At 73.5% G+C, this 113,581-nt stretch carries 72 protein-coding genes (1 of these 72 running past the window's edge); 33 read left to right on the top strand and 39 right to left on the bottom strand.

Features of this window, described 5'->3' with window-relative positions; genetic code table 11:
* The 10 genes from treS to BM339_RS09540 form a co-directional block, all read left to right on the top strand.
* A partial coding sequence (gene treS, locus BM339_RS09585) for a maltose alpha-D-glucosyltransferase (RefSeq protein ID WP_075020640.1) occupies window positions 1-1,716 on the top strand: 1,716 nt, incomplete at its 5' end.
* Window position 1,717: 1 nt separating this feature from the next.
* Entirely contained in the window at window positions 1,718-3,148 is a 1,431-nt protein-coding gene (locus BM339_RS09580) for a maltokinase N-terminal cap-like domain-containing protein (RefSeq protein WP_075020564.1), read from the top strand.
* Window positions 3,149-3,400: 252 nt separating this feature from the next.
* Window positions 3,401-4,330 (top strand): C40 family peptidase, encoded by a 930-nt coding sequence (locus BM339_RS09575; RefSeq protein ID WP_075020563.1) that lies wholly within the window; start codon window positions 3,401-3,403, stop codon window positions 4,328-4,330.
* Window positions 4,331-4,437: 107 nt separating this feature from the next.
* Window positions 4,438-5,433 carry an aldo/keto reductase gene (locus BM339_RS09570; protein WP_021599105.1) on the top strand — a complete coding sequence of 332 codons (996 nt, stop codon included), beginning with the start codon at window positions 4,438-4,440 and terminating at the stop codon, window positions 5,431-5,433.
* Between the two features lie 182 nt (window positions 5,434-5,615).
* Entirely contained in the window at window positions 5,616-6,530 is a 915-nt protein-coding gene (locus BM339_RS09565) for a metal ABC transporter solute-binding protein, Zn/Mn family (RefSeq protein WP_033334335.1), read from the top strand.
* Window positions 6,527-7,222 (top strand): metal ABC transporter ATP-binding protein, encoded by a 696-nt coding sequence (locus tag BM339_RS09560; protein WP_075020562.1) that lies wholly within the window; start codon window positions 6,527-6,529, stop codon window positions 7,220-7,222. The genes BM339_RS09565 and BM339_RS09560 overlap by 4 nt, the downstream gene beginning before the upstream one ends.
* Window positions 7,219-8,112: a metal ABC transporter permease gene (locus BM339_RS09555; RefSeq protein WP_075020561.1), complete on the top strand. Its 894-nt coding sequence runs from the start codon at window positions 7,219-7,221 to the stop codon at window positions 8,110-8,112. The genes BM339_RS09560 and BM339_RS09555 overlap by 4 nt, the downstream gene beginning before the upstream one ends.
* A 194-nt stretch (window positions 8,113-8,306) precedes the next feature.
* Window positions 8,307-9,365 (top strand): rod shape-determining protein, encoded by a 1,059-nt coding sequence (locus BM339_RS09550; RefSeq protein WP_024936777.1) that lies wholly within the window; start codon window positions 8,307-8,309, stop codon window positions 9,363-9,365.
* A 52-nt stretch (window positions 9,366-9,417) separates the two neighbouring features.
* Window positions 9,418-10,350, top strand: a complete 933-nt coding sequence (locus BM339_RS09545) for a DUF5954 family protein (RefSeq protein ID WP_024936776.1) — start codon at window positions 9,418-9,420, stop codon at window positions 10,348-10,350.
* An 11-nt stretch (window positions 10,351-10,361) separates the two neighbouring features.
* Window positions 10,362-11,300, top strand: a complete 939-nt coding sequence (locus BM339_RS09540) for an MBL fold metallo-hydrolase (protein WP_075020560.1) — start codon at window positions 10,362-10,364, stop codon at window positions 11,298-11,300.
* A gap of 34 nt (window positions 11,301-11,334) precedes the next feature.
* Here BM339_RS09540 and BM339_RS09535 read toward each other — a convergent pair whose 3' ends face one another.
* The 5 genes from BM339_RS09535 to BM339_RS09515 are packed head-to-tail and all read right to left on the bottom strand — an operon-like array spanning window position 11,335 to window position 21,170.
* Window positions 11,335-13,308 (bottom strand): hypothetical protein, encoded by a 1,974-nt coding sequence (locus BM339_RS09535; RefSeq protein WP_075020559.1) that lies wholly within the window; start codon window positions 13,306-13,308, stop codon window positions 11,335-11,337.
* A complete protein-coding gene (locus tag BM339_RS09530) occupies window positions 13,305-14,468 on the bottom strand; it encodes a VWA domain-containing protein (RefSeq protein ID WP_024936808.1) in 1,164 nt (387 codons plus the stop codon). The genes BM339_RS09535 and BM339_RS09530 overlap by 4 nt, the downstream gene beginning before the upstream one ends.
* Window positions 14,465-16,738: a DUF5682 family protein gene (locus BM339_RS09525; protein ID WP_075020558.1), complete on the bottom strand. Its 2,274-nt coding sequence runs from the start codon at window positions 16,736-16,738 to the stop codon at window positions 14,465-14,467. The genes BM339_RS09530 and BM339_RS09525 overlap by 4 nt, the downstream gene beginning before the upstream one ends.
* On the bottom strand, window positions 16,738-17,877 hold the full coding sequence (locus BM339_RS09520; RefSeq protein ID WP_075020557.1) for an ATP-binding protein: 1,140 nt from the start codon (window positions 17,875-17,877) through the stop codon (window positions 16,738-16,740). Before BM339_RS09520 ends, BM339_RS09525 begins: the two co-directional genes overlap by 1 nt.
* A complete protein-coding gene (locus tag BM339_RS09515; protein WP_021595575.1) occupies window positions 17,874-21,170 on the bottom strand; it encodes a DUF4132 domain-containing protein in 3,297 nt (1,098 codons plus the stop codon). The genes BM339_RS09520 and BM339_RS09515 overlap by 4 nt, the downstream gene beginning before the upstream one ends.
* A gap of 132 nt (window positions 21,171-21,302) precedes the next feature.
* Between BM339_RS09515 and BM339_RS09510 the strand changes: the two genes are divergently transcribed.
* From BM339_RS09510 to BM339_RS09500, 3 genes are all read left to right on the top strand, one after another.
* A complete protein-coding gene (locus tag BM339_RS09510; protein ID WP_143118329.1) occupies window positions 21,303-21,812 on the top strand; it encodes a hypothetical protein in 510 nt (169 codons plus the stop codon).
* 68 nt (window positions 21,813-21,880) lie between these two features.
* Window positions 21,881-22,990, top strand: coding sequence for a cystathionine gamma-lyase (locus tag BM339_RS09505; protein ID WP_218163602.1), 1,110 nt, complete (start codon window positions 21,881-21,883; stop codon window positions 22,988-22,990).
* 34 nt (window positions 22,991-23,024) lie between these two features.
* A complete protein-coding gene (locus BM339_RS09500) occupies window positions 23,025-24,281 on the top strand; it encodes a tetratricopeptide repeat protein (protein ID WP_075020554.1) in 1,257 nt (418 codons plus the stop codon).
* Here BM339_RS09500 and BM339_RS09495 read toward each other — a convergent pair.
* From BM339_RS09495 to BM339_RS09480, 4 genes are read right to left on the bottom strand one after another with little or no spacing between them, the layout of a single operon-like run.
* Window positions 24,278-26,446 carry a DUF4132 domain-containing protein gene (locus BM339_RS09495; RefSeq protein WP_075020553.1) on the bottom strand — a complete coding sequence of 723 codons (2,169 nt, stop codon included), beginning with the start codon at window positions 26,444-26,446 and terminating at the stop codon, window positions 24,278-24,280. The two genes, BM339_RS09500 and BM339_RS09495, sit on opposite strands and share 4 nt — an antisense overlap.
* A gap of 11 nt (window positions 26,447-26,457) precedes the next feature.
* Window positions 26,458-29,811, bottom strand: a complete 3,354-nt coding sequence (locus BM339_RS09490; RefSeq protein WP_075020552.1) for a DUF4132 domain-containing protein — start codon at window positions 29,809-29,811, stop codon at window positions 26,458-26,460.
* Between the two features lie 37 nt (window positions 29,812-29,848).
* The gene (locus tag BM339_RS09485) at window positions 29,849-31,255 is read right to left on the bottom strand and encodes an FAD-dependent oxidoreductase (RefSeq protein WP_075020551.1); all 1,407 of its coding nucleotides are present in this window, start codon (window positions 31,253-31,255) and stop codon (window positions 29,849-29,851) included.
* A gap of 27 nt (window positions 31,256-31,282) precedes the next feature.
* Window positions 31,283-32,398, bottom strand: coding sequence for an amidohydrolase family protein (locus BM339_RS09480; RefSeq protein ID WP_075020550.1), 1,116 nt, complete (start codon window positions 32,396-32,398; stop codon window positions 31,283-31,285).
* 98 nt (window positions 32,399-32,496) lie between these two features.
* On the opposite strand from BM339_RS09480, the gene BM339_RS09475 reads away from it, so the two are divergent.
* Window positions 32,497-33,942 (top strand): type I glutamate--ammonia ligase, encoded by a 1,446-nt coding sequence (locus BM339_RS09475; RefSeq protein ID WP_200871864.1) that lies wholly within the window; start codon window positions 32,497-32,499, stop codon window positions 33,940-33,942.
* Here the strand turns inward: BM339_RS09475 and BM339_RS09470 are convergent.
* Window positions 33,939-34,094: a hypothetical protein gene (locus BM339_RS09470; protein WP_021595566.1), complete on the bottom strand. Its 156-nt coding sequence runs from the start codon at window positions 34,092-34,094 to the stop codon at window positions 33,939-33,941. The genes BM339_RS09475 and BM339_RS09470 overlap by 4 nt on opposite strands.
* Window positions 34,095-34,213: 119 nt before the next feature.
* Between BM339_RS09470 and BM339_RS09465 the strand changes: the two genes are divergently transcribed.
* Together BM339_RS09465 and BM339_RS09460 are read left to right on the top strand one after the other, a co-directional pair.
* Window positions 34,214-34,747 carry a CGNR zinc finger domain-containing protein gene (locus tag BM339_RS09465; RefSeq protein WP_075020549.1) on the top strand — a complete coding sequence of 178 codons (534 nt, stop codon included), beginning with the start codon at window positions 34,214-34,216 and terminating at the stop codon, window positions 34,745-34,747.
* A gap of 31 nt (window positions 34,748-34,778) precedes the next feature.
* Window positions 34,779-36,104, top strand: coding sequence for an aromatic acid exporter family protein (locus BM339_RS09460; protein WP_024935527.1), 1,326 nt, complete (start codon window positions 34,779-34,781; stop codon window positions 36,102-36,104).
* 77 nt (window positions 36,105-36,181) lie between these two features.
* On the opposite strand, the gene BM339_RS09455 is transcribed toward BM339_RS09460, so the two are convergent.
* Window positions 36,182-37,621, bottom strand: coding sequence for an LVIVD repeat-containing protein (locus BM339_RS09455; protein ID WP_075020548.1), 1,440 nt, complete (start codon window positions 37,619-37,621; stop codon window positions 36,182-36,184).
* 169 nt (window positions 37,622-37,790) lie between these two features.
* Between BM339_RS09455 and BM339_RS09450 the strand changes: the two genes are divergently transcribed.
* Genes BM339_RS09450 through BM339_RS09435 form a run of 4 tightly spaced genes read left to right on the top strand, consistent with a single transcriptional unit; the run spans window position 37,791 to window position 41,869 of the window.
* A complete protein-coding gene (locus tag BM339_RS09450; protein WP_083597479.1) occupies window positions 37,791-39,317 on the top strand; it encodes a peptide ABC transporter substrate-binding protein in 1,527 nt (508 codons plus the stop codon).
* 58 nt (window positions 39,318-39,375) lie between these two features.
* Window positions 39,376-40,473: a LacI family DNA-binding transcriptional regulator gene (locus BM339_RS09445; RefSeq protein WP_083597477.1), complete on the top strand. Its 1,098-nt coding sequence runs from the start codon at window positions 39,376-39,378 to the stop codon at window positions 40,471-40,473.
* A gap of 23 nt (window positions 40,474-40,496) precedes the next feature.
* A complete protein-coding gene (locus tag BM339_RS52265) occupies window positions 40,497-41,060 on the top strand; it encodes a TetR/AcrR family transcriptional regulator (RefSeq protein WP_033332145.1) in 564 nt (187 codons plus the stop codon).
* A gap of 23 nt (window positions 41,061-41,083) precedes the next feature.
* Entirely contained in the window at window positions 41,084-41,869 is a 786-nt protein-coding gene (locus tag BM339_RS09435; RefSeq protein WP_075020547.1) for an MBL fold metallo-hydrolase, read from the top strand.
* Here BM339_RS09435 and recD2 read toward each other — a convergent pair.
* On the bottom strand, window positions 41,860-44,091 hold the full coding sequence (gene recD2 / locus BM339_RS09430) for an SF1B family DNA helicase RecD2 (protein ID WP_244938595.1): 2,232 nt from the start codon (window positions 44,089-44,091) through the stop codon (window positions 41,860-41,862). The genes BM339_RS09435 and recD2 overlap by 10 nt on opposite strands.
* Window positions 44,092-44,224: 133 nt before the next feature.
* Between recD2 and BM339_RS09425 the strand changes: the two genes are divergently transcribed.
* Window positions 44,225-46,357 carry a M28 family peptidase gene (locus BM339_RS09425; protein ID WP_075020545.1) on the top strand — a complete coding sequence of 711 codons (2,133 nt, stop codon included), beginning with the start codon at window positions 44,225-44,227 and terminating at the stop codon, window positions 46,355-46,357.
* A gap of 2 nt (window positions 46,358-46,359) precedes the next feature.
* Window positions 46,360-47,526 (top strand): aldose epimerase family protein, encoded by a 1,167-nt coding sequence (locus BM339_RS09420; protein WP_075020544.1) that lies wholly within the window; start codon window positions 46,360-46,362, stop codon window positions 47,524-47,526.
* Here the strand turns inward: BM339_RS09420 and mtnA are convergent.
* The gene (gene mtnA, locus BM339_RS09415; protein ID WP_075020543.1) at window positions 47,502-48,539 is read right to left on the bottom strand and encodes an S-methyl-5-thioribose-1-phosphate isomerase; all 1,038 of its coding nucleotides are present in this window, start codon (window positions 48,537-48,539) and stop codon (window positions 47,502-47,504) included. The two genes, BM339_RS09420 and mtnA, sit on opposite strands and share 25 nt — an antisense overlap.
* A gap of 147 nt (window positions 48,540-48,686) precedes the next feature.
* On the opposite strand from mtnA, the gene BM339_RS09410 reads away from it, so the two are divergent.
* The 4 genes from BM339_RS09410 (at window position 48,687) to BM339_RS09395 (ending at window position 56,590) form a co-directional block, all read left to right on the top strand.
* Entirely contained in the window at window positions 48,687-49,463 is a 777-nt protein-coding gene (locus BM339_RS09410) for a hypothetical protein (protein WP_024935529.1), read from the top strand.
* Window positions 49,460-50,983 (top strand): DNA polymerase Y family protein, encoded by a 1,524-nt coding sequence (locus tag BM339_RS09405; protein ID WP_075020542.1) that lies wholly within the window; start codon window positions 49,460-49,462, stop codon window positions 50,981-50,983. Before BM339_RS09410 ends, BM339_RS09405 begins: the two co-directional genes overlap by 4 nt.
* A gap of 9 nt (window positions 50,984-50,992) precedes the next feature.
* The gene (locus BM339_RS09400; protein ID WP_075020541.1) at window positions 50,993-54,295 is read left to right on the top strand and encodes an error-prone DNA polymerase; all 3,303 of its coding nucleotides are present in this window, start codon (window positions 50,993-50,995) and stop codon (window positions 54,293-54,295) included.
* A gap of 129 nt (window positions 54,296-54,424) precedes the next feature.
* A complete protein-coding gene (locus BM339_RS09395; RefSeq protein ID WP_075020540.1) occupies window positions 54,425-56,590 on the top strand; it encodes a protein kinase domain-containing protein in 2,166 nt (721 codons plus the stop codon).
* 9 nt (window positions 56,591-56,599) lie between these two features.
* Here the strand turns inward: BM339_RS09395 and BM339_RS09390 are convergent, their stop codons facing one another.
* Together BM339_RS09390 and BM339_RS09385 are read right to left on the bottom strand one after the other, a co-directional pair.
* Window positions 56,600-58,756, bottom strand: coding sequence for an MMPL family transporter (locus tag BM339_RS09390; RefSeq protein WP_075020539.1), 2,157 nt, complete (start codon window positions 58,754-58,756; stop codon window positions 56,600-56,602).
* 148 nt (window positions 58,757-58,904) lie between these two features.
* Entirely contained in the window at window positions 58,905-59,834 is a 930-nt protein-coding gene (locus BM339_RS09385; protein ID WP_024935534.1) for a Ppx/GppA family phosphatase, read from the bottom strand.
* Between the two features lie 108 nt (window positions 59,835-59,942).
* On the opposite strand from BM339_RS09385, the gene BM339_RS09380 reads away from it, so the two are divergent.
* Window positions 59,943-60,326, top strand: coding sequence for a PH domain-containing protein (locus tag BM339_RS09380; RefSeq protein ID WP_021599723.1), 384 nt, complete (start codon window positions 59,943-59,945; stop codon window positions 60,324-60,326).
* Window position 60,327: 1 nt separating this feature from the next.
* Here the strand turns inward: BM339_RS09380 and BM339_RS09375 are convergent, their stop codons facing one another.
* Complete coding sequence (locus BM339_RS09375; RefSeq protein ID WP_075020537.1) at window positions 60,328-61,221, bottom strand: ribokinase; 894 nt, start codon at window positions 61,219-61,221, stop codon at window positions 60,328-60,330.
* A gap of 53 nt (window positions 61,222-61,274) precedes the next feature.
* Window positions 61,275-61,493, bottom strand: coding sequence for a hypothetical protein (locus tag BM339_RS48545; protein WP_143118327.1), 219 nt, complete (start codon window positions 61,491-61,493; stop codon window positions 61,275-61,277).
* A 138-nt stretch (window positions 61,494-61,631) separates the two neighbouring features.
* On the opposite strand from BM339_RS48545, the gene BM339_RS09370 reads away from it, so the two are divergent.
* The 4 genes from BM339_RS09370 (at window position 61,632) to BM339_RS09355 (ending at window position 66,037) form a co-directional block, all read left to right on the top strand.
* Window positions 61,632-62,366, top strand: a complete 735-nt coding sequence (locus BM339_RS09370; RefSeq protein ID WP_256255275.1) for a Crp/Fnr family transcriptional regulator — start codon at window positions 61,632-61,634, stop codon at window positions 62,364-62,366.
* A 72-nt stretch (window positions 62,367-62,438) separates the two neighbouring features.
* The gene (locus BM339_RS09365) at window positions 62,439-63,212 is read left to right on the top strand and encodes a hypothetical protein (RefSeq protein WP_075020535.1); all 774 of its coding nucleotides are present in this window, start codon (window positions 62,439-62,441) and stop codon (window positions 63,210-63,212) included.
* Between the two features lie 9 nt (window positions 63,213-63,221).
* Window positions 63,222-65,168 carry a hypothetical protein gene (locus BM339_RS09360; protein ID WP_075020534.1) on the top strand — a complete coding sequence of 649 codons (1,947 nt, stop codon included), beginning with the start codon at window positions 63,222-63,224 and terminating at the stop codon, window positions 65,166-65,168.
* Complete coding sequence (locus tag BM339_RS09355; protein ID WP_143118328.1) at window positions 65,165-66,037, top strand: hypothetical protein; 873 nt, start codon at window positions 65,165-65,167, stop codon at window positions 66,035-66,037. The genes BM339_RS09360 and BM339_RS09355 overlap by 4 nt, the downstream gene beginning before the upstream one ends.
* A gap of 230 nt (window positions 66,038-66,267) precedes the next feature.
* On the opposite strand, the gene BM339_RS48540 is transcribed toward BM339_RS09355, so the two are convergent.
* Complete coding sequence (locus tag BM339_RS48540; protein ID WP_143118327.1) at window positions 66,268-66,486, bottom strand: hypothetical protein; 219 nt, start codon at window positions 66,484-66,486, stop codon at window positions 66,268-66,270.
* Between the two features lie 83 nt (window positions 66,487-66,569).
* Between BM339_RS48540 and BM339_RS09350 the strand changes: the two genes are divergently transcribed.
* The gene (locus BM339_RS09350) at window positions 66,570-67,373 is read left to right on the top strand and encodes an SAM-dependent methyltransferase (RefSeq protein WP_033332166.1); all 804 of its coding nucleotides are present in this window, start codon (window positions 66,570-66,572) and stop codon (window positions 67,371-67,373) included.
* Window positions 67,374-67,382: 9 nt separating this feature from the next.
* Here the strand turns inward: BM339_RS09350 and BM339_RS09345 are convergent, their stop codons facing one another.
* Window positions 67,383-68,171 carry an aldo/keto reductase gene (locus BM339_RS09345; RefSeq protein WP_075020638.1) on the bottom strand — a complete coding sequence of 263 codons (789 nt, stop codon included), beginning with the start codon at window positions 68,169-68,171 and terminating at the stop codon, window positions 67,383-67,385.
* A gap of 174 nt (window positions 68,172-68,345) precedes the next feature.
* Between BM339_RS09345 and BM339_RS09340 the strand changes: the two genes are divergently transcribed.
* On the top strand, window positions 68,346-68,927 hold the full coding sequence (locus BM339_RS09340; protein WP_021598861.1) for a dihydrofolate reductase family protein: 582 nt from the start codon (window positions 68,346-68,348) through the stop codon (window positions 68,925-68,927).
* A 6-nt stretch (window positions 68,928-68,933) separates the two neighbouring features.
* Here the strand turns inward: BM339_RS09340 and BM339_RS09335 are convergent, their stop codons facing one another.
* The 20 genes from BM339_RS09335 to BM339_RS09240 all read right to left on the bottom strand — a co-directional run.
* Window positions 68,934-70,976 carry an alpha-L-rhamnosidase-related protein gene (locus BM339_RS09335; RefSeq protein WP_075020532.1) on the bottom strand — a complete coding sequence of 681 codons (2,043 nt, stop codon included), beginning with the start codon at window positions 70,974-70,976 and terminating at the stop codon, window positions 68,934-68,936.
* A gap of 90 nt (window positions 70,977-71,066) precedes the next feature.
* Window positions 71,067-74,006, bottom strand: a complete 2,940-nt coding sequence (locus BM339_RS09330) for a glycosyl hydrolase (RefSeq protein WP_075020531.1) — start codon at window positions 74,004-74,006, stop codon at window positions 71,067-71,069.
* Entirely contained in the window at window positions 74,007-77,198 is a 3,192-nt protein-coding gene (locus BM339_RS09325; RefSeq protein ID WP_075020530.1) for a family 78 glycoside hydrolase catalytic domain, read from the bottom strand.
* Window positions 77,195-80,389, bottom strand: coding sequence for a family 78 glycoside hydrolase catalytic domain (locus BM339_RS09320; RefSeq protein WP_075020529.1), 3,195 nt, complete (start codon window positions 80,387-80,389; stop codon window positions 77,195-77,197). Before BM339_RS09320 ends, BM339_RS09325 begins: the two co-directional genes overlap by 4 nt.
* Before the next feature lie 10 nt (window positions 80,390-80,399).
* A complete protein-coding gene (locus BM339_RS09315; protein ID WP_075020528.1) occupies window positions 80,400-83,138 on the bottom strand; it encodes a family 78 glycoside hydrolase catalytic domain in 2,739 nt (912 codons plus the stop codon).
* A 68-nt stretch (window positions 83,139-83,206) separates the two neighbouring features.
* Window positions 83,207-86,929: a glycosyl hydrolase gene (locus BM339_RS09310; protein WP_075020527.1), complete on the bottom strand. Its 3,723-nt coding sequence runs from the start codon at window positions 86,927-86,929 to the stop codon at window positions 83,207-83,209.
* Window positions 86,926-90,915 carry a family 78 glycoside hydrolase catalytic domain gene (locus BM339_RS09305; RefSeq protein WP_075020526.1) on the bottom strand — a complete coding sequence of 1,330 codons (3,990 nt, stop codon included), beginning with the start codon at window positions 90,913-90,915 and terminating at the stop codon, window positions 86,926-86,928. The genes BM339_RS09310 and BM339_RS09305 overlap by 4 nt, the downstream gene beginning before the upstream one ends.
* Complete coding sequence (locus tag BM339_RS09300) at window positions 90,912-94,022, bottom strand: glycoside hydrolase family 78 protein (RefSeq protein WP_083597471.1); 3,111 nt, start codon at window positions 94,020-94,022, stop codon at window positions 90,912-90,914. The genes BM339_RS09305 and BM339_RS09300 overlap by 4 nt, the downstream gene beginning before the upstream one ends.
* Window positions 94,023-94,133: 111 nt before the next feature.
* Window positions 94,134-95,552: an L-fucose/L-arabinose isomerase family protein gene (locus BM339_RS09295; RefSeq protein ID WP_075020525.1), complete on the bottom strand. Its 1,419-nt coding sequence runs from the start codon at window positions 95,550-95,552 to the stop codon at window positions 94,134-94,136.
* 17 nt (window positions 95,553-95,569) lie between these two features.
* Window positions 95,570-97,780, bottom strand: a complete 2,211-nt coding sequence (locus BM339_RS09290) for an alpha-L-rhamnosidase-related protein (protein ID WP_075020524.1) — start codon at window positions 97,778-97,780, stop codon at window positions 95,570-95,572.
* 9 nt (window positions 97,781-97,789) lie between these two features.
* Window positions 97,790-100,318 (bottom strand): alpha-L-rhamnosidase-related protein, encoded by a 2,529-nt coding sequence (locus BM339_RS09285; protein WP_075020523.1) that lies wholly within the window; start codon window positions 100,316-100,318, stop codon window positions 97,790-97,792.
* Window positions 100,319-100,463: 145 nt separating this feature from the next.
* Window positions 100,464-102,515, bottom strand: a complete 2,052-nt coding sequence (locus tag BM339_RS09280) for a bifunctional rhamnulose-1-phosphate aldolase/short-chain dehydrogenase (protein ID WP_075020522.1) — start codon at window positions 102,513-102,515, stop codon at window positions 100,464-100,466.
* A gap of 11 nt (window positions 102,516-102,526) precedes the next feature.
* The gene (locus BM339_RS09275) at window positions 102,527-105,769 is read right to left on the bottom strand and encodes a family 78 glycoside hydrolase catalytic domain (protein WP_075020521.1); all 3,243 of its coding nucleotides are present in this window, start codon (window positions 105,767-105,769) and stop codon (window positions 102,527-102,529) included.
* A gap of 25 nt (window positions 105,770-105,794) precedes the next feature.
* Window positions 105,795-107,276: a BNR repeat-containing protein gene (locus tag BM339_RS09270; protein WP_075020520.1), complete on the bottom strand. Its 1,482-nt coding sequence runs from the start codon at window positions 107,274-107,276 to the stop codon at window positions 105,795-105,797.
* A gap of 2 nt (window positions 107,277-107,278) precedes the next feature.
* Window positions 107,279-108,490, bottom strand: coding sequence for an L-rhamnose isomerase (gene rhaI, locus BM339_RS09265; protein ID WP_075020519.1), 1,212 nt, complete (start codon window positions 108,488-108,490; stop codon window positions 107,279-107,281).
* Window positions 108,491-108,595: 105 nt separating this feature from the next.
* Window positions 108,596-108,931 (bottom strand): L-rhamnose mutarotase, encoded by a 336-nt coding sequence (locus tag BM339_RS09260; protein ID WP_021598295.1) that lies wholly within the window; start codon window positions 108,929-108,931, stop codon window positions 108,596-108,598.
* 11 nt (window positions 108,932-108,942) lie between these two features.
* Window positions 108,943-110,028 (bottom strand): rhamnose ABC transporter substrate-binding protein, encoded by a 1,086-nt coding sequence (gene rhaS / locus BM339_RS09255; RefSeq protein ID WP_024935544.1) that lies wholly within the window; start codon window positions 110,026-110,028, stop codon window positions 108,943-108,945.
* A gap of 73 nt (window positions 110,029-110,101) precedes the next feature.
* On the bottom strand, window positions 110,102-111,091 hold the full coding sequence (locus tag BM339_RS09250) for an ABC transporter permease (RefSeq protein ID WP_021598293.1): 990 nt from the start codon (window positions 111,089-111,091) through the stop codon (window positions 110,102-110,104).
* Window positions 111,088-112,200, bottom strand: a complete 1,113-nt coding sequence (locus tag BM339_RS09245) for an ABC transporter permease (protein WP_021598292.1) — start codon at window positions 112,198-112,200, stop codon at window positions 111,088-111,090. The genes BM339_RS09250 and BM339_RS09245 overlap by 4 nt, the downstream gene beginning before the upstream one ends.
* A 76-nt stretch (window positions 112,201-112,276) precedes the next feature.
* A protein-coding gene (locus BM339_RS09240) for a sugar ABC transporter ATP-binding protein (RefSeq protein ID WP_024935545.1) crosses the window boundary here: on the bottom strand, window positions 112,277-113,581 show its 3' portion. Its footprint extends 234 nt past the window's final position; the window shows 1,305 of its 1,539 coding nt (coding positions 235-1,539); its start codon lies off the right edge, out of view; the stop codon is at window positions 112,277-112,279.

The following is a 113,581-nucleotide window of genomic DNA, read 5'->3' as shown; positions in this document are numbered from 1 at the left end:
CCGCACTGGTTCAAGACGGCGGTGTTCTACGAGGTGTCGGTCCGCGGGTACGCCGACAGCAACAACGACGGCTACGGCGACCTGCGCGGCCTGATCTCCAAACTCGACCACCTGCAATGGCTCGGCGTCGACTGCCTCTGGCTCCTGCCCATCTACCAATCCCCCCTCAAAGACGGCGGCTACGACATCGCCGAATACACCCGCATCCTCCCCGAATTCGGCGAACTCGGAGACTTCGTCGACCTCATCGAACAAGCCCACGCCCGCGGCATCCGCGTCATCGCCGACCTGGTCATGAACCACACCTCCGACCAACACCCCTGGTTCCAGGCCTCACGCACCGACCCCCACGGCCCCTTCGGCGACTTCTACATGTGGGCCGACGACGACACCGGCTACCCCGACGCCCGCATCATCTTCATCGACACCGAATCCTCCAACTGGACCTACGACCCTGTGCGCGGCCAGTACTACTGGCACCGCTTCTTCACCCACCAACCCGACCTCAACTACGACAACCCCGCCGTCCAAGACGCCATGCTGGAAAACCTCCGCTTCTGGCTCGACCTGGGCATCGACGGCTTCCGCCTGGACGCCGTCCCCTACCTGTACGCCCGCGAAGGCACCAACTGCGAAAACCTCCCCCAAACCCACACCTACCTCAAACGCGTCCGCGCCGAAGTCGACCGCCTCTACCCCGACCGCGTCCTGCTCGCCGAAGCCAACCAATGGCCCGCCGACGTCGTCGAATACTTCGGCGACCCCGCCGCCGGCGGCGACGAATGCCACATGGCCTTCCACTTCCCCGTCATGCCCCGCATCTTCATGGCCGTCCGCCGCGAACAGCGCTACCCCATCTCCGAAATCATGGCCCAAACCCCCAAAATCCCCGACTCCTGCCAATGGGGCATCTTCCTCCGCAACCACGACGAACTCACCCTGGAGATGGTCACCGACGAAGAACGCGACTACATGTACACCGAATACGCCAAAGACCCCCGCATGAAAGCCAACATCGGCATCCGCCGCCGCCTGGCACCCCTCCTGGACAACGACCGCAACCAACTCGAACTCTTCACCGCCCTCCTGCTCTCCCTCCCCGGCTCACCCGTCCTGTACTACGGCGACGAAATCGGCATGGGCGACAACATCTGGCTCGGCGACCGCGACGCCGTCCGCACCCCCATGCAATGGACCCCCGACCGCAACGCCGGCTTCTCCCACTGCGACCCCGCCCGCCTCTACCTGCCCGTCATCATGGACCCCATCTACGGCTACCAAGCCGTCAACGTCGAAGCCCAGGCCAACAACCCCGGATCCCTCCTGCACTGGACCCGCAAAATGATCGAGATCCGCCAACGCCACCCCGTCTTCGGCGTCGGCTCCTACGTCGAACTGTCCGCCTCCAACCCCTCCGTCCTGGCCTTCACCCGCGAGATCACCGAGGACGAGAGCCCGTGGGGCGAGATGGACACGATCCTGTGCGTCAGCAACCTGTCGCGCTTCCCGCAGCCGGTGGAGCTCGACCTGCGCCGCTTCGAGGGCTACTCCCCCGTCGAGTGCATGGGCGGCGTCCAGTTCCCGGCCATCGGTGAGCTGCCGTACCTGATGACGCTTCCCGGGCACGGCTTCTTCTGGTTCCAGCTGGTTCCTCCGGAGGACGGCGGCGCGGACGCTCCCGCGGTCACCGGCCCCGGCGCGGGAAGGACCGCCTGACGTGCTGCCGCCCGCACCGGATCTCGTCCGCCACCTCGCCGAATGGCTGCCCCGGCAGCGGTGGTTCGGCGGCAAGGACGGCCCCATCGACGACCTGGCCATCGCCACCGCCACCGAACTGCACCCCGGCGACCCCGCCCTGCACCACCTCGTCATCGACGTCCGCCAGAACACCGACACCGACCACTACCAGGTCCTGCTCGGCGTCCGCCGCGACCTGCCCGACCGGCTCCGCTACGCCGAGATCGGCACGCCCACCGGTGAGCACGGCGCGGAGGTCCGCCTCTACGACGCCGCCCACGACCCGGACCTGACCCGGATCCTGCTGGACGATCTTGCGCGCGAGGCTTCCGCCGGGCCGCTGCGCTTCCACCGCGCCGGCGGCGCCCGGATCCGGACGGACCTGGCGAGCCTGCCCATCACCTCCGAGCAGAGCAACACGTCCCTGCTGTTCGGCGACGCCTACATCTGCAAGCTGTTCGGGCGGCTCAGCCAGGGCGTGAACCTGGACCTGGAGGTCAACCTCGCGCTGACCCGCGGCGGCTGCCCGCACGTCCCGGCCGTCCTCGGCTGGATCGACCTCGATCCGGGCGCGCTCGCCGGCGGAACCGGCGAGCCGATCACGCTCGGGCTGCTGTCGGACTACCTGTACACGGGCGCGGACGGCTGGAGCCTCGCCATCGCGAGCGTCCGCGACTGGTACGCGCACACGCCGGAGCCCGGCGACGGCGAGTGGGCGGAACTGGACGCGAGCGCCGCCGGCGGCGACTTCGCCGCGGAGGCCGGGCGGCTCGGCGCGGCCACCGCCGCGGTGCACCGCGCGCTCGCGGACGCGTTCGGCGTGACGACCCTCCCCGCGGCCGAGGTCCGCTCGATGGCGGCGCGCATGAACGCCGAGCTGACCGGCACCTGCCGCGCGGTGCCCCGCCTGGCGCCCCACGCCAAGGCGCTCACGGCGGCGTTCCTCGACCTGGCCGCGCAGGCGGAGCCGCTGCCCGTGCAGCGCGTCCACGGCGACTACCACCTCGGCCAGGTCCTGCGGACCGAGACGGGCTGGACGCTGCTGGACTTCGAGGGCGAGCCGGCGCGGACGCAGAGCGAGCGCCGTGCCCTCGCGCACCCGCTGCGCGACGTCGCCGGCATGCTCCGCTCGTTCGAGTACGCGGCGCGGTTCCTCATCACCAAGCCCGGAACGGTGCCGACCGAGTCGGGGCCGTGGCTGGAGACCCGGGCGCACGCCTGGGCGGCGCGCAACCGGGCGGCGTTCTGCGCCGGCTACGCGGCGGCCGGCGGGCCCGACCCGGCGGCGCACGCCGCGCTCATCCGCGCCTTCGAGTTCGAGAAGGCGGTCTACGAGGTTCGGTACGAGGCACGGAACCGGCCGGCCTGGCTGCCCGTCCCGCTGAAATCGCTGGCTCACCTGACCGCTTGATCAAAGACACTGAAGCGCGCATCCAATTCAGCGCCATGATCATGTAAAATCGGCGCGCTCGTCCAATTCCGGCGCGTTCCCCGGGTACCCGATCTCTCGGCAGGATGATCACCTGCTGTAACCGAACGGGGAACGGAGAACACCGGAATGTCCATCGCGCGCCACTCGCACGGAGACGGAAACGGTTGCGGAGCATTCGCCGGCCATAACGGCCGCAATCCGGCGGCCACCCGAAAACAGACGCTGCTCCGCATGGCCGTCACCGTGACGGCGACCGGGCTGGCGCTGGCGGTCCCGGCGGGCTCGCAGGCGCTGGCGGCGGTCAATCCGGCGGTGCTGCGGAGCCTCCACCTGGACTCGGCGACCATGCAGAAGGTGCAGGCGTACGACAGGTACCGGACGCGGGAGGCGAAGCAGCGCAAGCGCGCGAAGAAGGCCATGCGGTTCGCGCGCAAGCAGATCGGCAAGCCGTACCGGTGGGGCGCGGACGGGCCGTACGGCTACGACTGCTCGGGGCTCGCCATGGCCGCGTGGCGCAGGGCGGGCGTCAAGATCCCGCGCGTCACCTACGCGCAGTACCGCAGGGTGGCCAGGAAGGTGAGGCTGAAGGACCTCAAGCCGGGGGACCTCGTCTTCTTCCACGGCCGCAGCCACGTCGGCCTCTATGCCGGGCACGGCCGGTTCCTGCACGCGCCGCACTCCGGGGCGAACGTGCGCATCGACAAGTTCGGCGCCCGGCGCAAGAGGCAGTTCGCCGGCGCGGTGAGGCCCGGCGCACCGGCCTACAAGGAATGGTCGCCGTCGGTGAAGGAACTCGTCGAGAGAATCGACAGAATGAGCGCGGAGAAGCGCGCGGACCGGAAACCGCCAGATAAGGAGCGGACCCCCCAGATTCCGCCGCCCGCCGCTACATCACCCAAGAAAACCGACAATCCCCCAATGATCGCCCCCCGGCCGAACCCGGCGCAGCAGACCGCGCCACCCGGCGGCCGCCCCTCGGTGCCGGACGATGACGACTCCGCGGCACCACCGCCGCGCACCGGCGGGACGCCCGCCGGCCCGCCCGGCAGGGCGAAGCCCGGACCGCGGCCGCGGCTCGACCTCCGCAAGATCGTTTCCAGCCGGCACCGCCACTGGCACCGCGGGGAGTCCCTGCCCTGGGCGAAGTACGCCGGCCTCTGACCGAGCCCCTGATCGGGGCCCGTCCGCCGCGCCCGGCGCCGGGGCGTCCGCGACCGGGCGCGGCGTGCTTGACCTGGAGTGCGCTCCAGATGCTTGGCTGAGAACCCATGGAGTACACGCAGCTCGGCCGCACCGGCCTGAAGGTGAGCCGCCTGGTCCTCGGCACGATGAACTTCGGCCCGTTCACCGAGGAGGCCGACGGCCACGCCATCATGGACGCGGCCCTCGACGAGGGGATCAACTTCTTCGACACCGCGAACGTCTACGGGTGGGGCGAGAACAAGGGCCGGACCGAGGAGATCATCGGCACCTGGTTCGCGAAGGGCGGCGGGCGCCGCGAGAAGACCGTCCTCGCCACGAAGGTGTACGGCGACATGGGCGCGGAGGGCGCGCCCTGGCCGAACCAGGGCCGGCTGTCCGCGCTGAACATCCGCCGCGCCGCCGAGGCGTCGCTGAAGCGGCTCGGCACCGACCACATCGACCTGTACCAGTTCCACCACATCGACCGGACGACGCCGTGGGACGAGATCTGGCAGGCGATCGACGTCCTCGTCCAGCAGGGGAAGGTGCTGTACGCCGGCTCGTCCAACTTCCCGGGCTGGAGCATCGCACAGGCCAACGAGGCCGCCGCCCGGCGCGGCTCCCTCGGCCTGGTCAGCGAGCAGTGCCTGTACAACCTCGTCGAGCGGCGCGTCGAGATGGAGGTCGTCCCGGCCGCGCAGGCGTACGGGCTCGGCGTGATCCCGTGGTCGCCGCTGCACGGCGGGGTACTGGGCGGCGCCCTGCGCAAGGAGCGGGACGGGAGCGGCTCGCGCTCCCGGTCCGGCCGCGCGGCCGAGATGCTGGCCGACCCGGCGGAGCGGGCCCGCGTGCAGGCCTACGAGGACCTGTGCGGCAAGCACGACCTCGACCCCGGGGACGTCGGCCTCGCCTGGCTCCTCACCCGCCCCGGCGTGACCGGCCCGATCGTCGGCCCGCGCGTCCGGGAACAGCTCGACTCCGCCGTGCGGGCCGCCGGGCTGACGCTGTCCGAGGAGTTCCTCGCGGCCCTGGACGAGATCTTCCCCGGCCCCGGACCCGCCCCGGAGGCGTTCGCCTGGTAAGAGCCGTCGAACCGGCAGCGGCCACCGAGAACCTCGCGGGCGAGAGGCCGCCGTCCCCGGCACCGGGGCGGCGGCCTCTCGCATGTCCGCCGGACTTGCCGGGACGGCAACACGAATGGGACCTACCCGGACGAGCCATGCTAAGTTGCATCTGAAAACCATTATCGTTTCCGGGAGCCCCCATGATCTCAGCTCAGCGTGCCCGCGTGCTCGGGACGGCCGCCGCCGTCGCCGCCTCGGTGCTCGGGCTCGGCGCCTGCGGGTCGTCCGGCGCCGCGGAGCCGGCCGGCGGGCCGGTCGCCGTCGTCGCCTCGACCAACGTGTACGGCGACATCGCACGGCGGATCGGCGGCGGCGAGGTGACGGTGACGTCGTTCATCAGCGACCCCGCGCAGGACCCGCACTCCTTCGAGGCGGGGGCCCGCAACCGCCTCGCCGTCGCCAAGGCCGCCGTGGTGATCGAGAACGGCGGCGGCTACGACGACTTCATGGGCACCCTGCTGAAGGGCGCCGGCTCCAAGGCCGAGGTGCTCGACGCCGTCGAGATCTCCGGGAAGGCCGCGCCGGCGGGCGAGGAGCTGAACGAGCACGTCTGGTACGACCTGGCGTCCGTCGCGCGGCTCGCCGACCGGATCTCCGCCGCGCTCGCCAAGGCCGCTCCCGAGGACGCCGCGGTCTTCTCCGCGAACGCCGCCTCCTTCAAGACCAGGCTGAAGGCCCTGGAGGGGAAGGTGGCGGCGCTGAAGGCCGCGCACGCGGGTGAGGCCGTGGCGATCACCGAGCCGGTGCCCGGCTACCTGCTGGAGGCGGCGGGCCTGGAGAACGAGACACCGGAGGAGTTCAGCGAGGCCATCGAGGAGGGCGACGACGTCCCCCCGAGGGTGCTGCGGGACACGCTGGCGCTGTTCGCGGACAAGAAGGTGAAGGCGCTCGTCTACAACGCGCAGACGAGCGGGCCGCAGACCGAGCGGGTCCAGCGGGCGGCGAAGGACGGCGGCGTGCCGGTGGTGCCCGTCACCGAGACCCTCCCGGCCGGCCAGGACTACCTCACCTGGATGGACGGCACCATCACCGCGCTCCAGAAGGCGCTCTCATGATCGCTCTGCGCGACGCCGCCCTCTCCTACGGGGAGCGGACGGTGTGGCGCGGGCTGGACCTGGACGTGGCGGAGGGCGAGTTCCTGGTCGTCGTCGGGCCGAACGGGTCGGGGAAGACGAGCCTGCTCCGGGTGCTGCTCGGCCTCCAGCGGCTCTCCTCGGGGACGGTCACGGTGGACGGGCGCCGCCCGCGCCGGGGCGGCGACCTCGTCGGCTACGTCCCGCAGCACCGGTCCGTCCCGCCGCACACCCCGCTCCGGGCGCGCGACCTGGTGCGGCTCGGGGTCGACGGGCACCGGTGGGGGCCGTGGCGGCCGCGCCGCGAGACCCGCCGCCGGGTCGAGGACGTCCTGCGGGACGTGGGCGCCGCGCCGTTCGCGGACGTCCCGCTCCACGTGCTGTCGGGCGGCGAGCTGCAGCGGGTGCGGGTGGCGCAGGCGCTCGCGTCGGACCCGCGGGTCCTGCTCTGCGACGAGCCGCTCTCCTCGCTGGACGACGAGCACCAGCGGATCGTGAGCGGGCTGGCCGACCGGAGGCGGCGCGAGCACGGGACGGCCGTCGTGTTCGTCACCCACGAGGCCGGCCCGGTCCTGCCGTTCGCCGACCGCGTCCTGGACATGGGCGAGGTCCGGCCCGCGGCGGCGCCGGCCCCGCGGGCCGGGTCGCCCGCCCCGCACCGGGAGACGGCATGAGCTGGCACGCGATGTGGCACGAGATCTTCAACTTCGAGGACTACGGGGCGCTGCTCGGGCTCGTCCGCACCTCGCTCGTCGCCGGGGCCGTCCTCGGGCTGGTCGGCGGGCTGGCCGGCACGTTCGTCGTCATGCGCGACCTCGCGTTCGCCGTGCACGGCATCAGCGAGCTGTCGTTCGCCGGCGCGGCGGCCGCGCTGCTGCTCGGGGCGAGCGTGGCGGGCGGCTCGATCGCCGGTGCGCTCGCCGCCGCCGCGCTGATCGGGGTGCTCGGCGCCCGCGCCCGCGACCGGGGCTCGGTCATCGGCGTGCTGATGCCGTTCGGGCTCGGCCTCGGCGTGCTGTTCCTGTCACTGTACAAGGGGCGGTCGGCCAACAAGTTCGGCCTCCTCACCGGCCAGATCGTCGCGATCGACACGCCCCGGCTGTCCTGGCTGCTGGCGACGTCGGCGGTGGTGCTGGTGTGCCTCGCCGTCATGTGGCGCCCGCTGGCGTTCGCGAGCCTCGACGCGGACGTGGCGGCGGCGCGGGGCGTGCCCGTCCGGGCGCTGTCGCTGATGTTCATGCTCGTGCTCGGCCTCGCGGTGGCCGTGTCGGTGCAGGTCGTGGGGGCGCTGCTGGTGCTCGCGCTGATCTGCACCCCGGCCGCGGCGGCGGTCCGGGTCACCGCGTCGCCGGTGCTCGTGCCGGTGCTGAGCACGGTCCTCGCAACCGTGTCGGTGGTCGGCGGCATCCTGCTGTCGATCGGCTCCAGCATCCCGATCAGCCCGTACGTCACGACGATCTCGTTCCTGCTGTACGGCGTCTGCCGCGCGGCGGGCGCCGTCCGCGCGCGGCGGGGCTGGACCGCGCGGCGCGGCCCGGCCCGGCTCGACACCGTCCCCACATGATCTCTACATGATCTCTTGGTGCCCGCCCGGCCCGGTGCGCCCGGCGGGCACCGCCTCCGCGCCGCCGTTCCGGATATGCCGGACCCGCGTTCGCCGGGACGTTGCGATTCGCTTACCCGGCCGTGGGCATCGCCGCGACCGGCACGGGAATGATCCGGGCGCTTGCGACTTACGGGGCGATTGGGAGGGGCGCGATGTGGGCTTTCGCGGGCCGTGACACCGCTATCGACCTGGGCAGCACGACCGTGCGGATGCATGTACGGGACCGCGGCGTCGTGTGCCGGGAACCGTCGCTGCTCGCCCGGTGCCGGCACACCGGGCGGATCCTCGCCCTCGGCTCCCCCGCCCGGGACATGGCCGGGCGCAACCCGGACGTGACCCTCGTCCGGCCGATCCGCGAGGGCGCGCCGACCGAGACCGACGAGGCCGAGTACCTGATGCGGCACCTGGTCCGCCGCCACCACCGGCGCCACTACACGGCGCGTCCCCGGCTGGTCGTCACCGTGCCGAGCGGGATGACGTCCGTCCACTACCGGGCGCTGCAGTTCTCCGCCTTCCAGGCCGGCGCGCGGCGGCTCACCCTCGTGCCGACGCCGATCGCCGCCGCCATCGGCATGGGCCTCACCTCGTCGGGGCGGTCCGAGATCACCGTGATCGCCGACATCGGCGCGGACCTCACCGACGTCGGCGTCATCTCGTTCGGCGGCCTCGTCTCCTCGCACACCGCGCCCATCGGCGGGTCGGCCTTGGACCGTGCCATCGTCGCGCTGGTCCGCCGCGAGCACGGCGTCGTGCTGTCGCCGTCCGCCGCGGAGGCCGCGAAGCTGGAGGTCGGCGCGGTGCCGCCGCTCGGCCGGCACCCGGTGCGGCAGACCGTCGTCAACGGCCGCGACATCACGACCGGCATGCCGCGGGGGCTGGTGCTCACCACCGTGGACGTCGGCCGCGCGATCGCCGGGCCGGTCGCGCGGATCGTGGACGCCATCCGCGCCGGCCTCGCCGGCTGCTCGCCCGAGATCTCCGGCGACCTGCTCGGCGTCGGCGTCACCCTCACCGGCGGCTGCGCCCGGCTGCCCGGGCTGGAGCGGCTGATCCACGACCGGACCGGGCTGGACGCGCGGCTCGGGGACGACACCGGCGACGCGGCCGTGCTCGGCGCCGGGGAGGTGCTGCGCTCGGCCCGCTCGCAGGAGCCGTCCGCCCGCGCGGGCTCCCCGCGCCCGCATCTGCTGACGGCCGTGCCGGAGTACTGACCCCCGGGTCGTTTCCGCTACGCGAGGTGCACCGCCGCGTCACGATGGGTGCATGGCCTTCGAAGGGATGCCGGGACACGACGTGATCAACGTCGCCGGCGAGCTGGAGCCGGTGGCGGCCGTCCGCGACCAGGAGGCCGCCGAGCGGCGGCGCGCGTACCCGCGCCTCGCGGAGCTGGGGCCGCCGGTGTTCGGCGTCGCCGAGCAGGCGGCCGGGGTGTGGCGGATCCTGCGACTCGGCGCGCGGGCTCCCCGCGAGGCGCGCGCCGATCTCGGCGGGCACCTGCGCGAGGCGGCCGGCGGGCACGGCGCGGCGGTGCGCGCGGAGATGCTGCGCCTCGCGGCCCTGCTCGCCCCGGCCGACGGCGAGCCGGACGCCCGCGACGAGTGCGCCGCCGGGCCGCTGCGCTACCGGGTCGTCCGCGTGCCCGGCTTCGCCCGGTCCGGCAACGACGGGCCGGAGCCCGCCCGCGTGACCGACGGCGAGTCGGGGCCGCTGCGCTCGTTCCGGATCGACCCCGCCGCCCCGGTCGCCCCGGCGGACGCGGCGCTGCGGCTGGAGCTGCTCGGCCTGCTGCCCGCCGCCGGGACCGTCCCCGACGCGCTGCGCCGCGAGGCCGCCGCCGCGGTCCGGGCGTATCCGGGGGTGGTGCTGCTGCCGCCGCGGTTCGACGTCCTGGAGGACCGCGACGACCACTGGTGCCCGATCACCGGTGGCACCGGGCCGCAGGACGCGCGCACCGCGCTGGCGTTCTACTTCCGGGTGCTGCTGCCGAAGGAGACGCAGGAGGGGTGCGCGCCGGCGAGCCCCGGCGAGCTGGCCGAGTACGCCCGGGCCGCCGACCGGGTCGAGGCGGGGGACGGCGTGGAGTTCGTCGCGTGCGGCCGGCGGTTCCGGATCGTCCGCGTCACCCGGATCGTCCGCGTCGGCCCGGACGGTCCGGAACCGGCCCGCCCGTCGGACGACCGGCTCCCGCCCCGTTAGAGTCCGGTGCCATGAGCGACGCACCCGGCCGGGACGGCACCGGCACCCCCCGGCTCCAGGAGGTCTCCGAGGGGATCTTCGCCTACGTCCAGCCGGACGGCAGCTGGTGGATCAACAACACCGGGTTCCTGGCCGGCGAGCGCGGTGTCACCGGCGTCGACGCGTGCTCGACAGAGCGCCGCACCCGCGCGTACCTGGAGGCGATCGGGTCTGTCACGGACCGGCCCGTCCGCACGCTGGTCAACACCCACCACCACGGCGACCACACGTTCGGCAACTACCTGTTCTCCGGGGCGACCGTCGTCGGCCACGAGGGGACGCGGGAGGGCTCGCTCGCCTGGGGGAAGCCCTTCGACGAGCCGTACTGGACGAAGGTCGAGTGGGGCGACATCGAGATCGAGCCGCCGTTCCTCACCTACACCGACGGCGTGACGCTCTGGGTGGACGACCTGCGCTGCGAGGTCCGGCACGTCGGGACGCCCGCGCACACCACCAACGACTCGATCGTGTGGATCCCGGAGCGGCGCGTGCTGTTCAGCGGCGACCTGCTGTTCAACGGCGGCACCCCGTTCCTGATGCAGGGGTCGATCGCCGGTGCGATCACGGTCCTGGAGGAGGTCGTCGCGCCGCTCGGCGCGGAGACGATCGTCCCCGGCCACGGGCCGGTCGGCGGGCCGGAGCTGATCGAGCCGGTGCTGGCCTACGCGCGGTTCGTCCAGGCGACGGCCGCGGCGGCCAAGGACGCCGGGATGTCCCCGCTGGAGGCGGCGCGGGAGGCCGACCTCGGCCCGTTCGCGGAGCTGACCGACTCCGAGCGCATCGTCGGCAACCTGCACCGCGCCTACGCCGAGCTGGACGGGGTCGAGCCCGGCGGCACGATCGACCTGCTCGCCGCCCTCAACGACATGATCACCTACAACGGCGGCCGGCCCCTCACCTGCCGCGCGTGACGCGCCGCCGCCCCCTCGCCGCGATGGGGCCGGGTCAGCGGAGCTCGGACGTCGTGACGAGGCGGATGTGCGCGGTCGCCCAGGCCCGCGTGATGTGCCGCGGGTCGTCCCCGCCGAGCGCGGCGGCCAGCGCGGCGACGGTTCCGGCGGCGGTGCGCAGGCCCGCCCGTTCCAGGTCCTCCGCGGCGCGGCCGATGCGGTCGCGCGACGCCGGCGACGCCCGCAGCAGGCCCCGCTGGGCGGCATCGGCGCAGGCGGTGAGCGCCTCGTCCAGGGCCTGCGCGAGGGGGTCGGGGACGGGCGGGGGCGGGCCGCCCAGCGCGGCGGTGCCGTCGCCGGGGGCGAGGTCGGGGACCACGACGCCACCGTCCGTCATGACGGCGAGCGGGTCGACGAGCAGCCGGCCGCGGTCCCGGCGCACGGCGCCGCTGATGTAGCGCGGACCCGCGGCGAGCGCCTCGGCGAGGGCGTCGAGCGCGGCGGGTCGGTGCGGGCTGTAGTCGGCCGAGACCAATGCCGTCGTGCCCGCGGCGTCGGCGACCAGCGCGTCCAGGCGCTGCGCGCCCGGGTGGTAGCCGATGTCGCGGACCTCGGCGACCGCCACGACGCGGACGAGCTCGGCCTCGATGCGGGGACGGACGAGACGGGGCGGCAGCGCGTCGAGGGCGCGCCCCTCCGCCGCCAGGTCCCGGACGAGGATCCCGTCCGGCAATGTCTCCCACGCCTCGCCGAGCGGCGTGACCGTGGTCTTCGCGACCCGGCCGGCGGCGACCCGGACGACGCGGCGGGCGCTGCGGGTGGCGCTCTCGGACACGACGTTCGCGGCGGCGAGCGAGCGCAGCGAGGCGCCGAGGATCCGGCGGCCCGCCAGGTCGGCGCCGGTGAGCCGCTCGCCCTCGGGGACGTCCCAGCGGCGTCGCAGGACGAGCACGACCCCGGTGCCGGTGTGGGCGAGGTGGATGTCGGCCGTCCGGGTCCGGGGGGTGCCGGCGATCCGGCAGCCGAGGGCGGCGAGGCGGACGCGGCGCAGCGGCGTCTCGGCCGGTTCGCTCGTGCCGAGCACCTGGGCCCGGTCCGCGCCCCCGGCCGCGGCGCGGTGCCGGGCGTGGACCTCGGCGAGCAGCTCCGCGATCCGCCCGGGGTCGTGGTCGGCGCGACGCTCGTGGTGGGCGGCGAGCTGGGCGGCCAGGTCGTCCAGCGCACCGGCCGGCCAGTGCAGGCCGCGGCCGGACAGCTCGGCGGCGGTGCGCTGCAGCGCGCCGGGCAGCACGGGGCCGGCGTGCGCGGCGCCGTCCAGCAGGACCTGGTCGGCGAGGTCGAGCGCCGCGTCGAGCACCCGCTCCGGCCCGTCGCCGGCGGCCGGTGCCGAACCGCCGACGAGGAGGCGGGCCTCGTCGCCGGTCAGGCCGCGCTCGTCCGCCGCCCGGAAGGCCCACGCGGCCAGCACGGTCATCTCGCCGCGCACCGACGCGCTCGCGTCGGTGTCCACGTAGCCGAGTTCGCCCGGCACGAGGAAGCGGACGGTGCAGGTCGGCAGCTCGACCTGGGCCACCGGGTCCTGCGCGGTGGGGCGGCGGATCCGGGCGGCGTAGCCGGCGCGCAGGGTGCGCCGGGCGGCGGTGACGGCGCGCTGCCCGACCACGCCGGCGAGCGCGCCGTCGTCGAACGCCCCGGGTGACCAGGCGGTCGCGGGCTCCGGCCCGGTGCCGTCCGGTCCCGGGTCCGCCGCGCCCGCGGCGGTGCGCTGGTAGGCCAGGACGAGGCAGATCCGGTGGCGGCACGTCCCGGTCGCCGCGCAGGAGCAGGCCGCCGCCTCCAGCCCCGCGCCGGCGGGGAGGGACGTCGTGGTGCCGTCGGGGAACGTGCCCTCGACGCCGCCGTCGGGGGCCACGGCGATCTCGGGGCCGTTGCCGGCGTCCAGGTCCTTGGCGGCGCGCTTGACGAGCCCGCGGTTGGCGAGGGCGGCGAGCGCGTCCGGGGTCAGGGACAGCAGGTCCGTGCGGGTCATCGGCCGATCCGTTCGGCGACGAACGCGGCGAGCTCCCCGGGGGTCATGGCGCCGACGTGGGCGCCCTCGTCGGCGAGGCGCTGCGCGGTCCCCCGGTCGTAGGACGGGTTGGCGTGCTCGTCGAGCGCGGCGAGGCCGAGCACGTGGGTGCCCTGCTGCACCAGCCGCCGCACCTCCAGGACGAGCCGCCCGGGGTCGCCGCCCTCGTAGAAGTCGGTGATCACCGCGACGATGGCCCGGCGCGGGTTCTCCACGAGCCCCGCCCCGTAGGCGACGGCCCGCGCGATGTCGGTGCCGCCGCCGAGCTGGACCTTCATCAGCAGTTCGGCGGGGTCGGTGACGTCGGCCGTCAGGTCGACCACCGCCGTGTCGAACGCGACCAGGTGCGTCTTCAGGCCCGGCAGACCCCACAGGCACGCGGCGGTGACGGCCGCGTGCACGACGGACCCGAGCATCGACCCGGACTGGTCGACCAGCAGCACGAGCTGCCACTGCTCGACGTGCCGCCGCGTCCGGGACACGAACCGGGGGTTCTCGATGTACAGCCGCTTCTCGTCCGGGCGGTAGTGCGCGAGGTTCGCGCGGATCGTCGCGTGGAAGTCGAAGTTGCGGGAGTTCTTGATCCGGCTGGGCCGCCGCGTCCGGGTGCCGTGGAAGCTGCTGCGCACCTCGGTGGCGAGCTTCTCCATGAGCTGCCGGACGACGGTCTCGACGATCCGCCGGGCGAGCGCGAGCACCTCGGGGTTCATCAGGTGCTTGGTGCGCAGGACGGCGCGCAGCAGCGTCGCGTCGGGCTCGATCCGGGCGAGGACGGCCGGGTCGGTGACGACCTCGTGGATCTCGTACCGCTCGACGGCGTCGCGTTCGAGCCGCTCGATCGTCTCCTTCGGGAAGAGCCGGTGCACGGCGTCGAGCCAGTCGACGGTGGTGAGCCGGGACGGCCCGTCGCCGCCGGTCCGGTCGCCTGACGGGGCCGCCTCGCCGTCGCCGGGCCCGCCGGGCCCGCGCCGCACGCCGCGCTCGCCGAGGTCGGGGTCGCGGCCGTAGAGCCAGTCGAGCGCGGCGTCCCGTTCGGCGCCCGCGCCGCCGGGCGCCCCGAGGCTCGGCTCGGCCGGCGTGCCGAGGACCAGGCGCCAGCGTTCCAGATCCGGCGGGATCACGACCCTCCCTCCCCCAGCCCCGCCGCGGCGAGGGCCCGGTCGACCCGCGTCTCCAGGGCGCGCGCCTCGGCGGCGAGGGCCGGCGAGGCGGGCGCCCGCAGCAGCGAGCGCGCGGAGCCGCGCAGGCCGCGGCGCTCCAGCAGCCCCCCGGCGATCGTCTCGCGCTCGCGCGGCGGGAAGAACTCGAACGCCTGCCGCAGCGCGGGCAGCGCCACGAGGAACTCCTCGTCGGTCAGGCCGCAGATCAGCTCGTCGAGGACGCCGAGGACGGACGCGTCCGGGTCGAGCACCTCCTGCCGGGCCAGCGCGAACAGGCCGGCGAGCCAGTCGCCGAACGTCTTCGGCCCGGCCGCGCCGCGCACCGCCCGCGCCGGGTCGCCGGCGTCGCCGAGGGCCCGCCCGAGCCCGAACGCGGCGCCCCGCAGATCGGGCGGGGCGTCCGGGTGGGCGGCGACGCGGCGGGCGACGCCGAGGGCGGCGCCGCGGTCCAGGCCGAGCGGGCCGGCGGCGTGCAGCAGCGCGTCCCGGGTCGCGGCGACGGCGCGCAGCCGGCCGAGGTCGGCGGGGGCGGGCCCGCCGCGGACCCCCTCGACCAGCCACAGCACGCGGAGCACGCACTCCTCGATGACCGTCCCGAACAGCGGGCTGCCGGCCGTGCCGAGGACGCGGTCGTGCCGCCACAGGCCGAGGACGGTGTCCAGCGCGGCCCCGAGCGCGGCGATGTCGGACGAGCCGGCGACCCCGGCGGCGATCGACGCGGCGATCCGGCCGGACTGGTCGGCGCACCCGCACAGCGCCGCGTCGAACAGCGCGCCGGCGAGCACCCGCATGTCGGTGCCGGCGGCGGTCACGCGCTCGTCCAGGGCGGCCGCCGCGGCGGCGGCGAGGGTCGGCCCGTACGCGCCCGCCTCGATGAGCGCGGAGTGCCGCCGCCCGCCGTCGTCGGCCACGTCCAGGACCCAGCGCTCCTCCAGCACCGGGTCGGTGCCGGCCGTCGGCCCCGACTCGCGCTCGGCGCCGGGGATCCGCAGGACGCGCATGCGGTGCAGGGCGCGGCTGCGCTCCAGCCCGCGCGGCGTCGTCAGCTTCAGGTGGAACGGCCCGCCGCGGCCGAGGCCGAGCCGTTCCAGTTCGGCGGTCGCGTCGTGCACGAGCGGCGGCGCGGGCGTGCGGGGGTGCAGGCGGCCGGTGCGGTCGCCGCTCAGCGCGGCGACCATCTCGACGACGGCCGGGTGGGCGCCCGGGGCGAGGGCGCCGCGGGACGTCCAGGGCAGCCGCTGGTCGAGGTCGTCGTTCACCAGCGCGGACACCAGGCCGTCCAGCAGGTCGGTGCGGGCGGGCGCGCGGTGGCCGCGCAGCCGGGTGAGGCCCTCGGTGAGGGTGCGGGCGGCGATCAGGTCGGCGGTCGAGACCACCTGCCGGCGCTCGCGCAGCCGCGCCACGACCCGCTCGATGAGCCCGGACGCGGCTCCCTCCGGGCCGCTCTCCCAGAGGCACTGGTAGTACTCGGGCGACGGCATGCCCGACTGGTATCCGGTGAAGGCGTCCAGCCGCCGGAAGGAGTAGGGCACGAGGAAGCTGCCGCCGGTCGCGCCCTCGGCGGGCTCCGGCACGTCCGGCCATCGCGTGCCGCCGCTCGCGGCGAGGGCCTCCAGGGCGGGCTTGTGGAACCCGCCCGTCACCACCACGACGGGGCGGTCGCCGGCGTCGGCGTCGGCCGCGCGGATCCACTCCGCCATGTAGGACTCCCGGGCGGTGTCGTCCTCCCCGGCCTCCGCCTCGCCGCGCAGCAGGCCGAAGTAGGCGTCGAGCCGCTCCGCCGCCCGGTCGGGGTCGATCTCGAAGAGGTGGTCCCAGAGGATGTCGGTGGTGTCGACGGCGAACTCGCGGCACAGCCGGGCGGTCACCTCCGCGTAGCGGAGCTCGGCGTCGGCGTACCGGTTGCTGCGGGCGGCGAAGGCGGGGTGCCACGCCGGCAGGTCGATGAACCGCAGCTCCGCGCCCGCCGCCCGGCCCTCGCCGAGTGCGACCCACTCCGGCGAGTACGCGCAGAACGGCGACCACGAGGCGTGCACGCGCTCGGCGTCCCGGTGGTAGCTGAAGATCGCGACGGGCGGCTCGTGGCCGAGGAGCAGCTCGTCCACCCGCGACCCGAAGTCGGCGGGGCCCTCCACCAGCACGTACGCGGGGCGCAGCCGCCGGATCGTGTCCCGGACGAGCCGCGCGCACGCGGGGCTGTGGTGCCGCACCCCGATGAACGTGACCGCCATCAGCCGGGAAGCAGGTGCCGGGCGGCGTGCAGCGCCTCCCACTGCTCGCCGCCGCGGTGGGCCGCCTGCCGCTCCAGGTAGCGGCGCAGCCGGGCGAGGTCGTCGGGGTTGTCCTTGGCGGCCGTCCCGGCGAGGCACTCGACGATGTCGGCGGCGCCGCCCGGCTCGCCGCGCAGGAACCAGCCGCGGATGCCGATCTGGTGGGCGACCGACACCGCCTCGGCGGTGCTCATCACCGCCGACAGCCGGTCCATCGGCCGGCCCTCGCCGGTCGTGGCGTCGCGCAGCTCCCGGAACGTGGTGATCAGGACCTCCAGGACGTCCCGGCGGGGCGCGACGCCGACGCCGCTGCGCTCCAGCAGCCGGGTCGCCTCCTGCTCGACCAGGTCCAGCTCGGTCGCGAAGTCGGCGATCGGGAACACCGTCTCGAAGTTGAACCGCCGCTTGAGCGCCGCGCTCATCTCGTTGACGCCCCGGTCGCGGGTGTTCGCGGTCGCGATGACGTTGAACCCGTCCCGCGCGAACACCATCGCGTCCGGGCTCTGTTCTGTGTGGGGGGACGACCCCCCACGCCCCCCGGCAACCGCGCGGGACAGCTCGGGGACCGCGAGAACCCGGTCGGACAGCGGCGACAGCAGCGAGTCCTGCACCTCCAGCGGGCAGCGGGTGATCTCCTCGAACCGGACGATCTTCCCCTCGGCCATGCCGGTCAGCAGCGGCGCCGGTACGAGCGACCGCGCGGACGGCCCCTCCGACACCAGCAGCGCGTAGTTCCACGAGTACTTGATCTGGTCCTCTGTGGTGGCGGCGCCGCCCTGGATCGTCAGCGTGGACGCGCCGCTGACCGCCGCGGCGATCAGCTCCGACAGCAGCGACTTCGCCGTCCCCGGTTCCCCGACCAGCATCAGCCCGCGGCTCGTGGCGAGGGTGACGAGGGCCCGGTCGATGAGGGCGGTGTCGCCGACGAACTTGCGGGTGACGCCGAGCGCCTCGTCGCCGACGATGAACCGCCGCGCGGCGGTCAGGCTCAGCGCCCAGCCGGGCGGCACCGGTCCGGAGTCGTCCTCGCGGAGCCGGTCCAGTTCGTCGGCGAAGCGCACCTCCGCCGGCGGCCTCTGGTGGCGGTCGGTGCCGCTCATCGCTCCGCCGCCTCGGCGAGCGTGGTCAGGTCGGCGAGGATCTCGGACGCCATGACGTCGTCCAGCTCGCCGAACGTCAGCGGGTTGTCCTTGCGGTACCGGTAGTCGGTGAGTTCGGCGCCGAGCCACACGTAGTCGAGGACCTGGTGGTCACCGGTGGCGTCCACGTGACCGACCGAGATGCCGGGATCGAGGTCGATCAGGACGTAGCGGTCGTCGGCGACCCGCCGGGAGATCCACCGCTCGCCGCCCCCGTCCAGCGGCACGCCGCGTTCCCAGCCGAGCTTGACGAGCCCGAGGACCTTGCCGAACGGGACCTTCAGCTTCTCGAACCGCTCCAGCCGCTCGCTGTTCCGCTCGTCGTCCGTCAGCGTGTGGACGGCACGGGTCAGCTGCGGGAACGGCTGCGTGATCTCGTAGTCCCCGAGCACCTCCGACCAGGTGCCGAGGGTGTCGCCGAGGTGCAGCGGATGGGCGATGCCGACCCGGGCCGCCGCGGGCAGGGTGAACGCGTCGTCGCCGGCGTCGGCCAGCGTCCTGTCCTCGGCGATGCGGAACGCGGTGGCGGTGTCGCCGTCCTCGCAGATCCAGACGAGGCGGCGGGCGATGTGCCAGACGAGCGGGTGGCGGACGATGAACTCGCCGAACTCGGCCGAGGTCCACCGGCGCTGCGTCACCATGGCCTGCTCCAGGCGCCGGAGCTGGTCGGAGGCGACGGTCCGGACGTCCTTCTTCAGCCCGGCGAACGCCTTGTAGGCGGCGGGCGCGAGTTCGGGGTCGTCCTTGGCGCCGGGCTTGGGCAGGGCCTTGCGGTGCTTGCCGTCCTCGTCCGCGACGAAGGGCTTCAGCTGCTCGTCGAACCGGACGACGAAGCGGCGCGGCCCGTAGTCGAGCACCATGCCGCCGTCGGCGTCCAGGCCGAAGTCGGGCACGAGCCGGTCCGCGAGCTGCTCGGTGCTGAGGCCGAGCCGGTCCGCGACCTGCCGGATCCGCTCCTGCGCCTCGAACTGCAGGCCCTTGAACTTGACCTTCTGCGCGATGCCGTGCAGATGCATCAGCGCCACGTCCGAGCCGATCTCGGCGAGGACGCCGAGGCCGTTGACGGCGTTCTTGTGCCCGCCCGCCCCCGGCCAGGCCCGGATGACCGGCGTCAGCCGCCGGACGGTCTCGTCGTCGCCGAGGCGGCCGAGCTGGCGCAGCGCCCAGCCGTCCTTGGACGGGTTCCCCGCTCCCCGCCACTGCTCGAACAGCGCCCAGCCGAACTCGGCCAGCGAATCCGGCTCGCACGCCTCTTTCAGCTCCTGCGTCCCATGGGGAGTCTGGAGGGTCAGCAGGTCGATCAGGTGGCGGGCGGCGTCCAGGGGCAGCGCGCGCTCGCGGCCCCGCAGGAGCACCTGCGGGAGCGGCGCCGGGTCCACCCATCCGCCGACCTTCGCGGGCTGGTCGAGGCCCGTCTCGGCGGGTGCCAGGGACAGCAGTTCGGCGACCGCGCCCGCGGCCTCGTCGCCATGGGCGCCGCGGGCGGCGTCCGCGATACCGGCGACTCCGTGCGCCTCCTTCAGGTACCGGAGGGCGGTCTCGGCGTGCCGCCGGTCCTTGGCCTTCTTTCCCAGCGCGGCGGGGACGAGCAGCGGCACCGCGTCGAGCCCGTGCCGGTCGAGCCACGCGCGTGCGGGGGCGAGGAACGAGCCGCGCTTGGTCGCCCACTCAGCCATGATCATGGCGACACCGGCGTCCAGGCACGGCATCAGCGGGTCCACGGCGAGATCCGGAGCCGTCGACGACGTCGGCGTGACCACGGGCAGCGCGTCCAGCCCGTACCGGGCCAGGAGGACCCGCTTCCATTGGTGGGCGTAGGCCGGGCGGCTGTAGGCGTAGTCGCGCAGGAGAGGGCGGATCAGCTCCTCCGGCCCGTGCACCAGGAGCTGCAAGGGGGCGGTCTTGGGCGTGCCCCTCCGGTACGCCTCGACGAGCATCTCCCAGTCGTCGCTGTCGGGCTTCCCTATGTGCGGATCGGTCTCCAGCCACGCCTGGCGCTCGCCCTCCCGCCACACGAGCCGGGGCTCCGGAAGGCTCAGGCCGGGCAGGACCGGGCGCCGGGGTCGCAGCCACGGGCGCTCGGTGAGCACGGCGGGCAGGTCGTCCGGTGCCGCGTCGGGGACGCGCGCGGACGTGTCGGCGACGCGCCCGACGACCGCGGCGACGTCGTCCGGCAGGTCCGGCAGGACGGCGGCGACCAGGTCGGCGTTGGCCGCGGCATGGCCGCGGAGCATGTCGTGCTCGCCCGCCCGCGCCAGCATCCGCAGCGCCCGGACGGGGAAGCGCCGGGCCGCCTCGCCCAGCGCGGCCCGGGCGTACTTCTGGTCCTGCCGATCGAGCAGTGCCTGGAACGCCTCGTCCGACGGCAGGAGGGCGATCGTCTCCAGGATGCGTTTGCGGTCCTCCGCCTCCAGGTACCCGCTGCCGGCCTCCCTGGCCAGCCAGGGCAGCGCGTCCGCGCCGAGCCCGTCCGCCAGCGTGATGAGCAGCCCCCGGCTCGCCTGGCCCCAGAAGAGACCCCGCGCCATGATCGGCGTGGTGAGCTGGTCGCCTCTCCCGAGCGCCCCCGCCGCCATCCACAGCAGGTCGTAGCGGCGTTGCGGCGGGATCGGCGCGGTGCAGCACTCGTCCACCCAGTCCTCGCGCGTCGGCACCAGGTACGACACGAGCCACCGCGTGATCCAGCCCGACCTGTGCTCCGCCAGCCGGTCGATCGCCTCTGCATAGACGGGTTCGTCCGCGGCGGCCAGCAGGTTCCGGACGCGCCGCGCGTCGTCCGCCGGCACCGCGACCTTGTGATCGTCGTTCAGGTGGACGGCGCCCACCTTGGTCCCGAACTCCGCGAACGCCGCTTCGGTACGGCTCAGCTCGACCAGCGCGCACGCCGCGAACGGGAGGCCGTGCTCGACGATCCAGGCGTCGACGAACGCGCGGTGCACCTTGTCACTGCGCGGTGACCCGAGCCGCCCGGCGCGCACCGCGGTGACGGCCGCGACCACCGCGGCCCCGGACGGATCGGCCTCCCCGTCCAGGTGCCGCCGCGCGGCCTCGGTGAGGGCCGGGTCGCCCGCGCCGCCCTCCCGCAGCGCGCCGACCCTGTCGCCTTCCTGCCCGATGAGGTCCCGGACGGCGTCCGGCGCCGCCGCGTCCACCTTGATCGTGGGGCCGGGCGCCCCGCCCCGCCGGGCGTGCAGCGACCGCCGCCACGAGTCCGGGATCGTGAGGACGTCTTCGTCGGGGAGGTGATCTTCCATGTCGCCCAACCGTAGAGGAGCACGCCGACAAATCCGCCTGATCCGGCGAGAACACGGGCCGGTGGGGGCAGGAACCCGGCCGCGGGCGGGGCCGTCCAACGGTGAACCGTTCGCTACCGGAGGGGTGGGGCGATGGGGATGGCTCGACCGGCCGGCTCCCGGGCCGAGTTGATGTCACGGGTCCAGGCGGCCGTCCAGGGGACCGCGTCCACGCTGGTGCCCACGCAGGACGGCTTCGTCGTCCACACGAGCTCGCCGTTTCGAGACCGCGACATGATCGCCGGGGTCACGCACCACGTCCGGCTGGACGAGCGGACCAGGACGCTCACCATCACCGACGAGATCCGGGGGCGGGACGCGGAGGGCGGCCGTTCGGCGCAGCGCGGACGGTACTCCCACAGGAGCTTCGAGATGACCTTCGGCCGCCGCAAGGACGGCACGTTCGGGAAGATCGACGAGCAGCGGTTCCGCACGGACGACGCGCGCCGGCTCATCGTGGACGCCGCCACGGCGCTCGGCTGGACGCTCCGGCGGAGCGGGGCCGAGAAGGCCGGTCTCGTCGCGGCCCTCATCGGCGCCGGCGTCGCCGGCCTCGTCCTGATCGCCGTGGTCATCGTCCTGGCGGCGGTCCTGCTGCTCTAGCGGGCCTCGCGCACCGGCGCGGAACCGCGGATGGCAGGATGGCGTCCGGTCTTCTGAGGGGGGCGGGCGTGCAGGTCGGGGACGGGACGCTGGCGGTGGGCGCCGGACGGCCGGAGGCGGAGAACCACGCGCCGGCTCTGCCGGGGCCCGTGTTCGCGGCGTACTACCACCTCGCCGGGGAAGCGAGCGGCCCTTACACCTACGGGCGCGACTCGAATCCGACGTGGACGCTGCTCGAACGGGCGATCGGCGAGCTGGAGGGCGGCGCGGAGGTCGTCGCGTTCTCCTCCGGGATGGCGGCCGTCGCGGGCGTCCTGCTGTCGCAGGTGCGCGCCGGCGATGTCGTGGTCCTGCCCGATGACTGCTACCAGACCACGCGGGCGTTGAAGGACCGGCTGGAATCGTTCGGCGAGGTCGTGCGGATGGGGCCGACCGCGCGCGACGCGCAGCTGGACCTGCTGGACGGCGCCCGGCTGGTGTGGCTGGAGTCGCCGTCCAATCCCCGGCTGGACGTGTGCGACATCCGGCGGATCGCCGAGGCGGCGCACGCGGCCGGGGCGCTCGTCGCGGTGGACAACACGCTGGCCACCCCGCTCGGGCAGCGCCCGCTGGACCTGGGCGCCGACTTCTCCGTCGCCAGCGACACCAAGGCCCTGACCGGGCACGGGGACCTGCTCCTCGGCCACGTCGCCACCCGCGATCCGGAGTCGGCCGACGCGGTCCGGTTCTGGCGCAAGACCGTGGGCGCCGTCCCCGGGCCCATGGAGGCGTGGCTGGCGCACCGGTCGCTCGCCACACTGCAGCTGAGGCTGGACCGGCAGGACGCGAACGCGCTCGCGGTGGCCGAGGCGCTGCGGGATCACCCGAAGATCTCCGGGCTCAGGTATCCGGGGCTCCCGGACGACCCGGCCCACGAGGTCGCGGCCCGGCAGATGCGGCGGTACGGCTGCGTCGTGTCGTTCTCGCTGCGGGACGAGGCGGCCGCGGAGGCGTTCCTCGGCTCGCTGCGGCTCGTCATGCAGGCCACCAGCTTCGGCGGCGTGCACAGTTCCGCGGAGCGGCGCGGGCGATGGGGCGGCGACGCCGTCGATCCCGGCTTCGTGCGCTTCTCCGTCGGGGTCGAGGACACCGGCGACCTCGTGGCGGACGTCCTCCAGGCTCTGGCGAAAATCCCATGATCGACGATGGCCGCCGGCTGTAGCGTGGCGGCCCATGAGCGACGCGCGGGCACTCCTGGAGAGCGGTGACATCGCCGGGCTGATCCGGCATCTGCGTTTCAACGCGGACGGCATGGACCTGGCCGAGGTCGGGCGTCTGATGGAGGGCGCGGCGACCCTGTCGGGATTCGACGACATGCGCGAGGCGGCCGCGGCGATGGCCCGCGAGCAGACACCGCAGGAGCTGTACGACTTCGGCTACGCGTGCATCGAACGCGGCATCGCGTTCCTGGCGATTCCGCCGCTGCGGCGGGCGCTGGAGATGCTGCCCGACGAGCCCGCGCTGCTGATGGAGCTCGTGTCGGCCCTGGAGCGCGAGAACCGGCACGCCGAGGCCGTCGCGGCACTGGAACCGCGTGTCGACTCCCTGGACCCGTGGCCCGCACGGTACCTGCTCGCCTACAACGCGCTGTTCTCCGGCGACCTGGCCCGCGCGGAGCACGAGGCGGGGCGGCTGCCCGCGCCGGACGACACCTGGACGCCCGCCCGCGACCGGCTGGCGCGCATGCTCCGGCGGGCCCGCGCGGTGCGGGACGTCAGCCCCCTCGACGGCACCGACCTGCGCGGCTGGCACTACGCGCTCGGCGGGAGCGTCCTGCTCACCATCTCGCCGTACGGGTACGGCGACGGGATGACCGGCCGGTTCGCCTTCACCTCGGACGCCTTCTCGACGTGCCGGCGCAGCCTCGACCGGCTGCGGCTGGTCCTGGACGCGGCGGGCCGGCGGCCCACGTCGGTCGGGCTGCTGCCCGACCGGTCGAGCCGGATCCTGGGGCTGGCCGCGGCGCGGCTGCTCGGGCTGCCCGCCGAGCCGTTCGCCCCGGGGCGTCCCGGTGTGCTCGCGGTCGCCTACGACCTGAACGAGACGGACGCCGAGGGGCTGTGGGAACGGGCCGAGGGCCAGGTGCTGTTCGAGCACGCGACGTGCTGGACGGACCCGCCGGCGGTGAGCGCCGACGTCACCGGCCTCCTGCACCAGGTGGTGAAGGCGCCGTGGGGCGAGCAGCTCCGGTTCTCGCCGAGCGGCGAGACCGAGACCGTCCCGCCGGACGAGCGCCCCGTGGAGGAGCTGGCCGAGGAGATCGTCCGCGCCGATCCCCACGAGCCCGACGACGGCGCGGACGACGGCGCGCCGCCCGACCCCGACGAGCTGCTCGCCGGTTTCGCCCGCGCGGCGGCCGGCCGGTGGCTCAGCGGCCCGAGGGACACGGTGCATTCCCCCGGGCCGGTGCCGAGCAGCAGGTTCGTCTAGGAGGCGGTCAGGTTCTCCAGGTCGGCGAGCAGCTCGGAGACGAGGACCGCGTCCAGGTCGGCGAGGCCGTTCTCGGCCGTGCGGGACGGGTGGTACTCCCCGGCCGCCCGGCCGGCCCGGACGCGCGCGATCTTCTGCTCGGGGAACAGGTCGACGGAGCCGGCGGCGACGCCGGGGCTCAGCTCGACCACGACGGTCACCTTCGGGTCGAGTGTCCAGGAGATCCAGTGCTCGACGCCACCGTCCTGCGGGGCGCCGCGCCGCCAGCCCATCCGGGTGAGGCCGAGGATCTTCCCGGTCGGGACGGTCAGGCCCTCGAACCGCTCCAGCCGGCCGTCCGCGGCCTCTCCGTCAGCGAGGGTGCGGACGGGCCGGCCGAGCTGCGGGAACGGCTGCAGGATCTCGTAGTCGGCGAACAGCTCCGACCACGCGCCGAGCGAGTCGCCCAGCCGCAGCGGATGGGCGATCTGGACCGCCGCCGCCTCCGGAAGCTCGACCGCGTCGTCGTCGAGGTCGGCGAACGTGCGGTCCTCCGCGATGCGGAAGGCCCGGTCGCCGCTCAGCCAGACCAGCCGGCGGGCGAGGTGCCACATCAGCGGGTGGCCGACGAGGAACTCGGCGAACTCGACGCGCGTCCAGGCGCGGCCCATGACCATGGACGACTCCAGCCGGGCCACCTCGCCGGACGCGACCGCGCGGACGTCCTTCTTCAGCTCCGCGAACCGCTTGTGGGCGGCGGGCGCGAGGTCCGGGTCGTCCTTCGCCCCCGGCTTGGGCAGCGACTTGCGGGGCCGGCCGTCCTCGTCGGCGATGGTGGGCCTGAGCTGCTCGTCGAAGCCGACCATGAACCGGCGCGGACCGTAGTCGAGCGTGAGCGTCCCGGCGGAGTCCAGGCCGAACCGCGGGACGAGCCGGTCGGCCAGCTGGTCCGGCGTCAGGCGCTCCCGCTTCGCCACCGCCTCCAGCCTGCGCTCCGCCTCGGCCTTCAGCCCCTTGTACTTGGACTTCCGCGCGATGCCGCTGATGTGCGTCAGGGCCACGTCGCCGCCGATCTCGGCGAGCACGCCGAGGCCGTGGACCGCGCGGCCGTAGCCGCCGCTCTCCCCTGGCCACCTCCTGATGTGCGGGGCGAGGAGGCGGACCGTCTCCTCGTCGCCGAACCGGCCGAGCATGGACAGCACGAAGCCGCTGCGGCCCGGAAGGCCCGCCTCCAGCCAGGCCGCGAACAGCGCCCGCGAGAACTCCGCCAGCGCCTCCCGCCCGCAGACCTCGACCGCCCCGTCCAGGACCGGGTTCACGTCGATCCCCCGGCTTCCCGGCACCGTCATGGCGAGCAGCAGGTTGCGGACCGCGTCGGGCGCGAGCTCCCCGCCCCCTCGCAGCGCGGGTCCGGGCAGCGCGTCCAGGTCCAGCCACTTGGGCAGGGGCGGCGGCGTGTACGGGGGTTCGGCGGGGGCCGCGTCGGGCGGCGCGGCGGCGAGAAGGGCGGCGACCGCCGCGGCGGCCTCGTCCCCGTGGACGCGGGCCGCCCCGGCGACGTCCCCGTCGATGAACCGCAGCGCCTTGACGGCGTTGCGGCGGGGGCCGACGCGCTTGCCCAGCGCGTCCGGGACCAGGTACGGGACGGCCGCGAGCCCGTGCCGCCCGAACCACGTGCGGGCGATCTCCTGCGCCGACTTGAGCCGGTAGAGCCAGTCGGCGAACAGCCGGGCGACGTCGGCGGACAGGAACGGCAGCAGGATCGGGCCGGTGCCGAACGGGTTCTGCTTCGCCAGGCGGAACGCCACGTCCCACGCGTCGGTCTCGTAGCGCGCCACGATCGGCTGGAGCGAATGGTCGAAGTCCCACGTCACACGGGGTTTCCAGCCTGCCAGCAGCGGCCGGGCGAGATGCTCGGGGGCCTGCGCGAGGAACCCGGCCCGGGTGGGCTCGTAGCCCATCCGGCCGTCCCGGAACTTCTCGGCGGCCTCCTCCCACTCGTCGTCCTGCCAGGATCCGTAGGGGCGCGTCTTCGCCCACCGCTCGCGCTCGCCGGGTTCCCAGCGGACGGCGCGCCCGTCCGGCGGCGTCAGGCCGGGGACGAGGATCGGCTCGTCGCCGGGCGGCCCGGCAGCGGCGGGCCTGCGCTTCCACGGCGGGTCCAGCAGGGGCTTCGGCACGTCCATGGGCGTCTCTCTCAGGTCAGGGTCGCGAGGTCGGCGAGTATTTCGGAAGCGGTCACCGGATCGAGATCGGCGAAGGACGCCGTCGGCCCACCGCCCCTCCAGAGCTGGTCGGGGCGCCGGGTGAGGGCGACGGCGCGCAGCGTCTGGTCGGGCAGCGCGTCCACGGCGCCGACCGCGATACCGGGGTCGAGGTCGATGGCGAGGCACCGGTCGCCCGGGAGCCGCCGGGAGATCCAGCACTCGACGCCGGCGTCCTGCGGCGCGCCCCGTTCCCAGCCGCGCGAGGTCAGCCCGAGCACCTTCCCGACCGGGACGGTCAGGCCCTCGAACCGGGGCAGCCGCCCGCCGGCGCGCTCCTCGTCCGCCAGCCGGTGGACGGCGCGTCCGATCTGCGGGAACGGCTGGAGGATCTCGTAGTCGGCGAACACCTCCGACCACGCGCCGAGCGAGCCGTCCAGGTCGACGGGGTGCGCGACGCCGACGGCCGCGGAGCCCGCGAGGGTGAGGACGTCGTCGTCCACGTCGGCGAAGGTGCCGTCTTCGGCGACGCGGAACGCGGTGGTCGCGCCGCCGTACCCGTCGCCGTCCCTGTCCCCGTCACAGGCCAGCCAGACCAGGCGCCGGACGATGTGCCGGACGAGCGGATGCCCGGCCAGCAGCTCCTCGAACTCCCGCACGGGCCAGCGGCGCCGCGTGACCATGCACGTCTCCAGGCGTCGGAGCTGGTCGGCGGCGACCGTCCGGACGTCCTTCTTCAGCGTCGAGTAGGCCTTGTAGGCGGCGGGCGCGAGGTCGGGATCGTCCTTCGCGCCGGGCTTGGGAAGGGCCTTGCGGCGCTTGCCGCTCTCGTCCGACACGAAGGGCCTGAGCTGCTCGTCGAACCCGACGACGAACCTTCGCGGGCCGTAGTCGAGGGTCATGGTCCCGCCCGCGTCCAGCCCGAAGTCGGGGACGAGCCGGTCGGCGAGCCGCTCGGCGGTCAGCTCCAGCCCCGCGGCGACCTCGGCGATCTTGTCCTGCGCCCGGGCCCGCAGCGCCTTGAACCTGACCCGCTGCGCGATGCCGTGCAGGTGCATGAGGGCGACGTCGGTGCCGATGGTGGCGAGCACGTCCAGGCCGGCGACCGCCTTGGCGTGCCCGCCGTCGCCCGGCCACGCCCGGATCACCGGGGTCAGCCGGCGGACGGTCCCGTCGTCGCCGGTCAGGCCGAGCTGGGTCAGCGCCCAGCCGTCCTTGGACGGCGCGCCCTGCGCCTCCCACTGCCGGAACAGGCCCCAGCCGAACTCGGCGAGCGACTCCCGGTCGCACAGGTCGCGGACGGCGTCCACCCCGGCGTAGACCTCACCGGGCCTGGACATCGCGAGCATCGTCACGACGTGGCGCGCGGCGGCGTCCGGCAGCGCACGGGCACGGTCGCGCAGGAGGATCTGCGGGAGCAGACGCACGTCGGCCCAGTCCCCGGCCTGGGGGATCTTCGAGGGCAGCAGGTCCAGCGGATCGACGGCCAGCAGCGCCTCGATCGCCGCCGCAGCCGCGTCCCCGTGGACGCGCGCCGCCTCGACGACGGCTTCGGCGCTCTCTCCGGCCGCGATGCGGCGCAGTGCGGCCTCGGCGGCGCGCCGTCCGGCACCGGCCTTGCCCAGCGCCGGAGGGAGCAGCGCGGGGACGGCGCCGAGGCCGTGCCGCCGGAACCAGGCCCGCGCCGTCGTCCCGGCCTGCTTGAGCCGGACGAGCCAGTCGGCCATCAGCCGGGCGACGTCGTCGCTCAGGTAGGGAAGCAGGATCCCGCCGGCGCCCGCCGGGTCGCGGCGCGCCGCGAACACCGCCGCGTCCAGCGCGTCCAGTTCGAAGCGGGCGACGACGACCCGCATCCACTCGCCCACGTCCCAGGGGTCGGGCGGTTCCCACCCCGCGAGCAGTGGCCGCACGAGGTCCTCGGGTCCCTCCACGAAGAACAGCGGGTGCATGTGGGCCGGCAGGTCGCCCTTCTCGAACTTCCCCACCTGGACGTGCCAGTCCAGCCGATCGACCCAGCGCCACAGATGGTGCAGGTCGACCGTCCACTCGTCCCGCTCGCCCGGCTCCCAGGCGATGGAGCGCGTGCCGGGCGAGCCGAGGTCCTTGATCACGACGGGCCTGGCCCTCGACCGGGGACGCGTCCACGGCGGATCGGCGAGCAGCGGCGGCAGCGCGCCGTCCGGCGCCTCCGGCAGCCGCACGATGGACGCGCGGGCCGCCTCGACCGCGGCGCGCGACTCCTCCGGAAGCTCCGGCGGCATCGCCTCCGCGAGATCCGGATGGGTGAGCAGATGCGCCCGCAGCAGCTCCTCAACCTCGGGCCCGCGCGGCGCCGCTGCCAGCAGCCGCAGCGCCCGCCCGGGGAACGTCCGGGCCGCGGCCGACAGCGCGGGCCGGACGTACTTGCGGTCGAACCGGTCCACGAGCGCCTGGAACGCCTCGTCGACCGGCAGGCGCGCCAGGGCGTCCAGCAGGTTCCGGGAGGTGTCGCCGTCGACGTACCGGTCGTCCAGTGCCCTGGCGAGCAGGGGCACCGCGGCGGACGGTCCGACACCGTCCACGACGGTCGCGACGATGCCGGGGCTCCGGTCGTAGTAGCCGAGCGGCAGGGCGGCCGGGTCGACCTGCTCCGGTGCCCCGAGCGAGCAGAACAGCATCCAGCGGAAGGTCAGGTGATGGGGCAGTCGCGCGATCAGCGGGTCGGTGAAGACCTCGTCCGCCCAGTCCAGCCGGGTCGGCACGAGATAGGAGACGACCATGCTCTGGAGGGACGTCCGCCGCGCGCCCGCCAGCCCCGCGACGGCCTCCGCGTACACGCCTTCGCCGGCGGCGGCCAGCAGCGACCGGAGGTGGCGCGCCGCCCGCTCGTCCGCCCACCAGCCGCCGACGTGGTCGGACTGCCGGCGGGCGCGGACGCCGCCCCAGGTCCTCCTGCTCCCGGCCTGGACGTAGTCGACCGTGATCTCGCACAGTTCGGCGTAGGCGCGGGCGGCGAAGGGCAGGCCGTGCTCGGCCGCCCACGCGTCCCGGAACGGGTCCTCCCCGCCGGATTCGCGCAGCCCCCGCAGGGACACCGCCGCCGCCGCGACCACCGCCGCGCCCAGCGGATCACGTTGCCCGTTCAAGTGGGTGCGAGCGCGCTCGGCGAGCTCGGGGGCCGTTCCCGGCAGGGCGAGGACGGTCTCGATCTCCGAGTACGCCCCGTCCACGAGCGCCCGTGCCTTCCGGGCCGCCGGCGCGTCGATCCGCGCCTCCGGCCATGGCCCCGGGCGGTCGCGGCGTGGATGGGCGAGCCTCCGCCACGCGTCCGGCATCGCCCAGGTGTTCTCGTCCGCCGCGGTCGCCATGGAGCCACACCGTAGAGGAGATCACCGACAAAGCGGATCAGCTTCCGGAACGCATGTCCCGCTCGACGGCGTCGGCGGCCTTGCGGGCGGCGATCAGCACCGGGTCCCAGACGGGCGAGAACGGCGGCGCGTACCCGAGGTCGAGGCCCGTCATCTCCTCGACCGTCATGCCGTTCCACAGCGCGATCGCCAGACCGTCCACGCGTTTGGCGGCGTTCTCCTTCCCGACGATCTGCGCGCCGAGCAGCCGCCCGGACCGGCGCTCGGCGATCAGCTTGGTCGTCATCCCCATCGCGCCGGGGTGGTAGCCGGCGCGGGTGGTGGACTCCACGACCACGCTCAGCGTCGCGAACCCCGCCGCGGCCGCCTCGCGCTCGTTCAGCCCCGTCCGCGCGACCTCGACGTCGCAGATCTTCGAGACGGCGGTCCCGGCGACGCCGGGGAAGGTGGCGTAGCCGCCGCCGAGGTTGACGCCGGCGACGCGGCCCTGCTTGTTGGCGTGCGTGCCGAGCGCGATCGCGACCGGGGCGCCGGAGACCAGGTGCCGGGTCTCGACGCAGTCGCCGGCCGCCCACACCCGCTCGGTGCGGGTGCGCATCCGCCGGTCGGTGACGATGCCGCCGGTCGGGCCGGTCTCGACCCCGGCGTCCCGGGCCAGTCCGGAGGCCGGTCGCACGCCCAGCCCGAGGACGACCAGGTCCGCGGGGAGCGTGCGGCCCCCCGTCCGGACGGCGGTGACGCGCCCCTCCGGCGATGTGTCGAAGCCCTCCACGGGCTCGCCCAGGTACAGCGTCACGCCGATGCCGCGCATCGCGTCCGCGACGATGGCGCCCATGTCCGGATCGAGGGTCCGCATCGGCTGGTCGGCGGCGTCGACGAGGGAGACCTCCAGGCCGCGCATCACCATCGCCTCGGCCATCTCCAGGCCGATGTAGCCGCCGCCCACGACGACGGCGCGGCGCGGTTCGTCCTCTTCGAGGACGCGACGGATCGCGACCCCGTCGCCGAGGACCTGCACGCCGTGGACGCCGGCGGCGTCCGCCCCGGGCAGCCGCGGGCGGATCGGGTCGGCCCCGGTCGCGATCATGAGGTGGTCGTAGGGCTCCCAGCGCTCCCCGTCCTCGTCCCCGTTCCCGGCCCCGTCGAGGGACCGGACGCGCACCCGGGCGCCGTCCAGGTCGATCCCGGTGGCCTCGGTGCGCAGCCGCAGGTCGATGCCGCGGTCGCGGAACTCGGCGGGCGTGCGGGCGATGAGCGCGTCGAGGTCGTCGACCACGCCGCCGACGTAGTACGGGATGCCGCACGCGGAGTAGGACGCGTGCCACCCGCGCTCGAACACGACGATCTCCAGCTCGTCCGGGCCGCGCCTCCGGCGGGCCTGGGACGCGGCGCTCATCCCCGCGGCGTCACCGCCGATGACGAGCAGGCGTTCGCGTGCGGCCATGCCGGACTCCTCCCCTTGATGATCGTCCTACTCCAGACCGTAGACCCGGCGGGCGTTGCCCGAGGCGATCATCTCCGCGACGCGCGCGGCGTCCCGGGACGTCCAGGCGCCGTCCTCCACTCCCCCGGCCAGGAACCCGGCGAGCCCGTGCCGGAACAGCAGGGCGCCCAGGTGGTACAGCTCCGCGAGCCCGAACGCGTCGGAGGAGTACAGCACCTTCCCGAAGGGGGCCAGCTCCAGCAGCTCGGCGATCAGCGCGGGCGAGCGGTGGCCGAGGTTGTGGGTGGCGAGGCCCGCGTCGACGTACACGTTCGGGAGCACCTGCGCCAGGTAGCCGGCGTGCCGGTGGAACGGGTAGTTGTGCAGCAGCATCGCCGGGACGGGGTCCATCGCCCGGAGCAGCTCGATGAGCAGCAGCGGGTCGCCGCGGCGCAGGTCGGCGTCCACGTCCCCGTACCCGACGTGGAACTGGACGGGCAGCCCGGCGTCCACCGCGCACCACACGAGGAACCGATGCAGGATCTCGTCGCAGACGCGCGGCGGCTCGCCGCCGCTCTCCGCGGCGAGCATCAGCTGCCCGGCCGCGCCAGTGACCTCCGCCTCGGACGGCCGCACGCCCGACAGCTCCAGCCCGGCCCGGTAGGCGGCGACGGACTTGGCGCCGGCGGCGTCTCGGCCCTCGATCCGGGAGCGCACCTCGCCGGCGAACCGGGCCGCCTCGACGCCGTCCGCGACCACCTGCTCGGCGACGGACTCCAGCCGGACGATCTCGTGCGCCGCCGCGCCGGCGAGGCGTCCGAGGTCGGGCGGGTCGAGCAGGGCGGCCGGGCTGTAGCCGGTGTCGACGCAGAGCGCGTCCAGCCCGGCGGCCTCCAGGAAGCGGCGGTTGACCTCGTCCGCGCCCAGCTCGGCCCGGCGGGACAGGTACTCGGCGGGCTCCGCGTGCGCCTCCAGGCCGAGGACGGGCGGGCACCAGCGCCGCAGCGCGAACCCGACCTGGGTGTCGAACATGCTCACCCCCGGCGGGCCGGCGGTCTCGGCCTCGGTGAGCATCTCCTCGAACTCCGCCCGGCCGGGGTCCTCGCCGAGGACGCCGTGGCAATGGTGGTCGACCAGCGGCAGCGACTCCAGATACTCCAGCACGGCATCCGCCTTCCTCCCTCGAACCGGCCCCTGTTCTCCCTACGATGCCCTTACGGACCGTGTTCGTGCCTCATTCACCCTGATCGGGAGTCAGCACCGTGGAACCGACCTCTGTCACCGCCCCGGAAGGACCGGCTCCCGGCGTGCGGCCGCTCGACGGGCACGAGCGCGCCCGGCTCGGCGCACGCGCGGCGGAGGCGGCGCGGAGGATGGCCGGGCAGGGCCTCGTGGCCGTGGCGCTGACGTGGGTGGACGTCAGCGGGATCACCCGCACCAAGACGGTCCCGGTGGAGCGGCTCGAGCACGCCGCGGCGTGGGGCGTCGGGATGTCCCCGGTGTTCGACGTGTTCCTGCTGGACGACTCGATCGTGTCCGGGCGCCACATCGGCGGCCCGGTCGGGGACCTGCGGCTGCACCCCGACCTGGACCGGCTCGTCCCGCTGGCCGCGCTGCCGGGCTGGGCGCACGCGCCCGCGCACCGGTACGCGCAGGACGGCACCGTCCACCCGCTGGACACCCGGGCCCTGCTGCGCCGCGAGGCCGACCGTCTCGCCGGGGAGGGCTGGACGGTCAGGGCGGCGTTCGAGATCGAGTGGGCGGTGTCGAAGGGCGACGGGGACGAGTTCTCTCCGGCCTGCAAGGGCCCCGCCTACGGAATGACGCGGGTCACCGAGCTGGCGGGCTACCTGCGGGACGTCCTGAAGGCGCTGCGGGAGACCGGCGTGACGGTCGTGCAGCTGCATCCCGAGTACGCGGCGGGGCAGTACGAGGTGTCGGTGGCCGCCGAGGACCCGGTGGGCGCGGCCGACACCGCCGTCCTGGTCAGGGAGACGATCCGGGCGGTGACGATGGAGCACGGCATGGCCGCGTCGTTCTCCCCGAAGGTCGAGGCGGACTCGGTCGGCAACGGCGCGCACGTGCACCTCAGCCTGTGGCGGGAGGACGCGGCGGACGGGCCGGCGAACGCGATGGCGGGCGGCCGCGGCCCGTGCGGCATGACGGCGGCCGGGGAGGCGTTCACCGCCGGGATCCTGCGCCGGCTGCCGGCGCTGCTCGCGGTCGGCGCGCCGTCGGTGGCGAGCTACCTGCGGCTGATCCCCTCGCACTGGGCGGGCGCGTTCGCGTGCTGGGGGCTGGAGAACCGGGAGGCCGCGCTGCGGTTCGTCACGGGCGCCGAGGGCGAGCGCGCGACCGCGGCGAACCTGGAGGTCAAGTGCGTGGACGGCGCCGCCAACCCGTACCTGCTCCTCGCGGCGCTGCTCGCGGCGGGCCGGGACGGCCTCGGCACCGGCCTGACGCTGCCGGAGCCGGTCGGCACGGACCCCGCCGGTCTCGCGGAGGAGGAGCGCGCCGCCCGGGGCATCGCCGCGCTGCCGGCGTCGCTCGGGGAGGCGGTCGCGGCGTTCGAGGCGGACACCGTCCTGCGGGACGCGCTCGGCGAGGCCGTCACCGACACCGTGTCGGCGGTGCGGCGCGGGGAGATCGCGCTGCTGGACGGGGCGACGCCGCAGCAGGTGGCCGCGGCCACCCGCTGGCGGCACTAGCCGAGCTTCGCCCCGGACGCCCCGTCGCGTCCGGCGGACACGACCGGTCCCGGCTCGAAGCGCTGCACGCGCATCTGCAGGCGCCCGCAGGCACAGCGGGTGTAGGTCACCACGCCCTCGGAGGTCAGGTGCCGCGACAGCACCTCGTACACATCGGACTCAGGCCAGCCACAGCGTGGGCATTCCACCGCGCATCCCCAGGGACGACGTCTGTAAGGGTTATAACTAAGATATCATTTACTGCACGGTGGCGGGACCGGAGGCCGGGGTAATGCGCATCACTGGTTACAAGAGTCACGGGGTGGCCGCGGCCGCCGCACTGGTCAACGCCGTGACGAGCGTCGGCGGGGACGACTCCCCCGCCGCGCTGCGCCGCGTGCTGCGGGACAACGAGTTCTTCTGGCACGAGTTCGAGGACGCCGACGCCGACGAGCTGCGGGAGTGGGGGCGGACGCTGCGGCGCTTCTTCGAGGCGCCCGGCCTGGAGGAGGCGATGGCCCTGCTGAACGGGCTCATGCTGGAGATCCCCATGCACCCGCACCTCGCCGACCACGAGCCGCACGGCCTGCACATGCACTACGCGCCGCCGTCCTCCCGGCTGGTGGAGCGGTTCCGCGCGACCACGCTGATGAAGCTCGCCGAGCTGATCGTCGAGCACGGCCTCGGCCGGACGGGCGTCTGCGCCGCGGAGGGCTGCGACCGGGTGTACGCCGACACCTCCCGCGCGGGCCGGCGCCGGTTCTGCTCGGAGGCCTGCGCTAACCGGACGAACGTCGCCGCGTTCCGCGCCCGGCGCCGGGAGTGACCTGCCCCGATATGGGGGAATGACTGCCCGCATGTCGCTCGCGTTCTTCCGCCGCCGATCCGGCCGAGACGACCGCGCGGGCCGCTCGCCGCTGCGCGTCGCGACCGAGGTGCAGTCCACGGTGTTCCGCATCGCCCGCTTGACGATCACGGCCGTGCTGTCGTTCGTGCTGGCGCTCGCGGTCCTGCCGGCCGGCGGGCCGGAGCCGCTGCTGGCGCCGCTGACCGCGCTGCTCGTCGTCCAGTCCTCCGTCTACCAGACGATCCGGGCGAGCATCCTGCGCGTCGCCGCGGTCACCGCGGGGGTCCTGGTCGCGGTCCTGGCCGCGAGCACCATCGGGTTCTCCTGGTGGACGCTCGGCCTGGCGATCCTCGCCGCGCTGACCATCGGGCACGTCCTGCGGCTGGGCGAGCACGTGCTGGAGGCGCCGATCTCCGCGATGCTGATCTTCGCGCTCGGCTCGGCGAGCGAGGCGGGCGCGGAGGACCGCGTGCTGGAGACGCTGATCGGCGCCGCCACCGGGCTCGCGGCCACGCTGCTGGTGCCGACGGTGCGGGTCCGGCCGGCCGAGGAGGCCGTCCAGGACGTGGCGGAGAAGCTGCGGGAGCTGCTCGCCGGCATCGCGGACGGGCTGCGCGGCGAGCGCGCCGCGGGCGAGGCGGCCCGCTGGCAGGAGGAGGCCGAGCGGCTGGCGCGCGAGATCGGCCGGACCGACCGTGACCTCGGGGCCGCCGAGGAGAGCGTCCGGCTCAACCCCCGGACCCGGGCGCGGCGGCTCATCGACGCCGGGGTGGCGCTGCGCAACGCGATGGAGACGATGGAGCACTTCACCCTGTCGCTGCGCGGGCTCACCCGGTCCCTCGCCGACGACGAGCGGCTCGGCGACCGGGGCCGGCTGCTGACCGACCCCGAGCTGCGCCGCGAGCTCGGCGACGCCCTGGCCGGGATCGCCGCGAGCATCTCGGCCTACGGGCGGCTGGCCCGCTCGGACCTGGCCCGCGACGCCCGGCCCTTCCTCGCCGAGCACGAGCTGGAGACGCGGGTGGACGTGGCCCGCGAGCGGCGCGCCCGGCTCACCCGCAGGCTGCACGAGCGCGCCGCGGCCGGCGACCTGTGGCCGCTGTACGGGGAGGTGTCGATGGACATCGACCGGCTCATCGAGAACCTGCGCGTGGAGCACCGGGCCCGCGCCCGCGAGCACTGGCGGCGGCACCGCGGCGCGGCGCGGCACCTGCCGCCGCGTCCGGTCCGGGCCGTCCAGCAGGCCGGGCACACGCTGCGCAAGGCGGCCGGGTCGGCCGCCGCCGCGGCGGAGCGCAACGCCCGCGAGTCCGGCGAGCGGTACCACCGGCCCTGACGAGGACGCGGACCCGCCCCTGGGGGGAGGGGGCGGGCCCGCGTATGGGTGGGGTCGGCGTGGGTGTGTGGGCGGGGTCAGCGGAAGGTCGGCTCCAGGACGTCGACGCCGCGCGTGTTGTCGGCGACGTAGACGTACTTGCCGTGCCAGTACGGCTGCCAGGACGCGGCGTCCGCCGGCCGGTAGTAGGCGACCTGCCTCGGGTTCGTCGGGTCCCGGACGTCCAGGAAGCGGGTGCCCTGCGAGTAGAACGACTGCGCGACGATGCCGTCGCGGACGTCGAAGTAGTGCGCGGAGCAGTCGGTGCTCTCGGGGTCGCTGCCCTCCTTGCCCGCGACGCCCCACGTGCCGACGGTGCGCAGGCGGAACGGCTTCTCCGGCGTGGACCGCCAGCCCTGCCCGCCGTGGGAGCCCTCCAGCGAGGCGATGACGAGCAGGCCGTCGTTGGCGCAGCCGTCGTTGAACGTCTCCTCGGTGACGTACAGCAGCCTGCCGTTGCCCCACCTGCGCGGGTCGGCGGCCTGGTTCCTCGTCCGGCCGACCGCCCGGTAGCTGTTGTGCATGAACGCGGAGTTGGTGGTGGCCTCGTCGAGGCCGCCGCCCGCGTACGGGACGGGGTCGAACGCGGTGGCCCTGCGCCACTTCTTCTCGACCGGGTCGTAGTGGCGGCCGGTGGTGTGGTACCCGCGCACGCCGCCGCGCCCGGACGCCCAGGCGACGCCGTCGGAGTCGACCTGGATGTCGTGCGTGTAGTCGGTCTTGCCGTCGTTGCGGCCCGTGTCGATCGGCTTCCGGTGCACCTTCGGCTTCGCCGGGTTGCGGACGTCGGTGACCCAGACGGGCCGGCCGCCCCAGTCATCGGGCATCCAGTCGGCCTTGGCGGGGCCGCCCGTCCACAAGTACTTGCAGTCGTTGACGCAGGTCGTGGTGTGCCCGGCGGGGACCTTCACGTAGGTGATCTGCCGCAGGCTCTCCGGCTTGGAGGCGTCCACGACGTAGATGCCCGACTCTCCGGTCTGGGTGTTGCCACCGAACGCGCGCGGGTCCCGGGAGAGGTAGATGATCTTGCGCTTGGGGTCGAAGTCGGTGTCCTCGGTCTCCCACATGCCGGGCATGTTCAGCTGCCCGACCAGCTTGGGGACCTTGGGGTCGGCGGTGATGTCGTAGGCCTTCAGCCCGAACTCGCCGGTCGCGTACATGATCGTCCGCTTGTGGCGGCCGTGGCCGTAGTCCATGAACATCAGCGAGATGGCGCCCTTGGCGTCGGACACGCCGCCGACGCGCCGCACGCCCTTGGCCGCCTCGGACTTCTTCACGGCGGCGGGGTCGGCCCGGTGGTAGTGCCCGGCGTGGCCCCCGCTCGTGCCCTCGCCCTCGGCGGCGGCCTTGGCGGTCCGCTGGTTCTCGGGCTCGGGCGGGCACGCCCAGGCGGAGCCGGCCATGAGCGCCACGGCGGCCGCGACGGCGGCGCCGCCCCGCAGCGCGCGCCGGGCGGGAAGGGATGTGCGAGGGAGCATCGCGCCTCCACGGAACGGATCTTCGCAAGCGCCAGTGTGACCGCGATACCCGGCTTGATCAACAATTCCCGGGTCACGAAATGGACTCAGGACCATCAGGATTGGTGGGACCTGACATCCTGGTCACGATCGTCCCGTCCGCGTCCGCTCCGGCTCCCGGGAGAGGCCGTTGAAGAGCTCCACCCGCACCGCCGCCCTGATCACAGGCGCCGTGGCGGTGCTGCTGGCCCCGGTCGCGGCCTTCGCCGCCTGGAGCGAGCCGGACGACCCGCGCATCTCGGTCGGCGCGCCCGCCCCCGCCACGCTGCTGCCGGGCGACGTCCGCGACACGGCGGGCCGGATGATCGCCAACGCGGTGTGGAGGGGCCTCGTCTCCTACGACCACGACACGGGCGCGTCCGTGAACACCGCGGCCGAGTCGGTCACCAGCGAGGACCGGCGGGTCTGGACGGTCCGGGTGCGTGAGGGCGAGACCTTCCACGACGGGACGCCCGTCACCGCCCGCTCGTTCACCGGCGCGTGGACGGCCGTGCTGCGCGAGGGCTGGGCCGGGTCGCGCCTGTTCACCGACGTCGCCCGTGTCAAGGGCGCGCGGAAGGGCGAGGACAAGGTGCCCGGTTTGAAGGTCGAGGACGATCTGACCTTCACGGTGACCCTCGACCGTCCGCTGGGCAGGTTCCCCTCCATGCTCGGCGACCCGGCGTTCTTCCCGCTGCCCGAGAGCGTCCTGAAGTCGCGGGAATGGACGTCCTACAGCCGCGCCCCCGTGGGCAACGGCCCCTTCCGGGTGGCGTCGCGGAGCGCGCGGGAGATCGTCCTGAAGCGGCGGTCGGGCCGCGGCCGGACCGTCGCGGTCAAGGCGATGCCGGACGCGAAGCGCCAGTACGAGGCCGCCGGCGGCGACCTGGACGTCGCCACGCTGGTGCCGCCGAACCGGCACGAGTCGATGGAGGCCGACTTCGGCGACCGGCACCTCGCCGTCCCCGGGCGGGACGTGACCTACCTGGGCTTCCCCGGCTGGGAGGAGCGCCTCGCGTCCCCGACCGTCCGGCAGGCCCTGTCGATGGCGATCGACCGGTCCGCCGTGACCGAGGGGCCGCTCGGCCACCAGTACTCCCCCGCCGACTCTCTCGTCGCGCCGGGCATCCGGCCCGGCCACCGCGAGGGGCAGTGCCGTCTCTGCGTCCACGACTCCAAGGCCGCGGTCGCCGCGCTCGCCGACGCGGGCGGGCTCACCGGCCCGCTGAACCTCTGGTACGAGGCGGGCCGCGGCGACGACGCCTGGGTGCGGGCCGTCGCCGGGCAGCTCCGCAAGGAGCTGAAGCTCGACGTCCGCCCGCGCGCCGCCGCCGACCTCCGCAAGGCCGTGCACGACCACGAGGTCGACGGCCCGTTCGCCGTGCACACCACGGCCGCCTACCCCGCCCCGGTCGCCGCGCTCGCGCCGCTCCTGGACGCGGGAACCGGCTTCGACGACGCCTACACGACCGGCCTCGTCGACGACGCCGAGCGGGCGCTCACCTCGGGCGACAGCGTGATCCCGGCCCGGCTCGCCGAGAGCGCCATGCTGCGCGACATGCCCGCGATGCCGCTGTGGTCCGCCCATGACCACCTGGTGTGGTCGGAGCGCGTCCGCGGGGTCACCGCGGGCGCCTTCACCGGCCTGCGCCTCGAACGCCTCACCATCGCGGAGTGAGGCGCGCCTCGTTTCCGCCAACTTTCGAACGCGGCTCCGAAATCCTTATGCTGCGGGAATGCAGCAGGACGATGAGACAGGCCGGGTGACCCTGGCCCAAGTGGCGGATCAGGCCGGCGTCTCCATTTCGACGGTTTCGAAAGTCCTCAACGGACGCGAGGACGTGGCGAGCAAGACCCGGCTGCGGGTGGAGCAGCTGCTGGAGCACCACGGCTACCGGCGGGGGTCCCGGGCCGCGACCGAGGCGCCGCTCATCGAGATCGTCCTGCACGAGATCGAGAGCCTCTGGACGATGGAGCTGATCCGCGGCGTGGAGAGCGTCGCGAAGGCCAACGGCGCCAGCCTGGTCCTGACCGAGAGCGGCACCCGGCACTCCCCCGGGCCCGAGTGGATCGGGGGGGTGCTGCGGCGCCGTCCGCTCGGCGTCATCCTGCTGTTCTCCAGCCTGCCGCCGGCGCACAAGAAGCGGCTGCGCTCCCGCTCGATCCCGTTCGTCATCATCGACCCGGCCGGCGACCCGGACCCGGACGTCCCGTCGGTGGGCTCGGCCAACTGGTCCGGCGGCCTGGCGGCGACCCGGCACCTCATCGACCAGGGCCACCGGCGGATCGCGATCATCACCGGCCCGGCGGACATGCTGTGCTCCGTCGCGCGCCTGGACGGGTTCCGGTCCGCGATGAGCATGGCCGGGCTGGACGTGGAGCCGACCTTCGTGACCTACGGCGACTTCCACGTCCAGGGCGGCTTCGAGCGGGCGATGGAGCTGCTCGGCCGGCCGGACCGGCCCACGGCGATCTTCGCGGGGAGCGATCTGCAGGCGCTCGGCGCGCTGGAGGCCGCGCGGGTCCACGGCCTGCGCGTCCCGGACGACCTGTCGGTGGTCGGCTACGACGACGTCGCGGTCGCCCCCTGGGCGAGCCCCGCCCTCACCACCGTCCTGCAGCCGCTGCGGCAGATGGCCGAGTCCGCCGCCCAGATGATCCTGAGCATCCGGGCGGGCGAGCCCGTCGCCACCCGGATGGAGCTGTCGACCAGCCTCGTCGTCCGCAAGAGCACCGCGCCGCCGCCCGCCGAGGACGGCGAGGACGGGAAGGGCGGGAAGGACGCGGACGGCGCGCGGAACGCGCGGGACGTGACTCCGGAGTTGAATCTATAGACCAGTCGGTCTAGTCTCGCCCCATGGCACCACGGGGCGAGACACGAGAGCGCGTGCTGCGGACGGCCGCGGACCTCTTCCAGCGACAGGGCTACCACGGCACCGGGCTCACCCAGGTGCTCGCGGAGAGCGGGGCGCCGAAGGGATCGCTGTACTTCCACTTCCCGGACGGGAAGGAGCAGCTGGCCTCCGAGTCGGTGGCGCTGTCCGGCCGCGAGGTGGGCGAGGCGCTCACCGAGGCCGTCCTCGCCGCGCCCGACGCGCGGGCCGGGCTGGCGGCGATGGGCGACCACTTCGCGCGGAACCTGCGCGAGTCCGGCTTCAGCAAGGGCTGCCCGGTCGCGACCGTGGCGCTGGAGACGGCCGCCGAGAGCGAGGCCATCCGGGCGTCCTGCGACGACGTCTACGCCGGGTGGCAGCAGGGCATCGCGGCCGCCCTGCGGGGATGGGGCGTACCGGAGGAGCGCGCCGAACCGCTGGCCGCTCTCGTCCTGTCGTCCCTGCAGGGCGCCATCATGCTCGCCCGCGTCCGGCGGGACGTGTCGGTCATCCACCGCGTGACCGCCCAGCTCGCCGACCTGATCTGAGCCGACCTGATCTGAGGAGTCCCATGCGCGTTCACCACCTCGACTGCGCTCCCATGCGGGAGATCGAACCGGCGGACGGGCCGGAGAGCCCGCTCCGGCCGGCTCGGGCCGTCGGCCATGTGCTGCTGGTGGAGACCGGGTCGGCCGGGCTGGTGCTCGTGGACGCCGGCATCGGCCTCGGCGACATCGAGCGTCCGTCCGAGCGGCTGCTGGACGACTGGGTGGAGATGGCGGGGCCGGCGCTCGACCCCGCCGCCACGGCCGTCCGGCAGGTCGAGGGGCTCGGTTTCCCGGCCTCCGACGTGCGGCACATCGTCCCGACGCATCTGCACCGCGACCACGCCGGCGGGCTGAGCGACTTCCCGGACGCGGCCGTGCACCTGTTCGAGGCGGAGCGGGCCGACGGCGGCAAGACCCCGGCGCAGCTCGCCCACGGCCCGAAGTGGGTCGTCTACGAGGGCGGCGAGGGCGGGACCTGGCACGGGTTCGACGGCGTGCGGGCCCTGGAGGGCGTGCCGGAGGACATCCTGCTGATCCCGCTCGGCGGGCACACCCCGGGCCACGCCGGGGTGGCGGTGCGGGACGGCGACCGGTGGCTGCTGCACGCGGGCGACGCGTACATGTACCACGGGGAGGTGGACCGTCCCGAGCCGGTCACGCACCCGCTGATGGAGCTCGTGCAGGCCGGCGGCGAGGTCGACCGGGAGCTGCGGCTCGCGAACGTGGCCCGGCTGCGGGAGCTGGCGCTCGGCGGCGAGGTCGAGGTGTTCTGCGCCCACGACCCCTGGGAGCTGCTGCGCTACCGCTGAGAGAGGCGGTGCGCCAGCGCGGTGTGGCGGCGGCCGGCCCCGGCGGTGCGGACGGCGGCGGCCAGCGCCCGCCGTGACCCGACGAGGACGACGAGCTTTTTCGCGCGGGTCATGCCCGTGTAGAGCAGGTTGCGGCGCAGCATCATCCACGCGCCGGTCGTGAGCGGGACGACGACCGCCGGGTACTCGCTGCCCTGCGACCGGTGGATCGTGATCGCGTAGGCGTGGGCGAGCTCGTCCAGCTCGTCGAAGGCGTAGTCGATGCTCTCGTCCTCGTCGGTCAGGACGGTGAGCGACTGCTCTTCGAGGGAGACGGACGTGACGACGCCGACGGTGCCGTTGAAGACGCCCGCCTCGCCCTTGTCGTAGTTGTTGCGGAGCTGGGTGACCTTGTCGCCGACGCGGAACACGCGCCCGCCGTAGCGGCGTTCGGGGCGGGCGTCGTCGTGCGGGGTCAGCGCCTCCTGGAGCATCGTGTTCAGCGTCCCCGCCCCGGCCGCGCCCCGGTGCATGGGCGTGAGGACCTGGACGTCGCGGCGCGGGTCGAGGCCGAACCTGCGCGGGATCCGGTTGGCGACGACGTCCACGGTCATCTCGGCGGCCTCGTCCTGCTCCTCGCACGGGAACAGGAAGAAGTCGTCGTAGCCGCGCGTGTGGGGGTGGTCGCCGGAGTTGACGCGGTGCGCGTTGACGACGATCCCGGACCGCTGCGCCTGCCGGAAGATCTTCGTGAGCCGGACCCGCGGGATCGCCTCCGCACCGAGCAGGTCGGCCAGCACCTCGCCCGCGCCGACGGACGGGAGCTGGTCGACGTCCCCGACGAGCAGCAGGTGCGCGCCGCGCGGGATCGCCTTCACCAGCTTGTTGGCGAGGATCAGGTCGACCATGGAGCTCTCGTCCACGACGACCAGGTCGGCGTCCAGCGGGTCGTCCTGGTCGAATCTGGGGTCGCCGCCGGGCTGGAGCTGCAGGAGCCGGTGGACGGTCGCCGCCTCGTGCCCGGTCAGCTCGGCGAGCCGCTTGGCGGCGCGGCCGGTCGGCGCCACCAGGACGATCTTGGCCTTCTTCGCCGCGGCGAGCTCCACCACCGACCGGACGGTGAAGCTCTTGCCGCAGCCCGGCCCGCCGGTCAGCACCGCGACCTTGGACGTCAGCGCGAGCTTGACGGCCTCCTCCTGCTCGGGCGCGAGGGCCTGTCCGGTGCGCTGCCTGAGCCACGGGAGCGCTCTGTCCCAGTCGACGTCCGCGAACGCCTTCAACCGGTCGGTCGGCGCGTCCAGCAGGTCCAGCAGCCCGCGGGCGAGGGACCGCTCGGCCCGGTGGAACGGCACCAGGTACACCGCCGGGATCGTCGCGGCGTCCTCCCCGCCGCCGGGGATCGGCTCGCGGACGACGCCCTCGTCGCGGGCCAGTTCGTCCAGCGCCGGGACGATCAGCTCGCGCGGCACGCCGAGGATCTTCTCGGCCGCCGTGACCAGGTTGGGCTCGGGCAGGAAGCAGTGCCCGTCGTCGGCCGCCTCGGACAGCGTGTACTGCAGGCCCGCCTTGATCCGCTCGGGGCTGTCGTGCGGGATGCCGACCGCCTGCGCGATCGTGTCGGCGGTCTTGAACCCGATGCCCCACACGTCCGACGCGAGCTGGTACGGGCGCTCGCGGACGGTGTCGATCGACTCGTCCCCGTACTTCTTGTAGATGCGGACGGCGAGGGAGGTGGAGACGCCGACGCCCTGCAGGAAGACCATCACCTCCTTGATGGCCTTCTGCTCCTCCCACGCGTCCGCGATCCGCCGGGTGCGCTTCGGGCCGAGGCCGGGAACTTCGACGAGGCGCTCCGGCTCCTCCTCGATGATCCGCAGAATGTCGGTGCCGAAGTGCCCGACCATCCGGTCGGCCATCACCGGGCCGATCCCCTTGATCATCCCGGAGCCGAGGTAGCGGCGGATGCCCTGGATCGTCGCCGGCAGGACGGTCGTGTACGAGTCCACCTCGAACTGCTTGCCGTACTTCGGATGCGAGCGCCACCGCCCGACCAGGCGCAGGCTCTCCCCCACCTGGGCGCCGAGCAGCGCGCCGACGACGGTGAGCAGGTCGCCCCCGCTCTTGGCGGTCGCCACGCGGGCGACGGTGTAACCGGTCTCCTCGTTGGCGTACGTGATCCGTTCCAAGACCGCCTCAAGCTCCGCCGGACGCGGCGTGGCGTTGGGGGTCGCGGGGGTCGGCACGTCCACCATGATGGCCGATCCACCGGACGGGCTGGCCGGATCCGGCGAACGTTCTGGATCTTCCGTTGATCGCGGCGTACGTTCCGGGCGCACCCGTACGTGCACCCGCAATGCGTACCGGGAGGTATCGCTGGTGTTCCGCTCCCGAACCCAGGCACTGGCGGCGCTCGGCGCCCCTGCCGTGTCCCTCGCCCTCACGCTCACCGCCGCTGCCCCGGCCGCGGCCTCGCCCCCCGCCCCCACCGGGAACGATCCGATCGCGGGCTTCACCAAGGAGAACTCCGACTGGCAGCGGCGTTACGAGCGCCTGTTCAAGGCCGTCCCGTCCGCGAAGGTCGCCCGCGACCTGGACGCCGAACTGTCGGAGGAGCCGGGCCTCACCACGACCACCGGCGACCGGAACCGCGTCCGGCGCATCGTCGAGCGCCTCCGGTCGTACGGACTGAAGCCCGAGGTCCGGACGTACTACGCCTACCTGTCGCTGCCGCGGCGCGTGAAAGTGGAGATGACGGCGCCGCACCGGCGGACGCTGCCGGTCAAGGAGAAGAAGCGTCCCTGGCAGAAGCACTACGACGACGTGATCCCCGGGCACAACGGCATGTCGCCGTCGGGGAACGTCCGCGGCGAGGTCGTCTACGCCAACTACGGCCGCCCCGAGGACTTCGCGCTGCTCGCCGAGAAGGGCGTCTCCGTGCAGGGCAAGATCGTCCTCGTCCGGTACGGGGCGGTGTTCCGCGGGATCAAGCCGCGCGAGGCCGCCGAGCGGGGCGCCAAGGGCGTGCTGATCTACTCCGACCCGGCCGACGACGGGTCCGCCCGGGGCCCGGTCTACCCGGACGGGCCGTGGCGCGCCGCGGACGGCATCCAGCGCGGCAGCATCGCGCAGATCCAGCTCGCGGCCGGGGACCCGCAGACCCCCGGCTGGCCGTCGGTGAAGGGCGCGCACCGGATCCCGCCGTCGCAGGCCCCGATGCTCAAGGGGCTCGTCCCGACGACGCCGATCTCCTACGGCGCGGCCGAGCCGCTCCTGCGCGCGCTGAAGGGCGACCAGGTTCCGAAGGAATGGCAGGGCGGCCTGCCGTTCGCGTACCGGTTCGGCCCCGGCGGGACGAAGGTGCACCTGGACCTGGAGAACACGTTCCAGGTCCGCCCGCTGTGGGACGTCACCGTGCGCATCCCCGGCAGCGAGCATCCCGAGCAGGAGGTCATCCTCGGGGCGCACCACGACGCGTGGACCTACGGCAGCAGCGACAACCTGTCCGGTACGGAGAACGTGCTCCAGGTGGGACGCGCTCTGGGGCAGCTCCTCAAGAAGGGCTGGCGGCCTAAGCGGTCCGTCGTCCTGGCCACCTGGGACGGCGAGGAGTACGGGTTGTTCGGCTCCACCGAGTACGCCGAGCAGCGCGGAAACCGGCTCCGCGACGCGGTCGCCTACCTGAACATGGACGGCGCGGGAGGGTCCCATTTCGGCGCCTCGGCGACACCGGCGCTGGACCAGTCCGTCATCGACGCGACCAAGGACGTGCGGTGGCCGGGCACCGGTGGGACGCTGTACGAGGCGTGGAAGGCGCAGAACGACGGCACGACCCCCATCGACCGCATCGGCGGAGGCTCGGACTTCCAGGCGTTCTTCCAGCGGTTCGGGGTCCCGGCGATGGATCTGGGCTCGTCCTCCACGGGGAACGCCGGGAACTACCACTGCGCCTGCGACGACCACTACTGGATGTCGCGGTTCGGCGACCCCACCTGGGAGTACCACGCGGCGATGTCGCGGCTGGCCGGCATCGCGACGCTGCGGCTCGCCAACGCCGACGTGGTCGCGCTCCGCTACCGCCCGTACGCGTCGGAGACGGTCCAGTACCTCACCGACTTCACCGAAGAGCAGCGCGAGCGGCTCGGGTCCGTCGTCGTGGACGTCTCGCGCGACATCGCGCAGGCCAAGGCCTGGCAGCGCGCGGCGGAGGCCCTGCAGGCGCGTGCGGAGGCGGCGCTCCGGAAGGGCGACACGGCCGCGTTCCGCCGCCTCAACGACAAGATCATGCAGACCGAGCGGGACCTGCTGACCCGGGCGGGGCTGCCGGGCCGTCCCTGGTACCGGCACCAGGTCTACGCGCCCGGCATCGACACCGGATACGCGACCCAGCGGCTCCCCGCGCTGAACGACGCGCTCTTCGTCGACCACGACGTCCGTTCCGCCAAGGCGTACGAGGCCCGGTTGTTCCAGAGCCTCCGCGCCGCGACCCGCACCCTCGCCCCCGAGGAGTAACGATGAAGAGGATCCTGGCGATCACGGCATCGGCCATGGTCGGCTCCGCACTGGCCGTCTCCGCCGTCCCGGCGGGCGCCGCGCCGTCGCACGCGCGGCCCGGCATCTCCAAGGAGCCGTTCGGCGCCCTGGAGGACGGCACGAAGGTCGACCGCTACACCCTCACCAGCGGGCGAGGCGTCCGGGTGCGCATCATCACCTACGGCGGCATCGTCCAGACCCTGGAGACACCGGACCGGCACGGGCGGCGCGCCAACGTCGTCCTCGGCTTCCCGACGCTGAAGGACTACGTCGACCTGAACGGCGGCCCCTACTTCGGCGCCGTCATCGGCCGGTACGCCAACCGCATCGCCAAGGGCCGGTTCACCCTGGACGGCACCACGTACCAGCTCGCCCTCAACAACGGCGAGAACAGCCTGCACGGCGGCCTCAAGGGCTTCGACACCAAGGTCTGGGACGCGCACCCCGTCAAGGGCCGCGACAGCGTCGGCCTGCGCCTGGAGTACACCAGCGCGGACGGCGAGGAGAACTACCCGGGCACGCTCAGGACCACCGTCACCTACACGCTGACCGCCGATGACCGGTTGCGGGTCGACTACCACGCGACGACCGACAAGGCCACCATCGTCAACCTGACCAACCACTCGTACTTCAACCTCGCCGGGGAGGGCACGGGCACGATCTACGACCACCGGCTGAGGCTCAACGCGTCCCGCTTCACGCCGGTCGACCCGACGCTGATCCCGACCGGCGAGCTCGCCCCGGTGAAGGGCACCCCGTTCGACTTCACCCGGGCGCACGCGATCGGCGAGCGGATCCGCGTCAACGACCCGCAGCTGCTCATCGGGCAGGGGTACGACCACAACTTCGTCCTCGACCAGCGGCGGGCGGGCGCGCTCACCGAGGCCGCGCGGGTCACCGAGCCGCGCTCCGGGCGCGTCCTGAAGATCAGCACGACCGAGCCGGGCGTGCAGTTCTACTCCGGCAACTTCCTCGACGGGAGCTTCGCCGGGACGAGCGGCCGCGTCTACCGGCAGGGCGACGGGTTCGCGCTGGAGACCCAGCACTTCCCCGACTCCCCGAACCAGCCGGGCTTCCCGTCCACCGTCCTGCGGCCGGGCGAGACGTTCGACTCCACCACCGTCTACGCGTTCTCCGCCGCCCGCTGAGCGGGCGTCACGCCGGCCGACACCTCCAGCACGCCCGTCTCGGTGACCAGCGCGGTCACTAGGCGGGCGGGCGTGACGTCGAAGGCCGGGTTGTGCGCGCCCACGCCGTCCGGGGCTGTCCTCGCGCCGCCCCAGGACAGGATCTCCGCGGCCGGACGCTCCTCGATCGGGATGCCGCCGCCGTCCGGCAGCGCGAGGTCGACGGTGCTCCAGGGCGCGGCGACCACCAACGGGATCCCGGCGGCCTGGCACGCCAGCGCCACGCCCACCGAGCCGATCTTGTTGGCGGTGTCGCCGTTGGCGGCGATCCGGTCGGCGCCGATGACCGCCACGTCCGCGAGGCCGCGCAGGATCGAGCTCGGCGCGGCGCCGTCCGCCTGGACGGCGCACGGGATGCCCGCCCGGTCGAGCTCCCACGCGGTGAGCCGCGCGCCCTGCAGGAGGGGGCGCGTCTCGTCGGCGTAGACCATCGCGACGCGTCCCCGGGCGTGCAGCTCCCGGACGACGCCGAGCGCCGTCCCCCACCCGGCGGTGGCGAGCGCGCCGGCGTTGCAGTGGGTGAGGACCCGCAGGGGCCGGTCGCCCGCCCGCGCGAGAATCCAGTCGGCGCCGAACGCCCCGATGGCGCGGTTGCCGCGCACGTCCTCGTCCAGGAGCGCCTGGGCCTCCGCCGCCACCGCGTCGGCGCCCTTCGCGACGTACGGGAGCACGCGGTCGACACCGGCCGCGAGGTTCACCGCCGTCGGGCGCGCCTGCCGGACCCGGGCGATCGCGGCGTCCCGCTCGGCGTCGTCCCAGCCCTCCCGGGCCGCCTGCCGGACGGCGATGGCGACGCCGAACGCGCCCGCCACCCCGAGGGCGGGGGCACCGCGCACGACGAGCCGCCGGATCGCGTCCACGAGCGTGTCGACGTCGTCCACGACGACGTGCTCCACCCGGCCGGGCAGAACGGTCTGGTCCAGGAGCCGGAGCCCCCCGCCCGTCCACGCGACGGTCCGCACGTCGTTCTCCATACCGCCCATCATGCCCAAAATCCCGGGAAGCCCGACGCCATCGGGCTTCCGACCTCCCCCGACTCCGCCCCGTGACCTGCGGCAACTTGACACGGGTCGAACTCTTGTTCGAAATTGTTCAGGAGTGGGGCGAGAGGAGGGACGACCGTGCCGGAGGCGGCCCTGCGGGACCTGGCGACGACCTTGGAGAACACGGGGCCGAGTCCGGACGCGGCGGTGCCCGTGCTGCCCGCGCTGCGGGCCGTGGTCCCCGGCGGCGGGCTGCGGCCCGGCTCGATCGTCGGCCTCGGCGGTCCCGGGGCCGGGTCCCTCGGCCTCGCCCTCGTCGCGGGCGTGTCCCGGCACGGCGGCGAGGACGGCACCGGAGGCTGGTGCGGCGTGGTCGGCCTCCCCGGCTTCGGCGCGGCCGCCGCGGCCGGCATGGGCGCCGCCCCCGAGCGGCTGCTGCTCGTCGACGACCCCGGCGACCGCTGGCCGGACGTCGTGGCCGCGCTGGCCGAGGCCGTCGAGCTGGTCCTGCTGTGCCCGCCGGAGCGTCCGGGCGCCGCCGCGGTCCGCCGCCTGTCGGCGCTGGCCCGCAAGCACGGCTGCGTGCTCACGCTGACCGGCGCGTTCGCCGGCGACTGGCCCGGCGTCCGGCTGCGGCTCCGGCTGGAGGACGCGGCCTGGGAGGGCCTCGCCGGCGGCCACGGGCGGCTGACCGGCCGCCGCGTCGAGATCGTCGCCGAGGGCCGCGACGCGCCCGGGCGCGGCCGCCGCGCCCGCCTCTGGCTCCCCGCCCCGGACGGCACCGTCAGGACGGACGAGACGGCACGGCCGCCGCTGGAGCTCGTCCCGGGCACCGTCGCGGCGGGGGCGCCGGTGCACACACCGCGCCCGGTCCTCCCCCGAGCCCACGCGCCGGCCGGGGAGGGGGTCGCGTGACGCGGGTGCTGGTGGTGTGGTGCCCGGACTGGCCGGTCACCGCGGTCGGGATCGACGCGGCGACCCCGGGCGCCGCGGTGGCGCAGGGCCAGGTGGCGGCCTGCACGGCGGCGGCGCGGGCCGAGGGGGTGCGGCGCGGGCAGCGGCTCCGGGACGCGCAGCGCCGCTGCCCGGAACTGGTGGTCCGCGATCGGGACACCGACGCCGAGGGGCGGCTGTTCGAGGCCGTGGTGGAGACGGTCGCCGAGCTGACGCCGCGCGTGGAGGTGGTGCGGCCGGGGCTGTGCGCCATCGCGGCGCGCGGGCCGGCCCGGTTCTACGGGGGCGAGGAGGCGCTGCGCGTCCTCGTGCAGGACACGGTGGTGGAGGCCGGCTTCGACTGCGGGACCGGCGTCGCGGACGGGCTGTTCGCGGCGGAGCTGGCGGCCCGCGCCGGGCAGGGCGGCGTGGTCGTGCCGGAGGGCCGCGCGGCGGCGTTCCTCGCGCCGTACCCGCCCGCCGTCCTCGACCGGCCGGACCTGGCCGACCTGCTCCGGCGCCTCGGCATCAGGACGCTCGGCGACTTCGCCGCGCTGCCGTCCGGGCACGTCGCCGGGCGGTTCGGGGCGGACGGGGCGCTCGCGCACCGGCTGGCGCGGGGCGAGGAACCGCGCCCGCTCGCGCCGGTCGAGGGCGCCGCGGACCTGTCGGTGCGCGCCGGCTTCGACCCGCCCGCCGAGCAGGCGGAGCGGGTGGTGTTCGCGGTGAAGCGGCTGGCGGGCGAGCTGCACGAGGGGCTCGCGGCGGGCGGGCTGGCGTGCGTCCGGCTGGAGGTCGCGGTGGGGTTCGCCGGCGGTCACGTGCTGCGGCGGCTGTGGCGGCACGACGGCCTGTCGGCGCTGGCCGTCGCCGAGCGCGTGCGCTGGCAGCTCTCGGCCCACGATCCGGCGGGGCCGGGCGGCGGCGCCGACGCCGTCTGGGGCGGCGTGACCTGGGTCGAGCTGGCGCCCGACCAGCTCGTCCCCGACGAGGGGCGGCAGGAGGGGCTGTGGGGCCGGACCGCCGTCACCGACCGGATCGCGCGGGCCGCCGACCGCGTCCAGGCCCTCCTCGGCCACCACGGGATCACGCGGCCGGTGCTGGTGGGCGGGCGCGGGCCGGGCGAGCGGGTCGTGCGGGTACCGGTCGGCGACGTGCCACCCGCCGGCCCGCCGGAGGGACCGTGGCCCGGCCGGGTGTCCGGGCCCGCGCCGGCGGTCGTCCCGGCGGAGCCGTCCCCCGCCGAGCTGGTCGACGCGTCCGGGGCGGCGGTCGTGGTGTCCGCGCGGTGCGAGGTGTCCGCGCCGCCCGCGGTGCTCGCGGTCCGCGGGCGGCCCGCCGCGGTCACCGGCTGGACGGGCCCGTGGCCCGCGGACGAGCGCTGGTGGGACCCCGCCGCCGCGCGGCGCCGGGCCCGGTTCCAGGTCACCACCGAGGACGGCGCCGCCTACCTGCTCGCCGTCGAGGGCGGGCGCTGGCACGTCGAGGCCGTCTATGACTAGCGGGCGCTGATGGGGTGGCACAATCCGCCCATTCCGTGGCGGGAGGTCGAGCAGCGGCTCTCCTGGCGGCCCGGCGAACGGTCGCCAGGCGATGCGGAGGGTCACAGCGCGCGAGGTCCGGAGCCGCCGCCGGAGCCGCCCGCCGCGCCGCGCCGGGCGGTCGCGGACGTGCCGTGGGCGGAGCTGCACGCCCACTCCTCGTTCAGCTTCCTGGACGGGGCGAGCGACCCCGGCTCGCTGGTCGCCGAGGCCGCGCGGCTCGGCGTGGAGGCGATGGCGATCACCGACCACGACGGCATGTACGGCGCCGTGCAGTTCGCGCAGGCCGCGAGCGAGGCCGGCGTCGGGACGGTGTTCGGCGCGGAGCTGAGCCTCGGCCTGCCGGGACCGCAGACCGGCGAGCCCGACCCCGCGGGGCGGCACCTGCTCGTCCTCGCCCGGGGCGCGCCCGGGTACGCGCGGCTCTGCTCGGCGATCACGGCTGCGCAGCTCGCGGGCGGGCGCAAGGGCCGTCCCGTGTACGACCTGGACGCGCTGGCCGGGGCCCACGAGGGCCACTGGGCGGTGCTGACCGGGTGCCGGAAGGGCCCGGTCCCGGCGGCGTTGGAGGCGGGCGGGCCGGACGCGGCCGAGCGGGAGCTGCGCGACCTCGTCGGCAGGTTCGGCCGCGGCAACGTGTTCGTCGAGTTGATCGACCACGACCAGCCCGACGACGACCTCCGCAACGACGCCCTGTTCGCGCTGGCGCGGCGTGTCGGGGTGGACGTGGTCGCGTCCAACAACGTCCACTACGCGGCGCCCGGAGCCGACGCGCGGCTGGCGCAGGCGCTGGCGGCCGTCCGGGCCCGGCGCGGCCTGGACGAGATGGCGGGGTGGCTTCCCGCGAACGGGACCGCGCACGTCCGCGGCGGCGCCGAGATGGAGAGGCGGCTGGCGCGGTTCCCCGGCGTCCGGGAGCGGACGGTCGCGCTGGCGAGAGACTGCCTGTTCGGCTTCGAGGTGGTCGCGCCGAGGCTGCCCGACTGGCCCGTCCCGGACGGCCACACCGAGGCGAGCTGGCTGCGGCACCTGGTGCAGGAGGGCGCGCTCCAGCGGTACGGGCCGCCCGAGCGGGAGCGGATCTCCGGCGCCTACGAGCAGATCGCCAAGGAGCTGGACGTCATCGAGCAGCTCCGCTTCCCCGGCTACTTCCTGATCGTCCACGACATCGTGGAGTTCTGCCGGAGCAGGGGGATCCTCTGCCAGGGGCGGGGGTCGGCGGCCAACTCGGCGGTCTGCTACGCGCTCGGCATCACCGGTGTGGACGCCGTCCGGCACGGGCTGCTGTTCGAGCGGTTCCTGTCGCCCGGCCGGGACGGCCCGCCCGACATCGACCTGGACATCGAGCACCGGCGGCGCGAGGAGGCCATCCAGTACGTCTACCGGAAGTACGGGCGGGAGTGCACGGCCCAGGTCGCGAACGTCATCAGCTACCGGCCGCGGATGGCCGTGCGGGACGCGGCGCGCGCGCTCGGCTTCTCCCCCGGCCAGCAGGACGCGTGGTCCAAGGGCATCGACCCGCGCGACCCGGTCGGCGCGGAGAACGACATCCCGGCGCCGGTGGCGGAGCTGGCGGGCCGGATGCTGACGCTGCCCCGCCACCTCGGGATCCACTCCGGCGGCATGGTCATCGCGGACCGGCCCGTCGGCGAGATCTGCCCGATCGAGTGGGCGACGATGGCGGACCGCAGCGTCCTGCAGTGGGACAAGGACGACTGCGCGGCGGCCGGCCTCGTCAAGTTCGACCTGCTCGGCCTCGGCATGCTCGCCGCGCTGCACGACTGCTTCGACCTGGTGGAGCGGCACCACGGGCGCCGGTACGACCTGCAGTCGATCCCGCCGGAAGACCATGAGGTGTACGACATGCTGTGCGACGCCGACACGGTCGGGGTGTTCCAGGTCGAGTCGCGGGCGCAGATGGCGACGCTGCCGCGGCTGCGGCCCCGCGAGTTCTACGACCTGGTGGTGGAGGTCGCGCTGATCCGTCCGGGGCCGATCCAGGGCGGGTCCGTCCACCCGTACCTGCGGCGGCGCAAGGGCCTGGAACCCGCCGAGTGCCCGCATCCGCTGATGGAGCCGGCCCTGTCGCGCACGCTCGGCGTCCCGCTGTTCCAGGAGCAGATGATGCAGCTCGCCGTGGACTGCGCGGGCTTCACGCCGGCCGAGTCCGACCGGCTGCGGCAGGCGATGGGCGCCAAGCGCGCCCCCGAACGGGTCGAGCGGCTGAGGCGGCGGCTGCTGGACGGGATGGCCGAGCGCGGCATCCCGGCCGAGATCGCCGAGAGCGTGTACGAGAAGATCCTCGGCTTCACCGGGTTCGGGTTCCCCGAGTCGCACGCGCAGAGCTTCGCCCACCTGGTGTACGCGAGCGCCTGGCTGAAGCGCCACTACCCGGCCGCCTTCACGGCCGCCCTGGTGCGCAACCAGCCGATGGGGTTCTACAGTCCGCACAGCCTCCTGAACGATGCCCGCCGGCACGGTGTCGTGGTCAGGAGCGTGGACATCAACGCCAGCGACGTCCATCCCACGCTGGAGGAGCCGATCGAGGTCGAGTCCGGCCATCCGCACGCGCCCGCCGCGGCCCAGCCCGCGATACGGCTCGGGTTCGCCGGAATCCGCAACCTGGGCGACGACACGGCGGAGGCCGTCGCGGCCGGGCGCCCCTACACGAGCATGGAGGACCTCGCCCGGCGCGTTCCGCTGTCGGCCGGCGCCCTGGAGGCCCTCGCCACCGCGGGCGCGTTCGACGGGTTCGGCCTGTCGCGGCGGGAGGCCCTGTGGGCGGCGGGCGCCCTCGCCGGGTCAGGGCCGGGGCAGCTCGAAGGCGTCGCCCCGGGCGCGTCCGCCCCCGCCCTGCCGCCGATGACGCCCATCGAGGAGACCCTCGCCGACCTGTGGGCGACGGGCGTCTCCCACACCCACCCCGTCGCCCACGTCCGGGAGGCGCTGGACGAGCTGGGCGCCCTCTCCGCCGTACGGCTCGCCGGGACGCCGGGCGACACCAACGTCGTCGTCGCGGGCCTCGTCACCCACCGGCAGCGCCCGCCGACCGCCGGCGGCATCGTCTTCATGACCCTGGAGGACGAGACCGGCATCATCAACGTGGTGTGCCCGCCGCAGGTGTTCCAGCGGTACCGCGGCCTCGCCGTCGACTCGCAGGCGCTGCTGGTCGGAGGCCGGCTGGAGCGCGCCGACGGTGTCACCAGCGTCCGCGCCACCCGGCTCAGGCGCCTCCCCGTCCCCGGCCGCGTCAAAGCTCGCAACTTCCACTGATCCGAGATCGTCGGGCGGACGCTAGAACCTGGGCGCGTCCTCTGACATCGTATGGAACGTCGGGGCCGCGTGCCGCCGTGGGGCGGCCCGCCAGGACGTGGCTCCGTGGGGTTGAAAGGTGATCTCTCCATGGACGCGACCTCCCTGCGTGAGCTGCGTCCGGACGACCCCACGCGGATCGGCCGGTACCGGATCGAGGCCAAGATCGGCGAGGGCGGGATGGGGGCCGTCTACCTCGGGCGCGACCCGGAGGAGCGCCCCGTCGCGGTGAAGGTGGTCCGGGCGGAGCTGGCGGGCGACAAGACGTTCCTCGCCCGGTTCCACGACGAGGCCGCCAACGCCCAGCGGGTGGCGTCCTTCTGCACCGCGCAGGTCCTGGAGCACGGCGAGGACCTCGGCCTGGCGTACATGGTCACCGAGTACATCGACGGGCCGTCGCTGCTCCAGCACGTCAGCGAGAAGGGCGCGCTGTCGCCGGGCATGCTGCACGGGGTGGCCGTCGGGGTGGCCGCCGCGCTCGTCGCCATCCACAGCGCGGGCCTGGTGCACCGCGACCTCAAGCCGAGCAACGTGCTGCTGTCCATCTCCGGGCCCCGCGTGATCGACTTCGGGATCGCCCGCGCGCTGGACATGGCCTCGTCCCACACCCGCACGGGCCAGGTCGTCGGGACGCCCGGCTGGATCGCGCCCGAGCAGATCACGACCCAGCAGGTCACCCCGGCGGTGGACGTGTTCGCGTGGGGCTGCCTGGTCGCGTTCGCCGCGAGCGGCCGCAACCCGTTCGGGCAGGGGTCCTTCCAGCTCCTGGCGGCGCGGGCCGTGCACGCCGACCCCGAGGTCGACGACCTGGCGGCGCCGCTGGCCGGGATCGTCCAGGCGGCGCTGCGCAAGGACCCCGCGCAGCGGCCGAGCGCCCGCGACCTGCTGCTCGCTCTCGTCGGCGGCGCCGGGGAGGCCGCCGTGACGACCGAGCTGGGCGAGGCGTGGACGTCCCCGCCCGCCGGCGACCCGGGCGTCACCTCCCAGGACGTCACGGCCCCCTCCCCCGCCCCGTCACCGTCCACGCCGTCGCCCTCCACGCCGTCACCGTCCGAAGCGGCGCCGCCCGCCCCGGCGCCGCCCGCCCCGTCACCGTCCGAACCGTCACCGTCCGAACCGTCTCCGGCGGCACCGACCGCGCAGGCGCCGTCGCCACCCGTTGCGGCCGCGCCCGCGCCGCGGCCGCCCGCGCCGCAGCCGGAGCCGCCGACCGAGCCCGCGTACGAGCGGCGCACCGACCCGCCCACCGAGCGCCAGTACGTCCCGCCGGTGCTCCCCCCGGCGCCGCGGCGCGCCCGGAGGGACTGGCCGTCCCGGCGGACCACGCTGATCGCCTCGACCGCGGCGGCGGTGCTGACCGCGGCCGCCGTGGCGGGCGCCGTCTACTTCCTCAACCGGCCGTCCGACAACGCGCGGAACACCGGCGCCGAGAGCGCGGCGTTCCCGGCCGACCCGATGTTCGTCCGCGTCGACACGGCGCCGGGCTGGCCGCGGGAATGCCATGGCGACATCGGCGTCTACAAGCCGGGCGACCGGTCCGCGACGACGCTCGTCAAAGGCTCGCAGTGCGACATCCTGCCCGAGCGCTCCCCCGACGGGAAGCTCGTCGCGTTCACCCGGCAGCGCGACCGGAGCGCCGAGGCGTGGGTGATGAACGCGGACGGCGGCGGCGCGCGGAAGGTCACGGACATGGCGCGCGGCACCCGCCTGACCTGGTCGCCGGACGGCACCCGCCTGGCGTACATGGGCGACAGGGACGGCGTCCGGCAGATCTTCACGATCCCGCTGCGGGGCGGCCCGGCGACCCAGGTCACCACGGACCCCTCGGCGAAGGACGACCCGATGTGGTCGTCCAAGGGCCGGATCGTGTTCTGGAGCAAGCGGGACAGCGACGTCGAGCAGATCTACTCGCTCGACCCGAACGACCCCGGCGGCGCCTGGACGCGCCTGACCTCAGACGGCGTGCGCGCGGTCGACCCGGAGTGGTCGCCCGACGGGTCCCGGGTCGCCTTCGTGCGCGGCGAGGCGACCGGCAGCGACATCTGGCTGGTGAACGCCGACGGGTCCGGCGCGCACGCCCTGACGTCCGGGGCCGTCCGCGACATGGACCCGGCGTGGTCGCGCGACGGCCGCTGGCTCGCCTACGTGCGCGGCGACGTCACCGAGCCGGTGATCCGCGCGATCCGCGCCGACGGCGAGGACGACCGCGTCGTCACCCCGGAGGGGGGCACGCTCGGCCACCCCAACTGGTCGTGACCGCCGGCGCTACTCGCGGGCGGCGGTGGCGGCCTCCCGCGCGGCGGCCGGGGACCGGGCCCGGGACAGCGCGCTCGGCCACCACATGTGCCGGCCGAGATCCAGGTTCAGCGCGGTGACCAGCACCGACCGGACGATGAACGTGTCGAGCAGCACCCCGAACGCGACCGTGAAGCCGAGCTCGGCGACGAACACGAGCGGCAGCGAGCCGAGCGCGGCGAACGTCCCCGCGAGGACGGCGCCCGCCGAGGTGATGACCCCGCCGGTCGCGGCGAGCCCGATCAGCGCGCCGCGCCGGGTCCCGTGCCGCTTGGCCTCCTCGTGGACGCGCGTCATCAGGAAGATGTTGTAGTCGGTGCCGAGCGCCACGAGGAACACGAACGCCCACAGCGGGAACGACGGGTCCGCTGAGGCGAACCCGAACACGTGGTTGAACACCAGCGCGCTGACGCCGAGCGCCGCCGCGTACGACAGCACGACGGTCGCGACGAGGATCAGCGGCGCGACGACGGCGCGCAGCAGCAGCCCGAGGATCGCGAGCACGACGACGAGGACCAGCGGGATGACGGCGTTCTGGTCCCGGTGGGAGGCGTCGTTGATGTCGAGCGTCACCGCCGACGTCCCGCCGACCAGGGCGTCCGCGCCCGGCACGGCGTGCGCGGCGGTGCGGGCGCGCTCGACCGCGGTGAACGCCCGTTCGCTGTCGGGCGCGGCGGTGAGCGTGCCCTCCAGGTACACCCGGCCCTCGATCGGCCGCCCCGGGTCGTTCCCGGCCGGCGCGACCGCGGTCAGGCCGGGGACGGTGGCGAGGGCCGCGGTGACCTCGTCCTGCGTCCCCGCGTTGGTGACGATCTGGACGGGTGATCCGCTCCCGGCCGGGAAGTGCCGGGCGAGCACCTCCTCGCCGGTGACCGAGTCCGGTTTGCCGGTGCTGAACGCGTCCTTGCTGGGCAGCGAGCCGGTGCGCAGGCCGAAGATCCCGGTGGCGAGCGCGCCGAGCACCACGGCGGTGACGATCCAGGTGATGCGGGGGCGGGTCGCGATGGCGGCGCCGGCCCGCGCCCACAGGCCCCGCTCGGACGGCTCGGCCGTCCCGTAGGCCGGGCGGCGGGGCCAGAACATCCAGCGCCCGCCGATGACCAGCAGCGCGGGCAGCAGCGTGACCATCGCGGCGAGCGCGACGACGACGCCGATCGCCATCACCGGGCCCATGCTCTTGGTCGAGTTGAGGACGGCGACGAGCAGGCACAGCATGCCGAGCGCGACCGTCGAGCCGCTCGCGATGATCGCGGGGCCGGCGCGGTGCAGGGCGATCGCCATCGCCTCGTGCCGGTCGCGGTGCCGCCGCAGCTCCTCCCGGTAGCGGGCGACCAGCAGCAGCGCGTAGTCGGTGCCGGCGCCGAAGACCAGCACGGTCAGGATGAACGCGGCCTGCCCGTTGACGGTGAGCCCGGCGTGCGCGGCCAGCAGGTAGATGAGCGCCTGGGCGGCCGTCAGCGCGAAGCCCACGCACAGCAGCGGCGCGAGCCACAGGATCGGGCTGCGGTAGGTGATCAGCAGGATCGCGATGACGATGGCGGCGGTGATGAGCAGCAGGGTCGCGTCGAAGCCGGCGAAGACGTTGCTGAAGTCGCCCGCGTACCCGGCCGGGCCGGTCACGTGCGCCGACAGGCCGGGGTCCCCGCGCTGGACGATGTCGCGGTAGTCGTCGACGGCGGGGCCGAGCAGGTCCCAGCCCCCGTTGCCGACCTGGACCGAGACGATCGTCTCCAGGGCCGTGCCGTCCTTGGCGGGGATCGGGCCCTGGACGTCCACGGCGAGCCGCCGGGGCGGGTCGGAGCCCTCCGGGTCGCCGGTGACGGCCCGCAGCCGGGGCACGTCCGCCGCGGCCTTCGCCCGGTCGGCGGCGGTCAGCGGGGCGCCGTCCCGGTGGTAGACGATCACCGCCGGGAAGGTGTCGGCGGGCGTGAACCGCTCGGACTCCTCGACGACCCGGGTGGACTCGGCGTTGCTCGGCAGCCACGCCGACGACTCGTTGGTCTGCGCGCCGGTGAGCTTGCCGGCCAGCGGCATCGCGACGGCCAGGATGACGATCCAGACGGCCAGCACTACCCACTTGCCCCGCCGCCCGCAGGGCAGGGAGGAGAACCTGTTCGCAGCCGTCATCAAGAACCCCCAGGATCAGAGCCGCCCGCAGTTTCCTCCCTACGTGGCCGCGGCCCGGGGGGTAAAGACAAAGCGCGTCTAGTTATGGCCTACGGCAGACCATTTCCGGACAGCCGTTATTGCGGGGAACGTCCCCGTCTCCGCCGGATCAGCCGACGATCATGTCCAGCCGGCGGAGGATGACGCCCTCACGCAGCGCCCAGGGGCAGACCTCCAGCTCGCCGAGCTCGAACAGGTCCATCGCGGCGTCCGCGACGATCGCCCCCGCGAGCAGCTGCGGAGCGCGGCCCTCGGACACGCCGGGCAGCTCGGCCCGCTCGGCGGCGGCCATCTTCGCCAGCTTCTCGGTCCACTCGGTCAGGGTGTCGGCCGCCAGGACCCGCCGCTGGTACGGGCCCTCCGCCGAGGGCGCGGCGCCGCCGATCCGGGCCAGCTGCCGGAACGTCTTGGACGTGGCGACCGCGTGGTCCGCCGGCCCGTAGCGGGCGACGTCCCCGACCTTGCGGGCGATCTCCGTCCGGATGTGCCGGCGCAGCTCGCGGACCTCATCCGGCGGCGGCGGGTCGGCGGTGAACCGGTCGCGGGTGAGCCGGACCGAGCCGAGCGGCAGCGAGAACGCCACGTCCGGCTCCTCGTCGATGCCGCACGCGATCTCCAGGGAGCCGCCGCCGATGTCCACGACGAGCAGCCGGCCCGACGACCAGCCGAACCAGCGCCGGACGGCGAGGAACGTCAGCCGCGCCTCCTCGTCGCCGGACATCGCCCGGATGTCGATCCGCTTGTCGTCGCGGATCCGCGCGAGCACCTCGTCCCCGTTGGCGGCGTCGCGGACGGCGGAGGTGGCGAACGCGACGATGTCCTCGACGCCCTTGTCCTCCGCGATCTGCAGCGCCTCGTCGACGAAGTCGCGCAGCAGGCGCTCGCCCTCCTCGGAGAGCCGGTCGCCGTCCTCCAGGTGCGCGGCGAGCCGCAGATCCGCCTTGTGGGAGAACGCGGGGAGGGGCCGTGCCCCCTGGTGCGCGTCCACCACCAGGAGATGCACGGTGTTCGAGCCCACGTCCAGCACGCCGAGTCGCATGGTGCCGACGCTATCGGACGCCCCCGGCGCGGGCAGCGTCACGCTGCGGCTATGGTCTCGTGCATGGAGGCGAGTCCGGAGCGACGGTGGCGTGTACCGCCTAGTCACGTGGCGGTGAAGTGCGCCGCGGCGGCGGCCGTCACGGCGCTCGTGGTGCTGTACTCGCACGACCCGCAGTTCCTGTTCCTGGCGGGCGCCGCGGCGATCGGGCTGAACGCGCTCGCGCTGCGCGACCTGGTCGCGCCGGTCCGGCTGGCCGCCGACGGCGACGGCCTCACCGTCGCGTCCGGCTACGCGGGGCGCCGCCGCGTCCGGTGGGACGAGGTGACCGCGATCCGAGTCGACGAGCGCCGCCGGCTCCTGCTGCACACGCGGATGCTGGAGGTCGAGACCGCGGACGACCTGCACCTGCTGAGCGCGTTCGACCTCGGCGCCGACGTCCACGACGTCGCCGACGAGCTGTACCGGCTCCGCGCCCGCACCGGCCGCTGAGCTACCCGCCGGGCAGCTCGTCCGGCGTCGGGAAGGAGCTCTGGGCCCCCGCCCGGCGGACGGCGGCGGCCCCCGCGCGGGTGGCGTAGGCGGCCGCGTCCGGCAGGGCGTCGCCGCGGGCGAGCCGCAGGCAGAGCGCGGCGGTGAACGCGTCGCCCGCGCCCGTGGTGTCGACGGCCTTCGCCTTCGGCGACGGGAGGGCGGTCGTGCCGCCGCCGCCGGCGACCACGACGCCGTCGGCGCCGAGCGTGACGACGACCGAGCGCGGCCCGGAGCCAGCGAGCGCGGCCGCCATGCGCGCGGGGTCGCCGTCCCCGCCGAGCAGGAAGGCGGCCTCGTGCTCGTTGACGACGAGGGGGTCGCAGAGGGCGAGCAGCCCGTCGGGGATCGGCGCGGGCGGCGAGAGGTTGAGGACGACCCGCCCGCCCGCGCGCGCGGCGGCGCCGGCGGCGGCCTCCACGGCGGGCAGCGGCACCTCCAGCTGGAACGACACGACCGCCGCCCCCGCGATCATCTCCCGGGCGTCCTCGACGTCGCCGGGGCCCAGCCGGGCGTTGGCGCCGGGCGAGACGATGATGCTGTTGTCGCCGTCCGGCCCGACCGTGATCAGCGCGACGCCGGTCGGCGCGTCCGGCGTGGTGACCAGGTGGTCGAGGGCGACGCCGTCCGCGGCGAGGGCGGCGCGCAGCAGCGCGCCGTGCCCGTCGTCGCCGACCCGCCCGACGATCCCGGCCCGGCCGCCGAGCCGGGCCGCCGCGACCGCCTGGTTGGCGCCCTTCCCGCCCGGATGGGTGGCGAGGTCGGAGCCGAGCACGGTCTCCCCCGGCGCGGGCCGGCGCTCGACGCCCACCACCAGGTCCGCGTTGACCGACCCCACCACGACGACGTCCCACATGCGCTTTTCCACAGGTAACCGACTACACGCGGCGGGCCGGCCGGCGCAAGCCGTCACTCCGCGCGCAGGTCGGCGAGGTCGACGATCTCGGCGAGGTCGTCGACGGACCGGTAGTAGCCGCGCCCCACGGGGGCTCCGTTCCGCGTCACGAGGAACGCGCTGGTTCCCCGGACTCCGGCGAACTCCGCCCACACCCGGTGCGCCCCCGTCAGCCGCACCGCCGTCACCCGAAGCCCGCCCGGCCCCGTCCAGCTCCTCCGATCATCCCCCATATACGGAGCGTTATACTCCGTGACATCGAGTATGCCTGCCGCGGGTTCTCTCGGGCTCGGCTCCGCGCACGGAGGGCTCCTCCACCGGCCTCATTTTCACGGCTACTCCGCCCGGTGCCGTTGACGCATGATGGTGTCGTGGTCGCCACCGATCCCTTGCCTCGTAGAAACCCGGAGACTGTCGTGTTCGAGGCTCGCACGTGGCCGAAGGGCACCTTCCTGAGTCGGCTTTCGGTCCCGGACAGGACGAGGTTGCTCAGGCTGGGCGTGCTGCATTCGCTAGGGCCGCACCGTGCTCTGGTGCGGCAGGGAGATCCCGCGGGCTCGGTCTGGTTACTGATCGACGCGCTGGTCAAGGTGAGTGCTCGGGTGGAGAACGGCACAGAGGCGCTGCTGGCGCTCCGGGTGAGCGGCGACATGATCGGAGAAATGGCGGTCCTCGGCGAGACGGTGCGGTCCGCGACCGTCGTCACATGCGGCCGGGCGGTTGTGTGCCAGATCCGAGGTGAGGCGTTCGTCGGCTTCCTCCAACGGCACCCGGCCGCGGCGCTCATCCTGAACCAGATGACGATCGAGCGGCTCCGCTGGTCCAACCAGCGACGCCTTGATTTCGCCGGTTACACGGCCGGGCAGTGCTTGGCTCGGGTTCTGCTCGCCCTCGCCGGCCGGCACGGGCGTCCCTGCGACGCGGGAGTGGACCTGGGCATCCCCTTGACTCAGGCCGAGTTGGGCGGCCTGGTCGGCGCCAAGGAGGACACGGTGCAGAAGGCGTTGCGCGCACTCACTTCGGACGGGCTGGTGTCGGTCGCCGGACGCCGCCGTGTGGTCATCACCGATCTCGCTCGGCTCACCGAGTTCGCGGATCTGCACTGAACCCGGATTTATCCGGATTGCCGTGCATGGTCTGGCCCGATGCTCTGGGCACCCGGAGCATCGGAGGAAAAGATGGGCGTTCCCGAATACCGTGTTCTGTTCACGGTCGACATCGAAGACTACAGCAGCCGTACTGACGCCGAGCAGCGGACCCTGCAGGCCGCGCTCGGCCGGATACTGGACGACGCCGCCGACGTGGCCCGGCTGAACCGTCGTGCGTGGCAACGCCAAGACGGAGGTGACGGCGTCTACGTGGTCCTGCCGGCGGGCACTGACACAGGGCCGCTGATGGATGTGTTCGTCCGTGAATTGGACGCGGCACTGGGGTCGTACAACAGGCGGCAAGCGGAGGAGACGTTTACCCGTCTCCGGCTCCGCATGGCCGTCCACATCGGTCCGCTCCATCTGGACGGCGCGACGGGGTGGCCTGGCCAGCACGCGGTGCAACCGGCTCGCCTGCGCGACTCCGACCCGCTGCGAGTGGCGATGCGCGAGCTCTCCGAGGCGGACTTGGGAATCATCGTCTCCTCCGACATCTACCGTGACTACATCACCCAGGGGCCCGGACATCCCCGTCCGACACTCTTCCGCCCGGTGTGCGTCGCCGTGAAAAAGCAGGTCTATCGCGCCTATCTGTACGTTCCACGGTTCGATCTGGCGACCATCGCCGCGCTCAGTCCCTATGACCCGGAAAACGGGACCGAGGGCGGCGAACCTGGGCCCGCGCTTCCGCCTTCGCCCCCCTACCCACATGGAGACAAGGCGGGGAACCGGGCGGCGAACGTCTCGTATGGGGGAGACGCCTTCAGTGGGGACAAAGTCGCTGGTAACAAGAACATCCATTAGGCGGCCGCGATGTCCGACGACGAGGGAGAGCCCAGGGCGCTGGAGGGCCTTCCGGAGCAGGATCGAAGCCCGTCGGAGCTCAGACGGCTCCAGGAGCAGGTGCGGGAACTCCGGCGGATGTTCAACGACCAGTTCAGACCACCGAACACAGCCCACGGAGGGGACGCGTTCGGCGGAGACAAGGTCACAGGCGACAAGCACATCCACATGGCCGAGGGGAAGGACTCGTGGCAGCTCGCCCCTGTCCCCCCGGAACGCTGGGACGACATCAGGCTGCGGTTCGCCGGTACCGCGTCCAAGGAAGCACTGGTCCACCGTCTCGACAACGAGCCCGTCGCCGTACTGCAAGGACTGCCGGGAACGGGGCGTACGACCACCGCCCTGGCAGCGTTGGCTCACCGATGTCATGAGCTGCGGATGATCCGCTCGACAGAGCCGCCCACCCTGCTAGACAAGGGGAAGCTCAGCCCTGGGCATGGATATCTGTACAAGGCGTCCGGGCAGAGCTGGGCCAAGCGCCTCACAGAGGTGGACCTTCTGGGGTGCCGGGACATGCTCAAGGAGCTCGATGCCCGGATGGTCATCGTGGTGGGTCAGGATTCGGACACGAGCGAGGTGTCGGAGCTCGTCACCGACCATCAGCGGCCAGACCCGTGTGACGTGCTGGCCCGTCAGCTGGGCCACCGGCTTGCCGGAGGACCGCACGACCCCACAGAGGTCCTGGGCCGGATTCCAGCAGAACCGACCAGCCCGCGGGACGCCAGGGAATTGGCCGTCAGGCTGGCCGCCGCGCTGCGATCGGGCGGATCGGTCGAGGACGTCTGCAGCGACCGTCCGGACCCATGGCGACATGAGGCGCGCGCCGTGCTCCATCAGGAGGACGACCAGCGGGACCTTGGACGCCGGGCCTTCGTGATCGCGGGGGCCGTGCTGGACGGGCAGCCCACGGTTCAGGTCTGCCGCGCGGCCTACGACCTCGCCGGGCGGCTTTTCGAGGTCGAGAAACAGAAGGAGGACGCGAAGCTGGGCATGCTTCCCTTCGCGGCCATGCTCGATGACTGGCTTCAGCACGCCCGCGAGCAACGGCCCCACATCGTGCAGGAGGTGGACCGGAGGCTGTCGTTCCGGGCGAAGTTCGCCCCCGCGGTCCTGGACGCGCTCTGGCTCGACTACGTGGTCGCGCACCAAGCGCTGCTCGACTGGCTGTCGCGGTTGGCCCGCGACAACGACCCGCTGGTGCGGCTGAAAGCGGCCCAGACCGTGGGGCGGTTCGCCGCCTACGATTTCGACTTCGTCTACGAGCATTGCATCGCCGGATGGGCCGCCAGCCGTTTCGAGGCGCTGCACATGGCCGCCGCATGGGCACTGGAGGCGGTCGTCGCCGAATGCCCTCAGCGGCATGACCGTGTAGCGGGCCTTCTCCGAACGTGGTTGCAGCAGGCACGGCCGGAAGAAATCGCCCGGCAGTCGACCGCCGTCCGGCTGCTCGGCACACTGCTCGGCGAGCAGGCCGCCGGACAGGCCATGGAGGCGCTGAAGTCGATCGCCCGCCGCCATCCCGACGCCCTGAACCCTGCCATCCGCGACACCGTGGTGGAGTTGTACGCGAGCGGCTCCACCCGTGTGGTGCTCAGCCATCTGCTCAGCTGGGCGCGATCGGAGTCACGGGAGCTGGGCAGGCTAGTGGCCGCGTGCCTGACGAAAGTCGCACAGCTGACGCACGGCGGGCGACCCCGCATCCTCGCGCATTACGAGGAGGATCCCGCGCTCGTCGGGGAGCTGTGGCGTCAGGTCCTGCTCTCCCAATACTGCGGACAGGATCCCTGGAATGCCCTGCGCGGCTGGGCGAAAGACGGCACTCGCTTCGACGCGCTGCGGGACGACCTCCATGCGGAACCGGGGTTACGTCCACGCATGCGGTTCTACGGCCTTCTCTCGAAGGAGTTCATGAAATGAGCACGGTTCGCATGAACTGCGGCAACCACGGCCCTGTCGATAGAGTTCCTACCTACCTCAGTCTCGGTACTCGCCTGCGGCGATGGTTACAGCGTTCCGGAGGTGCGTTCCGGGCGGTGCACCATCCGGGCGCCTTCCATCTCGTTGTTCCAGCGAAGGGCGATGGCTACACCTTTTCGGTCACCGTCCATTTCACCTGGTGCGTGACCGGACACGAGTATCCGGAAGTGCTCGCGGCGCGTACCGAAGAGCACCAGTTCATTGTGAAAGAGCGCCTGGCCACACAGGTACGGGCGGTGTCGCGTGACTTCGCCCCGTACGAGGCGGGCGAGGCGGAGAAGCACTTCGACCAGGTGGCCGCGACCCTCTTCGCCGTTACCAGGCTGGAATTCCTCTCGGGAGACCAGACCGACGGGGAAGCGCGCCCCATCGATCACCGGACGATCGTGGCCTTGGACAAATCCGTGCGGGACGTCCAGCGCGAAGCGTGGATTAAGCGGCAGAACGCAGCTAACGAGCATGACCTCGCGCGCCGGCTCGTAATGTATTTCGGTGACCGCCGCCTGTTGTGGCAGCAGTTCCTCAAGAGCGGGCAGAGTGAATGGCTGACCCCGTACGCCGTCGCACTGGCAGAGAACCCGGACGCGGTGGCCGAGGTCGTCGAGCGGATGGCGAAGGACCGGCGTGTCGAGGCCAAGGAGCTCGCCGATCACGTGGCGGACCAGGTACGGCAGTACGAAGCGCGCGACGCCTTCGACCTGATGATGCAGAACGACCTTGTCCTGCGCCATCTCATGGAGCTGATCGGGGTGCCCGGCATCCCCCCGCCCGCGCCCCCGCCCTTCGACGAGCCAGGGGCAAGTCGATGAATTCCGCGGGCGCCGCTGGCCTTTACCTGTTGCCTCCAACGTGAAGGCCCCGTCCCTCCCCAACACCACCAGATCCTTCCGTGTCACCCCCGAGACCGGGTCCCCTCCCCTCCAGGACTGGGATGGCTCGGTGGGCCGCCGCGCGGCCCACCGGGCCGTGGGTCACGGTGTGGTGCCGCGGAAGGTGTGGGTGCCGGAGCCGACCGCGGCGGGCCGGCCGGCGCAAGCCGTCACTCCGCGCGCAGGTCGGCGAGGTCGACGATCTCGGCGAGGTCGTCGACGGACCGGTAGTAGCCGCGCCCCACGGGGGCTCCGTTCCGCGTCACGAGGAACGCACTGGTTCCCCGGACTCCGGCGAACTCCGCCCACACCCGGTGCGCCCCCGTCAGCCGCACCGCCGTCACCCGAAGCCCGCCCGGCCCCGTCCAGCTCCTCCGATCATCCCCCATATACGGAACGTTACAGAGCGTTACTCTCCGCAACGAAAGCGGGGCCGGTTGCCGCGGGACGGCCGATGACCGATCATGACCCGGTGACCGACTCCCCGGACCGGGCCGCCGCGGCACTCGACCCCGGCTCCCCCAACGTGGCCCGGATGTACGACCACTGGCTCGGCGGCAAGGACAACTTCGCCGCCGACCGGGAGGCTGCCGAGCGCGTCGTGGAGATCTCCGCGGGGCGGGTCGTCCGGGGCGTCCGGCTGAACCGGGCCTTCCTCGGCCGGGCGGTGCGGGATGCCGCCGCGGCCGGGATCCGCCAGTTCCTCGACCTCGGGTCGGGGCTGCCGACCCGGGAGAACGTGCACGAGGCGGCGGCGCTCGCCCGCCCGGACGCCCGGGTCGTGTACGTCGACAACGATCCCGTCGTGTGCGCGCACGGCCGCGCCCTTCTCGCGGGGACCGGCGACGTCGGGTTCGCGGCGGCGGACCTTCGGCGCCCGGACGACGTCCTCGGCGATCCCGCCGTCCGCGACCTGATCGACTTCTCCGAGCCGGTCGCGCTGCTGCTGGTGTCGGTCCTGCATTTCGTGGCCGACGAGGACGACCCCGGCGCCCTGGTCGCCCGCTACCGGGACGCGCTGGCGCCCGGCAGCCGGCTGATCCTCTCCCACCTGGCGACGGACGCGTTCCCGGACGAGATGGCGGAGGCCGAGAAGGTGTACGAGGGCGCCAGCGCACGCCTCGGCGCCCGCCCCCGGGCCCGGATCCACACGTTCTTCGACGGCTTCGAGCTGCTGCGTCCGGGGCTCACCGGCCCCCGCGAATGGCTCGCCGGCGGCGCCGCGGCCGACGGCGAGCGGTTCGCCGGACTCGTGGGCGTGGGCGAGCTCCGCTGAGACCCGCCGCTAGGCCGTCTCGAAGGTGGCCGGGTCGGGGCCGACGCGGATGCCCTTGTCCAGCTCGCCGATGGCCTTCAGGTCGTCGGGCGACAGCTCGAAGCCGAAGACGTCGATGTTCTCGGCGATCCTGGCGGGCGTCACCGACTTCGGGATGACGATGTTCCCGACCTGCAGGTGCCAGCGGAGCGCGACCTGCGCCGGGGTGCGGCCGTGCTCCCGCGCGATGCGGCCGAGCGCCGGGTCGTCCAGGAGGCCGTGCCCCTGCCCGAGCGGCGCCCACGCCTCGGTGTGGATGCCGTGGTCGCGGTGGAAGGCGCGCAGCCCGTCCTGCTGGAAGTACGGATGGAGCTCGATCTGGTTGACCGCCGGGACGGGACCGGCCTCGACGATCCGCCGCAGCGTCTCGATCGTGAAGTTGGAGACGCCGATCGACCGGACGCGTCCGTCCTGCTTCAGCCTCTCCAGCGCCCGCCAGGTCTCCAGGTAGAGGCCCCGGCTCGGCGTCGGCCAGTGGATCAGATACAGGTCCAGATGGTCGAGGCCCAGGCGGGACAGGCTCGCGTCGCAGGCGCGCAGCGCGTTGTCGTAGCCCTGCTCGCTGTTCCACAGCTTGCTGGTGACGAACAACTCGTCTCGCGGGATGCCCGACGCGCGCAGCGCACGGCCGACGCCCTCCTCGTTCTGGTACGCGCTCGCCGTGTCGATGCTGCGATACCCGCTCTCCAGCGCGGCCGCCACCGCGTGCTCGGCCTCGTCGTTCCCGACCTGGAACACCCCGAAGCCGAGCTGCGGCATCGCGTTGCCGTCGATGAGATCAACGTTCGGTACGGTCACCGTGTCCGTCCTCCTTCATGGTGTGCAATCCGCCATCGTGCCCGCCAAACCGCCCCCCGAACATCCCCGTGCCCGATGAGTCCGGGCACCCGCGCCGGTCGGTACAGGTGAGGACCGATCGGGAAGAGGTGCCCCATGGCGACCGTCGTCACCGAGATGACCATGTCCCTGGACGGCTACGTGGCCGACCCCGGCGACGGGGTGGAGGATCTGTTCGGCTGGTACGGAAACGGCCCGGTGGAGGTCCCGACGGTGGGCGGCATGCCGCCGTTCCGCGTCTCCGCGCCGAGCGCCCGGCACATCCGCGAGACGATGGACGCCCTGGGCGCCGTCGTCACCGGCCGCCGCCTGTACGACATCACCCACGGCTGGGAGGGCCGCCACCCGTACGACGCCCCGGTCTGGCTCGTCACGCACGAGGCTCCCGACGACCCGCCGCCGGGCCTGACCGTCGTCACCGACGGCATCGAGAGGGCCGTCGCCGAGGCGTCCGCGGCGGCCGGCGACGGGCTGGTGAGCGTCGCCGGCGGCATCACCGCCCAGTCCTGCCTGGACGCGGGGCTGCTGGACGAGATCCGCATCGACCTCGTCCCCGTCCTCCTGGGTAAGGGCATCCCCTTCTTCGCCGGACCGTCCACGGCGCCCGTCCGGCTGAAGGACCCGTACCGCGTCATCGAGGGCACCGGCGTTACGCACTTGTACTACCGTCTTCGCTGACCGGCGTCATGTGCGGTTGCTCTGTAGGGTGTGCGAGCCTCGCAGACCCTCGATGTACACGTATTCGCCGTCGGTGTGCACGCCTTTCGTGCGGGCGCGGGCGCCGTCCCAGACGAGGCGGCCGTCGACGCGGACCTTGATCCGGGCGCCGAAGGTGGGCACTCCGGCACGGCCGACCGTCCGGCCGGGCGCCTTCAGCCGCGCGGTGTAGGCGCCGTCGGAGACCTTCCAGGACGCGGTGACCGCGCCGGCCGTCGTCGTGATGCGGCCCTGGGCGAACGTGAGGTCGGCCGGGTGCGGGACGAAGTCGAACGACCGTCCGCCCGTCCCGGTGGGGTTCAGGCCGAGGACGGAAAAGGTGAGAGCGGGTGTCGGACCGGTCGCCCAGGCGTGCGCGAGGCTCACGTAGGAGCTGCAGAAGACGCACCCGTCCCCGGGGTTGCGGAACGACTCCCAGAAGGTGCTTCCGGTCCCTTCCGGGTGATTCAGCATGTAGCCCCACTGGCGGCGGATGATGTCCACACCGGCCTGGTCGGCGGCCCGGCCGCCCGCGGCGAAGTGGGCGTTCACCTCCATCGATCCGGAGAAGACGCCCGGGTTGCCCTTGTTCTCGGGGGCGGTGGAGGTGATCTCGTTCCAGTTGCCCTTGAGGGACGTGCTGATGCGGCGGGCCTTCGCCTGGTCTGCCAGGCCGTACCAGACCGCGAGGGAGTTGCCGTCCTGCGGGTGGATCGTGGAGTCCGGGTAGAACCTGTACGCGCCGGTGGTCTCGTCCCAGAAGTTCGCGTCGACGGCGGTGCGGAGCGCGGCGGCCCGCTCGGCGTAGGACGCGGCCAGCGCCCTGTCGCCCTGTGTCCTGGCGAGGCGGGAGCCGGTGTCGAGGACGCGCCACATCAGCACGTTCGCGGTGAGGTTCTCGCCCTTGGCCAGGATCCGGACGGAGTCGGACGTGCCGGTGATGGACACCAGGCCCTTGTCGTCCATCTTCCCGGTGATGAAGTCGACGCCCTTCTTGTACCGGTCCCAGACGCCGGACAGCCAGCGCGCGTCGCCGGTGTACCGGTAGTAGTCCCAGCTCGCGGCGAGGGTCCACAGGTGGTAGGTGTCCGAGCCGAACTTGTCCAGCTCCGGCCCGGCGTAGGGCAGCTCGCCGGTGTCGCGCTGGTGCTGGTACACGGTGGTGAGCGCGTTGCGTGCGGACTCGGTGTCGCCGAACGCCGCGTAGGCGCTGGGGATCTCGATGCCGAGGTCGCCGGGCCAGACCGTCCGGTCGCGCTTGGCGCCGTCCACGAGGATGGTGTCGCCGACGCCGATGACGCCGGTGTTGTCCCACAGCGCCGCCGGCGGCTCCCAGATCCGGCCCGTCCTCGGGGAGACGGTGTTGAGCTGGACGGTGTAGGCGCCCGCGTACCAGATGCGGTTGAGCAGGTCGTCGCTGGAATAGAAGTGGTTCGCGTACTTCGACGGGTCCTTCATCGTCGGCGCGGGGGTGTAGTAGAGCGACACCTTGTCCAGGTCGACCCGGCCGTCCGACTCAAGGAAGACGGTCAGGTAGCGGAAGCCGCCGCGCAGCTGAGCCGCGGGCGCGGTGTAGGACGTGGCTCCGTCGACGTCCACGGACAGGGCGCCGTCGCGGCTTCGGGGGCCGCCGGTGGACGCGTCGCTCGTCGTGTCCACGTAGGTGGACGACTCGGAGAACGCGACGCCGACCTTCCGCGGGCCGTCCGACCCGGCGAAGCGCAGGGTGGGGAGGCCGCTGACCTCTTTGCCGAAGTCGAGCGTGACTGATGATCCGGCGCCGCTCAGGCGCGTCGCGCGGCCCTTCAGCACGGCGTCCGCATCGTCCACGGTCCCGCTGGTCTCGAACACCGACACCGGGTGGAGCGTCCGGGACGACGGGGAGAGGTTGTAGCGCTCCCACGGCGCCGGGACCCGGCCGGGTTCGGCCTGGGCGGTGCCGAGCGGGGCGGCCTGGGCCGCGACCAGCGCGGAGACGCCGAGAGCGACGGCGGCGACGCCGCGGCGCCTTCTGGATACGCTGCTGTGCATGGATTCCTCGCGTTTCCGGTCTTGTGCAGGACGTGGGACTGAGGGGTTCACCGTGCGGGAGGGCGGGCCAACGCCCTCCCGCACGCCTGTTCAGCGGATCACGGCCTCGGCGTAGGGCACGAGGCGCACGGGCCCGATCAGCCCGTACCTCTGGCGGGACGCGGTGCCGTACACGTCCGGGTCGGAGACGCGGAGCCGGTTGTTCAGCGTGGTGGCGACCTCGACCTCGATCGTGTTGGTGCCGCGCCGCAGGTACGGGCCGGCGTCCACGGTCGGGACGATCACGCTGACCGGGGGCAGGCGGCGGCCGTTGACCGTGACGCGGCAGGTGTCGAAGACCTCGCCGAGGTCGAGCAGGGCACCGCCGCCCGCCCAGGTCACGGTCGTGGTGTAGGTGCCGATGCCGGAGACGTCCGCGAGTTCGGGGATGTCCGGCCACGCCGTGAGCTCGTCCAGCGCGATGTCGTGCCGCCTCACTCCGTCCGGTGTCTTGTCCTCCACCCGGAGCCGCCAGGACGTGAGGGTCCGCGCCTCGGGCACCGCCCCGATCCTGGTCGTGACGGTGCGGCCTCCGGCGAGGGTGGTGGTGTACGTGCCGGCGGTGGTCGCGCGGGCGACGAGGCGGTGTCCCTCGACGCGGACCCGGACGTCCGACGCGGTGGCCGAGGGGGCGCGCCCGCCGCGCGCGAACATGATCACGGCGGCCTCGGACGGCTGGAGCGCCACCCGGAGCGTGACCCGGTCGCCGTCCTCGCGGTAGACGGCGACGCGCTCGGTCTCGCCCGTCCACAGGTTCAGCCGGTACGGGACGGCCTCGCGGTCGGCGCGGGTGAACGTCACGTCGTGGTCGATCGCGGCCACGGGCGGCTTGACCGTCTCGGCGTGCTTGCCGTTGCAGAGGTAGTAGTAGTCCGTGCGCCCGGCCTGCCGGTGGGCGGTGAGCAGGGTGGAGCTCTGCGCGTAGCCGACCGCGGGTCGCAGGCCGAGGTCGTCCAAGGCGCCGGGCACGTCCGCCTCCGCGGCGACGTTGCGGACGCGGGGCTGGGCGAACAGCTCCTGGAGGATCGCCCGCAACTGCTCGTTCTCGCCGTCCCGCGCGAGGCCAGGGACGGTCGCGGCCGACCAGTCGCCGAGGAAGACCAGCGGGAGGCCGGCCTTCGTCAGCTTCAGCATGGTCCGGGCGGTGGGAAGCGGCAGCGTGCACTCCTTGCCGGAGAAACGGTCGCCTTCCACGAACAGGACCTTGTAGGCGGGGCCGTCGGGCGCGAGCCGCCCGCCGGACACCCGCGCGGAGCGGAGTTCGAGGAGGGGCGCGCTGACGAACTGGTGCGTCCAGCCCAGCGGCACGCCGCTCGCCGTGAACCATCCGGCGCCGATGCCGGTCTTGCTGTAGCCCTTCTGCCGGAAGACGGCGACGTCGATGCGGCTCCTGCCGGCCTGCATGGCCTGGTGGACGCGCGACAGGTACCCGGCCACGTCCGGCACGTGCCGCCAGGTCGGCTGGCGCGGTCCCCACGACTCGGAGAACCCGATGCCGCCGTTGTAGGGGGTGAACGCCGCGAAGCCCGGCCACGCCGCGCCCGGTGCGGTCGCGTAGGAGAAGCCGTGCAGGACGGTCTGGTTGAGTCCGGCCGCGTAGGCGCCGCCCATGGTGCGCAGGAGCTTGCCCCAGGTGGTGTTGTAGGCGCCGCCCTGGTAGGCCCCCGCCTCGCAGGAGAGGATCTTCCGCCCGCCCATGTCGCGGCCTCCGGCGAGCGCGCGGTAGTCGTCCAGGTTCTTGAACCCGAGCGACTCTCCTTCCGGGACGTCCAGGATGGCGGAGGAGTGGATCGCGTCCGTCTCCAGCCCGTACGGCTGCGCGCGGTACTCAAGGCCGATCGAGTGCGCCCATTCGGCGATCGCCGCGAAGTGGTACTCGTTGAACAGGTCGGAGAGCGTCAGCCAGAAGTCGTGCCGGACGTGGGACGTGGTCGCCGCGTCGTAGGCGAACACGGTGTCCTCGTCGTGGCGGACGACCACCGGCAGGTACGGCATCAGGTCGTAGCCGCGGCGGCGCCTGAATTCGGCGGGCAGGTCCGGCGTCCAGTTCAGCGCGTCCGTCTCCAGCTCGATGGAGTCCTCGAACAGGGTCGCGCCCGCCCGCCTGATCAGCCTGCGGATGCCGCGGGTGAGCAGGCGCGCCTCCCAGAACGCGGTGACGGCGCGGGTGCCCGCCTTGCTGAAGTGGTCGACGACGTGGCCGTCCGGGGCGCTGTGCGGGCCGGACTCGGGCCGCTGCCCGCTGCCGCGCCGCCAATAGGCGAACAGCAGCCAGTCGCCGCCGTCCGGGGCCGTCCACGTGATCCGCTCCCCCGCGACGCTGCCGGTGAGGTCGGTGAACGACGCGGGGTCGAGGCCGGTCTCCTTGCGGGTGCCGTTCGCCGCGTCGATCCGCACGGCGTGGACGGCGACGAGGTGCCGTTCGATCACGCCGTCCCCGGGTGCGGCGACCGGATCCGGGAGAGGGCCGTCGTGGGTGGAGCCGCCCGCGACGGCGACCGTCCCGTAGGCGAGCTCCTGCACGGCGGCCTCGTCGTCCGCCGCGATCGTCGGGACGGCGGCCGGCCAGGCCGGGCCGATCGTCAGGTCGACGGTGATGCCGCGCCGGACGGCCTGGTCGAGCGCCGCCTCGACGCCGGCGTTCCAGGCGGGGGTGCCCCAGCCGTGCCCCGCGGGGTCGAGGACGGACTTGTCGCGGATGCTGTGGTGGACGGCGACGATCTCCGCGCCGCCGAACCCGGCGGCGGCGATCTGGTCGATCTCGCGCCGGATCTCCGCCGGGTCGACCAGGCCGTCCGGCCACCACCAGCGGAACCGGGGCCGCACCGCCGCGCCGGGGCGGGCGAACCCGCCCCCGCCCGGCCGCGGTGCCGCCTGGGCGGCCGCCCGGCCGCCGAGGGCGGGGGCGGCCGCCGCCACGGCCGCGGCGGCGGTGCCGGCCTGCAGCACGCGCCTGCGCGTGACCCCCTGCCCGATCAGATCCTCGTTCACCTATCTCCTCCTGATCACTGATGTGCGGCCGGAGCCGACCGGGCCGATGGTGAGGAGCCGGCCGGTGGCGTCGCGGCCCGTGGCGCGGGGGGCTCGGGCATGGGGTCCGGTGACGTGGAAGGCGCGCGGGTCGTCGTCGCCCAGCTCGACGACGATCCGGGCCGAGGTGTTGGGCGGCACGTCCACCTCCAGGCGGTGGCGGTGGTCCCGGTCGAGCGCGACCGAGACCGGGCCGCGGATCGTCGGAACGCGCCCGGAGATCCGGGTCAGGCCGCCGGGGCGCGGCCGGACCTCGATCTCGGCGGCGCCCGGCGCGGTGATCCGCACGCCGAGGACATGGCGCGGGACGACGTTCGCGGGCGCCGAGCCCCAGGCGTGCGAGAACGTCATGTTGGGCTTGAGGGAGGGGTCCCAGGCCTCGGCGGCGATGGTCGCGCCGAGGTCGTCCATCATGTGCAGCCAGGAGCTCGTGCCGCCGGCCGTCATCAGGCCGATCGCCGCCTCGGCCCGGCCGGTGGCGAACAGGGCGTCCAGGAGGAACTGCGCGCCGTAGACGCTGACCTTCATGCCGCCGTCCGCGAGCGTCCTGCCCAGGGCGCGGACGACGGGGTCGGGGACCGTGCCGGGCCCGGCCACGCCGAGCGCGACGGGGTACGCGGTGGCGTGCTGCGCGCTGTGCGTGGTGCCCGCGCCGTCCAAGAAGCGGCCGTTGGACGCGTCGAGCAGTCTCTCCCGCATCGCGGCGGCCAGCTTGCCGGCGCGTCCCCTCCAGGTCCGCGCGTCGGCGGTCTTGCCCAGGACGTCCGCGATGTCGGCCATGGCGGTGAACGCGGCGTACTGGCAGGCGTTCACCACTGTGTTGACCTCGGTGAAGACGTAGCCGTCCCGGTTGGACACCGGCCAGTCGACCAGGTCGGCGAAATCCGTGCTGGACGAGCCGGGGTCCTTGTGGACGAGGCCGTCGTCGCCGAGGTACGCCGTCAGGTGCTTGGCCGCGAGGATGTCGTAGTCGGCGGCGAGCTGCTCCGGGTCACCGGTGTGCAGGTAGTCCTGCCAGGCCGACATGACGTTCATCAGCCGGTACTCGGTGGGCCAGGTGTGGTTCCGCGCGAGATAGACGTCGGACGCCCGCGCCAGCGCGAAGGAACGCTGCACGCCGTACTCGGACGCCTGGTTGATGAGCGCGTCGCCTTCGTAGGGGCCGCGTTCGCGTGTCGGGGTGTCGGTGTAGAGGTCGCCGCGGGTCGCCTCGATCGAGTACCGGCACATCTCGTACACGCGGTCGAGGTCGGGGTCGGAGCTGGAGAACGACGCGTCGGAGTCGCGCCAGGCCGCCCGCCAGGCACGCCCGGTGACGGCGCGGGAGAGGTCGAGGTCGTCGTCGCAGATGAGCTGCGCGTACCGGAATCCCCGGTAGCCCCAGTGCTCGACGGTCTGGCGGCCGTCTCGCAGCGTCCAGGTCTCCTGGTAGGTGACGCCCGCGCGGAGCGCGTACCTGACCGTCCCGTCGGCGTTCAGTTCCTCGCCGAGCCGGACCTCGACGGTCTGCCCGGCCCTGCCGCGCACCGACAGGCGCAGGCCGCCCGCGATCTCCCGTCCGAGATCGACGAGCCAGGTCCCGGGCGAGACCCTCCGGACCGACGCGGGCTCGACGTCGTGCAGCCCGACCGGCTCGACCAGCGCGGGTTCGAGCCCCTCGATGGCGGGCCTGGCCGACGCCGGCCGCCAGTCGGCGTCGTCGAAGCCGGGGCTCGTCCAGCCGGCCGGCTCGTGCCGCAGGTCCCAGTACTCCTGGGGGCCGACGTAGAAGCTCGAACCGATCGTCCCGCCGTCGCGGAGCAGCCCGGCCTGGCGGCGCGCCCTCCACGACCGGCCGCTGCCGACGACGGTGGTCGTGCCGTCGGCGTAGGTGACGGCGAGCTGGGCGAGGAACCGCTTGTCCACGGTGGTGAAGGCGAGCGCCGCGAGGGCGTTGCGCCGTCCCGGCCTCAGCGCGCCCGTCACGTCGAACGAGTGGTAGCGCGGGGCCCCGGCCCCGCCGCGCATGGACGCGAACCCGGCCACCTCGCCGTTCACCCAGATCTTGGCCGGGTACTGGCGGATGGGCGCGGGCGACTGCGCGCAGACGTGGAGCACGGCGGCGATGATCCGCTTCCGCTCCAGCGTGAACTCGGTGCGGAGCAGGGCCCAGTCGTCGTCCGCCGAGCCCGCCGACGACAGCGTCGACTGCCCCTTGCCGAGCGTCAGGACGCCCCCGGCGACCGTGCCGGCGCCGAAGGTGCCGCGGCCGCCGGTGAAGTCCTCGTCGACGATCGCCGTGCCGTCCGGGGCGGTGAAGGTGACGCGGTCCCAGGCGTTCGCCTCGGTGGAGCCGTTGCGCATCCCGACCGTGCCCGTCCGGTGCGTGGCGTCGGTGGTGGTGTCGACCTCGGCGCCGTCGATGGACGTCCGGAACGTCGCGCCCGTCATCGAGACGGTCACGTCGTACCAGCGGCCCGTCTCGACGGGAGTGGAGAGCCGCTTCTCCTCCAGCACCCGGTAGGCGCCGTCGACGCACACGTGCTTCTTCAGCACGCCCGGCGATCCCGCGCGGAGCTGCCAGAGGTAGTTGGCGCTCGTCCCGGACGCCCGGAACCACAGGCTCGCCGCGACAGAGGTGATCTGCACCCGGGCCTTGAGGACGCCGTCGCCCGGAGCCGGCGCGGCCGGGGTCCAGATCGGCTCGGCCGTCCACGCGCCGACGCCCGTGGCCAGCAGGGCGGGCTCGGACCAGCGGGACGAGCGGTGCCCGTCGAACGTCCGGACGCGCCACCAGTAGGCGGTCTGCGGTTCCAGCGCCGGGCCGCCGTACGGCACGGCGACCGATCGGGCGGACGCGACCCGGCCGCTGTCCCACAGGCGCGGCCCGCGCTCCAGCCGGGCGGGAGTGGTGGCGAACTGGACCTGGTAGTGCGTCTGCCTCGTGCCGGGTCCGAGATCGGCGACCTGCCAGCTCAGCCTGGGCCCGGTCGCCGTGACGCCGAGCCCGGCGGGCAGCAGGGACGTGAGCAGCCCGGACGGTGTCCGCCCCCGCGCCGGAGACGCCGCCGGGGACGCCGCCGAGGCCGGGCCGGCGTCGCCGAGGACGACCGCGCCCGTCACACCGGCCGCCGACGCCCCCAGGAAGCGCCGCCGGCTCATCCCTCCGCTCACGAGCCGCTCCCCTCGAACGCCCAGTCGCCGGAGCCGACCTCGAAGACGGCGCGGCCGTCCTCGACGCCGACCCACCGGGCGTCCCGCGGCGCCTTCGGCCTCGCCGTCCCGCCGAGGAGCGGGAACTCGACCCGCGCCGTGGTGCCGGGCGGGACGGTGACGTCCAGGCGCACCTTCTTCCCGGTGCGGCGCCAGGACGTCGCGGCCTCCCCGCGCGGCGTCCGGTAGGTGGCGGCGGCGCGGGTGACGTCGCCGACGACGGCGGGACGGACGAGGAGCGTCTCGAAGGCGATCGAGTCGCCCGTCTGGCCGAGGCCGGCGAGCCCGGCGTGGAACCACTCGTCGATCGCGCCGAGCATGAAGTGGTTCTGGGAGTTGCCGGACGTGGGCCCGTCCCAGTTCTCGGTCAGCGACGTCGCGCCGTGGACGACCTGGTAGCCGTAGCTGGGGTTGCCGGTCTGCGTGGCGAACGCGTGGATCACGTCGTCGCGCCCGGCCGCGGACAGGACGTGGAACACCGACGGCAGGGCGATCTCGCCGACGGTCAGGTGGTAGCCCTTCGCCTCGATGGCGTGCACGAGGTGCGCGAGGACGGCGTCCCTCTTCCCGTCCGGGACGACGCCCATGTCGAGGGCGAACGCGTCGCACGCCTGGCTGCCCGAGCCGTAGGTGTCGCCGGTGGCGTACTCGGCGTTGAACGCCGCTCCGATGTCCCCGGCCAGCGCCTCGTACTTCGCCGCGTCCGCGTCCTCCCCGATGACCTTGGCGATCCGGGCGAGGGCGGACACGGCACGGTGGTAGCCGAACGTGGCGGTGACGCCCTTCGGGGTGCTGGTGTCGAAGGCGATCCAGTCGCCGAGGCCGTAGTCGAGGAGGTGCCCGTCCGCCTTGGCGGACAGGTAGTCCACGTAGCGGACCATGTTCGGGTAGTAGGTGCGCAGCGTCGCCACGTCCCCGTACGCGCGGTACATCTGCCAGGGCGCGAACACGATGACGTTGCCCCAGTTGGGGTCGTCCCTGAAGCCGCCGGAGAACACCGTGAACTCGGGGGCGATGTCGGGGACGAGCCCGTCCGGCGTCTGGGCCTCGGCGATGTCGCGGACGATCGCGCCGTAGTAGGCGTCGACGTCGTAGTTGCGGGCGACGGCGGGGAACACCAGGTTGGCCTGCTCCAGCCAGCCGAGCTTCTCCCGGTGCGGGCAGTCGGTGAGGACGGAGTACATGTTGCTCTGCACGGCCCGGTCGATGATCTTGTGGATGTCGTTGAGGAGCCCGTGCGAGCTGGTGAACGAGCCCGCCTTCTCGTTGGCGGCGCGCAGCACGATCCCGGTGACCGTGCCGTCGTCCGGCGCCGACGGCAGCCCTTCGAGCTGCAGGTAGCGGAACCCGTGGTAGACGAACCGCGGATGCCAGGTCTCGACGCCCTTGCCGGACAGCGTGTAGGTGTCCCAGATGGGCGAGCCGGTGGTGTGCTGGCTGACCGTCCCGTCGTCGTTGAGCAGCTCGCCGGGGCGCATCGTCACCTTCGTCCCGGCGGGCCCGCTGACGCGCAGCCGCGGCCAGCCGGCGATGTTGGTGCCGAGGTCGACGACGTACACGCCGTCCTTCGGCTCCGTGATCTTCTTCGTGCGCAGGGTGGCGACGGGGACGATCGGCGGTGCCGTGCGGGCGGCGAGCCGCGCGGTGGGCGACGCGACCGCGATCGCGTCCGTCCAGTCCCGCGGCGTGCGGCGGGCGTCGTGGTCCTCGCCGCCGTACCAGTTGGTGAACGTGGTGGCGCCGAGGGCCGTGCGCCAGGAGGCGCCGGACGCGATGACGTCGCGCGACCCGTCGGTGTAGGTGATCTCCAGTTGGCCGAGGAACGCGGGCTTGCCGTCCGACCGGGTCAGCTTCTCGTAGCGGCCGGGCGTCGGGGGCACGTGCGCCATCCCGGTGCCGAGCTCCGCCTGAACGGTGTTGCCGCCGTGATGCAGCAGCTCGGTCACGTCATAGGTCGAGTAGACCAGCCGTTCCTTGTACGCGCTGTAGGGCGGTTCCAGGACGGCGTCACTGACCGGGCGCCCGTTCACGGTGACGTCCAGGACGCCGAGGGCGGTGGCGTAGAGGCGTGCCGTGCGGACGCGCTTGCTCACCTTGAACTCGCGGGCGAAGACCGGAAGCGCTTCGGGCTGCCGGTGCAGCGGCGGAGGCGCCTCCTGGCCCGTGACCGTGGCGGCCGTGTCGAAGGCCTGCCCGTCGGTGGACGTCTGGACGGTGAAGTCCTCCGGGAAGTTGGCCGTCCTCCCGTCGTCGGTCGTCGCGTCCGTCCGCGGGTACAGCAGGATCCGGTCGAACCGCTGTTCCTGCCCCAGGTCGATCTGGATCCAGATGGGCTCCGTGAGGGCCTGGTCCTTGCGCTCCAGGCTCGTGTAGCCGAACGGGGCGGCGTCGCTGGTGAGCGACCCGTCCGTGACGGCCTTCGGCTCCCACTGGCCGGGGACGGTGTAGCTCTCCGACGCGGTGACGGGCGCCTTCGACGCCAGGTTCGCGCCGGACGTCCCGTCCTGCACCTGGACCTCGGCGAGCTGGAGCCGCGACACCTTGTACGGCCAGCCCTCCTGGAGCGGCAGCCCGAGCCGGGTCACGTTCAGCCGCACGTACCGGGCGGAACGGGCGGGGAACGCGACCGTGGCCGGTGCCGGCTCCGGGTCGGACGACCACGCGGGGTTCCCGATCCACCGGGCCGTCCAGTCGGCGGCTCCGAGCAGGCCCATCTCGAAGTGGGACGGCTCGCTCCACGCGGACGCGCGGCCCTGCCCGTCCCACACCCGGACCTGCCAGGACGCCCGCTCCCGGGACTTCAGCGCGCGTCCCGCGTACACGGCCGACACGGCGCCGCCGGCGACCTTGCCGGAGTCCCACAGGTCGGGCCGGCCCAACCGGGCGTCCGTGGTCGCGACCCGCACCTGGTAGGCGGACTGGACGGCGTTGCGCGGCCCGGCGGCGAACCGCCAGCTCAGGGTCGGCTTCGTGGCGTCGATCCCGAGGGGGGACCGCAGGTGGTCGACCCGCAGGTCGGCGGGGCGCAGCGTCCGGGCCCCGCCCGCCGCGGGGGCGGCCGACGCGGGCGAGGCGACGGCGCCGCTCGCCGTGACCGCCGCCGCGGCGACCCCGCCCGCCTGGACGAACCTTCTTCTCGACAGTTCGGTCATAGGTGGCTCCTCAGAGGTGGTCAGAGCGGAAGGTGAGGTGGCCGGAGCCGGCTTCGAAGACGGCGTAGCCGTCCTTCATCCCGATGAGGCGGGCACCGCCCCGCTCCTGACCGCGGGGTCCGGACACGCGCACGTCGCGGGCGGACCGGGCCGGGACGTGGATCTCGGCGCGGACGTTGACCGGGACGTCCACGGACAGGGCGAAGCCGTGCCCGGCCCGCGTCCAGGTGACGCCGACGTCGCCGCGCTGCAGCGGGACGGTGCCGGACGCGCGGTCCAGCCCGGTCAGCGGCGGCTTGATCCGGACGGCGGCCGACGCCGGGGCCGTCACGGTGACGCCGAGCAGGGTGCGCTGCACCTCCACGAGCGACGTGGCGCCCCACGGATGGGAGAAGCTCTGCCCGGTCTCGGGCGCGTCCCACGACTCCCACGTGAACGTGCCGCCCCGCGCGAGGATGTTGCCCCAGCCGGGCCCCTTCGTATCGGTGAGGCGGGCGACGACGTCCCGCGGCCGGTCGGCGAGCGCCTCCAGCAGGCGGTGCGCGGTCATCGGCCCCATCTGCAGCCCGAGCCCGGCGATGTACGACTCGACCTTGTCGCGGGCGCCGGCGGGTGCGACGCCGTAGGCGAGCGCGTAGGCGTTGGCGATCTGGGAGGCGTGCGTGCTCTGGGCGCCGTCGCTCTTCAGGCCGTCGATGTAGACGCCGTCGGGACGCCGGAGCCGGGCGTTGATGTTGCCGGTGAGGACGCCGGCGTCCCTGCGCAGGGCGGCCGCGTCACCGCTCTTGCCGAGCGTCTCGGCGGCGCGGGCGGTGGCGTTCAGGACGTCCACGCCGAGGACGTTGACGACGGTCCGGGCGGCGGTGTCCATGTCGTGCCCGTAGCGCATGGTGGCGGGCCAGTCGATGATGCCGTACTGGTACTGCCCGGAGCCGCCCTCCAGGTTGGTGACGAGGCCCGTCCCCTCGTCGATGTAGCGGCGGACGTAGCCGGCGACCGCGGTCATCACCGGGTACGCCTCCGCCAGCGTGGACGCGTCGCCGGACTGCTCGTAGTAGTCCCACACCCAGCCGGGGAACATCTCGGTGTAGTCGGGGATGTCGCGCTTGCCGTCGCCGTTCGGGTAGACGGCGTTGAGGCGGCCGTCCGGCCAGTACCGCGCCTGCGACGCCATGAACTCGCGGATCGCCTGCCGGCTCAGCCGCCGCTCCCCGTAGGCGCCCATCATCGCCTTCGAGGTGTCGACCGAGTCGCCGAGGAACTGGCCCTTCTCCCGGGTGGGCGTGTCGACGAACTGGGTCTGCGACCCGTACAGCGCCGACCGCGCCATGAGGTCGTAGACCGCGTTCACGCCCGCGTTCGACGTGCGGAGGCCGCCCTCGCGCGTCACCTCGTTGTGCTGGACGACCGCGGAGATGTCGCCCGCCTCCGCGCCGGAGCCGGGCGCGATCTCCAGGTAGCGGAACCCGACGTAGGTCAGCGGCCGGAACGTCTGGTCGCCGTCGCGCTGGGTGTAGCCGAAGCCGAGGTCGGTGTCCTGGTTGTCGTCTTTGGACCGGGAGACCGTCCCGTCGGCGTTGAGCACGTAGGAGGCGTGCATGCCGACGTGCCGTCCGGCGGCGCCGTCGCGGAACCGCACCACGGGCACGGCCGGGATCACCTTCCCGAAGTCGGCGACCAGCGCCCCCGACTCCAGCCGCGTGACCTTCGCAGGCTTGACCGTCTGGTAGGCGAGCGCGGTCTCCTGGCCGGTCAGGTGCTTGAAGACGGGCGTCGGATGGGCGCCGACGGCCTGCGCGTCCTCCCAGGAGGAGGCGTCGTAGCCGGGCTCGTCCCAGCCGAGCCGGGCGGCGGTGCCGTCGATGTCCTCGATGTAGTCGCCGGCGTCGCCGTTGCGCTTCGGCGCTTGCTTCCAGGGTCCGCGCGCCACCTTCCACGACCCGTCGGTGACGACGACCTGCCGCGTCCCGTCGGCGTGGTCGATGACCAGCCGGAGGAGCAGGCCCGGTTCGCCCTTCGGGCGTCCCTGCCCCGACCCGTACCAGTGGTAGAGCGCGCCGATCGTCGCCGGCCGCCCGGCCTTCAGCCTGGACGTGACGTCGACCGTCCTGTAGTAGCCGTCGTCGGGGTATTCGAAGGCGGGGCCGTGGTCGACTGTCTCGCCGTTCAGGTGGAGCGCGTACTGCTGGCCGGCCGCGATGTGCACGCGGGCGCGCACCACCTTGGACCGTCCCACCGTGAAGTCCTTGCGGGCGAGGGTGTAGTCGTCGGCCTCCGCGGTGGTGCGCCGGATCCAGGTGGCCTGCCAGTCCTCGTCGGCGATCCCGGTGTCGAAGGTGGAGGGCCGCGCCCACGGAGAGCGCTTTCCCGTCCTGTCCCAGGTACGGACCGTCCAGGTGTAGGACGTCTCCGGTGCCAGCGCCGACCCCGCGTACTTCACGTACTCCTGGCTGCCCGACCGGACGCGCCGGCTGTCCCAGACCGTCCTGCCGGACGGGTCCCGCACGACGATCTCGTAGGCGCTCTGCACCTCTCCCGGGTCCCGGTCACGGGGCGTCCACCCGAACAGCGGCGCGCCCTCGACGTTCAGCGGCCGGGCCTGGTCCCCCACGGTCAGCCCGGCCGGGGACAGGGGCGCGTGCCCGGCCCGCAGCGCGGCCTGCGCGGTGCCCGGCAGCCCGGTGACGGCCGCCGCCGTCACGGCGGCGACGGCGACCAGGACGGGACGGAAACCGGCGGAACGGGTCATGTCACGGCGTTTCACGAAGATCGACCTCCAGTTCGTTGATGCGGTCTGCGGTACCTGCCGGAACCGGCCTAGGGCCGTACGCCGAACCCGCTCATCTGCACGTTCGCGCGGATCCCGTCCCAGCTCCTGGTGATGTCGAGGCGCACGTAGCGGGCGCTGACCTTGGGGAACGCCGTCGTCCCGCCCTCCTTCGGGGTGTCGGTGGCGGTGGCGACGGTGCGCCAGGTCCGCCCGTCCGAGGAGACCTGGATCCCGTAGTCGCGCGGTCCGTAGTTGGAGCGCCCGCCTACGACGACCGACCCGACCTCGACGGGCGCGCCGAAGTCGACCCCGTAGCGCACCGGGTCGGCGGGCGTCGGCCCCTGGCCGGCGGCGCGCCCCCACGACACCCAGAACGTGCTGGGCGACCCGTCCACAGCGAGATTTGCCGGGTACCGGTCCTGGCCGGCGTCGGCGACCACCCGCGGGAACGGCGCGCCGCCCGGATTGAGGGCGAGGTCGCCGGAGTGCCGCAGCGTCACCGCCGTGGCGGCGGACGGCCCGGCGTCACTGCGCGCGGTCACCTTCAGGGTGCTCGTGCCGGACGCGACGCCCTTGTCGCGCAGCCCGACGGGCACCGTCACCGACCCGCCGGCCGGCACCGTGACGCGGCCGCGCTCCGGCTCGGCGCCGATCCCCGCGGCGGCGGACGCGGTGACCGTCACGTTCGCCGGACGCGCGGAGGCGTTGGTGACCAGCACGGTCGCGCGGTTGTAGCCGCCGTCCGCCAGCGGCAGCTCCGGTTCGAGGGCCTCGGCGGTCAGCACCGGACGGTCGCCGCCGGCGGGCGTGAGAGTGACGGGCCCGAACAGCCCGTAGTCCATCGGCGTCCGCGACGCGGCGCCGGTGCCGGGTGCGGCGCGCACCGCGTTGAGCAGCGTGGAGGCGACCCGCACCGTGATCGTGTTGGCGCCCGGCCGCAGGTGGCGGCCAACGTGGACGTGCCGCAGGTCGGCCTGGTTCAGCGGCGGGAGGTCGTGCCCGTTGACGTTCACCCGGACCGTGTCCACCGGTGTCCCGAGGTCGAGTTCGGCCTTGTCGACGCCCTTCCAGCCGGGGTCGAGCGTGACGCGCGCGGTGTAGGTGCCCACGCCCGAGACGTCCCTGAGGTCCACGGGGTGGCCGTTGGCCGCGGTGATCGCCGACCAGGAGGGCAGCGCGCCGTCCGCGCCGGCCTTCACCGTGACCGGCCCGAGTGCCTTGTGCGCGGTGTCACCGGGCCTGCCGGAAGGCCCGGGACCCCAGGCGTCGACCGACAGCGACCACTCGTCGAGCCTCAACGGCTGCGGGACGGCGGCCGTCCCCTGCCCGCCCGGCCGGGGGTCGCGCGGGTGGCCGGTGAAGGTGGCGTCGCGGCGCGGCGTGACCGCGATGACCGTGGCGTCGTTCCCGGCCAGCCGGACGGGGACGGTGACGGTGCCGTGGCCGGACGTGTAGTCCGTGATCGGGGTGATCTTGCCGGTCCAGGTGTCCAGCCGGTAGGGGACGCCTTGGCCGGTCAGGGTGACCTTCTGCGCGGTCGTCGTGTTCGTCTGGTTGTACAGGTAGTAGTAGTCGGTGGAGCCCGCCTGGCGGCGCACGTCGAGGAGCGCACCCGATCCGTCGTGCGGCGTCGCGGCCGGCGTGACGGTCAGGCGCCGCAGCGCGTCCGGCGCGTCCGCCTCGCTCGCCGCCCGCACCACGCCGCGCTGCCGGAGCAGTTCGGAGACCACCGACTTCAGCCGCGCGTCCTGGCGCGCGGCGTCGCCGTTGCCGGGCACCGTGCTCGGGACGTCCCCGACGATGACGACGGGCAGTCCCTGCCGCGCCAGCCGGAGCAGTTTCTCCGCGGCGGCCACCGGCATCGTCTTCTGGTCGTTCAGCAGCACCGCGCGGTAGGCGGAGCGGTCGCCGAACAGGGTGCCGCGGGCATAGGTGGCGTCCTTGCGCTGGAGCAGCGCCGGGCTGAGGTACTCGTAGGTGTATCCGGCCGACGCCAGTGCCGAGGAGCTCTGGATCAGCTTGTTGGACCCGCTCCCGGTGGTGCCGGTGCCGTTCATGCCGAAGTCCTGCCAGTACACGGCCAGGTCGAAGCGGGGCTTGCCCTGCCGCAGCACGAGCTGCATCCGGGCCAGGTGGTCGTTGACGGAGCGGTGGTCGGCCCAGTTCGGGCCGCCCTTGTCGCCCCACGCCTCCGAGTAGGAGGTGTTGCCGCCGTAGGTCATGCCGGGCCAGGCCGACTGCGGTCCGGCGCCCGCGGGTCCCCTGCTGAGGTACGGGAAGCCGTGCCAGACGATCTGGTTCACGCCGCCGGCGAAGCCCCGGTAGACCGCCTGCAGGTTCGAGGCGTCCGATCCGGCGCCGGCCGTCGAGCCCCACACCGAGCCGGAGAAGGCGCAGCACTCGTCGGACACCACCGGCCGCCCGGACACGTGCGCGCCCGTGGCGACGACGCGGTAGTCCTGTACGTTGCTGTAGGCCCCGACCGACTGGCCGAACGCCAGCGACTCGCCCTCGGGCACGTCGACGTGCGAGGCGGCCTCGGCGACGTCCACCGGAATGCCGTAGGGCTGGATGCGGGTGCTGATGTGGTGCTTGTGCGCCCAGGTGCGGAGCACGTCGAGCCGGTTGCGGATGTAGAGGTCGCTGAGGGTCTGCCGGTAGTCGGTGCGGACCCGGGCGCCGGCGCCGCCGCCGAAGTCGAAGAACGGCCGGTCGGTGATGCCCTGGTCGCCCGCGCCGGCGAGGGCCGGGAGCACCTCGACCGGGTCGTAGCCGCGCAGCTTCGTCCACTGGCCGACCAGCTCGGACGTCCACTTCTGGGTGGAGCCCAGTTCGAGCGAGTCCTCGAACAGGTCGCTCTCGCCCATCTGGGCGAGCAGCTTCCGCACGTCGGGGGTGAGGATGTGCTCGTCGTAGAAGTCCGTGGTCGCCCTCGCCCCGGCCTTGCTGAACGGGTCGAGGGCGTAGTTGGTGCCGGTCGCGGTGTAGCCGGACAGCGACTGCCCGCTGGGCGTCTGGTAGAAGGCGATCAGCGCGTAGGTGCTCGTGGCGTCGCCGGGGAAGTCGACGGCGAGCGCGCCCTGCGCGTCCACCTTCGGGGTGACGTCGGTGACGCTTGCGCGGTCCAGCATTCTCGGCGCGCTGGAGGACGCGCAGTCCGCGTCATCGCATTTGGCGACGAGTGCGGCGATGAGCGTCCGTTTCGCACCGGCGGGCGGTGCGACGTTGAAGTTGGTCGGCAGCTCACCGGACCTGCTGGTGCCGCCGCCCTTGTGGAACTCGTGGGAGAAGACGATCTGCTGCTGTGCGCTCGGGTCGTTGACGTCGTCGACGGTGGGGACGATCGCGGGCCAGCGGGGGCCGATGGTGAAGTCCAGGCCGAGCCCCTTGGACTTGGCCTGCGCGAGCATCGTCCGGGTCTTCCGCGCCCACAGCGGGGTGCCCCAGCCGTAGGTCTTCAGGAACTCCGGCGTGTTGTTGCCGGTCCCCTCCACATTGAACGGCGCGACCTCGGCTCCGCCGCCGCCCGCCTTCTCGATCTGGTCGAGCTCGCGGCCGAGTTCGCCGTCGTCGGTGTAGGCGAGCGGCTGCCACCAGCGGTACTTGGGCCGCACGGACGCCGGAGGGTTCGCGAAGGTCCCGCGGGTCAGCACCGGGACGGCCGGCCCGGACGGCGGGGCGCCCGCGACCGCGTCGACGGCCGCGAGCCCCGGAAGCGCCACGATCGCGGCCGCCGGCGCGGCGAGCAGCCGGGTCTTGGAACGGATCATGAGGGGTAGCCCTCCAGCTCGATGACGCGGCTGTAGTTGTGGTCGTTGGAGTCGTGGACGAGCAGCCGCAGCGCGGTCGCGGAGACGGGCGCGAACGTCTGCTCGACGGTCCCGGCGGTGCTGCCGGTGACGGTCGTGACCGTCCTCCAGGCGCCGTCCACCCGGGCCTGGACGTCGAAGTCGCGCACGCCGGTCTTGGCGGCCGGGTACTTCGGCGAGTCCAGCGTGAAGACCTTCACCCGGCCGATGCGCTGCGGCTCGTCCCAGGTGGCGGTGAGGGTGTCGGGGAACGCCCCGGCGGTGTCGTCGTTCCAGCCGCCGGTGCCGTTCAGCCAGACGCCGGAGTCCGTGCCGCCGTCGTTGGTCCAGGCGGGCGACGACCCGCTGTGCGTGCTCGACGCCGACATCGCGGCGGTGCGGACGGCGTTGGACGTGACGCGCAGCGGTGCCTGGACGCTCTCGTCGTCGACGGTGACCGTGACGGTCCCGTCCTTCCCGGCGCCGGTGTTCGCGAGCGTGACCGGGACCCCGGCGGAGCCGCCCGCCGGGATCGTGACCCGGCCGCCGGCCGTGGCGGTGAAGCCCTCGGAGGCGGCGGCCCTCACCGGGACGGTGACGGGGTGCCGCTCAAGGTTGGTGACGCGGAATTCCGCCCGCGTGGGCTTCCCGTCGATCACCGGGATGTCCACGCCGAACGGCGGCTCGATCGCGAGCTGGGTCCGGTCCTGCCGCACGGCGCCGGGGGTGCGGACCGTGAACGTCCAGGAGCCCGACCCGACCTCGTACACGGCCCGCCCGTCCTGCACGCCGAGCGCCTTCGCCCCGGCGGGGGCCTTCGCACCGGACGCCCCGAGCAGCGGCACCTCGACGCGCGCCGGGGCGCCCGGCGGGACGGTGACGTCCAGCCGCAGGTCGTGCCCGGAACGGCGCCACGAGCTGGACACCGTGCCGCGCGGCGTCTCGTAGGAGGACGCGGCGCGGGTCAGGTCGCCGACGACGGCGGGCCTGATGACGAGACTGGCGAAGGCCGCCGATGCGTCGGCCTGCCGGATCCCGGCGAGCCCGGCGCCGAACCACTCGTCGATCGCGCCGAGCATGAAGTGGTTCTGCGATCCGTAGCCGGTCGGGCCGTCCCAGTACTCGGTGAGCGAGGTCGCGCCGTGCACGACCTGGTAGCCGTAGCTCGGGCTGGTGACCTGCTGCGCGACGGCGAGGATGACGTCGCCGCGGCCCGCCGCCGACAGCGTCCGGAACACCGCCGGAAGCGCGATCTCACCGACGGTCAGGTGGTGTCCGCCCGCCTTGATGGACGCGACGAGGTGGTCGAGGACGGCCTTCCTCTGGCCGTCCGGGACGATGCCGAGATCGAGCGCGAACGCGTCCCCGGCCTGGCTGCCCGAGCCGTAGGTGTGCTTCGCCTCGTCCAGGTACTTCGCGTTGAAGGCCTCGGCGATGTCGCCCGCCAGCCTGTCGTAGCGGGCGGCGTCCTCGTCCTTCCCGAGAAGCTCGGCGATGCGGGCGAGCGTGGCGGCGCTGCGCTGGTAGCCGTACGTCGCGGCGATCCCGCGCGGGGTCGTCTGGTCGACGGCCGCCCAGTCGCCGAGGCCGTAGTCGAGCAGGTTCCCGTCCGCCTTGGACGTCAGGTAGTCCAGGTACCGCTGCATGTTGGGGTAGAACTCGCGCAGCGGCGCGGCGTCGCCGTAGGTCCGGTAGTGCTGCCAGGCGGCCATGATGATCGCGCTGCCCCAGTTGGGGTCGTCGCGGACCCCGCCGGAGAACTGGACGTACTCGGGCGCGATGTCGGGGACGAGCCCGTCCGCCGTCTGCGCCTCGGCCATGTTCCGCAGCAGCGCCGGGTAGTAGGCCGCGACGTCGTAGTTGCGGGTGATCGTCCCCTGGACGAGCTGGGTCTCCTCCAGCCAGCCGAGCTTCTCCCGGTCCGGGCAGTCGGTGAGGATGCTGAACATGTTCCCCTGGATCGACCGGTCGATGATCCGGTGGATGCCGTTGAGCAGCAGGTCGGAGCTCTCGAACGACCCGGCGGAGGCGTTGCCGGCGCGCAGGACGACCGCGGAGACGGCGTTCTTGGACGGCTCCGACGGCAGGCCGGTCACCTGGACGTAGCGGAACCCGTGGTAGACGAAGCGCGGGTGCCAGGTCTCGGTGCCCGCCCCGGCGAGGGTGTAGTTGTCCTCGATCGGCGGGTTCTGCGCCCCGCCGGCGATCATCGTGCCCTGCTCGACGAGGCCGTCCGAGCCGAGCCGCTCCCCCGGCTTGAGCGTCAGCTTCGTGCCGCGCGCACCGCGCACGCGGAGCTGCGGCCACCCGGCGACGTTCTCGCCGAGGTCGAAGACGTAAGTGCCCTTCTTCGGCCGCGTGACCTTGACCGTCTCGCGGCGCCCGACGGGCACGATCGCGGGCGACATGCGCGAGGTGAGCGCGATCCCGGGGTCGGGGGCCTCGGCGGCCGGCTTCCACGACGCCAGGTTCGCCGACGGCTCGTCCCAGCCCCGCTGCGCGAGCCGGGCGTCCTCGTCCTCACCGCCGTACCAGTGCGTGAACGTCGTCGGGCCGAGGTCGGTCCGCCAGGACGAGTCGGTCGCGATCCGCGCGGTCGTCCCGTCGGCGAGGGTGACCTCCAGTTGGGCGAGCAGTTTCGGGGCGCCCTGGGCACCGACGTACTTGGTGTAGCGGTCGGTGGTCGCGGTGACGTTGTAGGTGCCGTTCCCGAGCCGGACGCCGATCGCGTTGCCGCCTCGCCGCAGCAGTCCGGTGACGTCGTAGGCGGCGTACTCGGCGCGTTCGCGGTAGTCGGTGTTCGGCGGTTCGAGGACGGCGTCGCTCACCGCGCGGCCGTTGATGGTGGCGTCGTAGACACCGAGCGCGGTGATGTAGAGCCGGGCCGACCGGACCTCGTCCTTCAGGGAGAACTGCCGCGCGAGCAGCGGCAGCCGGGGCATGTCGGTCTGGTAGGCGGGCGGGGGTTCCTGGCCGGTGACGGTCTTGGCGGCGGCGAACGGGCCGTCCGCCGAGTCCGACGTCTGGATCGTGTAGTCGACGGGGAAGTTCGGCGTCTTCCCGTCGCTCGTCATCGTGTCGGTGCGCGGATACAGCTTCACGGACGACACGTCCTTGGCCGCGCCGAGGTCGAGCTGGAGCCAGATGTGGTGGCCGGGGTCCTGCGACCCGTAGGCGGGGCTGGTGTACCCGAACGGCGCCTTCTGCGTGGTGGCCGACCCGTCGGTGACGAACTCCGGCATCCACTTGCCGGGGTACTCGCGGACCTCGGACGCGGTGACCGCCGCGCCCTTCGCCACGTTCGTCCCGGACGCGTCGAGGGCCTCGATCTCGGCGAGCTGGAGCCGCGACAGCAGCGAGCTCCCCTCCTTGATCGGCAGCCCCAGCTTCGTGACGTCCAGCCGCAGGTAGCGGGTCCTGGTGCCGGCGGGCAGCGCGACCGTGACCGGGGTCGGCGCCCGGTTCAGCCAGCGCTCGTCGCTGATCCATTTGGCGGACCAGTCGCCCTTGGCGAGCAGGCCGGTCTCGAACCGGGCGGGGGCGCTCCAGGCGGAGGCGCGCCCGGAGCCGTCCCAGACCCGGACCCGCCACCACACCTGCCGGCGCGAGGTGAGCGCCGTACCCCGGTAGACGGCGTTCGCGGTGCCGGAGGCGACCTTGCCGGAGTCCCACAGGTCGGCGTCGCCGAGCCGGTCCCGGGACGTCGCCGCGACCACCTGGTAGGCGGACTGGGCGGCGCCGCGCCCGGCCGCCGACAGGCGCCAGCTCAGCGTGGGAGTGACGTCGCCGATGCCGATCGGGTCGTCGAGCGCGTCCGTGCGCAGCCCGGAGGCGCGCAGCCCGGACGCGTCCGCGCGTGCGGGCACGGCGCCGAACGCGAGGACGAGGGGAAGCAGCGCGAGGGTCGCGACGGCGCGGCGTAGGGGGATCTTGCGCATGGCACGGGCCTTCTCGTTCGGTGCGGTCATCGGGTCTTCGCCACGAACCGGTAGGAGCCGGAGCCGACCTCGAAGACGGCGGCGCCGTCCTGCATGCGCAGGAACCTGGCACCCTGCTGTGCGACGTCGTCCGCCTTCGCCGCGGGAACCCACACCTCGGCGGTGGTGTTGACGGGCACCGAGACGTCGAGGGCGAACCGGTCGCCGCGCAGGCTCCACCGGCTGGAGACCGGCCCGTAGACCGAGTCGTAGGTGGCGGCGGCGCGGTGGACGTCGCCGCCCGGCCGGGGCCGGATCACGGTGCGGCGGTAGCCGGGCTCGGCCGCGGCGATCCCGGCGATGTTCTCGTACATCCATTCGCCGACCGCGCCGTAGGCGTAGTGGTTGAAGGAGTTCATCGCGGCGTCCTGGAAGGAGCCGTCCGGCTTGATGGAGTCCCAGCGCTCCCACATCGTGGTGGCGCCCTTGCCGATCTGGTAGCCCCAGGACGGGAAGGTCCGCTGCTGGAGCAGCCGGTAGGCGACGTCGCCGTGCCCGGTCGCGGTGAGGACGGGCAGGAGCCGCGGGGTGCCGAGGAAGCCGGTGGACAGGTGCCAGCCGCGCGCCTCGATCAGCTCGACGAGGCGGTCGGCGGCGGCCTCGCGGGCGTCCGCGGGCAGCAGGTCCATCGACAGCGCCAGGACGTAGGCGGTCTGGGTGTCGCCCTTCAGCCGCCCGTCCTTCAGGTAGGCGGTGGTGAACGCCTCCTTGACCCGCTTCGCCAGGTCCTCGTATCTCGCCGCGTCGCCGGGGCGGCCGAGGACGCGGGCGACCTGGGCGACCAGGCCGGCGGCGTGGGCGAAGTAGGCGGTGCCGATGACGTCCTTGGGCGTCTCGGCGTCGACGTTCAGCCAGTCCCCGTAGCCGGACGCGGGCCGCAGCAGCCCGTCGCTGTGGCTCTCCAGGTAAGAGATCCACTTCTGCATCGCCGGGTAGTTCTGTTCGAGGACCTGCCGGTCCCCGTACGCCCGGTACAGGTTCCACGGGACGGTGACGCCGGCGTCGCCCCAGCCGGCGGAGCCGCCGCCGAGGCCGCCGACGGTGGGCGCGATGTCGGTGAAGGCCCCGTCCGCGGTCTGCGCGTCGCGCATGTCGCGCATCCACTTGGCGAGGAACCGCGCCGACTCCATGGTGTAGGTGGCGGTTCGGGAGAACACGTTGATGTCGCCGGACCAGCCGAGCCGCTCGTCCCGCGCCGGGGTGTCGGTCGGGACCGACAGGAAGTTGCCGCGCTGCCCCCACGTGATGTTGCGGTGCAGCTGGTCGAGCATCGGCACGTCGGTGTCGAAGGCCATCGTCATCGGCTCGGCGGTGTGCTCCACCCGTCCGGTCACGGCGTCCTTGCCGGGCGTGCCGGGGTAGCCGGTGACCTCGACGTAGCGGAAGCCGTGGAAGGTGTAGCGGGGCTCGTAGGTCTCGGTGCCGCCGCCCTTGAGGGTGTAGGTGTCGGTCGCCTCGGCGGTGCGCAGGTTCGCGGTGTAGAGGGTGCCGTCCTTGTTGAGGACCTCGCCGTGCCGCAGGGTCACCTTCGTCCCGGCCTGGCCGGCGACGCGCAGCCGGACGGTTCCGACCATGTTCTGGCCGAGGTCGAAGATGTGCACGCCCTTCTCGGGGCTGGTCACGGCGATCGGCTTGATCTCCTGCTCGATCCGCGTGGGCGCGGCGGACTGCGCCACGGGCGTCGCCGTCGCCTCGTCGTTGACGAGGACGGGCTTCCACCCCTGCGCGCCGAAGCCGGGGCGGCTCCAGCCGGGGGTCTCCTCGCGGGCGTCGTACCGCTCCCCCATGAGCAGGTCGGAGGTGAGGACGGGGCCGGTGGCGCTGCGCCAGCTCGGGTCGGTGACGATCCGCCGCGACGTCCCGTCGGTGTAGTCGATCTGGAGCTGGGCGCGCAGCCACGGGCGCGGCCCGTACCGGCCGGGTCCGAAGCTCGCGACGTGTCCGGCGTACCAGCCGGGCGCGAGGGTGGCGCCGATCGCGTTGCCGCCCCTGCGCAGAAGCTGCGTCACGTCGTAGGTCTGGTACTGGACGCGGGTCTTGTAGTCCGTCCAGCCGGGCGTCAGCTCGTCGTGCCCGACGCGCCTGCCGTTGATCTCGGCGGTGTAGACGCCGAGGGCGGTCGAGTACAGGCGGGCCCGCTCGATCTTCTTCCCGACGGTGAAGTCCTTGCGGAGCTGGGACGTCAGCCCGTCCGGCCCGCTGGAGACGGTCTGGAGCGAGAACCGGCGGTCGCCGGGGGCGGGCTCGCCGTCCGTGTACGCCTGCCCGTGGTCGTAGCCGCCGCCGGTGTGGCTCCACCAGCCGATCTGCCCGGACGGGTCGGACTGCTCGATGTAGTAGGTCCCGGAGGGTGCCGGGGTGTCGAGGGTGAGGGCGGCCTCGGCGTTGTCGGAGTGGTCGACGACGCGGCGCTGGGCGAGGATCTCGCCGCCGGGCCCGTCCTTGCGCAGCGCGATGGTCGCGTCGGCGTCGGTGGTGTGCCACGTCGGCATCGGGATCGACACCTTCGTCACCGGCTTGTCGGAGGTGAACGTCTGCCCCTGCGTGGTGCCCGTCTTGAGCTGGGACGGGTCGTTCTGCCCGGTGAAGGAGGTGGGCAGCGGCAGCGGCGCGTCGTGCCCGATCCACTCCCCGGCGAGCGCCGCACCGTCCAGCAGGCCGGTCTCCCACCAGGTGGCCTTGCTCCAAGCGGAGGGGCGGCCGGTCCCGTCCCACACCCGGACCGTCCAGTAGTAACGGGTCCGGGGCTTGAGTCCCGGCCCGGCGTAGGGGACGAGCACGGACTGCGCGGAGTCCACCTTCCCGCTGTCCCACACGTCCGGTGCGGAGAGGCGGGACGGCGCGGACGCCACCCGCACCTCGTACGCCGACTGCGCCTGCCCGCGCTTCGCCGAGCCGAGCCGCCAGGTCAGCCGCGGGCGGGCGGCGTCGAGGCCGAGCGGCCGGTCGGCGTACTCGGTGCGCGTCTGGACGACCTTCACGGCGCCGCCCGGCGAGGCGGCGGGGACCGCGCCGGCGGTGGTGACGACGAGGAGGAGGGACGCCGGGAGAACGAGGAATGGGGATGTGGGACGCAGCGCTCTGGGTGTTCGCCGCATGGGTTTTCCTCCGGTTTTCGGGCGCGGCGAACAGAGCCCGCGGCCCGGTGGGGCACGGGCGCGGCTCGCCGTCACCTCAGTTGTGGATCCCCCGATCCTGTGCGGTGAGGTTCAGCGCCTCACCTCGATGAGCTCGATCTCCAGGAGGTCGGCCAGGGCCTTCAGGTCGGCGATCCGGTGGCCGGTGCCGAGCGCCCAGTGGTGCGAGATGCCGGTGGCGGACCAGGCGTCGGTCCACTCGCCGGGGTCGCAGCCGAAGTCGACGCGGGACGTGGTGTTGCCGATCTGCAGCAGCGGGCCGTCCACGGTCTCGCCCTCGGACGCGGCGAACGCGAACCGGCCGTCGCGCCGCTGGATGATCCCGAACGCGGTGACCGGGCCGTGCTTGACGTCGAATTCGACGGACACGCCGTAGCCGCGCTTGCCGTGGTAGACGCCGAGCCCTCGCAGCAAGGGACGGCGGGCGCTGATCGCCAGGTGCGCGGGCCCGTCGTGGCCCATCTCGACGTGGCCGCGGTGGAAGTCGAGGGCCTGCAGCTCGGTGAACGAGCCGCCCGCGCCGAGCCGGTCGGCGATCAGCATGGCGAGGGACGTGCGCAGCTCGTACTCGCCGGCCGCCGGGATCCCGCGCGCGGTGAGCAGCGAGGCGCCGAGGATCATCCCGGCGCCGAGCCGCTCGTGGACCTCGCCGTCCAGGCCGCGGTGGTAGTAGGCGAGGCTGTCCAGCTGGAAGTCCTCGGCGAGCCGGTCCAAGCCGACCGCGACGCGGGCGGCCCAGGTGAGGTCGTCGTCGTCGACGGACGCGTCCAGCTCGAAGATCTTCTCCGCCTCGGCCTTCTTCGCGGCCGTCTCGGCGTCGGTGACCTTCTCCACCCGGACGCGCAGGTCGTCGAACTCCAGCACCTCGACGTGCCCGCCGAAGTTGGCGCTGACGAGCGTGAGGTCGGTGGAGACGTCCAGCATCCCCGGGTACAGGTGGCCCATCAGCCCGTGCCGGCCCCGCCGCAGCGCGGCCCGCACCCCGGCGGCCCGCACCCAGCGGCCGATCCTCGCCCAGGCCCGCTCGTCCTCCAGGTAGCCGGAGACCGAGCGGAACGGGACGCCGCAGCGCGCGAACGCGTTCGCCATCTCCGGCAGCGGGCAGGCGCCGCAGTAGGCGAGCCACTGCCCGGTGTCGAACGTGGCGTGGTCCATCGACTCGGTCGGCTGCAGGTTGATCAGCAGGACCGGCGCGTCGGCCCGCTGCGCGACCGGGACCAGCATCGTCGCGGTCATGTAGGTGGTGAGGAAGCCGACGATGATGTCGCAGCCGGCCGCGCGGAGCCTCTCGGCCGCCGCCGCGCCCTCCTGCGCGTCGGAGATGAACCCGACGTCGACCACCTCGGCGCCGAGCCCGCGCATCCGCTCCGAGACGCGCTCGGCGGACCGCTTGAGCTGCGGCAGCAGATCCGGGAACTGCGGCCAGTAGGCGCCGAGGCCGCCGGCGACCAGTCCGACCTTCACCGCCGGCGGCGCTGTGTCGTTTGCCATTCGTCTCCTCCTGTCGGCTAATGGGCTGTGAGGGTGTGGCGCCCGGCGGGCGCCCCGTCCACGTAGACGTACCTGCCGTCGCTGGACACACCGTGCGCGGTGGCCTTGCCCGCGGCCCAGACCGTCCGCCCGTCGAGCGTGACCCGCCGGGTGGACGGGGCGACCGGGACGGCGAGGCGGCCCCGGGTGCCGCTCGGCGCGGTGACCTTGAGCCGGAAGCCGTGCCCGGTCCTGCGCCAGGACGCGGCGATGTCGCCGTGCGGGGTCGGCACGGTCCCTTCGGCCCACCTCAGCTTCCCGGTGAACGGGACCACGGCCCAGGACGAATACCCGGGGGCGGCCGGGCGCACGCCCAGCACCCTGGAGCTGAGCGTGACGGTCGGCTGCGCGGCCCAGCCGTGCGCGAGGCTGGAGAACTGCCTGAGGTTGGGCGTGCCGTCCGGCTGCATGTGCTCCCAGAACGTGGAGCCGGGGTCCTGCTGGAGCTGGTGGCCCCAGTACTTGCGGATCAGCTCCAGGCCGGACGCGTCGCCGGTCTCCAGGCGGGCGTCGGCCTCGAACCCGCTCGGCAGGGGCGCGTAGAACGGCGGGAGGCTCGCGTTCGGGGTGGACGTGGAGACCGTCAGCGACCCGATGTCCGTCCAGTTGTTGGCGCGGAGGTAGGCGAGGGCCCGCTTCGCGCGGTCGCCGCCGGCGATGCCGGTGAGGACCGCGGTGACGTTGCCGTCCTGCGGATAGGCGCCGGGGATCTCGCGGGACAGCCGGTAGGCGCCGGTCCCGTCGTCCCACAGCTGGTCGTTGACGGCCTTCTTCACGGCCGCGGACCGGTCGGCGTAGGTCTTGGCGGCCGAGGCGTCGCCGCGCGCCTTCGCCATGGCGGCCATCTGCTCCAGGTTGCGGGCGTAGAGGGCGTTGACGTAGGTCTCGTGGCCGCAGTCGGAGTAGCCGTAGTGGCCGCACGACCCGGAGTTCGCGAAGCCGATCAGGCCGCCGTCGTCCTCGGCGCGGACGGACTCCAGCCAGGCGGTCGCCTTGGTGAGCTGCGGCCACCACCTGTCCAGATAGGCGCGGTCGCCGGTGTACCACCAGTGGTCGTACATGTTCGCCACGAACCACGTGACGTACTCGCCGTAGGTGCGCAGCTCGTTCTGGTTGTGCTGGCCGACCAGGCTCGCGGCGGGCATGTAGCCGTCCGGGAGCTGCTGCGCGGCGAGCGAGGAGAGCGAGTTGTCGACCGAGCCCATGTCGTAGGTGCTGACGTAGGCGACGGGCGCCTGGACGGCGAGGTCGCCCTGCCAGACGATCCGGTCGCGCTTGCCGCCGTCGTAGATGACGGAGACGTTCGGGTCGGCGTGCGGGACGGGGGCGTCGGCGTGGTCGCCCTCCCCCGGCTCGTAGGGCCACTTCTTGGCGGTGTCCGGGGCGCCGGTGTTGATCTGGACGGTGTAGGCGCCCGCGTACCAGATCTTGTTCAGCAGGTCGTCGCTGGACAGGAAGTGGCCGCGGTAGCCGTCCAGGTCGCGCTGGTCGGGCGCGGCGGTGAAGTCGAGGGAGATCGCGTCGACGTCGACGCCGCCGGGGCCGTCCAGGAACAGCGTCGCGTACCGGAAACCGCCGCGCAGCTCCGTGTCGCGGACGGTGCCGGGCAGGCTCACGCCGTCCAGCGGGAGGGCGTGGCTGTCGGTGTCCGCGGTGTAGGGCCGGCCGGGGAAGCCGTTCCAGATGTTGGCCGTGTCGCAGCCGGGCGCGATCTTCCCCTGGCCGTCGTTGGCCTCCGGATCCAGCGCCATGTACCGAACCGACTCGGAGAAGCAGGCGCGCAGCTTCGGGGAACCGGACGTGCCCTTCACCCGGACTTTGAGATGCCCGGCGACCTCCTTGCCGAAGTCGACGATCAGCAGCGGGGAACCGGCCCGGTCATCGGCGCCGCCGAGCCGGACCGAGCCGCCGCCCTTCCTCAGCGCGGACTCCGGAGAGCCGTCGATCGCCCCCTGACGGGGGTCCGCCTTGAACACCGTGACGGGCTTGACGTCGCGGCTGGACGGGGCCAGGACGTAGGGGCGCCACTGGCCGGGGCGCGGGGTGTAGGAGGCGTCCTGCCAGGGGCCGCGCGGGCGCGGCGCGGCGACGGCGGGCAGTGCCAGGGCGGCGGTGCTGGTGATCGTGAGCGCGGCGGCGACGGCTGCGCGGGCGAGGGAGCGGCGGGCGGTGGTGGGGGGGACCATCATCACTCCAGGTCAGCGGGAGGCGGTCAGGGTGGACGTGCCGGTCAGCCCGGGGATCCGCACGAGGCCGTCCCGGACGGTGACGCCCGGCTTCACGGCCGTGCCGTCGTGCCAGACGACCTTTCCGTCGACCCGGACCTCCGACGCGCCGCCCGCCGGGACGCCGGCGGTGGCGGTGGTGCCTCCGGGTGCAGTGACGCGGAGTGTGAACGTCCTTCCCCGCTGCTTCCACGCGGCGGTGATGTTTCCGTGCGGGGTGGGCACGCGTCCCTGCGCCCAGCGGAGCCCGCTCGCCGGGTGCGGCAGGACGGTGAACGTCCCGAACCCGCCCGACGTGGGGGTGACGCCGAGGACCTGGTTGGTGAGGAACGAGGTGGGCGCGGCGGCCCATCCGTGCGACAGGCTCGTGTAGGAGCCGAGCTGCGGCGCGCCGGACGGGTTGACGTTCTCCCACAGCGTGCCGGGCTGCGCCTTGCCGAGCATCGGGTACCAGGTGCGGCGGAGCAGCGACATCGCGCCCGCCATGTCGTCCTGGGTGGAGTGGGCCAGCAGCGACTGGGACGACACGAACGGGCTGATGTACTGCGGGACGACACCGCCCGGCTCGTCCACCGTGAGGTCGCCGTGCGGGTTGGCGAGCGCGTCGCCGAAGAACTTCAGCACCGACTCGGCGCGGTCGCCGGTGGCGACGCCCGCGACGATCGCCATCGCGTTGCCGTCCTGCGGGTGGCGGCCGTCGGATGGGCTGACCTTGTACGCGCCGGCGTCGGCGTCCCAGAGGTGGTCGTTGACCGCCTTGGCGGTGCGGGCGGCGTGCTCGCGGTAGGTCGCGGCGAGTTCGGTGTCGCCCTTGGCCTCGGCGGCCTGCGCGGCCTGCGCGAGCACCTTCACGTACAGGGACGAGACGTAGGTGCCTCCCGCGTCGTTGCCGTAGCCCCAGGTGCCGCCGGCGCCCTTCATGGTGAGCAGGCCGTCGTCCCCGGCGTTCGACTCCAGCCACGCGACGTTCTTCTTCATCGCGTCGTACCACGTGTCGAAGAACGCCTGGTCGCCGGTGTAGAGGTAGTGCGTCCAGTAGTTGTGGACCCACCAGGCCGCGTACTCGCCCCAGCTCATGTTGTAGCCGTGCTGCTCGGTCAGGTAGAGGCCGGGGATCTGGCCGCTGGCCGCCTGCCCCTTGGCCATGAACCCGACCGCGTTGGCGGACGGGCCCGACCGGCCTGTCGAGAGGTACGAGACCGGGTCCGCGACCGCGTTGTCGCCGCCCCAGATCATGCGGTCGCGCTTGGCGCCGTCGCTGATGACGCTGTCGCCCTCACCGACGATCGCGTCGTTGCGGACCGGCCCCTCCCGGCCCGGGTAGGGGCGCCCGGTCGTCGGGTCGATCGTCGCCATCTGGACGGTGTAGGCGCCCGCGTACCAGAGCCGGTTCAGGGTGTCGTCGCTGGACAGGAACGCGCCCTTGTAGCCGTCGAGGTCCGGGTTGGCGGGGTCGGCGGTGAACTTCAGCCGCAGGTCGGACAGCTTCACCTTTCCGGGGCCGTCCAGGAACACCATGAGGTAGCGGAAACCGCCCCGGATCACCGGGTCGGTCATAGCGGAGCGTCCCGCCTGGGTGTCGAAGTAGTGGGTCTCGGTGGCGAGACCGACCGGGTCCTGGCTGTAGTCGGACGCGGTGGTGAGGTACTGCGGGCTCTCGCTGAACGCCAGGCCGAGCCTGGGCGTGCCCTCGCGGACGTCGGCGGTGACCTGGACCTGCCCGCCGACCTCCTTACCGAAGTCGTAGACGACGTAGGGGCGGCCGTACTCGTTGGACGTGAGGGTGGTCGTCCCGTGGTGGAAGGCGCCGGACGGGTTCGCGACCGTCCCGCCGTAGGGCGCCGCAGGGGCACGGCCATCGTTGTAGAGGGTCCAGACGGCGTGGATGCGGGCGCCCGGCCCCGGCTCGTCGGTGTTCCGGAACGAGACCCGCATCTCCCTGGCGGATCCGACGATCCCTGCCGGGACGGTCACGTCGTAGTGGACGAGACCGGCCTTGTCGCCGCTCCACACTCCGGCCTGCGCCGGGTCGGGCTCGCGCTCGTGCACGACCTTGCCGTTCACCAGCACCTCGTAGTGCGCGGTGGCGCTGCCCGCCTCCTCCACTCGGAGCGTCACGGGACGTCCGGGCGTGACGCGCAGGCGGTAGCCGAAGCTCGCCCCGGCCTTGTCGCCCGTCTGACGGGTCATCACGCCGTCGGCCTTGGCGGTCGTGGACGACCCGGCCTCCAGGTCGTGCCCCTCCGTCTCCGACTTCTCGGACGCGGCGGTCACGTAGTCGCCGTTCAACCCGTGCGCCTCCCCCACCTTCACCGGACGGACCGTCCGGCTGGAAGGGGCGAGGACGTAGTGATCGGCGCGGGACAGGGACGGAAGTCCCAGCGGATCTCGGGGTGCCGCGGAGGCGACGCCGGACGGCACGGCGACCAGGGCGGCCGCGCCCAGGCCCAGCGAGGTGATGACGGATACACGGGAACGCGCGAACTTCTCGGCCGGGGTCATCGTTGTCCCTTCGGGTTCCTTTGGTCGAGTGGGCCCATCGGGGCCGGCCGGCGCCCGGGTGGGGGCGGTCGGCCGCGGCGATGTGAGCGCCGCGGCCGGCCGTCCGGGCCGCCGGCCGGCCCTCTTCGGTCGGGAGCGCCCCTCCTCAGCGCAGGAACGCGGCGGCGACGCCGGCGTCCACGGGGATGTGCAGTCCGGTGGTGTGGGTCAGGTCTCCGCCGGTGAGGGCGAAGACGGCGGCGGCGACGTGCTCGGGCAGCACCTCGCGCTTGAGCAGCGTCCGCTGGGCGTAGAACTCGCCGAGCCGCTCCTCCTCGACGCCGTACACGGCGGCGCGCTTGGCGCCCCAGCCTCCGGCGAAGATCCCGGAGCCGCGCACGACGCCGTCGGGATTGACGCCGTTGACGCGGATGCCGTGCTCGCCGAGCTCGGCGGCCAGCAGCCGGACCTGGTGCGCCTGGTCGGCCTTGGTCGCGCCGTAGGCGATGTTGTTCGGCCCGGCGAACACCCCGTTCTTGGAGGAGATGTAGACGATGTCGCCGCCCATCCCCTGCTCGACCATCACGCGGGCGGCCTCCCGGGAGACCAGGAACGAGCCGCGCGCCATGACGTCGTGCTGCAGGTCCCAGTCGGCGGCGGTCGTCTCCAGCAGCGGCTTGGAGATCGACAGGCCGGCGTTGTTGACGACGAGGTCGACGCCGCCGAACGCCAGGACCGCGTCCCGGACGGCCGCCGCGATCTCCTCCTCGGAGGTCACGTCGGCGCCGACCGCGACGGCGGCGTCCGCCGCGCGGAGCGCCTTCGCGCCGATCTCGGCGGCGACCTTCTCGGCCGCCGCGACGTCCATGTCGGCGACGACGACGCAGGCGCCCTCGGCCGCGAGCCGGCGGGCGGTGGCCGCGCCGATGCCCGACCCGCCGCCGGTGACGAGCGCGACCCGGGTGGCGAGCGGCTTCGGCCTCGGCATCCGGCGGAGCTTGGCCTCCTCCAGCTCCCAGTACTCGATGCGGAACTTCTCCGACTCGTCGATCGGCGCGTAGGACGACAGCGCCTCGGCGCCGCGCATCACGTTGATCGCGTTGACGTAGAACTCGCCGGCGACCCGCGCGGTCTGCTTGTTCGCGCCGAAGGAGAACATGCCGACCCCGGGCACGAGGACGATCGCCGGGTCCGCGCCGCGCATCGCGGGCGACTCGGCCGTGGCGTGCCGGTCGTAGTAGGCGGCGTACTCCTCGCGGTAGGCGGCGTGCAGCTCCTTGAGGCGGGCCTTGACGTCGTCGAGCGGCGCGTCCGGCGGCAGGTCGAGGACCATCGGCCGCACCTTGGTGCGCAGGAAGTGGTCCGGGCAGGACGTGCCGAGCGCCGCGAGCCGGGGGTGCTCGGCGCGGGAGACGAAGTCGAGGACGGCCTCACCGTCGGTGAAGTGCCCCACCTGCGGCCGGTCGGTGGACGCCAGCCCCCGGATCAGCGGGAACAGCGCGGCGGCGCGGGCGTGCCGCTCGTCCTCCGGCAGCGCCGGGTGGATCACCTCGCCGAACGGTTCGGCCTTGCCGTGCTCGGCGATGTAGGCCTCGGCGGTGCGGATGATGTCGAGCGAGTTGACCTTGCACTCCTCGCTCGTCTCGCCCCACGCCGTGATGCCGTGCCCGCCGAGGATCACCCCGATCGCCCGCGGGCTGGCGCGCTTGATCTCGGCGATGTCCAGCCCGAGCTGGAAGCCGGGCCGCCGCCACGGCACCCACGCGACCCGGTCGCCGAAGATCCGCCGGGTCAGCTCCTCGCCGTCGGCGGCGGTCGCGATCGCGATGCCGGAGTCGGGGTGCAGGTGGTCGACGTGCGCGGCCTCGACGAGGGCGTGCATGGCGGTGTCGATGGACGGCGCCGCGCCGCCCTTGCCGTGCAGGCAGTAGTCGAACGCGGCGACCATCTCGTCCTCGCGGTCGACGCCCGGGTAGACGTCCACGAGCGCGCGCACCCGGTCCAGCCGCAGCACGGCCAGGCCCCGCTCGGTGAGGGTGCCGAGGTCGCCGCCGGAGCCCTTCACCCACATCAGCTCGACGTCGCGGGCCGTCACGGGGTCGGTGACCGTGCCCTTCGCGGACGCGTTGCCGCCCGCGTAGTTGGTGTTGCGCGGGTCCGAGCCGAGGGTGTTGGCCCGTTCCAGCAGCTGCTCCACCTCGGGTGGAGTGGCGGTCATCGGATATCTCCTCACTTGCGTGCGTGGAAGGTGTACGAGCCGGACTCGGCCGCCACCCGGACGACGCTCCCGTTGGCGCCGGCTCCGGCTCCGAGGACGCGCACGCCCGGGGCGGAGGCGAGCGCCCGCCCGCTCTCGGTGACCCGGTCCGCGGTCGCGGCGGGCAGTTCGATCTCGGCGGTGGCACCGACCGGGACGGTAACGCGGAGGACGAATCCGGAGCCGGACTTCGTCCACCGGACCGTGACCGGGCCGTGCGGGGTGGGTGCCGAGGCGTTCACCGACGTCAGGTCGCCCAGCGGTTGCGGCGCGATCCTGATCCGGTCGAAGCCGGGCGCGGCCGGCTCGATACCGGCGAGGTCCTCGGTGAACCACTCGCCGATGGCGCCGCCGAGGAACACGTGGTCGCGGGACCGGGCGTCCAGGTCCCAGCGCTCCCACAGCGTCGTCGCGCCGTTGTCGATCCAGTAGCCCCAGCTCGGGTAGGTGCGCTGGGTGGCGACCTTGTAGGCCAGCTCGCCGTGACCGCGCGCGGTCAGCTCGGTCAGCAGGTACTTGGTGCCGAGCGCGCCGGTATTGAGGTGGTCGCCGCGCTCCTCGACGTCCCGGACGAGCCGGTCGGTGACGGCCTTCTGCGACTCCTGCGGCGCCAGGCCGAGGGCCAGCGCGATCAGCGCGTTGGTCTGCCGGTAGCCGGGGTCGGTGTCGGTGACGTAGGCGTCGCCGCGCAGGAACGCCTTGTTGAAGGCGTCCTTCATCTTCGCCGCCGCCGCCCGGTAGCGGGCCGCGTCGGCGTCCTGCCCGAGGACCTCGGCGACGCCGGCGATGATCAGCGTGTTGGAGTAGGTGTAGGCGGTGCCGTGCAGCCGCATGTCCTCGGGCGTGTTGCCGCCGTACCCGGGGGCCAGGTAGTCGTTCAGCTTGCTCGGGTAGAGCCCCTCGCCGTCGACGCGGGTGAGCCAGTCGTCCAGGTAGCGGCGCATGGCGGGGTAGTTGTCGGACAGGACGTCGCGGTCGCCGTACCGCTGGTACATCTGCCACGGGATGACGGTGAACGAGGCGTGCCACGGCGGTGACGGCCATCCGTCGCCGAGGCCCCACCCGTTGTCGGGGACGATCGCGGGGACGAGCCCGTTCGAGCCCTGGCTGTCGCGGTGGTCGGTCATCCACTTGGCGAACAGCCGCCGCAGGTCGTACCGGCCCATCTCCATCTCGGCCATGAGCTGGGCGTCGCCCGTCCACCCGTTCTTCTCGTACATCGGGGTGTCGGTCGGGATGCCGTGCCAGTTGTTGACGACGGTCTGCCGGGTGGCGGTCTCCAGCGTGTTGAACAGCTCGTTGGAGCTGCCGAACGAGCCGGCCGGGCTCAGGTCGCTGTGGACCTCGCGGCCGTCGAGATCGGCGACCGTGGGGGGCTCGCCGGGCCAGCCGGTCACCTCGACGTACTGGAAGCCCTTGTAGGTGTAGCGGGCCTCCCAGGTCTCGGTCGTCCCGCGTCCGGCGAGGATGTACTCGTCGGTCTGCGAGCGTCCGGTGACCAGGCCGTTGCCGGACTGGACGGTGCCGTCGGCGTTGAGCCTCTCGCCGTACTTCAGGGTGATCTTCGTGCCCGCGGGGCCGCGGGTCCGGATGCGGGCCCAGCCGGCGGTGTTGTGCGGCATCTTGAACACGTGGACGCCCGGCTTGGGGCTGGTGACCGCGACGGGCCGCAGCGTGCGCGCGACCTTGATCGGCTCGTGCTCCTCCGGGACCACGGTGGTGGTGGGCGCGGACACGCCCGCCGCCTGCTTCCAGGCGGAGGCGTCGAAGCCGGGACGGTCCCAGCCGGGCTTCTCCTCGCGGGCGTCGTAGGTCTCGCCGCCGTAGAGGGAGTCGAACCGGACCGGGCCCTCGGCGTAGCGCCACGACCCGTCGGTCGCGACGGTCTGGGTGCTGCCGTCGTCGTAGGTGACGACGAGCTGGGCCAGCAGCCGCGGCTCGGCCGTCCAGGGCGTGGCGTGCCAGTTCCAGACGTTCTGCTGGGTCATCCCGTAGAAGCCGCGGCCGAGGCGCGCCCCGATCACGTTGCCGCCGCGCCGCAGCATCCGGGTGACGTCGTGGGTGGTGTACTCGACGCGCTTGTCGTAGCGGACGAAGCCGGGTTCGAGGACCCCGTCGCCGACGCGCCTGCCGTTCAGGCTCAGCTCGGCGTACCCGGCCGCCGCCGCGTACAGCCGGGCCTTGGCGATCTTCTTGCCCCGGACGGCGAAGTCGCGGCGCAGGAGCGGCTCGGGAAGGGTGGGCCGCTCGGGTCTCACCTCGCCCCAGGGCGCACCGCCCCAGGCGGTGAGCACCTTCGCCTCGGCCCAGCTCGCGTCGTCGTAGTCCGCCGCCCGCCAGTCGCCGGACGGCTCCTCGTTGGCGGAGCGCCAGGCCGCGCCGGTGTCGAACCGTTCCGGCTCCTGGCCGGGCAGTTCCAGCCTGCCGAGGAGCCCGGCCGGGCTGACCCTGCCGTTGGTGGCCTTGACGGCGATGACGTTGCGGCCCTGCCGGAGCTTGGACGCCACGTCGACGACGATGGGGCGCCGCCAGTTCTCCGCCTCCGGGTCGGGGTCGCGTGACCCGGCCTCGGCGCCGTTCACCCACGCGGTGAAGCCGTCGTCGGCGGTCATGACCAGCCGGGCGCCCTGCGGCACCGCGGCGAGGTCGAACGTCCCCCGGAAGTAGCGCGACGCGGCGGGCGCCTCGGCGGCCGGGTCGCCCTCGGGGTACCAGATCCAGTTGGTGCCTTTCAGGTCCGGGGTGGACGCTGCGTCGCCGTGGGCGCCGATCCAGGAGCCGCGCCAGCCGGCCTTGGCGAGCGCGGTCTCGAACCAGGTCCGCCTGCTCCAGCCGGTCCAGTCGCCGTCGGCGTCGGCGACCTTGACCCGCCAGGTGTAGCGGGTCGCCGGCTTGAGCGCCGGGCCGCCGTAGCGGACGTCGTAGGACCGCGCCCCGGTGACCGGGCCCGAGTCCCAGACGGTGTCGCCGCCGTCGGCGGTGGCGACCGAGATGCGGTAGGCGGTCTGCTGCTGGCCCCGCTCGCGCGAGGTCAGCCGCCAGCCGAGCCGGGGCTCGGGGTCGGCGACGGCGATCGGGGTGGTGGCGTGCTCGGTCTCCAGCCCGGCGACGCTCAGCGCCGCCCTCTCCCGCGCGTGGGCGGGGGCGGCGACGGCGAGGACGAGCCCGGCCGCGACGGCGGCGGCGGTCCAGCGACGTGGTGAGGTTGGGGGCATCCTCGGGTGCTCCTTGTCGACTCGTCTAGCCGAGCTTGAAGTCGATGACGCGGATCGGGGACGGGGTGGTGCCGGTGGACTTCTGCTGGTACATCACGGACAGGACGCCGTCGGTGGCGACCCGGGAGTCGTCGACGAGGACCTCGCCGAAGGCGTTGAGCGTGCGGTCACCGGAGTAGTGGGTGCCGTCGAACAGCAGCTTCCAGTCGGTCCAGCCGTCGGCCTTGCTCGCGGCGACGATCCGCCCGAACGGCATGATCACGTAGGCGTTGTCCGCCTTGTCGAACACGATCCGGGAGCGGCCGAAGGCCTCGTTCGGCACCGGGATCTCGACCTTGCGCCACTTCCCGCCGGCGTCGCGGGTCAGGTGGAAGGTGCGCGAGTACGCCTTGCGCTGGGCGGTGAAGTCGGTGACGCACTGGGTGAACCGGCCCGGCACGTAGCTGATGACCACGTGCGGGCGGCCGGCCGCGTCCACGGCCTGGCTCTCCTGGTTCATCAGCGCGTGGTTCGGGTCGAGCGGGTCGACGACCAGACCCGGATCGTCCAGCGCCACCTGGTCCGCGGTGCCGGTGGCGCCGACGACCTGGCCGGCGTCGTTGCGCCACGTGCGGCCGCGGTCGTCGGAGTACACGTAGCCGGTGTCGTGGTTGGACAGGCCGCCCGGGTGGCACAGGACGCCGAAGTTCTGCTCGCGCCACGTGAACGCGGCGTGCAGGCGGCCGTCCGAGCCGTAGGTGATGCCGTGCACGTACATGTTCCGGGCGGTGCTGGTCTGCCCGTTGCCGGAGTACGTGCCGGCGGCGCCGGACCACTTGCCGAGCCTGGTCCAGCTGCCGCCGCCCGCCGCGTCGTACTCGGCGATCTCGTTGGTGCCGTTGCCGGAGCCGCCCGTCCGGTACACGAGCTGGAGCCTGCGCTCGGGCGTGACGGCGAACTGGGGATAGGTGATGCCGCCCAGGTCGGTGCCGTCGAGGGTGCGCTGGACCGGTCCGAAGCGGGACGCGTCCCAGCGGCCCGGGGACGGATCGGAGGCGAGCCCCGGCTCGGACCTGGTGTAGTAGACCTGGTTGCCGTGGGTGTCCATCGCCACGTGCAGGCGGCCGTCCTGCGGCGACACGCCCATGGAGATGACGTTGTGCGAGTCGTCGGTGCTGAGCTTGTGCGGCAGCGTCACGCTCTTCCACGGGCCGTTCGGCAGGTGCCGCCGCGCGATGACCGCGCTCCGGTCGGCCGTGTACCAGCCGGCGTACTGGTAGCCCGCGTAGGTGAGGATGCCGCTCTGCTGGAACGAGCCGTTGTTGACCAGGCCGTCATAGGACACGAAGTACAGCGCCTTCGCGTCCAGCCGCGTGTCCTTCAGCCTCTGCAGGGCCGGGCCCGCGGCCCGTTCCCCGGCGGGCGCGGCGGCGTCGGCCCGGCCGGCGCCGGTGAGCGCCGCCGCGACCAGGGCTGCGGTGGCCAGGGCCGCGGTCGCGGCGCCGCCCCGGCGGAGCGTCCCGGCCATGGTCAGGCGCCCCAACCGGCGGCCTGGCCGTCCTTGCGCTCCTCGACCACCCGCTCGTAGTAGCCGGACGCCTTGTAGGCGGCGACCGGGTCCGGGTGCAGGCCCATCTCCTCGCGCAGCTCGGCGAGCAGCGGCCGGACGTCGGTGTTGTAGGCGTCCATGAACACCGCGTTGGCCCCGAGGACGTCGCCGGACTCCTGCGCGGCGCGCAGCGCGTCCATGTCCACCAGCAGCGCCTTCGCGGTGGCCTCCTGGACGTTCATCACCGAGCGGATCTGGCCCTGGATCTTCGGCTCGATGTTGTGGCACTGGTCGAGCATGAACGCGACGCCGGCTCCACGTTCTTGCTGGGGGGTGTGGGGGGTCGCCCCCCCACCGGTGTACGCGTCGTAGCCGCCGCCGCGCACCACCTCGTGCATGATGCGGAACAGCTGGAACGGGTCGGCCGCGCCGACCATCAGGTCGTCGTCGGCGTAGAAGCGGGAGTTGAAGTCGAACCCGCCGAGCTTCCCCTCGCGCAGCAGGAACGCCACGATGAACTCGATGTTCGTGCCGGGCGCGTGGTGCCCGGTGTCCACCACGACCTGCGCCTTCGGGCCGAGCCTGACGCAGTGCGCGTAGGAGGCGCCCCAGTCCGGCAGGTCGGTCATGTAGAACGCGGGCTCGAACAGCTTGTACTCCAGCAGGAACCGCTGGTCGTCGCCGAGCCGCTCGTAGACGGCGGCGAGGGCCTCGGCCATCCGGTCCTGGCGGGCGCGGATGTCGTCCTGCCCCGGGTAGTTCGTGCCGTCGGAGAACCACAGCTTCAGGTCGCGGGAGCCGGTGAGGTCCATGATGTCGACCGCTTCGAGGAGGTGGTCGAGGGCCTTGCGGCGGACGGCGGGATCGGGGTTGGTGACGCTGCCGAGCATGTAGTCGTCGTCCTGGAAGACGTTGGTGTTCACCGCCCCGATCCGCACCCCCCTCTCCTTGGCGTGCGCGGCCAGCGCGGCGTAGTCGTCCACCCTGTCCCAGGGGATGTGCACGGCCACGCTGGGCGCGACGCCGGTGAAGCGGTGCACCTGCGCGGCGTCGTCGATCTTCTCCTGCGGGGTGCGCGGCACGCCCCGCTGGGCGAAGACCTTGAACCGGGTCCCCGAGTTCCCGTACGCCCACGAGGGAGTCTCGATCTGCTGGCGGCGCAGGGCGTCCTTCACCGCGCTGGTGTCTGTCACGGTTACCTCTCTCCTATAAAGCTGGGGGGACGACCCCCCAGACCCCCCGGCAAGTGCGACTGACCGGTGCCCTCCACTCCGCTGGCGCTCCGTTCCAGTCACCGGTCAGTCCAAGTGGAAGACCTCGGTCAGCGGCCGCATGCCCTCATCGGGGCGGCCGTCGAGGTCCTCGAAGTACTGCGCCATCTCCGCCTGCCACCGGGCGTTGACCTCGGTGCGGGCCATGGCCTCCTGGGCGGCCTCGAAGTCGTCGGTCTCCAGGTAGCCGACGAGGAGGCCGTCCTCCCGCAGGAACAGCGAGTAGTTGTGCCAGCCGGTGTCGCGCAGGGCGTTCTGCATGTCGGGCCAGACCGCCTGGTGGCGCAGCTTGTACTCCTCCAGGCGGTCCTGCCTGACCTTCAGCAGGAAGCACACGCGCTTCCTGCTTTCGGACGTCGTCATCTCGGCTGGGATCAGAAGTGGTACTGGTCGATGTTCTTGGCGTCGAAGACCGTCGGCGGGCCGAGGATGACCTCGCCATTGGCGCCGATCGTGCGCTCGCCGAGCTTGCCTGCCTTGAACTTCTCGCCCTGCGCGCCGGTGATCTGGCCGGACGACAGCGCCGCCGCCGCGTAGGCCGCGAGGTACCCGAGGTTCTTGGGGTCCCAGAGCTCGAACGCCTCGACCGTGCCGTCCTTGACGAACTTGCGCATCTGGTCCGGGGTCCCGAGGCCGGTCAGCGCGACCTTGCCCTTGTACTTGGAGCCGGAGATGTAGCGGGCCGCGGCGGCGATGCCGACCGTGGTGGGCGAGATGATGCCCTTCAGGTTCGGGTAGGCCTGCAGCAGGCCCTGCGTCTGCTGGAACGACTTCTGGTCGTCGTCGTCACCGTAGGCGATCTTGACGAGCTTCATGCCGGAGTACTCCGGCTTCTTCAGCTCGTCCTGCATGAACTTGATCCAGGTGTTCTGGTTGGTGGCGTTCGCGGTCGCCGACAGGATCGCGATCTCGCCCTTGCCGCCGATCTGCTCGGACAGCAGCTTGACCTCGCTGCGGCCGATCTCCTCGGAGCTGGCCTGGTTGATGAACAGGTCGCGGCAGTCGGGGTTGGTGTCGGAGTCGTAGGCGACGATCTTGATGTCCTTGGACATCGCCTGCTTGAGCGGGCCGCACACCGCGTTCTCGTCGTTGGCGGCGATGAGGATCGCGTCGTGCCGCTGCTGGATCAGCGTGTTGATGTAGGAGACCTGCGAGGACGCGGACGCGTCGGACGGGCCGACCTCCTTGGCCTCGCCGCCGAACTCCTTGGTCGCCGCGATGCCGGCGTTGTCGACGATCGTCTCGTAGGGGTTGTTGACCTGCTTGGGGAGGAAGGCCAGCTTCAGGCCCTTCTTCAGCGGCGCGTTCGGGTTCGCGGAGGCGTTCCCGCCGGACTTGGCGTCCCCCGAGCCGGACGAGGAGTCCTTGGTGGTTCCGCCGCAGGCGGCCAGGCTGAGGGCCAGGACGCTCGCCGTGGCGACGGCGGCCAGCCGGCGCGGGGCGCGCAAACGAGTGGTCATCAGGGTGCCTTTCAGAATTCCGGGTCGTGCTTCGGGGTGGGGGTGGACGCGGCGGGGGGACGGTCTCGGCGGGTCATGGTGCGGCGGCGGGGACCGCGGGTCGCGCGCCCCGCCGCCGGCCTTGTGCCTCGCGCACCACGGCGATCAGCCGCGGCGTGAGGACGCTGATGATGAGCAGTAGCCCGGTGACGATGGACTGGACCTCGGTGGACACGTCGTTGAGCATCAGCAGGTTGCGGAGCAGGCCGATGAGCAGCACGGCCGCGATGACGCCGCCGAGGGTGCCCTTGCCGCCGTCGAAGTCGACGCCGCCGAGCAGCACCGCCGCGATGACGGTGAGCTCCAGGCCGAGCCCGTTGTCGGCGCGGGCGCTGCCGTAGCGGAGCGTGTAGACGATGCCGGCGAACCCGGCGACGAGGCCGGAGACCACGAACAGGACGAGCTTGATGCGCTTGACCCGGATGCCGGCGAAGTAGGCGGCGTCCTCCTGCGCGCCGATCGCGAACAGCGACCGCCCGAGGCCGGTGGCGTGCAGGACGACGCCGGTGAGGAGGGCGAGCACGGCGAACAGCGCGATCGGGTACGGGATCGGGGTGCCCGGGATGGACTGGGTCGCGAGGTCGGTGTAGGCGACGGGGAACTCCGAGATCGCCCCGGTGCCGAGGGTCACGTACGCCAGCCCCCGGTAGAGGGTCATCGTGCCGATCGTCACGGCGAGGGACGGCAGCCCGAGCTTGGTGACGAGCAGGCCGTTGACCAGCCCGCAGACGAGGCCGACGACGAGCACGATCGGGATGATCGTCTCGATCGCCATGCCGCCGTCCCACAGCTTGCCGGTCAGGGCGCTGCACAGGCCGAGGATCGAGGCGACCGACAGGTCGACCTGCCCGCAGACCACCAGCAGCGTCATCGGCAGCGCGATCAGCGCGATCTCGCTGAGGTCGTCCAGCGCGAACGACAGGTTGTCGTTGTTGGCGAAGTCGGGCGAGAACCCGGCCCCGCTCGCGAACACCACGATCAGCAGCGCGGTGACGGCGGTCTCCCACCGCATCAGGCGGCTCATGCCCGGCCCTCCTTCGAAGCCTCGGCGGTCCCGGCCGCGCCGCCGCCGTTCACGTCCCGGTGGACGGTGGACTCCAGCGACCGCTGTTTGAGCGCCCGGGTGACGCGCAGCGCCAGGAGCCGGTCGACGCTGATGGCCAGCAGCAGGAGGACACCGGTGATGGCGTCCTGCCAGAACGAGTTGACCTTGAGCACCACCAGCACGCTGCCGATGGTGGTGAGCAGCAACCCGCCGAGCGCCGCCCCGTACACGGTGCCGACGCCGCCGGTGATGGCGACGCCGCCGACGACCACGGCGCTGACGACCGTCAGCTCCCAGCCGTGCGCGGCGTCCGCGACGACGGTGCCGAACCGGGCGAGCCACAGCACCCCGGCGAGGCCGGCCAGCGCGCCGCTGACCAGGTAGGCGGTCAGGACGCGGCGGCGGATCGGCACGCCCGCGAGCATCGCGGCCTCGGGGCTGGACCCGATCGCGTAGAACTCGCGTCCGGAGGAGTAGGAGCGCAGGTAGAAGCCGACGGCCAGCATCACGATCACGGTGATGATCGGCAGGTACGGGATGCCGAGGACGCCGTCGTTGCCGAGCTTGAGCACCGAGGACGGCAGCTCGGCGGCGCCGATCTGGTCGCCGTGCGCGATGCGGTAGTCGAGCCCCTGGATCACGTAGAGCGTGCCGAGGGTGACCACCAGGGCGGGGACGCGGCAGAAGCTGACCAGCAGGCCGTTCACCAGCCCGCAGACCAGGCCGATGAGGACGCCCACCAGGACGACGAGCACGACGTTGCGGTCGCCGCCGGAGGCGAACTTGCCGGCGCTGAACGCCACGAGCCCGACGACGGACCCGACCGACAGGTCGATGTTGCGGGTGACGACGACCATGCTCTGCCCGACGGCGAGCAGCACCAGGATCGAGGCGTTGAGGAAGATGTCCTTGACGCCCTGCCCCGACAGGAACCGCGGGTTGGCGAGGGTCGTGCCGACGACGAGCAGGACGAGGGCGCCGAGGATGCTCAGCTCGCGGGCGCGCAGCACCAGGTCGACGAGGCGGCGGCCGCCGCCTGGCGGCCCGCCCGAGCCCGGCTTGGCCGGGGACTGTGCGAGGACGGTCATCAGGCCCTGCCTTTCTGGGGGGCGGCCCCCGGACCCCAGGGCGGGCGGCCTGAAGATCCTCGCTTCGCTGCGGTCATCAGGCCGCCTTTCCACTGCCGGGGCGGCCGGTCGCGGCGGCCATCACGCTCTCCTCGGTCGCGTCCGCGCGGGCGATCTCGGCGGTGAGCCGGCCCTCGTGCATGACCAGGACGCGGTCGGCCATGCCGAGCACCTCCGGCAGGTCGGAGGAGATCATCAGCACCGCCAGGTCCTGCGCGGCCAGCTCCGACAGCAGCCGGTGCACCTCGGCCTTGGTGCCGACGTCGATGCCGCGGGTCGGCTCGTCCACGATCAGCACGGCCGGCTCGGTGGCCAGCCACTTGGCGAGCACGACCTTCTGCTGGTTGCCGCCGGACAGCACGCCGACGGCGTCGGTGAGGCGGGAGTACTTGAGCTGGAGGCGCAGGCCCCAGTCGGCGGCGCGGTCGCGCTCGACCTTGCGGGAGATCAGCCCGCCGCGCCCGGTCTCCCGGCGCAGCGCCCTCAGCTGGGTGAGGCCCATGTTCCGCTCGATGGACATGTCCATGACCAGGCCCTGCTGGCGGCGGTCCTCGGGGACGAGGGCGAGCCCGGCCGACATCGCCGCGGTGGGGCTCCCCGCGGGGAGCGCGCGGCCGTCGACCTCGACGCGGCCGGCGTCCCAGCGGTCCACGCCGAAGACGGCGCGGGCGACCTCGCTGCGCCCGGCGCCGACGAGCCCGGCCAGCGCGACGATCTCGCCGCGGCGGACCTCGAAGGAGACGTCGGTGAAGGCGCCCTCGCGGGTCAGCCGGCTGACCTTCAGCGCGACCTCGCCGGGCGCGACGTCCTGCTTGGGGTAGAGCGCGTCCAGGTCGCGGCCGACCATCCGGCGGACGAGGTCGTCGGCGGTGATGTCCTCGGTCCGGTCGGTGCCGACGTAGGTGCCGTCGCGCAGCGTGGTGACCCGCTGGCAGAGCTCGAAGATCTCCTCCAGCCGGTGCGAGATGAACAGGATGGCGCAGCCCTGGTCGCGCAGGGTGCGGGTGACCGTGAACAGCCGCGCGACCTCCTGGCCGGTGAGCGCGGCGGTGGGCTCGTCCATGATGAGGACCCGCGCGTCCCGGGAGATGGCCTTGGCGATCTCGACGACCTGCTGGTCGGCGATGGACAGCCCGCGGGCGGGCTGCTGGGGGTCCAGCGCGACGCCGAGCCGGCCGAACAGCCGGGCGGCCTCGGCGTGCATGGCGCGGCGGTCGATGCGGCCGAGCGCGCCGCGCGGCTGGCGGCCCATGAAGATGTTCTCGGCGACCGACAGGTCGGGGAACAGGGTGGGCTCCTGGTAGATGACCGCGACGCCGGCGGCCTGCGCGTCGGCGGGCCC

The organism is Actinomadura madurae (assembly GCF_900115095.1).
Lineage (GTDB): Bacteria > Actinomycetota > Actinomycetes > Streptosporangiales > Streptosporangiaceae > Spirillospora > Spirillospora madurae.
Note: the sequence above shows the minus strand (reverse complement) of the source record. Positions and strands in the feature narration are given on the sequence as shown.

Excerpts from the sequence above, each read along its gene's own strand:
- BM339_RS09575 (WP_075020563.1), top strand. The coding sequence starts at position 3,401 with ATGGCCGTCACCGTGACGGCGACCGGGCTGGCGCTGGCGGTCCCGGCG.
- BM339_RS09570 (WP_021599105.1), top strand. The coding sequence starts at position 4,438 with ATGGAGTACACGCAGCTCGGCCGCACCGGCCTGAAGGTGAGCCGCCTG.
- BM339_RS09565 (WP_033334335.1), top strand. The coding sequence starts at position 5,616 with ATGATCTCAGCTCAGCGTGCCCGCGTGCTCGGGACGGCCGCCGCCGTC.
- BM339_RS09560 (WP_075020562.1), top strand. The coding sequence starts at position 6,527 with ATGATCGCTCTGCGCGACGCCGCCCTCTCCTACGGGGAGCGGACGGTG.
- BM339_RS09555 (WP_075020561.1), top strand. The coding sequence starts at position 7,219 with ATGAGCTGGCACGCGATGTGGCACGAGATCTTCAACTTCGAGGACTAC.
- BM339_RS09550 (WP_024936777.1), top strand. The coding sequence starts at position 8,307 with ATGTGGGCTTTCGCGGGCCGTGACACCGCTATCGACCTGGGCAGCACG.
- BM339_RS09545 (WP_024936776.1), top strand. The coding sequence starts at position 9,418 with ATGGCCTTCGAAGGGATGCCGGGACACGACGTGATCAACGTCGCCGGC.
- BM339_RS09540 (WP_075020560.1), top strand. The coding sequence starts at position 10,362 with ATGAGCGACGCACCCGGCCGGGACGGCACCGGCACCCCCCGGCTCCAG.
- BM339_RS09535 (WP_075020559.1), bottom strand. The coding sequence starts at position 13,308 with ATGACCCGCACGGACCTGCTGTCCCTGACCCCGGACGCGCTCGCCGCC.
- BM339_RS09525 (WP_075020558.1), bottom strand. The coding sequence starts at position 16,738 with ATGGCGGTCACGTTCATCGGGGTGCGGCACCACAGCCCCGCGTGCGCG.
- BM339_RS09520 (WP_075020557.1), bottom strand. The coding sequence starts at position 17,877 with ATGAGCGGCACCGACCGCCACCAGAGGCCGCCGGCGGAGGTGCGCTTC.
- BM339_RS09515 (WP_021595575.1), bottom strand. The coding sequence starts at position 21,170 with ATGGAAGATCACCTCCCCGACGAAGACGTCCTCACGATCCCGGACTCG.
- BM339_RS09510 (WP_143118329.1), top strand. The coding sequence starts at position 21,303 with ATGGGGATGGCTCGACCGGCCGGCTCCCGGGCCGAGTTGATGTCACGG.
- BM339_RS09500 (WP_075020554.1), top strand. The coding sequence starts at position 23,025 with ATGAGCGACGCGCGGGCACTCCTGGAGAGCGGTGACATCGCCGGGCTG.
- BM339_RS09495 (WP_075020553.1), bottom strand. The coding sequence starts at position 26,446 with ATGGACGTGCCGAAGCCCCTGCTGGACCCGCCGTGGAAGCGCAGGCCC.
- BM339_RS09490 (WP_075020552.1), bottom strand. The coding sequence starts at position 29,811 with ATGGCGACCGCGGCGGACGAGAACACCTGGGCGATGCCGGACGCGTGG.
- BM339_RS09485 (WP_075020551.1), bottom strand. The coding sequence starts at position 31,255 with ATGGCCGCACGCGAACGCCTGCTCGTCATCGGCGGTGACGCCGCGGGG.
- BM339_RS09465 (WP_075020549.1), top strand. The coding sequence starts at position 34,214 with ATGCGCATCACTGGTTACAAGAGTCACGGGGTGGCCGCGGCCGCCGCA.
- BM339_RS09460 (WP_024935527.1), top strand. The coding sequence starts at position 34,779 with ATGTCGCTCGCGTTCTTCCGCCGCCGATCCGGCCGAGACGACCGCGCG.
- BM339_RS09455 (WP_075020548.1), bottom strand. The coding sequence starts at position 37,621 with ATGCTCCCTCGCACATCCCTTCCCGCCCGGCGCGCGCTGCGGGGCGGC.
- BM339_RS09445 (WP_083597477.1), top strand. The coding sequence starts at position 39,376 with ATGCAGCAGGACGATGAGACAGGCCGGGTGACCCTGGCCCAAGTGGCG.
- BM339_RS52265 (WP_033332145.1), top strand. The coding sequence starts at position 40,497 with ATGGCACCACGGGGCGAGACACGAGAGCGCGTGCTGCGGACGGCCGCG.
- BM339_RS09435 (WP_075020547.1), top strand. The coding sequence starts at position 41,084 with ATGCGCGTTCACCACCTCGACTGCGCTCCCATGCGGGAGATCGAACCG.
- BM339_RS09420 (WP_075020544.1), top strand. The coding sequence starts at position 46,360 with ATGAAGAGGATCCTGGCGATCACGGCATCGGCCATGGTCGGCTCCGCA.
- mtnA (WP_075020543.1), bottom strand. The coding sequence starts at position 48,539 with ATGGAGAACGACGTGCGGACCGTCGCGTGGACGGGCGGGGGGCTCCGG.
- BM339_RS09400 (WP_075020541.1), top strand. The coding sequence starts at position 50,993 with ATGGGGTGGCACAATCCGCCCATTCCGTGGCGGGAGGTCGAGCAGCGG.
- BM339_RS09395 (WP_075020540.1), top strand. The coding sequence starts at position 54,425 with ATGGACGCGACCTCCCTGCGTGAGCTGCGTCCGGACGACCCCACGCGG.
- BM339_RS09390 (WP_075020539.1), bottom strand. The coding sequence starts at position 58,756 with ATGACGGCTGCGAACAGGTTCTCCTCCCTGCCCTGCGGGCGGCGGGGC.
- BM339_RS09385 (WP_024935534.1), bottom strand. The coding sequence starts at position 59,834 with ATGCGACTCGGCGTGCTGGACGTGGGCTCGAACACCGTGCATCTCCTG.
- BM339_RS09375 (WP_075020537.1), bottom strand. The coding sequence starts at position 61,221 with ATGTGGGACGTCGTCGTGGTGGGGTCGGTCAACGCGGACCTGGTGGTG.
- BM339_RS48545 (WP_143118327.1), bottom strand. The coding sequence starts at position 61,493 with ATGGGGGATGATCGGAGGAGCTGGACGGGGCCGGGCGGGCTTCGGGTG.
- BM339_RS09365 (WP_075020535.1), top strand. The coding sequence starts at position 62,439 with ATGGGCGTTCCCGAATACCGTGTTCTGTTCACGGTCGACATCGAAGAC.
- BM339_RS09360 (WP_075020534.1), top strand. The coding sequence starts at position 63,222 with ATGTCCGACGACGAGGGAGAGCCCAGGGCGCTGGAGGGCCTTCCGGAG.
- BM339_RS09355 (WP_143118328.1), top strand. The coding sequence starts at position 65,165 with ATGAGCACGGTTCGCATGAACTGCGGCAACCACGGCCCTGTCGATAGA.
- BM339_RS48540 (WP_143118327.1), bottom strand. The coding sequence starts at position 66,486 with ATGGGGGATGATCGGAGGAGCTGGACGGGGCCGGGCGGGCTTCGGGTG.
- BM339_RS09345 (WP_075020638.1), bottom strand. The coding sequence starts at position 68,171 with ATGCCGCAGCTCGGCTTCGGGGTGTTCCAGGTCGGGAACGACGAGGCC.
- BM339_RS09340 (WP_021598861.1), top strand. The coding sequence starts at position 68,346 with ATGGCGACCGTCGTCACCGAGATGACCATGTCCCTGGACGGCTACGTG.
- BM339_RS09335 (WP_075020532.1), bottom strand. The coding sequence starts at position 70,976 with ATGCACAGCAGCGTATCCAGAAGGCGCCGCGGCGTCGCCGCCGTCGCT.
- BM339_RS09320 (WP_075020529.1), bottom strand. The coding sequence starts at position 80,389 with ATGACCGAACTGTCGAGAAGAAGGTTCGTCCAGGCGGGCGGGGTCGCC.
- BM339_RS09315 (WP_075020528.1), bottom strand. The coding sequence starts at position 83,138 with ATGACCCGTTCCGCCGGTTTCCGTCCCGTCCTGGTCGCCGTCGCCGCC.
- BM339_RS09310 (WP_075020527.1), bottom strand. The coding sequence starts at position 86,929 with ATGATCCGTTCCAAGACCCGGCTGCTCGCCGCGCCGGCGGCCGCGATC.
- BM339_RS09305 (WP_075020526.1), bottom strand. The coding sequence starts at position 90,915 with ATGACCGCACCGAACGAGAAGGCCCGTGCCATGCGCAAGATCCCCCTA.
- BM339_RS09300 (WP_083597471.1), bottom strand. The coding sequence starts at position 94,022 with ATGCGGCGAACACCCAGAGCGCTGCGTCCCACATCCCCATTCCTCGTT.
- BM339_RS09295 (WP_075020525.1), bottom strand. The coding sequence starts at position 95,552 with ATGGCAAACGACACAGCGCCGCCGGCGGTGAAGGTCGGACTGGTCGCC.
- BM339_RS09290 (WP_075020524.1), bottom strand. The coding sequence starts at position 97,780 with ATGATGGTCCCCCCCACCACCGCCCGCCGCTCCCTCGCCCGCGCAGCC.
- BM339_RS09285 (WP_075020523.1), bottom strand. The coding sequence starts at position 100,318 with ATGACCCCGGCCGAGAAGTTCGCGCGTTCCCGTGTATCCGTCATCACC.
- BM339_RS09280 (WP_075020522.1), bottom strand. The coding sequence starts at position 102,515 with ATGACCGCCACTCCACCCGAGGTGGAGCAGCTGCTGGAACGGGCCAAC.
- BM339_RS09275 (WP_075020521.1), bottom strand. The coding sequence starts at position 105,769 with ATGCCCCCAACCTCACCACGTCGCTGGACCGCCGCCGCCGTCGCGGCC.
- BM339_RS09270 (WP_075020520.1), bottom strand. The coding sequence starts at position 107,276 with ATGGCCGGGACGCTCCGCCGGGGCGGCGCCGCGACCGCGGCCCTGGCC.
- BM339_RS09260 (WP_021598295.1), bottom strand. The coding sequence starts at position 108,931 with ATGACGACGTCCGAAAGCAGGAAGCGCGTGTGCTTCCTGCTGAAGGTC.
- rhaS (WP_024935544.1), bottom strand. The coding sequence starts at position 110,028 with ATGACCACTCGTTTGCGCGCCCCGCGCCGGCTGGCCGCCGTCGCCACG.
- BM339_RS09250 (WP_021598293.1), bottom strand. The coding sequence starts at position 111,091 with ATGAGCCGCCTGATGCGGTGGGAGACCGCCGTCACCGCGCTGCTGATC.
- BM339_RS09245 (WP_021598292.1), bottom strand. The coding sequence starts at position 112,200 with ATGACCGTCCTCGCACAGTCCCCGGCCAAGCCGGGCTCGGGCGGGCCG.